The organism is Flavobacterium soyae (genome assembly GCF_045348165.1).
In the GTDB taxonomy this organism is placed as follows: Bacteria; Bacteroidota; Bacteroidia; order Flavobacteriales; family Flavobacteriaceae; genus Flavobacterium; species Flavobacterium soyae.
Map to the genome: position 1 here is coordinate 519,044 of NZ_CP150845.1, position 115,343 is coordinate 634,386.

Here is a 115,343-nt window from a genome sequence, read left to right on the forward strand (position 1 = left end):
TTACTATATCATATAAAGGAGAGAAAGAAGAAACTTTTTACTGGCTGTATCTCGATTATAATACCCTGCAGAATGCCGCAATTGCAAACGGATTAAAATGTGAATTAGTTATGGAAGGTGAGCATTACGATTATCTAGCCAGACTTTCTATTTAACACAAAACAAATATTGAAATCATGGAAAAATTAGATTTAGAAAAATTAAAATATCCTATTGGAAAATTTATTGCCCCCAATGAATATTCGTTTGAATATATCTCAGAAAAAATCGAAGAAATCGCTGGTTTTCCTGAAAAATTAAAAAAAGAAACAATTGATTTAAGCGATGAGCAATTAGACACACCGTATCGTCCTGAAGGCTGGACTGTTCGACAAGTAATTCATCATTGCGCCGAAAGTCACATGAATTGTTACATTAGATTAAAGTGGGCTTTAACTGAAAACAATCCGATTATAAAACCATATGATGAAAAATTATGGTCTGAACTGCCTGATAGTTTAACGATGCCAATCGCTCCAACACTAAATTTATTGAATGGACTGCATTTTAGATTAGCTTATATAATGAGAAATTTATCCGAAGTTGATTTAGAAAAGTCATTTATTCATCCTGAAAATAATTCGGAATATCTAATTCAACAAATTATTGGAATGTATGCCTGGCACGGAAATCATCATTTAGCACATATTACCAATTTGAAAAAACACAAAAACTGGAAATAACATATTGTGCATTTTTTATACAATGTATATTTATTACATAAAAAAAACTCTCCAAATTTGGAGAGTTTTTTTTATGCTTTATGGTATATTTAAATACTTATGCGTTTGAAGTGAAACTCTCCATTTCGGATTATTCATTACATAATCTACAATCAACGGAGTCATTTCTTCTTTTTTACTCCACTCTGGCTGAAGAAACAAAATGGCATTATCATTAACCAATTCTGCTTGTTCTTCTGCAAAGATAAAATCGTGTTTATTATAAATAATTACTTTTAATTCATTCGCATTTGCGTAAACATCCGGCATTGGAAGTTTATTTTTCTTTGGTGATAGGCAAATCCAGTCCCAGATTCCAGATAATGGATAAGCTCCAGAAGTTTCAATATGAACTTTTAAGTTTTTATTTTTTAATTGCTGCGTCAATAGCGTCATGTCCCATGTAAGCGGTTCTCCGCCGGTAACCACAACCGTATTTGCATAACTTGAAGCATTATTTACAATTACATCGATATTTGTTGGCGGATGCAGTTCTGCATTCCAGCTCTCTTTTACATCACACCAGTGACACCCAACATCACAGCCTCCAATTCTAATGAAGTAAGCAGCGGTTCCGGTATGAAAACCTTCGCCCTGAATGGTATAAAATTCTTCCATCAAAGGCAGCATTGCTCCTTTGTTTACTTCTAATTGTATTTCTTTTGGTAACATTATTTTAATTTAATGTGCAAAGATAGTCAATTAATTATGGAACAAAAAAACCGATAGTTCAAAGTGAACTATCGGTTTAATAAATTAGTTTAAAACTATATTATTTTAAAGCTTTCACTGATTGTGAAGCGTATGTATTTGCCGGATCTAAAACTAAAGTTTTATTGAAATATTCAATTGCTTTTGCTTTATCAGTGTTTGCATAACTTGCTCCAATACTGTTATAAGCTTCTACGATTTTTTTAACTGTAGCAGGTTTTGCTAATTCTTCAGCGCCTTTTGCAGTTGTTTTAGCAACGTATTCTTCGTAGTTTTTGATAATTAAATCATCTTTTTCTAACAAGTTGTTGATTCTTCCTTTATATAAGTAAGCCTCGTCGTAAGTTGGAGATGCAACTAAGATTCTATCAAAAGCAGCATCTGCTTTAGCTAACTGAGCAGCATCCGCAGCTCCGCCAGTTTTATTAGCATTTGCATAGTAAACTGAAATACCATAATAAACGTTATCATCTAAGTAGTTCTTAGAATCTTTGTTGTTTGCACCAAATTCAAAGATAGAAGCTGCCTGAGCAAATTGTTTTTTTCCAAATAAAGCTTTTCCTAAATCGTTAAGTTCTTCAACTACTAATGGCTCTAATTCAATTGCTTTTTTGATGTCTGCAATACCTGCGTCAAACGAAGCCTGATCTACAGCACCTTCAGCATTTGTTCCTTTTTTAATTTTAGATAAACCTAAATATAAATAATCTCTGCCAATTACTTTATTCGTTGGAGTTTTGATATAATCTTCGATAGATTTAATAGCGACATCAACGTTTCCATTTTCGTAAGCAGCGTAACCTAAATATCTAAAGATTCTAGGATTTACTTTATCTTCAGCAATCATTTTGTTTGCAACAGTTTCTAAACTCTTATAATCTTTTACCAAGATCAAGAAATCTGCGTGACGCATTTTAGAATCTAAAGAATAATCTGTTAGGCTTAGGTATTTTTCGTAGTTTGTAATTGCATTTTGCAAATTAACTTTAGCTGTAGAAGGCTTGTTTCTTCCCCATTTGTAATATGTTTCAGCTAATTCTCTGTAAACTGGGCCATAATTTGCGTTCAGAGCAATAACTTCATTGAAAGATTTAATAGCTTCATCGTAAGATTTTGCTCCTTTCAATAAAACACCTAATTGCATTTTTGCTCTCAAAAGAGTTGGATCTGCTGTAAAAGCATCACGGTAAGCCTTGTAAGCATCATTTTGATTGTTAGCTCCATAATATGCATCTCCGATAGCCAAAAGCGCACTTGCATTTTGCGGTTCGATTAGTAAAGCTTTTTTCAAACTTGCAACTGCATTTGTGTAATCAGGATTTACAGAGTTCATGTAAGCTTTACCGATGTAAATAAATTCATCTACATCTTTACGCTTAATATCTTTTGTAGCTAAAGCAAAGTTAGCTTGTGCACTAGCTGTGTTTTTATTATCAAGATCGATTTGACCTAAACCAATATAGTTTAAGTTTTTCTTATCTGATGCTTCAATTCCGTTTAAGTAATAGATTTTAGCAGAATCTACAACACTTTGATTTAAGTAAATATTCCCTAAAACAAAATTAGCCTCACCATCTGAAGGTTTCGCTTTGATGATTGATTTAAGTAATGTTTTTGCTTTTTGAAACTGTTCAGCATCGATTGCCTTTTTTGCTTCTTTAATATCTTGCGCATTTGCAACAGAAGCTGAAGCAACCATAGCAAGACTAAAAATTTTAAATTTATTCATCTTTATAGTAATTAATTTATTCGTTATCTTTTAAAATTTCATTTCTAATTTTAAGTTTTCTACCTGGAGTTCTTATTGGAAGTAATCCGGATTTTAAAACTATTCTCTGTCCGATGTCTCCTGCAACAAATGAGGCAAACCCCATTCCTAATCCAGAATAACCCTGACAGTTAATTATAAACAAATCACGTGCCAAAGGATATTTCACTTCTGCAAGATCATTTTGTGTAGGATTATAATATTTATCATCATTTAATCCTTTTACACTCAATACATTTATTTTTTTCACAACATCAACCATATTTGGTGACGGCTGTGATAACCAATTTACTCCAACTACACCAATCATTCCATCATTTTCAGAAACAAATTTAATTACTTCATCATTTGTTTTAAAAGAAAAAACATTCTTTGTTGAAACATCTTTTACTTTTGCCAGTTCTTTCATATATCGAACTGTACTTGAATTTGGGTTATCAAACACCAAACCTTTAATTCCAGGATCTGATTTACCTTGCATAAAGTCAATTACAGTTTTCAACGCAATTAATGTATCATTATTACTTTTGTTAGAAATTAATGCAATAGCATCTATAGCAAAAGGAGTGATTCTAGGTTTAATTTTACTTTTTTCGAATCTGCTGATTTCTTCTTTAGTTAAATCTCTGGTTGTAACTGCAACTTTAGCTTTTTGATTTAGCAGATCATTTATAAGTTCAGCTTCAGATTTAGGCTTAAGTGAAATTTTTGCATTGTAGTAAGTTCCTTCAAAAACCGCAACCTGGTCTTCAACAATTGGTTTTACAGTTTCATCAACTGTAATTTCTAAAGTACCTTTTAGAATCGTTTCTTTATCAGATTCATTCTTGCTTTTTTGGTTACACATTGCAAACAAAAAAACAAAAACAACCAAACCTAAAAACCTGCTGTTTTTTAGCATAATTATTCTGTATTTGAATTTATTAATCTTAAAAAACGTATTGCTGAATAAACAATGAGCAATCCGCCAAAAGCATATCTGTATTTAGGTTCCATATTTAAAGGAAGTTTTTCCCAAAACATTATCATTAAACCCAGTACAAGATATATTAAAAAAAACAGTATTCCTAAAACAAGAAGAAATCGCTCTTTGAGCGATTTCTTCTGAATATTATTAAGCATATTTTTTAACATTATTCTGCAGATTGAATAGTAATAGGTAAAGAGTAAAGAACCCTAACTTTTTTACCATTTTGCTCGCCAGGAGTCCATCTTGGACATTTTTTAAGAACACGAATTGCTTCTGCTCCTGTACCGTAACCGATATCCCTTAAAACTTTAATGTCGGTTAATGAACCGTCTTTTTCAACTACAAAAGTAACGTAAACTTTACCTTTTAAACCTTCTTCTTCCGGAGTCTTGTAATTATTTCCTACGAATTTGTAGAATTTATCCATCCCTCCAGGGAAATCAGGTTTTACTTCGATACCAGCTGTGTTATATACACTGTTATCTTCTTCTACTACTTGAGAAACTGGTCCTGTACCTACTGGCTCATCAACAGTTAAAACTGCATCCGGATCTCCCTTGATTGTTTCAGAACCCACTTTCTTATCTTTCAAATCCTCAATTTTTGGAGGATCTTCAGTAACTTCATTTGCTTTAGCAACCACAGGTTTCACGAACTTTACCTGATCCACTTTTGGCGGCGGTGGCGGTGGCGGTGGTTGGTTAGGCTTAACTTCCTCTTTTTTAGGAGGTAATTTTACTGTCGCGATCTTAATATCTTTATTCTCTTCATCTGCACTAGAATCTGGCAAAAAGCTTGCAATAAGAGGAGCTGCTACAGCAAAGCTAAAAATGATCGAACCTATGATAAGTGCTTTTACCGTAGTTTTTGTGTTCGATTTTCTTAACTCATATGCACCATATATCTTATTACGCCCTTCGAATACGATATCAAGCCACTGATTTTTAATTATATCTAATTTCATTTTTCTTGATTATTAGGATGTTAAAACAAAATTACTCTTGTTTTTTATCGATCAATTTTGTTTCCTCAGGAGTAAACTCAGGAACGATTGCATAAGTCTCAACTCCAGTAATCGCCATTTCATCTAATATATCAACTAAATTACGGTAAGTTGATTTTTTAGTTGGTTTGATAATAACAATGATTCCATTTTTAGGTTTACCCAAAGCTGTAGAATATTCTAAAACTGATTTCTTTCTTTTAAGAACTTCTCTACGAATCCCGTCTTTACCATAGGTAATATCTTTTGGTCCAGCTATAGGAGACTCTAATAACCCCATATAGTAAATCATTTTATTATCAGCACCTAACATAACAGTCATTGTACGATTCTCATCTACTTTAACTGGTTTCTCATCTATCTTGTCTGGACTTTTATCTGGAAGAGACAAATCCATCGATTGAGGTTTTGACAACGATGTGGTTAACATAAAGAACGTGATCAATAAGAATGCCAAATCCACCATTGCCGTTAAATCGACTTTCGAATTCTGCTTTTTACTTCTTACTTTGCCACCTTTTCCGCCACCACCGTCGCCGGTATTTAATTCAGCCATTTTAGTGTATCTTTTTTAATTAAAAGTCTTTTCCTCTCATACCTGTAACTAAGTTAAAGGAATTGATTTTTTGATCTTGTAAAATATCCATAATCTTTTTGATTTGTGGATATTGTTCTTTAGCATCTCCTTTAATTGCAATCTGCAATTCTTTATCATCAAGATCAATTGCAGCTCTTCTTGAAACAAGAAGCCACTCTTTTAATTGATTGTCTAAAGAATCGATTGGAATTCCAGGTTGATCCGCTTTAACTCTATCAGATGCTTTCATGTCAATGATTTGCTTCAAATTTGTTACCGGAACACCAAAGTCATCCATTAAAGCAAATTTAGTTTTATCATCTTCTGAAAAAGTTACACCGAATTTTGCACCCATTCCTTCAAGAGTTCTTTTACGAATCTCTCTCCCTTTAATGTCAAAAAACACTTTGCTTTTCCCGTCTTTTCCTTTACCTATTGTAATAATTGCCAAATCAGAATCTGGTAATTTACTTTGTACAGTAGAAGAAGGCATATCTACAGGAAGCGCTTCAGGCACTTTAGCAGTAGCGGTCAAGATAAAGAACGTAAGCAAAAGGAACGCAACATCACACATGGCAGTCATATCTGTCGATGTTGACTTCTTTTTCATTTTTATTTTAGCCATTATCTTTTTATTTTTATTTTGATATAATTAATTGTAATTATTAATATCAAAAATTAATTATTGTTTCAAACTTCCTCTGAATCTTCTGTAAGTATTCACGATTGTAGTACCAGCCTCATCGATAGAGTAAGTTAAATCATCGATTTTAGCAGTAAAGAAGTTGTAAGAAACAATTGCTAAGATAGATGTAGAGATACCTGTAGCAGTGTTGATAAGTGCCTCAGAGATACCAGTTGCAAGAGCAGCCTGGTCAGGAGTTCCAGCAGAAGCTAACGCACCAAACGCTTTAATCATACCTGATACAGTTCCTAATAATCCTCCTAAAGTTCCTAATGATACTAAAGTAGAGATAATAGTCATATTTTTTTCTAACATTGGCATTTCTAATGAAGTTGCCTCTTCGATTTCTTTGTGGATTACTTCTGAAGCTTCTTCACTGTTGAAACCTTCTTTTTTAACGTCTTGATATTTAATCAAAGCAGATTTAATTGCGTTTGCAACTGAACCTTGTTGTTTGTCACATGAAGCGATAGCAGCCTCGATGTTTCCTTCTTTAATACTTCCTTGAACGTTTTTCATGAATTTGTCAAGGTTAGCTTTTCCTGCAGCTTTACCAATAACAATGAATCTTTCAATTGAAAAAACAACAACCATTAAAAACATACCTAATAATACCGGTACAATAAATCCTCCTTTATAAACTTGTCCTAATGTATTGATTGGATGTCCAGTTTCAGGGTTACCTCCTTCGAAGTTAGCAGCATCTCCCATGATTACTTTCCAAATAAACACCCCAACCAAAATACACGCAACAATAATGATTCCTGTAATCATCCCTCCTCCATTTGAAGTGCTTTCTTTTTTAACTTTAACGTTTGCCATTTTTTTAAATTTTAATAGTTTTAAATAATTTTTATTTTTTAGTTATATTTAACTTGTAGGGTAGCAAATTTATACGTTTAGTTTAAATAAAAAAACTTTTTTTAATTTTATTGAAGGAAATTTAACGTCAAATTAAAAAATATCTCATTAATTTGTCGGTGTCTTTTTTATGATAAAACAAAAAAAAAGGCGATTAATAAAAAAATTACAACGTTTTAGTAAATATTCAAACAATCCATTGAAATCTTCTTAAAAAGCTGCGAATTTATTTTTTATGTTTATTTCAATCAAAAAAAGCATTTTCCTACTAAAAAAAAGATAGTTAAATTGTTAAAAAATCAAACAAAACCCTTATAATCATCTAAATTACAAATAAAAACATGAATAAAAAAGATAATTTCATTCAGGAGATAAATAACGGTTATTCTGCCAAAGGTGACTCTATAATTCTTGGGGGCGCAATTTTAGATGGAGAAGCAATTGCTGAGGCTCATGTCAAGATTCCTTTAAAAACCTTAAACCGCCACGGTCTTATTGCCGGAGCCACAGGAACCGGAAAAACAAAAACAATTCAGGTTTTTTCTGAACAATTGTCAAATGTCGGAATTCCGGTTTTGATGATGGATATAAAAGGTGATTTTAGCGGTATTGCAAAAGAAGGAAAAGAAGAAGGTTTTATTACAGAACGACATGCTAAAATAAATGTACCTTATAATGTAGCCGCATTTCCGGTTGAGTTAATGTCTTTGTCTAAACAAAACGGAGTTCGTCTGCGTGCGACGGTTTCAGAATTTGGTCCGGTTTTGTTTTCGAGGATTTTAGATTTAAATGACACTCAGGCTGGAGTTGTTGCGGTTATCTTTAAATATTGTGATGACAAGCAAATGCCTTTATTAGATTTAAAAGACATTAAAAAGGTTATCAATTATATTACAGAAGAGGGTAAAGATGAAATTGCAGCCAGTTATGGCAAAATTTCAACTGCTACAACCGGAACGATTCTTAGAAAAATTATTGAACTGGAACAGCAGGGCGGTGATTTGTTTTTTGGCGAATTGTCTTTTGAAACTGATGATTTAATGCGAATTGACGAAAACGGAAAAGGTTATGTAAACATCATCCGCTTGACGGATATTCAGGATAAACCAAAATTATTCTCTACTTTCATGTTAAGTCTTTTGGCTGAGATTTATCAAAAAATGCCTGAAAAAGGTGATGCAGAACAGCCAGAACTGGTAATTTTTATAGATGAAGCACATTTAATATTTAATGAAGCTAGCAAAGCATTATTAGAACAAATTGAAACGATTGTAAAACTAATTCGTTCTAAAGGTGTCGGAGTTTATTTTGTGACTCAAAACCCAATGGATGTTCCTAGCGGTGTTTTGGCACAATTAGGATTAAAAATTCAGCATGCACTTAGAGCTTTTACAGCAAATGATCGTCAGGCGATTAAAAAAACAGCCGATAATTACCCAACTTCTGAATATTATAAAACCGATGAATTGCTGACAAGTTTAGGAATTGGAGAAGCTTTGGTAACAGCACTAAACGAAAAAGGAGTTCCAACGCCGCTTGTTGCTACAATGATGCGTGCGCCGCAAAGCCGAATGGATATTTTATCGGCTTCAGAGATTGAAGAAATAAACAGTAAATCGAAATTGGTTAAAAAATACGCTGAAGAAATTGACCGTGAAAGCGCCTACGAAATCTTAACTAAAAAAATAACCGATGCCAATGAAGCTGCAGCTCAACGAGAAGAAGAGGAACCTACAAGATCTTCAAAAGCAGAACCAAGCACAGCAAGTGTAGTAGGGAAATCTGTTTTAAAAGTAGTAACTAGTGCTACTTTTATAAGAGGTGTATTTGGCGTTTTAACCAAAATCTTTAAGAAGTAAAAAATATTAAACCATATAAGTTATATAAGTTCATTTAATTTATATGTTGAATTATATTAAGTCACTAAATACCAAACCAGACAGGTTTTAAAACCTGTCTGGTTTATTATTATTCGCAAAGCATTATATTAACTTATATAACTTATATGGTTTAAAAAATTATGCGTTTTGCAGCAATTCTAAAATTTTGTTTTCAACTTCTGGTGAGTCCCAGATATTTTCTATGTTGTCCAGTTTTAAAACTTCATCCATAATTGCGTTTTGGAAATCCCCAATTGCCAAAGCTTCGGCATACGGGCGGTCACTAAAGGTAACACGGCTATAAAGCGGGATCCATTTATCCGGATGTTTATCTGAGAAGACTTTTTCTATTTTCTTTTGCAATAAGAATTTTTCGTCTGCTGTTTTGGTACTCATTTCCATGAAATTTCGATAGGAAAGTTCCGCAATTGCATCGGCATTTGGTTTGCGTGAAATTTGATATTCAGAGAAAATCTTTTTCCAGTCATCTCCAAATTTCTCAATCATTTCATTTAAAACCGTAATATCTTCAAAACCGGCATTCATTCCTTGTCCGTAAAACGGAACAATAGCATGGCAGGCATCTCCAATCAAAGCAATTTTATCTTCGTAAGTCCAAGGGAAACATTTCATCGTTACCAAAGTACTTGTTGGGTTTTTAAAAAAATCATTTGCCAGTTCCGGAATCACTTCTATCGAATCAGGGAAGTTTTTCTCAAAGAAATCTTCTACCATTTTACGATCTGTAAGCGATTCAAAAGAATTAGCTCCTTCAAAAGGCATAAATAAAGTGCAGGTAAAACTTCCGTCAAGGTTAGGAAGTGCAATTAACATATATTCGCCTCTCGGCCAAATATGAAAAGAATTTTTATCTAATTTATGTGTTCCGTCAGCATTTGCCGGAATATTCAATTCCTTATAACCCATATTTAAAAATTCCTGAGAATAATTAAACATGCTCTGACGCTGCATTCTGTGGCGGATTCTCGAAAAAGCACCATCGGCACCAAAAACCATATCATATTTTCTCTCCTCCCACTCGCCTCTTTCGCTTTCGCCAATGTGCAAAGTCGCATCGCTCAGCGTTACATCCCAGATTTTTTGTTCAAAATGAAATTCTGCTCCGGCATTTTCGGCCAAATCAATCATTTTTCTGTTTAGCTTTCCTCGAGAAATCGAATAAATCGATTCGCCTTCCTGTCCGTAATTCTGAAAATTGAGTTTATCGACTAAATGTATAGCACGTTTACCCATCGGAATTGCAATTTCCCGAACCGCATCTCCAACTCCAACACCATCAAGGGCTTTCCATCCACGATTAGACATTGCAAGATTAATAGAACGGCCAGAAAAATTTATTTTTCGAATATCAGGGCTGCGATCATAAACATGAACTGTGTGACCTGCTTTTTTAAGATAAATTGCCAACAGCGATCCTACAAGTCCAGAACCTACAACAGCAATTTTTAGAGAAGTTTGCATCGGGGAAAATCTAATATATAAGATCGTAAAAATAAGTAATAATTGTACATAAGCTTTAAATTACAACAAATATTTAACCTTAAACACCAAATATTTATTGGGACATATATACCCGGTTTCATAACAAAATCCTGTTTTATTAGATATATTTAGATTTTCAAAAGAAGTCATTTCGTTTAAATAAAATCTTAACTGGCGAAAAAATCTCGCAAAGCCGCAGAGTTGTTAAGTTTCTATTTAGCCACAGATTATTCAAATTGTAATGATTTTTTCACGCAGATTTAGCTGATTGAGCAGATAAATTATGCTTTACAAAAATCTGCTAAATCAGCGTAAAAAAAAATTGCAGTAATCAGAAATTATTTTAGAAGAATATCAGAATACTAACGAGATTATTAGGGGAGTTTGCTTTAAAGAATGTAATAGAAAAAATCTTATTTTAGTCTACAATTTTAAGATTACTGAATACCATATAGAAAAACCCAAAAATGAACCTCTACTCAGAACATTATGTAACCCCAAAAGCTGAAAGGTTTGTCAATAAAATTTGGTGTCTGGATAACAGCATCGGCGAAAGCCTGATCGAAAATAAACTCGTTTTACCAAATGGCTGTTTTAATCTTGCTATTGTAACTGGAAATGTTATAGAAGTTCATACCAGTAAAAACAAATACGAAATGAATGAAGGCATTTACTTTTGTTCGCAAATGACTAATAAAGTTTTGGTAAATATTCAGCCCAAAACTAATAATAGAAGGTTTAAATTTATGCTCGAATTCGTCTTGATTGAAAATAAAATAAAAAAAAAATGATTAATAGTGAAACCAAAAGCTAATTTAATCGTCTAACATTTTAAGCTCATAGATTTAATTCAAATAAAAAAATCGTAATTTCGATTCAACATACTGAATATCTATATTTTATAAATTTCAATCATCAATCAAAAACGAATCATTCATTAACTAAACCCATAACTCATCATTATGAAAAAATCAATCAAACTAATTGCACTATGCATAATACTGCAGCTTTTTACAATAACTGTTTTTGCGCAGGAAAAGACAAAACAAATCGAAGATCTTTTAGCCAAATACAATGAATATGGACAATTTAACGGATCTGCTTTAGTTTCCGAAAACGGAAAAGTAATCTTTAAAAAGGGTTTTGGTCTGGCAAATATGGAATGGAATATTCCAAATCAACCCGACACTAAATTCAGATTAGGCTCTATCACCAAACAATTCACAGCCTTTTTAATTGTAAAACTGGCTGAAGATGGTAAACTAAAACTGGATGTTCCAATCACAACTTATTTGCCTGATTATCCAAAAGAAACTGGAGATAAAATCACTATTCATAACTTGCTTACGCATACATCCGGAATTCCAAATTATACTGCTGCACCAAACTTTCTTAAAGATAAAAGCCGTACCCCTTATACTCCGGAAAACTTTGTAAAAACATTTAATAAACTGCCTCTTGATTTTAAACCAGGCGAAAAATTTAACTATAGCAATTCCGGTTACTTTTTATTGGGTTATATTATTGAAAAAGTAACAGGCAAAACATACGAACAATATTTACAGGAAACTATTCTTACGCCTTTAAAACTGGTAAACACAGGTTTTGACCATAGCGAAGTTATACTTAAAAACAGAGCAGCCGGTTATGAAAAACAAGGAAAAAATTTTGTTAACTCTTCTTTTATTGACATGAGTATTCCTTATGCAGCAGGCTCTTTATACTCGACTGTAGAAGATTTATATCTTTGGGATCAGGCCCTATATGGCAATAAAATACTTTCAGAAAAATCAATGGAATCATTATTTAAGTCTTATATAAGTTTAGGAAGAGCTTCTTACGGTTACGGCTGGTTTATTGATGAAGTGGATAATGGAGATAAAGTAAAACTAAAAACCATAGGTCACGGGGGCGGGATTAACGGTTTTAATACAATAATCTCTCGTTATCCTGCAGATAAAAATCTGATTGTTTTATTGAATAACACAGGCGGAACTGTTTTAGGTGAAATGAATGATGCAATTCGTGCTATTTTGTACAACAAACCATTTGAGCAGCCGAAGAAATCAATGGCACTTGAACTTTTAGACATTTTTAAAGAAAAAGGTACAACTGCAGGTTTAGATACTTATAAGAAATTAAAAAGCGATCCAACTTATGGTATTAAAGAAGGCGACATGAATGATGCAGGTTATCAATTATTGCAAGCCGGAAAAAAGAAAGAAGCCATCGAAGTTTTTAAAATTAATGTAGAAGCTTTCCCAAAATCAGGAAATGTATACGATAGTTTAGGCGAAGCTTATTTAGCCCATGGTGATAAAAAAATGGCTTTTACCAATTATTCTAAATCAGTCGAACTTGATCCTTCGAATGAAAATGGAAAAAAAGTATTAGAAGAACTTTCAAAAAATAAAGCCAAATAATTTTTAGAAAATCTCTTAAAACCAACTCCGATAAAATCGATTTTAAATCTGTTTTATCGGAGTTTTTTTGTTATAACTTGTAACATTCAGATTTGATGATTTATCATAAAAAATATTATTTTAGCCGTACCCAAAACAACTAAAATAACCTATGAAAAATCTAAAAAAGCATGTTTTTCTGGCTTTATTCCTATGCCTGTTTATTCCAACTATTTCTATTTCGCAAGTAAATCCGCCTCCTCCGGCAATGCCCACACAGCAAAACAAAATTATTGTAGACAAAATCATTGAAGCCGCACATTACAAAACCTACGTAATTGATTTTTGTTTAGCTAAAATCAATGAAGCTTCGGCAAAAGAAGGCTGGAACGAACAAAAAGCAATGGAAATTACGGAAAGTATCAATTACAAAAATTTCAGGGATGCGGTCTACAATCTTTTTGTTGTGTATGATGAAGTCGAATTAGAGACTTTACTAAAAGCATACGAGAAAGATACGGCATATCAAACCCAAAATATTATGACTACAAGTAAAGTGCTTACTAATAACCTGAACATTTTTGCAAATGATATTGTAAAGGGGAAGTATATTTCTAAGTAAGGTTCTGAGATGCTAAGTTTCTAAGTAAAGGTTCAAAGGGACAAAGTAACAAAGGTTCAAAGTTTTTTTAAGTCTCAAAATCTTTGTCGAAGTTTGAAACTTTGACAAAGATTTCGCAGCGCAAAACTTGAAACCTAAAACTTGAAACCTAAAACTTGAAACAAAACAAAACAAACTACCCTTTAGGTTTCAAAACCAGTTTCGTAGATGTTTTTATAATTTCCTCTTTATTCAATTTCATTTTTCTAAACTTTCCAGCGTTGTACATTTCTGCCTGATCGCTGTAATGTTTGCTGAAAGGATTTCCGGATTGTCCTGTTGGCAAAATACTCCAGCAGTTTTCTATGTCTGAGAAATCTACAATTCTTCTGGTTGAAGGACCGCCTTTTACATAATACTTTCCTTCATTGGTTAAACCGAAAAATAAATTATTGATTACTTCATTTGAGCCCGGCGAAGCAAATGGGCCAACGTTGAACAAACCGCGAAGTGCTGCTACTTTTCCTAACGGATGTTCATGTTCTACCGTGTGGACTTCTCCCCATTTCCAATCTGCAATTGTGGTTCCTAATTGTTTTTGAAGTGATGCAGCCGTCTCGTGAAATGATTTTGAAATAATGTCTTTTCTGGTTTCTTTTACATTTTTCGTTTTTATATTATCCCACCAAACCGAATTTTCATTTTTAATTTGATTGGCAATAACTTGTTTCCCTATAGAAATTCCCAAAAACATATTGAAATTGTCTTCGCCCATTTCATCTTCAAAAGTATTTTTTAAATAAAGATAAATCCATTTATTGTAAATCGTTGGTGCAGCATCTTCCAAGTTTGTAGTTCCTTTCCATGATTTTAAAGCCTTTACAGCTTCTTTTTCTTCTGCCGAAATAGAATTAAGATCAATATTTGAAATTAGATTTTGAACCGTTCCAACTGCAACTTCCGATGTATTATCATAAATCATTTTGCTGATCGCTTCTTTATCCCAGTCAGATTTTGCATCCATTAAACCAGAAATTCTTTTCGCACGATCTTCCGGCAGATAATATCCCGGATACAAATACCCATCAATTGCTTCAGGCTGATTATTAGCCGAATATACATAACCCCATTTTGGATTTTCAGCCGATGGGTTCTTAGAAAAATCTAAATATTCTACAATATCATCTTTCCCGCTTGAACCGTCTAAAATTAAATGCGTATTTACGCCTTTATTGTGTTTATACAATTTCCCTGTTGCCCACCAGCCCACATTTCCTTTGGCATCGCCGTACATCACATTTAATCCCGGCGCAGCAATTAAGCTGGCAGCTTTTTTAAAATCGTCTTTGGTTTTAGCATGCGAAAGACCATAAGCAGCATCTAAAATTTGAATTGGCTGATGCGTATAAGTCCACAACATTGCAATTGGGTGTTTACGATCCAGACGTTCCAGTAAATCATTCATAATTGGTCCGTGTCGGCTTGACTTAATAGTCAAAACAACATCTGAAGTATCTTTTACTTTAATAGTTTTTTTTCTTATTTCGTAATTTGCAAAACCTGTTGGGGTTTGATATTGATTTGAATCTCCAGGTTTATTTTTTTCCTGATAAAAATCGATATCATCATTTTCAAACATCGTTAAACCATAAGCATAATCGCGATTGTGCGCTAACAGCGGAAACGGGGTTCCTGCCAGATAACAACCATACAATTCATATTTTGGAGTTACTAAATGCGCTTCATACCAGGTTGCAGGCTGAGAAAACCCAATATGCGGATCATTAGCAAAAATTACTTTTCCGCTCTTTGTTTTATGCGGCCCCGCAACCCAGCTGTTACTTCCTATAAATGGCGGAATTGGCGATTTATCCAGCAATGCTGCAATCGATTTTGAAACAGCCGTATAATCTTCAATATTTTCTTTTGAGCTTTTGATCTGTGTATTATTAAATTCGCCTTCAATTCCCAAATCCTTCAAATATTCTGCTCCATATTTGTTGCGAATATCGGTCAATAAAGGATCTGTTTTTTGAGCCATTGCAAAGCTAAAAGACATATATCCAAAGATATTATAAACATCTTTTATAGTAAATTTTTCTTTTTTTACGCCAACCAATGTAAACTCAACTGGTGTCGTTCCCTCTTCTAAATATTGATTTATTCCATCCAAATATGCCATCGTTAATTGATAACTTGGACTGTTCTTATCTAATTTGGCAATAGCTTTCGCCGATGCTTCGTCAATACCAATTCCGGCAAAAAACTTATCATTCTTAAGTGCCACAGAACCGAAGATTTCTGATAATTTTCCTGGAGCAATTCTGCGAAGCAATTCCATCTGCCATAATCTTTCCTGCGCATGAACATATCCAAGTGCAGTCATCGCATCCTTTTCAGAATCGGCATAAATATGAGGAACTCCAAATTCATCAAAATATACTGTGGTTTCCTTTTGGAGGTTTTTCAATTGCAATTCACCTTCATATTTGGGCTTCAAATGAAAAATATAGGCACATAGACCTATGCCGATTACAACTATAAGTAGTACTAAAACCAGCAGAATTTTTTTAAATCTTCTCATATTTTGCAAAAAGTATAAACAACAAGGTTTGTAAAATGATGTAACCTAAAAGAAGAATAATGTAATAATCCCTCTTTTTAAAAGCCTAAATTTATGTATTTAAAATCAATCCTATAAATGTCAATATGTAAAAAAAGAGTAATTAACATAATTTCTTTTTTCTTTTTGCCACGAATTACACGAATTTTCACTAAATTTTTTCTCAAATAAATTAAATATTTAATTCATGGCAAACAATCTACAAACCTGACAATTATCAGGTTTTTAAAAAAGATTTTTTTTTTCATTTGCTTTTATTTTAATCTGAAAACAAATGACAAAAACGCCTTTGCATACTTTTCATATACCGGTAATGGGCCTTGCCTATACTATTGACAGCCCAATTCGTATTGCGCAATACGGGATTTCGTCTGTTATTTCAATCGCCGATGACGATTTAATTGAAAAGATGCGTAACTTTTACAGTACTAAATTCAATATTCCGTACGAAGAAATCACTCAAAAATTTCACGATTACCGTGCCGAAAGAATTACTTCATACCTAAATTTAGTTGACAAAATCGTAAAAGAAAAATTTGAAAATTTTAAAACTGAATTAGCAGAAAGCAAAACGGCTCTTGAAAATTTTATGTCGATGCTGCCTAATACTTCTGACATTAAAAAAGGATTTCAGAATTTACTGGATGACGGAATCGCCTTTAAAGAAAACATTCAGAATTATATCGAAACGCATCTTTTTCCCGGTGAAATCGACGTTAACATTATGACGAAGCTGGACAAAGATAATTTTATCAAAAACGAACAGCTTCCAATTGAATTTAATGACGCTCACGCTGCTTTAAGAGGTTTTGCAAACAGTAATCTGGAATCGTCTGTTGTACTTTCTGCCGGAATGAATCCCAGATTATACAGTTATTTTGAAAACTTCAAAGATTTTTTCCCAAATGAAAATAATGAGCTTAAAAAGAAAATTATTCTAAAAGTAAGTGATTTTCGATCGGCTATGATTCAGGGAAATTTCCTGGCCAAAAAAGGGCTTTGGGTTTCTGAATACCGAATCGAATCCGGATTAAACTGCGGCGGTCATGCATTTGCTACTGACGGACTCTTATTAGGCACCATTTTAGAAGAATTCAAGCAGAAAAAAGAGCAGCTGGTACAATCAGCCCACGATTTAATGATTAAAGCTTTACAGCTAAAAAATCAAGCTTTTCCGGAAAATCCTTTAAAATTAAAAATTACGGTTCAGGGCGGCGTTGGCACAGCTGAAGAACATGAATTTTTATTAGATGAATATCAAGTCGATTCTGTTGGCTGGGGATCTCCATTTTTATTGGTTCCGGAAGCAACCTCTGTAGATCAGGAAACGAGAAATTTATTAATGAATTCTAAAGAAGATGATTTTTATTTAAGTAATATTTCGCCTTTAGGAGTTCCATTTAATACTTTAAAAGGCACAACAAATGAATTTTTGAAACAAAAAAGAATTCACGAGAATAAAGCCGGAAGTTCCTGCCCAAAGAAATTTTTAGCGTTAAGCAAAGAATATGATCCTCATGGAATTTGTACAGCATCTAAAAAATATCAGGATATTAAACTGGCAGAATTAGAAAATATAAAAAATATTTTATCTGCTGATGCTTTTGAAAAAAGCAAAATCAAAATAACTGAGAAATCATGTTTATGTGTGGGTTTAGCAAATGCTTCTTATCTTGAAAATGGCATTAAAACTAAAGGCCAGGCACAAGGCGTAGTAATTTGTCCCGGACCAAACCTGGCTTATTTTGACCAGGAAGTTTCATTAAAAGAAATGGTACAGCACATTTATCAAGGAAAATCAGTTTTAAGAACTAATGAGCGTCCGAATTTATTTGTGAAGGAATTAAAAATGTATGTTGATTATTTTAGAAATGAAATTGAAACAATATCCGGCGAAGTAACAGCAAACCAGCTTAAAAAATGGAATTCTTTTAAAGCAAATATTTTAGAAGGAATCGAATATTATCAGAATCTGTTTTCATCAACTTTTTATTTTAAAACCGAGGAAGAAAAAATCAAAAATCAATTCGATTTTTATAAATCAGAATTAAATGCGATCCGAATTCCGACACTTGAATTAGTATAAAAACAAAACGCCGATTTAGAGTTTTCTAAACCGGCGTTTTTAGTATTATAGATGTTAAAATTTATTCTTTTTTATTCTTGCTGTCAATAACAGCACCTGTTCCAGTTCCTAAAGCAGCACCGGCTAAACCACCAATAATAGCACCCTCGCCTTTTTTCTTACTCACAATTGCTCCGGTTGCAGCTCCTACTCCGGCACCAATTACGGCTCCTTTAGCAGTTGCACTCCAGCCTTTCTTTTTGGTAGTTGTGGCAGTAGCTGTTCCATCATTTTGATGTACGACAACAACTTTTTGAGATTCAATTTTCTGCTCTTCTTTTATCTTAGCCATTTCAGTCTTCATTGAATCGATAATACGCTGCTTGTTAATCTCAATTTTCATTGAATCAATACTGGCTTGTTTGGCTTTGTTTATATCTTCTTTACTTTGATTTTGACAAGAAGCGATAAGTATTGTCACTAAAATTATATATAAGCCTTTCATGATTGCAGTTTTTTAAATTATACACTACAAAATACGGTATATATACGATGTCGATTATTACATGATTTTTGAGAAACGTTATAAGATTAGAAGATTTAGCCTCTTTCCCGCAGATTATTTTGGATTTGACTTAATGTTTTAATCTCGCAAAGTTGTTAAGTTTTATTGCCACAGATTAAAGGATTAAAATGATTTAATAAAATATGCTTAAAAAACTCACGCAGATTAAGCAGATTAATCTTTTGAGAAAGTTTATCAAAAAATCTGTAAGATCTGCAGAATCTGCATGAAACAAAAAAACTTTCAGACTGTTAAAGGTTAAATTCAAGTTGCTAGTTAATAAAGTGTAGTCCCTACGGGACAAAAATTGAATGAATAAACTGATTTCTACCGATATGTAATCTCTCCGAGATATTTTTTTGTTACTCCGTTAGGAGTTAAATATTGGCAGCAGAATAATAAAATCAGCCAGAAAAAATATCCCGTAGGGCAATGTCATTAAGTTAAGCTTTTAGAAAATAAAATTATTGCAAATCAAATCCGTGTTTATCAGCGTTTTTACGAAGTAAATCTGTTTTATCCGCGTCACAATTAGACGCTGATTTTACTGATTCGCTAAAGCGAAAACACTGATAAAAACTGATTTTTCTAATTACTTTCTTAATTAAACTGTTAAGTAATTTTATAGATTTCTTCTTAACTTAATGACATTGCCCGTAGGGATTAAACTTTTTTAGAACCTATTTATTTATTGAATTATTAAACTAGCAGCTTGAATTAATTAAACTTAGAAAGATTAATTACATCCAGCTTTAGCTGGATGAAAATTTGATCAAAAAGGAAAGGGCTTTAGCCAAACAAGTATAGTTTGGTTAAAGCCCTTTTCAAACTTCATCTTTAATACCTCCAGTTAAAACTGGAGGCAATTGAAAAGTCTTTTTAATCCTTTTATCCCGATAGCTATCGGGAGTGGCAAATAAAACTTTGTGTCTTTGCGTCTTTGTAAGATTAATTCCTTTTTATTTTCCTAAAATTCCTTTTTTCAGAATTTGCCCAAAATCGTACATATCTTCATAAGAACAATATAATGGAACTGGTGCCAGACGAATTACGTTTGGTTCACGCCAATCTGTAATAACTCCGTTTTTCATTAAATAATCGAACAAGCTTCTTCCCTCACCGTGAAGGAAAACAGATAATTGTGAAGCTCTTTCTTCTGGATTTTTTGGTGTAATAATTTCAAAAGTACTTTCTACTTCTTTGTCTATTTCGTGTAGAATAAATTCTAAATAGGATGTAATGTGATCTCGTTTTGCAATTAAAGCGTCCATTCCAACCTCAGCAAACATTTCTACAGATGCTAAATATGGCGCTAAAGATAAAACCGGAAGGTTACTAACCTGCCATCCTCCTGCTCCGTGAACAGGATCAAAATTTGGTTCCATTTTAAAACGACGTTCTTTGTTATGTCCCCACCAGCCCGCAAAACGCGGTAAATCTGGATCATTATGATGTCTTTCGTGAACAAAAACTCCAGAAGCATTTCCTGGTCCTGAGTTCATATATTTATAACTGCACCAAGCGGCAAAATCTACATTCCAATTGTGAAGTTCTAATTTTATATTTCCTGCAGCGTGTGCTAAATCCCAACCTACTTTTGCTCCAGCTTTTTGACCCGCTTCGGTAATGGTTTTTATATCAAAAACCTGCCCAGTATAATAATTTACACCTCCAATTAAAACCAAAGCCAGTTCATCTCCCACTTCTTCGATTTTTGCTAAAACATCTTCCAGACGAATATTGTGTTCTCCATCGCGGCGTTTGATTTCTACGATTGCATCTTCTGGTTTGTATCCATGAAAATGAACCTGACTCTGAAACATATATTGGTCTGATGGAAAGGCTTTTTCTTCGCAAATAATTTTATAGCGTTTTCCTTTTGGCTGATAAAAAGAAACCATCAGCAAATGAAGATTCACAGTCAAGGTATTCATAACCGTAACTTCTGACGGAAGCGCTCCCACAATTTTACTTAAAGGTTCTGCAAATCGTTCCTGATAATCCCACCAAGGTTTTTCGGCATAAAAATGACCTTCAACAGCAAGTTCTGCCCAGTCGTTCATTACTTCATCTATATAGGCTTTAGTACGTTTTGGCTGTAATCCTAATGAATTTCCGGTGAAATAGATAACTCGTTTGTCATTTACTTTTGGAAAAATAAATTCTTGTTGATAGTGATTTAGTGTGTCTTTCGAATCTAGCTCTCGTGCAAATTCGCGTGTATTTTGAAAAGTCATTGTGTTTATTTTGAACCGTAAAAATAACAAAAAATTCGATTATTGTTTTTTTTGTTTCGGGTTTCAAGTTTCAAGTTGATATGCTTTGTGTGTTTAACCGCAAAGTTCGCAAGGATTTTTATCAAGGTTAACGTTTACAAACGCTAAGTTCACAAAGCTTTGCGTTCTTTTGCATTTTGCAAACACAATTTGAGCAAAAAATCTTTGCTCCTGATAGCAATCAGGATTGCGTTTAAATTTCACAACGAACGTCAAACTTGAAACCTGAAACAAACTATCAAAAAACAAAAAACCCGACAAGTCATAAAACTAGTCGGGTCTTTTTATTAGATAAATTCTAATTAAAGAATTAACATCGCGTCTCCATAAGAATAGAATTTGTATCCTTCTTTGATTGCTTCGTCGTATGCTTTTTTCATTAGATCATGTCCACAGAAAGCAGAAATCATCATTAATAATGTTGATTTTGGGGTGTGGAAATTTGTAATCATACAGTTTGCAATACTAAAATCGTGAGGAGGAAAAATAAATTTATTTGTCCATCCTTCGTAAGGATTCAAAGTATTAGCAGAAGAAACAGAACTTTCGATTGCACGCATAGAAGTTGTACCTACTGCACAAATACGTTTTTTCTTTGCTTTTGCTTCGTTTACGATATCACAAGCTTGTTGATTGATAATCAATTCTTCTGAATCCATTTTGTGTTTAGATAAATCTTCAACCTCAACCGGGTTAAAAGTACCTAAACCAACGTGTAAAGTTACCTCAGCAAAATTCACTCCTTTGATTTCTAATTTTTTCAAAAGGTGTTTTGAAAAGTGCAAACCAGCAGTTGGCGCTGCTACAGCCCCTTCTTCTTTTGCGTAGATAGTTTGGTATCTTTCAGCATCTTCAGCAGTAACTTCTCTGTTGATGTATTTAGGAATTGGAGTTTCTCCAAGTTCTGTCAATTTGTTTCTGAATTCTTCATAAGAACCATCGTATAAGAAACGTAATGTTCTACCACGAGATGTTGTATTGTCGATTACCTCAGCAACTAATGAATCGTCGTCACCAAAATAAAGTTTGTTTCCGATACGGATTTTTCTAGCCGGATCTACTAAAACGTCCCAAAGACGCTGTTCTGAATTTAATTCTCTTAATAAGAAAACTTCAATTCTCGCTCCTGTTTTTTCTTTGTTTCCGTACAAACGTGCAGGGAAAACTTTTGTATTGTTAAGAATTAAAACGTCACCGTCATCAAAATAGTTGATAACGTCTTTAAACATTTTATGTTCGATAGTGTTTTTTTGACGGTCAATTACCATTAAACGAGATTCATCTCTATTTTCTGCCGGAAATTCAGCTAAAAGTTCTTTCGGTAAATTGAAATTGAAGTGTGATAATTTCATATTTGGATTGTTGATTTTAGAATGTAGATTTTAGGTTTATTTACCTAAAATTTTAAATCGGTTGCAAATATACGATTGTGAGATAGGCGTTGTCAAGTGTTTTGGCTTTTATTTTCAAAAGTCCTTGATTTTGTGAGGTTTCAGATTGACTTAAAAATGTATTCTTTAAGTCAATTTTAACTTTTTTGAAACCATATAAGGAATAAAAGTTCATTTTATTGGGATTCGCAGATACGTTCTTAAACCCGACAGGTTTAAAAACCTGTCGGGTTTGCTTTTAGATACTCATAAAAAAACCTCTGGTTAAAACCAGAGGCTATCTTTTATTGAGCTTTTATTTTAAAATGAACTTATATCACTTATATGGTTCAAAAACTACAATTCTGATATTTGGAAATTTAAAGCTTTTAAATCGTTCCAGAAATCTGGATATGATTTTGAAACTACTCCTGCATCTTCAATAATAATAGGTACTTTAATGGCTAATGGAGCAAATGCCATTGCCATACGGTGATCGTTATACGTCCCGATTTTTACATCGTGATTTATATTATCTGATTTTACTAAAGTTAAGCTGTCATTGGTTACTGAAATATTCGCACCTAACTTTGTAAGCTCAATTCGCAATGCTTCAAGTCTGTCCGTTTCTTTAATTTTTAAAGTATGAAGACCTGTTAAATGACATCCAATTCCTAAACCTAAACAAGTTACTACGATTGTTTGTGCGATATCCGGCGTGTTGTTTAATTCAAAATTTACATCTTGATAATTAAATCCTGCCACTTTTTCTAAAGTCATTTTATTGTTTTGGAAAATCGTTTTTACGCCCATTTTTTCATAAAGAGAAACTAATTCTGAATCTCCCTGCAGACTGTTTTCTTTATAACTGCTCAATGTTATTTTTGCAGCATCGGCCAAAGCCACAAGACTAAAGAAATACGAAGCCGAACTCCAGTCAGATTCTACAACCATTTCTTTTGATTCAACAGATTCTTTAGGATAAACTTTAATTATGTTTCCTTCAAAACTTGTTTTGATATCTAAATCATTCAGTAAAGCCAAAGTCATTTTAATATAAGGAACGGAAGTAATTTCTCCTTCTAATGTCAGCTCTAAACCATTTTCTAGTTTTGAAGCGACTAATAAAAGTGCCGAAATATATTGACTGCTTACATTTGCTGCTAAAGTAACTTTTGAATCTGTAACTTTTTTTCCTTTAATTCGAATTGGCGGATAACCTTCTTCTTTTTCATAAGAAATCTCAACACCTAATTGTTTTAAAGTATCAACCAAAATTTTAATTGGGCGTTCCTGCATTCTGCCAGAACCTGTCATAACTACTTCTCTTCCTTCGTTTACCGCAAAATAAGCGGTTAAAAAACGCATTGCAGTTCCGGCGTGGTGAATGTCTACAATTTTGTCATTGCCAATTAATGCTTTCTGCATTACTTCGCTGTCATCTGAGTTTGAAGTATTGGCTAAGGTTATATTTGGAAATAAAGCTTTTAGTAATAATAAGCGGTTTGTTTCGCTTTTAGAACCTGTGATATTTAATTGTGAATTATCAATTGTAAATTGTGAATTCGTTCTTAATTTTAAATTCATTTTTTTAATTGTAAGTTGTGAATTATGAATTATGAATGATTAGAAACATAATTCAGCCCCGCAATTTACCACTCCCCATTCATAATTCAAAATTCAAAACTCATAATTCAAAACTTATGAGTGATATTTCACAATTATTTCAATTTATCGTTGTTTTTGTGACGATCTTTATCTCTAACCGATTTTAAGTCCATTTTTTTATCAAAAGCAGCTTGTAAATCAATTCCTGTTTGATTGGCCAGACATAAAACTACAAATACAACATCGGCTAATTCTTCGCCTAAATCTTTATTTTTATCGCTTTCCTTTTCAGATTGTTCTCCGTAACGGCGTGCAATAATTCTGGCAACTTCCCCTACTTCTTCTGTAAGCTGTGCCATATTGGTCAATTCGTTAAAGTAACGAACTCCGTGTTCTTTTATCCAGGTATCAACGTCTAGTTGTGCATTTTTCAAATCCATGATTACATTTTTTTAAGGACAATTTTTTCGTTTTGACTTGCAATAAGTTTTTGAAAAACATCTTTCAAACCTTTATATTGCTCAGTGGCAAAAATACTACTGTTAATTTCATTTGTACAGTTTATCTGAATTTTGTTTCCCTCTTTAAAAAAAATCATCGTATAAACCAGATCATTATTTTCTGATGCTATTTTAATAGGTGAAGGCATCGATTCGACAACAAATCCATCAGGGATTTCCAGATTAACATTATATTTTTCGTGCATTTTATACCCAAAACAAACTGGCATTCTTCTTATTTCCTGATTAAAAGGGTTTTTAGTTCTGGTAAAGAACAATAATGGTTTTATAAATATTTTACCTTCAATTATATCTGACTGACTATTTGATGTAAAAGCAAAAGTTTCAAGTATTGGATCTTTTATATTTGACTTTTGGTTTTCGATTTTATAATTCGAGATATTCAAATTACCTAATTTTTCTTCAAATTTTTCTAAGTAGCTATCTTGTGATACTGCATTGTTTTCAACTCTAAATCGGTAAGCGTCATAATCTGTGCGCAAAATTCTGACCTGGCCATTCATTTTTCCTTCGCTGTCTATTTTAACCAGCATGTTAAAATTTTCTCTTGATGGACTTGATGGCTCTAAATCTATTTCTATAGAAGTGCCGTCTTTTTTTATCAATCTGCCTTTCCAGTTCAAAACATTAAGGGGTAAAATATTTGGAGAGGTATATTTATGTGTGGCGTCAAGCAAAATTTGTTTACCGTCAATTTCAGCAGCAGCAATGACATAATTAAATCCTGTTCTGGTTGGATAAATTGGAAGTCCATTTTCAACTGTACTTATCAAGACTGGATTCGCATCTATTCCGGCCAATATCAACATATTTATCAAAATAAAATTGATCTCGGCAACATTACCCGTTTGATCTGAATATGCTTTTACAACACCTTTATCTGTATAAAAACCATTGTTTTCATTCCAGTTCATTCTGTTTTGAATGTAGGTAAAAATCAGGTTTAATCTTTCATTTTGAGATTCTGCCTTTCCAAGTAATCGTTTAACATCTTCTATTAAAAAATTACTTTCATTGAGCTGTTTTCCAAAACTATTATCTGTAAAAATTGTTTTTGCTACACCTTCCCAAGTCAGCGTATAATCTTTTACAGGTTGTTCAGGCATTCTTACCCTTTCAAGTTCATGCTTGATTGTTCCTTTGTAATTTTCAATATTATTTACATAAGGTTCCTCATTCAAAGCCGGGATATTTTTTCCTGAATAATAAGCCTCAATTTGTCGGTACGAAAATGAATTGGTTTGATTGTGTTCGTTTTCGAATGTTTGACTTCCAGTAGAGAATTTAGAATCGTTTTCTAATGGGATTCCTCCTATTAAAATTGGTTTGTAGATGTAAAATTCCGGTATTTCTGTTTTATAATAAAAATAGTTAACCGGAATATCATATTGAATATCAAAGTCTGGGAATTTTACAATATTCTCAGACTTTAAAATATATTTATATTCGATAATAGAACCCACTTTTACATTGGGCAGTGTAATGGCTTTTTCTTTCCAGTAATTATTGATTTTTTTCTTAAATGCTCCTTGATTCTCCAGTTTGGTTTTTACTATAGCACCATTTTCCAGATTATATGTTACCGCATCTGAAAACTCCAAACGATCTTCGTTTAAATTTTCATATCCTATATAAAAACGCACTTTTTGATCTGCCCATTTTAGGCCTTCTTTTTTGTAAATTTTAATTTTTACTTCGCAGACGTGATTTGCAGAAAATCCAACGTCTTTATTGTAACTAAAATAGGTTCTGCCTTTTTTAAACAATATAGCTGCAGAGGCGCTGCTGTCTATGGGATGTACTTTTTCCTGAAGTTCGGCAACTGTTACTTTTCCTAATTGATAAGTTTGGGACTGTACCTTTATAACAAAAAGGAAAAATAAAATAATTACTGAACTTGAAAATTTCATATTTATATTCTTTTTAAAACTATTTTTTCAGTTTCTTTAGCTATCATTGCTTTGTAGTACTCTTTTAGCATTTCGTATTTTTCAGCCGATACAATCGCTTCGTTTATTTGATGTAACACTAAAAGCTGCAAAGAATTTCCATTTGTTGCAATATTAAATTTAAAAATCCCTAGATTATCTTCCATCGTAATCGCCGCAGGAGCTGGTAACGTTTCGACTGCAAAACCTTCCGGAATTTGAATTGTTATATTGTATTTATCAGCAAAAGGATAACTAAAATCTACCGGATATTCCCTAACTTCCTGTTTAAATGGATTTTTATCTTCGGTAAAAAACAACATTGGGTTTACATAAATTTTCCCGCCAATAAGTTCACATAAATTTGTTCCCGTAAAAGAATAAGTTTCTATAATAGGCAGTAAAATATCTTTTTCATTTGTTTTAGAATATTCGCTTATTTCAATTTTATTATTTCGATTTTCTAATTTTTCAAGATATTCTTCTTCTTTCAAACTACTAATGTTATCTCGAGTGACCATCGCATTATAATCAGTATATTGTCTTCTGGTTTTTCCCGTAACTTTCCCTTCAGGATCAATAGTATAATTCATAAATACATTATCGCCTGAAACTTTTTTCGGCATTAGATCAACTTCTTCAGATGTTCCGTCTTTTCTAATTAAACGACCATTCCAGTTTAATGCTCTTAATGGCAGAATATTTGGAGTTGAAAATTTATCTGTTGCATCTAGCAAAATATTTCCATTTGGAGTTTCTACTGCTGCAATAACATAATTAAATGCAGTTCTGTTAGGGAATAATGGAATTCCATTAGAACGTGTACTTACTAAAACCGGGTTTGCTGTTAATCCTGCATAGCGTAACATTGCTGTAAGCATAAGGTTTATTTCGGCACAATTACCAATTTTTTCCTGATATGCTTTTTTTACTCCTTTGTCACAAGTATAACTTTGATATTCATCCCACTTCACTCTCGATTTAACATAACTCAAAAGTACTGCTATTTTTTCTTCAGGAGTATTTGTTGCTGCTAAGACAGTTTTAACATCTTCTTCAAAATAACCTGTTTTATTTAATTCAGGACCAAAATCATCATAATCATAGATAGTTTTTACAACAGAATTCCAATCTGACGAATAGGACTTAATTGGAGTATCTGGCCATTTAACAACAGATAATTCATAAGATAAAGCTGCTCTGTAATTATCAATATTGTTTACATGAGATTCTTCTTTTATTGCTGGTACATTATCAATTATATAAGTAGTTTTATCTTCAAAATAATCTATTTTATCTTGAGAAAAAGAAGTTGCCCCGCCATTACCGCGTGCATCTGGTCTTTCTTTGCTTGTAAAAATAATCGAAGAACTCTTTCTGTCTTTAGAAACTTTTGGAAAAACATACCCTTTCTGCATTACATTATACACATAATACTCGGGTATATAAGTTGTAAATTCTGAGTGATTTACAGGAATAGCATATTGAAAATTCCAATCACGCATCCATGAAACATAAGGAGATTTAACTGTATACTTAAATTCAATCACGGAACCTTCAACTATATTAGGCATTGTAATTTTTTTTCGTCCTAAAAATTTATGCACAAGCTGATCAAATATTCCATCACTTTTAAGCTTCGTTTTTTCAATTTTTCCATTTACCAAATTAAAAGTATTAGCATCTGATATCTGAATACTTTCTTTTGAATTTCCTGAAATAGAATAATTTATTGTTTGATTAGCATAATCATAACCTTCTTTTTTATATATCTTGATACGGGTTTCAACTTCAGTAGTTAGTACAAATCCGTCATTTTGATTATAGTCTAATCTAGAATTTCCCTTTTTATAAAGAATTGCCGCAACAGCTGCTGTATCTATAGAATGTTTTTTTTCTTTTATTTCCTCAATAGAAACTTTGCCTAATTTAAATTCCTGTGCAGCAGCTTTTGAGATAAATAGCAATAGAATTGTTAGACTAAAAATTTTGATTTTCATTATTTTATTTTTGATTTTGGTTAGTTCTTGTTTAATATAATTTTTGCATTATCATTTTTTGACACTTGTTCCATAAAAAGACGATATTCATCATACTCTTTGTTTGAATATTTTCCTTTGTTTAAAAATAATGAACGTTTATATGTCAATTTGTTATTGTCTTTTTTGATAATTTCGGTTTTGTATTCTCCAAATTTTCCTTTTAATTCAAAGTTTGAAGGCAGAAATTCTATTGAAAAACCTGCCGGAAGATTGATCTCTATTTCATCGGTATCTAAATATCCGCGCTGAATTTGAAATGGATTTTTGCGGTTTCTAATTCGTTTTATATTTCCTGTATATTGATTAAAAGCATCAACCACAAACATCATTTTATTACCCGAAAGTGTTCCGTAATTTGAAGCATTAATCTGAACATCTTCAGTAAAACGAATATTTTCCTTGTTGTTTGTAAAAGTTATTTTACCCAATTTCAAATTATTGATATTACCCCAATAATCTTTGTAATGCTCTTCTTTTTCATTTGGCTGCATGGTTTCAACTCTTGACCTGGAAGCATATTGACTTCCTTGTGATGCAATTTTTAAAATACCTGAAAAATTTCCGGTTTCATCAATTGTATAAGTTCCTTTCTCTTCCTGCGTATTTCCTTTATCATCGTAAATTTTAGTACGAACAATTTCTCCTCCTTCAGGTTTTACAACGAGAACATCACGATCATCAGTAAAAATTCCTTGATATCCAAAAGGATCATCCTGACTTGTACACTCTAACCAGATATAATTATTCCCATTCGGAACGGCAAGAATCATATGATTGCCTTGCATTGAAACAAAATCTGGCTGAATATCTAACTTATATCTATCTCCGTATAAAATCGTATTATAAGACGGAACATCTACAACCTGCAAAAGTGCTTTTGTATAATTTGACAATGCTTTACAATCTCCATATCCTAAGCGATCTACATCGCTCGCCAGCATAGGCTTCCATCCTCCGATACCTACTGCAATATTTACATACCTGGACTTTTTTTGAACATAATCGTAAATAATTTTTGCTTTCTTAACAGGATCTTTTTCGTCTCCAACAAGTGCTTTTATTTTTACTTTAGTTTCATCTGGTAAAACAGTAGTTCCATTTAAGATTTTCTCTCCGTACCATTTTCCAAATGCTTCCCATGTATCGGCTTTTCCGTCAACTCCTTCTAAGTGAAAATTTTCTAATCCCATCATAACTTTAGGAAAAAGCTCCCCATATGACGGGCTTAAATCTTCTTGCTTTTGAGCCACAATATTTGCTGCTATATAGCTTAAATTAGTGTCTGTATCAGTTGTTTTTTTAATATTGAAACCATCAAATCGGAACTCTTTCTTTTTAAATCCTAATTCTTTAGGAAAAGTAACATTCAAAACACATTTCTCTACACTCAGATAATAACCTCCCAGAAAATACCATTGCGGTATAAAAGCTGTATTTGAAGTTTCTGTTTCACAGGTGTAAACAATTGTAAAAGGATATGAGATTGGAGTATAATCTAAATAAAGTACGCGATTATCCGAAAACAGCGTACTGCCGCTAACTGCACTTTGGTCTCTAAAGTCTTTTCGCCTGATCTTTTTTATCTCATTTCCCAATGCGTCATAAACTATAGCTTCTATATTTTTTATTGAAGTAGTTTTATCATAATGCTGATAGGCATCAATATCATTTAAGCCTTTCTCATTTAAGACAGAAACCACCCTTTGGGTTTTGATATTCATACTTCTTTGTGAAACAATAACAATATCCATCTGATCTAAGCGAAGAACAGCATTAGCATTTTGTTTAAGACTATCAGGTATAGATAGTGTAGAATAATTAATCTTCTGAGCAGAAGAAACAAGAGAAAATAAGAAAAAAAACAGCCCGCAAAAGGTAGATTTCATTAGTAAGTAATTTCGCCAAATATATATCATTTTTAGAAATCCTTAACATTTGTTGGTTTATTTTTTATTCCTTGTTTTTACTATCTATAACAATCGTTACAGGGCCATCATTTAATATGCTTACTTTCATATCGGCGCCAAAAATTCCGGTTTGTACTTTCTTGCCAAACTCTTTTTCTAAAGCTTTTACAAAGTTTTCATACATAGGAATTGCGAACTCAGGTTTTGAAGCTTTTATATAAGACGGTCGGTTTCCTTTTTTTGTAGAAGCATGAAGTGTAAATTGGCTAACAACAATTATTTCGCCGTCGACATCCTGAACTGAGCAGTTCATAATATCATTTTCGTCACCAAAAATTCTCATTTTTATAATTTTTCCGGTAAGCCAGTCAATGTCTTCCTGAGTATCGGCGTCTTCAATTCCAACTAAAACTAATAATCCTTTTTTAATGTCGGCTGTTTTTTGACCATCAACGGTTACGGATGCCTCGGAAACTCTTTGTACGACTACTTTCATTATTACAGAAGGTGGTTTTATGCCACAGATTAAAAGGATTTAACAGATTTTAAATTCTAGGGTTAGATGCACAGCAGTGCATCTCTATATTTGAATATGTTGTATGATTTTTTTGTTTGGAATTTGAAAAAATTGGAATTTAATTATTTTCTCGTTTCATCACTCGCTGCACGATCATCACCATAAATATCGGTGCGGTAATGTTCTTCATCGCCTTCAAGAATCTTAAGATAACTATTGTAACGCGACCATGCAATTTCATCTTTTTCTAAAGCTGCTTTTATGGCACAATGCGGCTCTTCTTTATGCAGACAATTATTAAACTTACATTGATCTTTTAGTTTGAAGAATTCCGGAAAATAACCACTGATCTCTGATGGTTCCATATCAACAATTCCGAAGCCTTTAATTCCAGGTGTATCGATAATTCGAGCATCAAAAGATAAATCATACATTTCGGCAAAAGTCGTTGTATGCTGTCCTTGTTTACTTTGTTCTGAAATTATCGAGGTTTTTAAATGAAGAGTTGGTTCCATTGCATTTACCAAAGTCGATTTCCCAACTCCCGAATGTCCGGAAAACATGCTTACTTTGCCAGCCATCATTTCTTTCAATTTATCAACTCCTTTATTTTCTGTTGATGAAATCCTGAGGCATTTATATCCAATTTCGGTATAAATGTGCTGCAAATAAAGCTGATCGTCTAAAGTCTGTTCATTGAGCGTATCAATTTTGTTGAAAATCAAAACTGCTTCAATTCCGTATGCTTCTGCAGTAACCAAAAAACGATCTATAAAACTTGTGGTTGTGGGAGGATTATCAATTGTAATCAATAAAAAAACCTGATCGATATTTGAAGCAATAATATGAATCTGTTTGGATAAATTAACCGATTTACGGACGATGTAATTTTTTCGTTCGTGAATTTTATGAATTGTACCCGTAACGGCATCTGAAGTTTCTTCTAATTCATAATCGACAATATCGCCTACAGCAATTGGGTTGGTACTTTTAATACCTTTCATTCTGAATTTCCCTTTCATACGGCATTCTATAAAATCGCCTTTTTCAGATTTTACGGTGTACCAGCTTCCTGTAGATTTATATACGATTCCTGTCATTCTTTAATTTTAGATTGCTGATTTTAGATTTTAGATTCAAACCTTAAAATCTTTGCAAAGATAAATGAATAATTTTAACCATATAAGCTATATAAGTGAATATAAATAAAGTGATCTTATACAGCCTGCATTAAACAAAAAATCCCCAACACTTCTTTCAAAGTGATGGGGATTTTAAAAAACAATCTAATTTTAATATTGTGATATAATAAAACTCAAGAACAAAGTTTAGAAAAAACTAAAATTAATTTATATCACTTATATGGTTTAGAAAAAATTATGCGTTAAAAATTTTCTCTTGGTGACCAATACTTTCCTGGTGAATTGCTTTGAACATTCTCAAAACAAACTCTTCGGTAAGACCTTTTTTCTCACCTTCAAGAATCATTTTTCCTAATATTTCATTCCAACGGTTATTTTGAAGGATCGCAACGTTTGCATCTTTTTTCACCTGACCAATTTCGTCAGCAACTTTCATACGTTTTCCTAATAACTCTAATAAGTTAGCATCAAGAACGTCGATGTTAGCTCTTAATTTTTTCATTTTTTGGCTGTACTCATCTGTAGTATCATCCGTTTTTCTGATAGTCAAATCTTTAATGATTTGTTTCAAAGCATCTGGAGTTACTTGCTGCGCAGCATCAGACCAAGCGTTGTCTGGATCGAAGTGCGTTTCGATAATCATACCATCGTAGTTCAAATCTAAAGCCTCTTGCGTTACTTCAAAAATCATGTTACGATCTCCTGTAATATGAGAAGGGTCAATGATTAATGGTAAATCAGGGAATTTATTTTGCAATTCGATAGCAATCTGCCATTCTGGAATGTTTCTGTATTTTGTTTTTTCGTAAGTAGAGAAACCTCTGTGAATAACTCCTAATTTCTCGATTCCAGCCATGTGTAAACGCTCAACACCACCTAACCATAAAGCTAAATCTGGGTTTACAGGGTTTTTAACCAAAACGATTTTATCAGTTCCTTTTAAAGTATCAGCAATTTCCTGAACCGCAAAAGGGTTTGCAGTTGTACGGGCACCAACCCATAATACGTCGATATCATGTTCTAAAGCCAGTTTACAGTGCGCTGCAGTTGCAACCTCAGTACCCATTAATAAACCAGTTTCAGCCTTAGCTTTTTGTAACCATTTTAAACCAATTTCTCCAACACCTTCAAATCCTCCCGGACGCGTTCTTGGTTTCCAGATTCCAGCTCTGAATACACTAACTTTAGAATCTTTTAATTCATGAGCGATTCTCAAAACCTGATCTTCCGTTTCTGCACTACATGGTCCAGCTATCACAAGTGGGTGATTTAAATTGAAATCTTCTAACCACTTTCTCATTTCTTTCTTATTTTCCATCTTATTTTTAATTTATTTCTTAGTTGTTGTTAATCCGTTTAATATCTCTTTTATTTTATTTGTGCTTTCCATTTCTTCAAAAATGGCATTGTAATTTTCATCTTTCAGCAAATCCCTAAACCGACTGAGATTTGAAATATATTCTTCTAAGGTTTCCAGAACGTGTTCTTTGTTCTGCTTAAAAATCGGCGTCCACATTGCCGGTGAACTTTTGGCTAAACGAACAGTACTTTCAAATCCACTTCCCGCCATGTCAAAAATATCCTGTTCGTCTTTTTCCTTATTCATTACCGTTTTACCCAGCATAAACGAACTAATGTGCGACAAATGCGAAACATAAGCAATATGTTTGTCGTGAGAAATCGGGTCCATATATCGAATCCTCATTCCTATTTCGCTGAAAAGTTTTAATGCCTTTTCCTGCAATTTAAAAGTGGTTTTTTCCACTTCGCAAATAATGTTTGTTTTTCCTTTAAACAAACCTTTTATTGCCGCCGAAGGTCCTGAAAACTCTGTTCCTGCTATCGGATGCGTGGCAATAAAATTTCTTCTTTTTGGGTGGCTTGCTACTGCTTCGCAAATTGGTTTTTTCGTCGAACCAACTTCAAAAACAATTGTTTTATCTCCAACTGAGTCCAGAACTTTAGGCAAAACCGTCAGCGCCACATCTACAGGAACCGAAACAATTACAAAATCGGCTTCAGCCAAATCTTCAAAACTTCCTGCTTCGTCGATAACACCTAAATCAATTGCTTCCTGCAAGTGTTTTTCGTTGTTATCAATTCCAAAAATAATTGCATTCGGGTGTTGGTCTTTGATGTCCAGCACCATCGAACCGCCAATTAATCCTATTCCTATTACGTATACTTTCATATTTATTTTTATTAGAAGCTATTTCCTGCTATCCGCTGTATCTTTTATGGTGAACCCCACCATAAAAGGATGCCGCTTCTATCAGGGCTAGGGCTTCTCGTTTTTTCAAGATCTTTATCGTTTTCCGTCTTTTTTGTCATTTCGACGAAGGAGAAATCTTCGCAAGTAGCTCCGTAAAGCAAATCTTTGTCGAGTTTCTCGTGGAGATTTCTCCTTCGTCGAAATGACAAACTGTGGCGAAAAATGTAAAATCTTGATTCTTGATTCTAAAATCTTAATACTTAAAATCGGTCTATCGCTTCTTGTACTTTTTCTTCTTTTACACACAATGAGAATCTAATATATCCTTCACCGTTACTTCCGAAGATCGTTCCCGGCGTGATGAAAATATGTTTCTCATATAATATTTCGTCAATGAACTTTTCTGCTGATTCAATTCCTTCCGGAAGTTTTGCCCAAACGAAAAGTCCAACTCCTTCTTTATAAACTTCGCAGCCTAATTTTTCTGCTAATTTTTCTGTTAATTCTCTACGGCGTCTGTAAATTTTGTTTTGATCTTCGAACCAAGACTTATCACAATTCAACGCTGCTACTGCACCTTTCTGAATTCCATAGAACATTCCGCTGTCCATGTTGCTTTTTACTTTTAGGACTGCGTCGATAATTTCAGGATTTCCTAAAACCATTCCGACTCTCCAGCCTGCCATGTTGAAAGTTTTACTAAGTGAATTCAATTCTAAAGCTACATCCTTCGCTCCTTCAACCTGCAATAAACTCATTGGGTTATCATTCAAAACAAAACTATACGGATTGTCGTTGATCAATAATATATTGTGTTTTTTAGCAAAAGCAACCAATTTTTCAAATAACGCTAAACTTCCTCTCGCTCCCGTTGGCATGTGCGGATATCCCAGCCACATAATTTTTACTTTCGAAAGGTCTAATTTTTCCAGAGCTTCAAAATCTGGTTCCCATCCATTTTCTTTTTTCAAATCATAATAAACCGGAACTGCCTGGACCAAATTGGTTACCGAAGTATAAGTTGGATAACCTGGATTTGGAATTAAAACGTGATCGCCTTCATTTAAAAAAGCTAACGAAATGTGCATAATTCCTTCTTTTGAACCCATCAAAGGCAAAATCTCGTTATTCGGATTTAATTCAACACCAAATTGATTCTGATAAAAATCTGCCATCCCTTTTCTCAATTCCGGTAATCCCTGATAGCTTTGATAACCATGTCCGTTTTCATCTTGAATTGCCGCAGCGACTGCTTCAATTACTGCTTTTGACGGACTCAAATCAGGGCTTCCGATTCCCATATTGATGATCGATTTTCCTTCAGACTGTAGTTGACGAACTTCTCTCAATTTTGATGAGAAGTAGTATTCTTCAACTGTATCTAATCTTTTTGCTGTTGTAATCATTTTTTTATTGCTTTAGGCCGTAAGCTTTAGGCTTTAGGCTCTTTTTAAACTTTCTATTTTGGACTTTAAGACTTTCGACTTTCCAACTTTAAGACTCACTTAAAGGTCTTGTATTTTTATATTCTCCCAACACTTTAAAATATTCTGCCATTATGTTTAATAACGCTTTGGCTTTTGCAAAATCTTCGTATTTTTCAAATGTCACGTCTACGAAGAATGAATATTTCCAAGGCGTTTCAATTTTTGGAAGCGACTGGATTTTTGTCAAATTCAGTTTGCAGTCGCTCATTACATTCAAAACCGCTGCTAAGCTTCCTCTTTTGTGATCTAATTCAAATTTGACAGATGCTCTGTTAATTTCGCTTTCCGGCAAAAATGAATTTTGCTTTTTGATGATTACGAAACGTGTCATATTATTTTTGATCGTTTGAATAGATGGCGCAATAATATCTAAATCATACATTTCAGAAGCTGTTTCACTTGCAATTGCAGCAATTCCGATTAATTGTTTTTCCTGAATTCTTCTTGCTGTTTCGGCTGTATCTTTATCCTCAACCAATTTGATATTTGGATATTGTTTCAGGAAATCCATGCATTGCAAAAGTGCCATCGGGTGTGAATGAACTTCTTTTATATCTTCAATTTTCTGGCCTTTTAAAGCCATTAAATTCTGCTGAATATTTAAATAATGCTCTCCAATAATATGTAAATTATTCTTATCGATCAAAGCATAATTCGGGATAATTGGCCCGGCAATTGAATTTTCGATCGCCATAACCGCCTGATCTGATTTTCCGGCAATAAGGCTGTCAATTAATTCTTCAAAGGACAAACATTCATCAATATCCACATTTTCAGAGAAATACTCCTTCACAACCTGATGATGAAAAGATCCTTTAATACCTTGTATTGCAATTTTCGTTGTCATATATTCAAAAAAAAATCCTGATTTGCATCAGGATTGTATATTAGTTTTATTTGTCTTAGAAATATTTCTCAAATAACCATAGCACAATCCTGACTTCTACTAAAGAAGAAATAAAAACTGTTGCTAAAATAAAAACGGTTACTTGCCATTTTGTTTGTGTTATTTTGTAAATTCTCTGCGAATGTATAAATTATTTTTACTGCACCAAAAAAAATATTGCATTTTATGAAACAAAAAAGGATTTCTTAACAAAATTAGGATGATTTGTATGATAATATAAAAATATGGGCTTAAAATGAGATATTTACAATTGGTTTTTTGAAGGCTCTGAGGTTCTGAGTAGCTAAGGTTCTAAGATTTTTTACAGTGCTAATCTTTTAGACCAATTTTTAGGAGAGCGTGAAGTATGAAAAATACCAATTACAATTATTTGATCTTTTTCTAGTCGATAATGAATTCCATAAGGAAATCTTGAAATAAAATGCATTCTTATATTTTTATACTTCTTTTGAAACAAATCAGGATTTCTTGAAATAGAATCAATTCCTGCTTCCAGACAAAGTTCAAAATCATAAGAAAGTCCAATTCTTTGTTCTTCATACCAAAGAACAATATCTTCGATATCAAATAAAGCTTCTTTTGCAAAATGAAGTTTATACACTTATCGCAAAGATTTTAAATGAGCTTTAACCTCATCCCAAGAATATAATTCTGTTTTTCCTTCTTCTAAATTTTGTATACGAATATCTAATTCCTTTTTTATGTCATCAGAAATTTCCAAATATTCTTTAGAAATACTGTCCCACAACTGCTCTGCTAAAACAATTTTTTCAGCATTACTATACTTAGATAGGTTTTTGATTTGCATATTATCAGTATTACTAGTATTATCAATGTTACAAATTTAATCAAATTAATTAACTTAAAAGTCTACAATTTATACCAAATCTATCTGCTTCTTCAAGAAACTCTCTAGCCACATTTTCATCTTCAATTTCTAAAATTATTATTTGATCTTCTAAAAGCATATCAGCATTTGTTTTAGATTCAAGCAAAGACAAACCAAGCTTTTCATATTGCAATTTAGTCAGAGATACCACCTGCAATCCATATCTCCAACTTTCCATTATTACTTTTGCCATAAAATATCTATATTAAAAAAGCAGCTATCATTACAATAACTGCTTTCATATAATTAAAATTCTAAAATCTTAAATATAAACTCTAAAATTAACTTCCACACATTTCACAATCTTCAGGATCTGCAGCTTGTGCTTTTAAAAGCATCGCTTTGTAATCTTCAACGCTGATAGATTCTGTTTCTGCAACTAATGATGGTGCTGTTTCTTCTTTTTTATCGTTGTTTAATGTGAATTTAATCGCATCTACAGCCGCTTTTGTTCTTAAGTAATACATTCCTGTTTTTAAACCAGACTGCCAAGCGTAAAAGTGCATTGACGTAAGTTTAGAATAGTTTGCATCCTGCATGAACAAGTTCAACGATTGAGACTGGTCAATGAAATAACCTCTTTGACGAGACATATCGATAATATCTTTCATCGACATTTCCCAAACTGTTTTATAAAGCTCTTTTAAATCTTGCGGAATAATATCAATATTTTGAACAGATCCGTTATGACGCATAATTTCCTGTTTCAATGATTCGTTCCACAGACCTAATTTTACTAAATCTTCTAGTAAATGTTTGTTTACTACGATAAATTCTCCAGACAATACACGACGTGTGTAAATGTTTGATGTATATGGCTCGAAAGCTTCGTTGTTTCCAAGAATTTGTGAAGTCGATGCTGTTGGCATTGGCGCCACTAATAATGAGTTACGAACTCCATGTTCCATAACTTCTTTTCTTAATGAAGCCCAGTCCCAACGGCCTGATAATTCTTCATCTTTCATTCCCCACATATTGTGTTGGAATTCTCCTTGTGACATTGGAGAACCTTCAAAAGTTGAATATGGTCCTTCTTCTTTTGCCATTTCCATAGAAGCGGTTACAGCAGCAAAGTATAGTGTTTCGAAAATCTCCTGATTTAATTTTTTAGCCTCATCACTAGTAAACGGCATACGCAGCATAATGAAAGCATCTGCTAAACCTTGCACCCCTAAACCTACCGGACGGTGACGCATATTAGAGTTTTCTGCTTCTTTTACTGGATAGTAATTTCTGTCGATTACCTTGTTCAGGTTACGAGTTACACGTTTTGTAACATTGTAAAGCGCTTCGTGATCGAATTTTCCGTTTTCAATAAACATTGGTAACGAAATAGAAGCCAGGTTACAAACCGCAATTTCATCTTTAGAAGTAAACTCCATAATCTCTGTACACAAGTTAGAAGAACGAATTGTTCCTAAATTCTTATGGTTCGATTTACGGTTTGCTGCATCTTTGTACAACATATATGGTGTTCCGGTTTCGATTTGTGATTCAAGGATTTTCTCCCATAATTCACGAGCACGGATTGTTTTTCTTCCTTTTCCTCTAAATTCGTAATCTGTATATAATGCTTCGAATTCATCTCCGTAAACATCATATAATCCCGGGCATTCATTAGGGCACATTAAAGTCCACGTTGAATCTTCCTGAACACGTTTCATGAATAAATCTGAAGTCCACATGGCGAAGAATAAATCTCTTGCACGCATTTCTTCTTTTCCTGTATTTTTCTTTAAATCTAAGAAATCAAAGATATCAGCATGCCAGGTTTCGATATAAATCGCAAAACTTCCCTTACGTTTTCCACCGCCTTGATCTACGTAACGAGCAGTATCGTTAAATACTCTCAACATCGGAACAATTCCGTTTGAAGTTCCGTTTGTACCACGAATGTAAGATCCTGTTGCACGAACGTTATGAATAGAAAGCCCAATTCCTCCCGCAGATTGCGAGATTTTTGCTGTTTGTTTTAATGTATCGTAAATACCATCAATACTATCATCCTGCATTGCCAAAAGGAAACAAGAAGACATTTGCGGTTTTGGAGTTCCTGCATTGAACAACGTTGGCGTTGCGTGTGTGAAGAACTTTTTAGACATTAAATCATAAGTTTCAATAACCGATTTTAAATCGTCTAAGTGAATACCAACAGAAACACGCATTAACATGTGCTGCGGGCGCTCTACGATTTTTCCGTTTATTTTAAGAAGATAAGAACGCTCTAAGGTTTTAAACCCAAAGTAATCGTAATTAAAATCTCTTGTATAAATGATGTGAGAATCTAAAAAAGCAGCATTTTCCTGAATCACTTTAAATACGTCATCAGCAATTAATGGTGCTTCCTGACCATTTCTTGGGTTTACGTAGTGATACATATCTTTCATCGTTTCAGAGAAAGATTTTTTTGTATTTGAATGTAAATTTGAAATTGCCACACGAGCTGCCAATTGTGCATAATCTGGATGTGCAATCGTCATAGATGCCGCAGTTTCTGCAGCTAGATTATCCAATTCAGAAGTAGATACCCCATCATACAATCCTTCGATAACTCTCATTGCTACCTTAACCGGATCTACAAGCTCATTCAGGCCGTAACACAATTTTTTTATTCTTTCTGTAATCTTATCAAACATTACAGGCTCTCTGTGTCCATCTCTTTTTACTACATACATAAGCTTACTTTTTTAGTTATTGAATAAATGAAAGTAACTAGAAAACGAATTCCAGTACTTAAACATTGCGTGTTTTTAAATTATTTTTCGAGAATTACAGAATTCTCAATAGTTGTCCTTTCCCAATTTGAATATCAAACCGAAAAGCCGTTAAAATTGCTATTAAACCTCCGATTTGGGTGATAGAGATTTAACCTAAAATGTTCTGTAAAAATTAACCCAGGCTTTAGATAAAATTATCCCGAATTAAAAAAAATGCTGTTGTTCTAAAAATCTGCGTCAAATGAAATTTTTTGAGCATCGCTGTCTGTGTTCATTACTCCAGATTTTTGATACTCGGCAACACGTTTTTCAAAGAAATTAGTTTTTCCCTGAAGCGAAATCATGTCCATGAAATCGAATGGATTTGCAGATCCGTATACACGCTCGCATCCTAATTCAACCAAAAGTCTATCTGCGACGAACTCCAGGTACTGTGTCATTAAACCTGCATTCATTCCAATTAAACTTACCGGAAGAGATTCTGTTACAAACTGTCTTTCGATATCCAGTGCATCAACAATAATTTCTTTGATTCTGTCTTTTGGCACTTTATTTACCAAATGGTGATTGTGCAGGTGAACTGCAAAATCACAATGTACGCCTTCGTCACGAGAAATCAACTCATTAGAAAAAGTTAAACCTGGCATTAAGCCACGTTTTTTCAACCAATAAATTGAACAGAAAGCACCTGAAAAAAAGATTCCTTCAACAGCAGCAAAAGCAATAAGTCTTTCAGCAAACGAATCAGATTCGATCCATTTTAAAGCCCATTCTGCTTTCTTAGCAATTGCCGGGAAAACTTCTAATGCATTAAACAACTCAGCTTTTTCTGCTTCATCTTTTACGTAAGTGTCAATTAATAAAGAATACGTTTCACTGTGAATGTTTTCCATCATAATTTGGAAACCATAGAAAAACTTCGCTTCAGCATATTGAACTTCGTTTACAAAGTTCTCAGCTAGGTTTTCATTTACGATTCCGTCAGAAGCAGCAAAGAATGCTAAAATGTGTTTAATGAAATATCTTTCGTCGTCATTAAGTTTATTATTCCAATCTGTCAAGTCCTGGTGCAAATCGATTTCTTCAGCAGTCCAAAAACTAGCTTCCATTTTTTTATACCATTCCCAAATATCATGATGTTTGATAGGAAAAATAACGAAACGATTTTTATTTTCTTGTAAGATTGGCTCTACTTGTGACATGACAAAATTTGTTAAATTTTTATACTGAAACTTTACTAATTCAGTAGACCACAAAGATTGTCAATTATCGCTAAAAATGAAAGTCAAACTTATTCACAATTTGCTGTAGTTTTTAACAAAGGTTAAAATTTGAAACATTTTTCATACAATAATTAATTTATTGTAAATGAACACGTTAAACACATCAATTACACCTTGAAGCCCCGTAAAATATAGACTTTTAAATATAAAAAGCAAGAAATTTTAAATTGTTTTAAAAAGTTTTTTTTTGAGTTAAAACTTTATTTTTTTGAGCTAAAACAAGACCCGTCAAAAGAGTATTTAATACACTTCAGATTTTAAGAATTTTTAAGTTCCTGAGCCACCTTTTCAAGTTCTAAATACCAGTCTTCACCAAAACGACGAATCAAAGCTTCTTTCACAAATTTATAAACCGGAACTTCTAATTCTTTTCCTAAAGAACAAGCATCATCGCAAATATCCCATTTGTCATAATTTACCGCTGCAAATTCTGTGAAGTCTTTTACACGAATTGGATACAAATGACAAGAAACCGGTTTTTTCCAATCTACGATTCCTTCATTATAAGCTTGCTCGATTCCGCAAAGCGCGGTTTTTCCATCAAAAATTACGTAAGCACAATCTTTATTATCGATAAGCGGCGTTTCAAGATCGCCGTCGGTTCCTTTTACCCAGGTTCCCTGCGCTTCGATCGCTGCAATTCCTTCTTTTCTTAAAAAAGGTTTTACTTTTGGATAAATTTCTTCTAAGATTTTAGTTTCAGCCTCATTCAAAGGCGCGCCCGCATCTCCATCAACACAACAAGCCCCCTTACAAGCTGACAAGTTGCACACAAATTCTTTTTCCAAAATATCTTCTGAAATAATAGTTTTTCCTAACTGAAACATGATAATAAAATACGCTAAATTTATAAAGTGCAAAGATAGTCAAAGAAAACAGATATATTTTTATTCTTTTTTTTCACGCAGATTTGGCAGATTTAAGCAGATAATAAAGATTTATTTAAAAATAAAGTAAATCTTAACCATCAGCAAAAAATTAAAAATCTGCTCAAATCTGCCAAATCTGCGTGAAAATTTTTTATACGATCCAAAAAAAATCATTTGAGCTGCCTTTGAATTAGCAATTTAAATCATCAATTGTTATAAATATCACTTTTTTAGCTACTGAAACGTGTTTTTATAACAAAAATGAATTATACCGAAAAAACACCTAATTTTATTAACTACTTTTGCAGCAGTTTTTAAACCCTTAAAATCAAAGCGATATGTTAGAAATAGACTTTAAAGAAATCATTACAGTAAGCATGGTACTTTTTGCCGTGATTGATATTGTAGGTTCAATTCCCATTATCGTGAACTTAAGAGCAAAAGTGGGACACATTGAATCTGAAAAAGCTTCGATAGTTGCCGGAGCCATTATGATTGTTTTTCTTTTTGTTGGAGAGGGGTTATTGAACCTTATTGGTATCGATGTGCATTCGTTTGCTGTTGCCGGTTCTTTTGTGTTATTTTTTCTGGCTTTAGAAATGATTTTAGGAATCCGTATTTATCGTGACGAAGAACCAGGGTCTGCTTCTATTGTTCCATTGGCTTTTCCATTAATCGCCGGAGCGGGAACTATGACCACTTTACTTTCGCTTAGATCTCAGTTTCATACTATTAATATAATCATTGCGATTTTACTAAATATTATATTAGTTTATGTCGTTTTGAAATCATCAAAAAAGATCGAAAATTTACTAGGAGAAAACGGACTTGGCGTGGTCCGCAAGACATTTGGAGTAATACTTTTAGCAATAGCTGTTAAATTATTCGCTGCTAATGTTAAAGGTTTGTTTGTCTAAGATTTATTTTTATACTTTTACCCCCACTAAATTTATAAAATACAACTTTAAGACATTTTTTATTAGAGTTTTACTTTGATATTTTTATACAAACAAACAAACAATATGAAAATCTTCACTTCAATCTTAGTGCTTTTAGCATTAGCTTTAATTGTTTTTAATATTACGCTATTAGACTTTACAAACCCGTTTCAGGGAGATAGTATGGTAGCTTTTATTGGAATCGCAGCTTCGTTTTGCGCCGTGTTGATTCTTTTGATTTTTAGAATTTCAAAAAGAATTGAAGAAAAAACAAACGGTCGATAATATATGTTTGACGTTTTAATTATCGGCGGGGGCGTATCAGGCATATCTTGTGCCTTAGTTTTAGGTTCTGCCAAAAACAAAGCTTTTGCTACCGACAAAAAAATCGGAATTTTTACTCATCAGAAAAACTCTTCTTTGCAAGAGGCAGTTTTCTACAATGCTTATGGGATTACTCCAGGCAAATTAGGTTCTGAATTACTAGCAGAAAGTACAGCGAATTTAGCCGCAGCCTATCCACATATTGAACAAATTGCAAATGAAAAAGTAATAAAAGTTGAAGGTTCTTTTCCTTCATTTACTGTTATTACAAACAAAAGCTCATATAAAACAAAAAGTATCGTTGTTGGAATTGGTTCTGCCAATACATTTGATATCGAAGGTTTAACACAATATATTGAACCTCACAAAAAAGCACTTCCGGAAAAACAGCGTATTCAGCTTAAAAATGAAGATCATAAAGTTGCTGACGGCATTTATGTTATTGGAACTTTAGCCGGCTGGAGAAGCCAATTGGCCATTGCTGCAGGAAGCGGTGCTGCCGTTGCCACAGATATTCTGACTTTATGGAATAACGGAACACAAACTCACGCTCACGACAGCATTCGATAAGATTATATAAAATTATTAAACCATATAAGTTATATAAGTTCATATTATACTTTGCGTATAGAATTAAATGAACTTATATAACTTATATGGTTTATTTTTTATTTGTTTTTGGTTTTTTATTTCACCGAAACAATCTGGGTTACTTTAATATGGTTTTCGTCATCAGTTTTCCAGATTTCTCCTTTTAGTGACACTACATCTCCTATTTTTAATTGTTTATAATTTTGCGGTCCGCCAACGTTTACGATGCTGATTGTTGCAAAATATACCTCTTTTATATCTGTAGTAATTTTTGCAGTATAACCGTCTTTTCCTGATTCTATTGATTCTACTTTTCCTGAAACTGCACTATTAGTATTATTTTTCATAGTTGTACAAGAGATTACAAAAATCATTAAAACGACAAGGAAACTTATTCTTTTTAGATTTTTCATATTTTGAGATTTTAACCGCAATCGCGAAGCCGTCGGGAGCTAAGAATTGCGTAAGGTTCGCTAAGTTTTGTTTTATAATTCCTTTTCAGGATTTATACCAGCTGAACACAGCTTCCGGCAATAACTTTTAAATGTCCATCAAATTGTTTCCAGACTCTTATGTATTTAAAAACACCATTAATGGGATTATTATCATAAGTTCCATTTAATGAAACCGAAACGGTAACTACTGCCAAATTATCTATAATATTTACAATTTGATCTGAAGCTTCGAGAGAATCAATTTTCATTTTACCTGAACGATAGGAATTCAAATCAAACTCTTTTGTGATGGTTTGTCCATCTGGCAGATTGAACAGTAAATCATCGTGAAGGATTTGTTCTAAAACAGAAACATCTGCATTTTTAACAGCGGTTAAAAGTTCAATTTCGGCATTCACGATTAGATCTTTTTCCATCACATTAGAATTTAAAGATTACTTCTTTTGGTTCAAAATTGTTTTTATCATGGCATCGTCTTTTAAAATAACATCATAATAATACATTTCGCCATACAATTGACGGGCAAATTCTGCAGTGATATATCGGTTTACCAATGCTTTGGTTTTGTCTAATTTTAGATCTAAACCTGTCATTAAAATATAGTTTTTAAACTTTTTGAAATAAGCATCAGAACTTTTCATTTTTTCTAAAAACGCAGCAAAATTAAGTCCTGCAAAAGCATTTCGGTTTTTATCTAATTCTTCAAAAACAAAATGACCAACGATTCCGGTTTGAAGTAAATAAGCAACATTTTCGTTTCCGTGCTCTGCCTCCATCGGAACAAAAACATCCGGAACGATTCCGCCTCCGCCGTAAACGATTTTACCTTTCGGAGTTTTAAATTTCAAAGAATCAGCCACTTTTATGCTGTCTTTTGCATACAACTCTCCAGAGTTTATTCTTGATTCAGATTCTTTAAAATATTCTTCGTTTCCTTTTTTATAAGGTTTTTGAATTGATCTCCCGGTTGGAGTATAATATCTCGCAACAGTTAAACGAACGGCAGATCCATCGTTAAAATCCATTTCACGCTGTACTAAACCTTTTCCGAAAGAGCGACGTCCCACAATAGTTCCGCGGTCGCTGTCCTGAATTGCTCCGGCCAAAATTTCACTTGCAGAAGCACTGTTTTCATTAATTAAAACATATACTTTTCCGGTTTCAAAACTTCCGGCATTTGTTGCATAAGTCTTTTCAGTAGTTCCGTTTTTATTTTTAGTAAAAACGATAAGCTGTTTGTCTTTTAAAAATTCATCGGCAATGGCAATCGCTTCTTCCATATAACCGCCGCCATTATCGCGAAGGTCAATTACAAGCGACTGAATTCCTTTTTGTTTTAAACGTGTTAAACCCGTTTTGAATTCATTAAAAGTAGTTTCAGCAAAACGATTGATTTTGATGTAACCTGTGTTATTTCCAATTAATAACGAAGCATCAACGCTTTTTATCGGAATAACATCTCTTTTAATTTTAAACTTCAATTTCTTTTGTTCTGATTTTCTAAAAACAGTCAATTCGATTTCAGAACCTTTAATTCCTTTTAATTTAGAAAATAAACTATCAGATGGCAATCTTCTTCCGTACAATTTAGTTTTTCCGGCATATAAAATCCTATCGCCCGATTTTAATCCTGCTTTCGCAGAAGGTCCGTTTTCGACTGGTTTTATAATGGCAACAGAATCTTTGTACATATAGAAATTGATCCCAATCCCAACGAAATCGCCTTTCATACTTTCGGCAACTTCGGCTTGTTCGCTTGGCGGAATATAAACAGAATGCGGATCTAATTTTGAGAGTATATTATCGACTGTAAGGTTTACAATCGAATCTGTGTTGACACTGTCAACATATTCAGTATTGATAAAATCAATCAGTTTATTCAGCTTGGTTTTGGAGTAATTTTTGGCCAAAAGCTGATCATCTGTAGAAGCGTTTGTTAAACTTCCCATTACGATTCCGAGAGCAAGAGATGCCCCGATAATCATTGGCAGATATTTTGGGTTAAATTTCATTATTCTTCTAAAACAGGAATATGTTCTACTTCGATACCCGCTTTTATTAAAAACTGAATTCCCGAATCATCGCGATATCCATCTTTATACACCACTCTTTTTATTCCGGACTGATGTATTAATTTACTGCATTCTTTGCAAGGTGAAAGCGTTATGTACAACGTTGCACCTTCACAAGACTGCGTTGATCTGGCTACTTTTAGGATTGCGTTTGCCTCAGCGTGCAAAACATCCCAGCGAGTTAATCCTTCTTCATCTTCGCAGCAATTTTCAAATCCCGATGGCGTTCCGTTGTAGCCGTCAGAAATGATCATTCTGTCTTTTACGATAATGGCTCCAACTTGTTTTCGCTTGCAGTAGGATAATAAACTCCATTCTTTAGCAATTCGCAAATAAGCTTTATCGTATTTATTTAATTTTTTTACTTCCATTTATTTTATCTGTTCCAAATTGGACTTTCAATAATCATTGGGATTACAACTCCAATAATAAAAGCCGACATTACAAGCGCCCAATCGCGTTTTGAAAAACGAAATACTGTCTGAACTATATAAGAGATTACCAAAACTACAAAAACAACTACCAATTGTGCGGCTTCGATTCCTAAAGCAAATTCTCCTAAAGGCAATAATTTTGAACTTGGCGATCCTCCTAAAATCGTTTTAAAATAGTTTGAGAATCCAAGTCCGTGTATAATTCCAAAGAACAAAGTCACAAAAAATATCACATTTACGCCGTCATTTTTAGCTGCTTTTCCTGCGGTAAAAAGATGATACAATGCCGTGATCAAAATCGTAATCGGGATTAAAAATTCAACGATATTTACTTTTATGGCAATTATTCCGAAAACAGACAGTATCAGGGCTAATGTGTGACCGATTGTAAAAACCGAAACTAAAAGCAAAATACGTTTCCAGTCTTTAAAAGAATACGGAACAGTTAAGGCGATTAAAAAAAGAACGTGATCGTAAGCGTTGATATCTAATACATGCTTTAATCCTATTTGAAAATAAATCCAAAATTGCGACATACAGGGAATACTATTAAATGATTAGGGGTTGTAAACTTACGATTTATTTTGAAGAATTTACGATGCGAATTCTTAAAAACAACAAGTAAAAATAAGTTAAATTTATGAGAAATTTAAAATTGTTAAATTAAAATAAGATTTATCTTTGTTCAATAAAAACTTATTATAATTATGCCATTTTCAGAATTATTTGATAACGAATTCAAACAAAGAAACAGAGGTCATTTCTCTGCAATTGTGCGTGTAGCGTTTGCTGACGGAAAAGTAAGTCCAGAAGAAAAAGACTTTTTGGACAAATTAGCTTCAAGATTAGAAATTTCAGAAGAAGAATATACTGATATTCTTACAAATCCTTTAAAATATCCAATAAATCCGCCGTATTTATACTCGCAGCGATTAGAGCGTTTGTATGATTTGGCTAGGATGATTCATGTTGACCATCATTTAGGAGACCAGCAGGAAGTTATGTTAATCCGTATGGGATTGGCTTTAGGTTTTACTCCAGGAAATGTAAATTATATTATTAGTAAAGCATTGTCTTTAATTGACAAAAAAGTAGACTTAGATACTTTCCTTTTCGAAATGGAGAATATGAATAAATAGTGTTCAGTGTTCAGTTTTAACTGATCCTGAAATTGAACTCTAACTAAAATATAAACCCGACAGGTTTTAAAATCTGTCGGGTTTCTTTTTTTATTCAAAAGCATACTTTTAATGCAAATTTGGTTTTGCTTAATTTCGAAATGATTAATGTTATACATTTCTTCATTTCAACTGGACTGAAGTCCAGCCCTACAATATAATTCGTTCCTTTGGAACTTTAGATGAGCCTTTGGCTCTATTGCAGGGCTGGACTTTAGTCCGGTTGACATGTGAGAATACGAAAAATTTTAAACCCGACAGGTTTTAAAAACCTGTCGGGTTTGCTTTATCTGAAAACTGCGACTGTGACAGTAAACTGAATACTTACTCCGCTGTTGCCATAAACTCCTCAGCTTTTTCTACCATATTATAGCTCCCGCAGAAAAACGGAACTCTTTGGTGCAGTTCTGTCGGCTGGATTTCCATAATTCTTCCAAAACCATCTGTTGCTTTTCCTCCGGCTTGTTCTGCAAGAAATGCCATTGGATTACATTCATACAATAAACGTAATTTTCCTTTTGGTGCTTTTGAACTAGTTGGATAAAGATAGATGCCGCCTTTAATCATATTTCGATGAAAATCAGCCACTAAACTTCCTATATATCTTGAAGTATACGGCCTGTCTTCTTCTTCGCGCTGACAATATTTGATGTAATTTTTTACTCCCTGCGGAAAATGGATATAGTTTCCTTCGTTTATTGAATAGATACTTCCGTCTTTTGGAAATTTCATATTAGGATGCGAAAGGTAAAATGTACCAATTGCCGGATTCAATGTAAATCCGTTTACGCCATATCCGGTTGTATAAACCAGCATTGTCGAAGTTCCATAAATTACATATCCGGCTGCAACCTGATTGATTCCCGGCTGTAAAAAATCCTCGCTTGTTACCGGAGTTCCTATTGGTGTAATTCTTCTAAAAACAGAAAAAATACTTCCCACAGAAACATTTACATCAATGTTTGAAGATCCGTCAAGCGGATCCATTAAGATCACGTACTTATTATTATGACTGTTGTCGCTCCCCTGAACAGTTATAAAATCGTCGTTTTCTTCAGAAGCAATACCACAGACAATCTCACGGTTTATTAACGTCTGGATAAATACTTCGTTTGCATAAACATCTAATTTCTGCTGGTCTTCTCCCTGAATATTTCGCTCGCCTGCGGCGCCAATAATATCCACTAATCCAGCCTGGTTTACTTTATGATTGACAACCTTTGCTGCCAAACGAATAGAGTTGATAATCCGGGAAAGCTCTCCCGACGAATACTGAAATGCTTTTTGGTTCTCAATAATAAACTCTCCCAGTGTTTTATTGCGTTCTTCCATTGCTATATCGTTATAGTTTTAATTTTAAGTCACAAATATCGCTTATTTTGTGAGAATGATTTAAAAATTATTTTGTTAGTTTGCTACTATTGTATATTTGCTAATTAATAGTAAAAAGTACCGTACAATAAAATACATTTTTAGCTAATAAGTGATTAATAATAGGAATATATGAATATTAGAAAAGGAAATCCTGAAGACATGAAATCGGTTTTGGGGTTAATTCAGGAGCTGGCAATATTCGAAAAAGAACCTGATGCCGTTGTCATTACAGAGGAAGATTTAGTACGTGACGGATTTGGAGAAAAACCTCTTTTTCAGGTTTTTGTAGCTGAGATTGATTCAAACGAAAGTGAAACAGGACAAGAAATAGTTGGAATTGCATTATATTATTACCGCTATTCGACCTGGAAAGGAAAAACAATACATCTTGAAGATTTAATTGTGAAGGAAAAAATGCGCGGTACCGGTTTAGGATCTGCACTTTATGCCGAAATAATGAAACAGGGAAAAAGAGACAATGTTCGAAGAGTTGAATGGAATGTTTTAGACTGGAATACTCCAGCTGTTAATTTTTATAAGAATTCTGGCGCGAGAATTCTTGATGGCTGGCAGGTTGTTCAAATGGACGAAACGGGAATTAATTCGTTCTTAGAAAAATTATAAATTTTATTTGCCACGAATTAAATTAGTGGAAATTTGTGAAATTCGTGGCAAACCGACACAGATTGTAAAATCATTTTAATCCCTATAATCTGTGGCAAAAAAATATAAAGAAATACCAGATTTCATTCAATCTGAAATCTAAAATTAAAAATCTAAAATTAAAAATGAGAGTATTTAAATTTGGTGGTGCATCAGTAAAGGATGCTGAAGGAATTAAAAACGTATACGACGTTTTACAAAAAGTGGGTTACGAAGATGTGATTTTGGTTGTTTCAGCAATGGGGAAAACCACAAATGCTCTTGAGGTTGTAATCAAGAATTATTTTGATAAATCGGCAGAACTGAATTCATCTGTACAAGAAATAAAAAAATATCACAATCAAATTTTATTAGATTTATTTGATGATGAAAAACATGCTGTTTTTGCTGCAATTAATGAGCAGTTTTCAGAATTAGAGTATTTTTTGGCACATAATAAATCCCCAAATTACAATTTTGTTTACGATCAGGTTGTAAGTTTTGGAGAATTGATTTCTACTAATATTTTAAGTCATTATATGAATTTCAGAGGAATTCAGACGCAATGGCTTGATGTTCGTAATTTCATCAAAACAAATGCAAATTACAGAGACGCCGAAGTTGACTGGGAAACTACACAGCAAAATATTAGCAAAAATGTACCAAGAAAGCAATTAAACATCACTCAGGGATTTTTAGGTGCCGATGAAAATAATTTTACTACTACTTTAGGCCGGGAAGGTTCAGATTATACTGCAGGAATTTTTGCTTACTGCTTAAATGCCGAAAGTGTAACAATCTGGAAAGATGTTCCGGGTGTTATGAATGCCGATCCTCGTTATTTTGAAAATGCGAGTTTGTTAAACCAAATTTCGTATCGTGAAGCAATCGAATTGGCGTTTTACGGAGCAACGGTTATTCACCCAAAAACATTACAGCCGTTACAGAAAAAAGAAATTCCGTTGTACGTAAAATCATTTATCAACCCGTTATTAAAAGGAACTTGCGTTTCTAAAGGTGTTGATTTGGAGCCGCAATATCCTTGTTTTATTGTAAAGAGAGAACAGCTTTTAATCTCACTTTCGTCTATTGATTTCTCTTTCATTATGGAAGAAAATATTAGTGAGATTTTCGGATTATTCCACGAATTTAAAATCAAAGTAAACCTGATTCAAAACTCTGCGATTAGTTTTTCTGTCTGTGTAGAAGATAAATTTGGAAATTTTAATGATTTGAATGCGATTCTTTCTAAAAAATTCAAAGTAGATTACAGCGAAAATGTAACACTTTATACTATTCGTCACTTTACAGAAAATGCTGCACAAACAGTTGAAGAAAACAAAGAGGTTTTATTAAAACAAGTGAGCCGCGAAACTATGCAGATCGTGACTAAAGAGTTAAATTAATACTTTATTATTAAAATTCAGATATATTTTGAAAAGGCTTCGCTTAATAGTGAAGCCTTTTTAGTTTTTACCCTTATTCAAATATTTAATAATTGTTTTTAAATCTTGAATTTCCAATTCATATTTCTTTATTATTTTTCTGTAAACACCCAACATTGCAATTTCCGTTTGACGATCTGGATTCATCAAACTTTCATAAGCAGCAATACCTAATTCCTTTTTAACTAATTCTTCTGGACTGATCTCAAAAACCTGACAGATTTTATTAAAATGAATTGCCCAAGAAGTACTTTCTCCCCGCTCCATCCTTGCATAAGCAGATTGCGAAATATTTAAATGATCTGCAACCTCTTCTTGTGACATATTTTTGGCTTTACGCAATATTTTTAAATTATTTCCTACAACAATATTCATGATTAATATTTTTTTAAATATAAATATAAGATTTAATTTACAATTATTCAGATTTAGGTTTTAATTAACCGATTTTAGACTAAAAATAAATCCTTAGAAGTGATAATTTTACGGTATCACTTAATACAATTAATAATGCCAACATTAAAAAAACAATCATAATAATATTGATTTTGATGTATCTATGTTTCGTAATCTTTGGAATTTATGAAATCATAAATAATGGGTTCAAAACTGGAATGAAATTATTAAGTCAATTTTTTTCAATTATAATTCGCAGTACAACATCTTATCTTTTATATCAAAAATATTTCAACAAGAATAAAACAACTAGGATTAAATACAGTGTTTCCAAATTATTTCTATCCAAATTTTCAATACAAAATGAAAAATTTACTTGTTTATTACTTTCAAATATTATTACCAATCCCATTGTTATACTATTTTGCAAAGAAGGGAGATTCAATTGCTTTTTTTGTACTAATGGTATTTTATTACATCTATAGACTTTTTACAGATTATTATAGGTTATCAAGAAAAAATGTACTTAAAAAGAATGATATTTTTCTTTTTATAATTCCTCTTTGGAACATGAAATATTTTAAAGAATTATATTTTGAGAACTAAATCTAACAACATAAAAAATATTAAAATTATTCGAATTTAGGTTTTAATTAACCGATTTTCGGTTAAGACTCTTTTTTGATTCATCATAAATTTGGTAATTATAAATTAAATATTAACAACTAAATTTATTTAACTATGAAAAAATTAGAATTAAATCAGATGGAGAATTTATTAGCAGGAGCTAATATACAATTAAAGGATGCCACTGCATATGACAATAGTACAAATAGTAGTAGTGGATCTATTGATTGTGTAGCTGCAGGAGCTGGATTAATTTTGGGTGCATTGACAATTGGAGCAGTAACTGGTGGTGTTGGTTTAGTAATTTGGGGAGCGGGAATGGGATTAAACGTATTTGGAATGATGAGAAGTTGCTAATTGATTATTTTATTGAATAATTTCTGATTTTTCTTTTGAATAATTATTTTTAAGTCTTTCTATGGATTATTTTTAAAAGAAAAAAATACTGCAAGCATAGATTTTAGTATTTAAATTAATATTCCATTTAGTGTATAATTCAGATTATTAATACTATTTAGATTAAAAGAACAATCAGAGATTATTTTAGTATTGTTTTTTAATTAAATTTTAAAATGAAAAAAAAGTATTTTGCATTTATATGCATTACAGTAATATTATTACAACTATTAAATTATATATTTTTTAAAGGTGATCTTATTTCTGTTATAGTAACCACATTAGGTATTATACTCATTCTATTCTCAGTTTATAGTGCCAAAATAAAAAAATGATAATTTCTACACTGGGAATGACTGGCATTGAGCTTATAGTTTATGCAATAAGATAAATTCAAAATAAAACTTATAAAATTATTTAACAATAGTTTTTCCTATTTACTAATCTCTAAAACCATTTATACAATAGAGGATTCCATATTAAACCTTTAATTATTTATTAAGAGCAATTATGGATCTTATTATTTAACAGTTCGTACTTATGAAATATCCATTCGTAAAATGGTTAATCCTTTCAATTGGAACAATTTTAATTGGCGAAATTTTTAAAAAGTCCATACCTTTTTATGAATTAATTTACAATTCTCTTTCTCAACAATTCACAATTAAACAAGTCAAGGAGATTATTGATATTCAAAAAAAGTGGGAATGGATTAATTATATTTTTCTTCCAATTTTACTATTACTAAAAACTTCAGCAATATCTTCCATTATTTATATTGGCTTATTTTTATCTAATAAAAATTTAAAATTTATTATCATTTTAAATTTTGTTTTAAAAGCAGAATTTATCTTTTTATTAGTACCTATTTTTAAAATTATATGGTTTTATTTTTTTCAAACCTATTATACTTTAGAAGATATTCAATATTTCTATCCACTCTCAGCGTTAAACATTGTAGGTTATAAAGATTTAGAAAACTGGTTCATTTATCCTTTTCAAGTTCTAAATCTATTTGAACTCTTTTATATTATTTATCTAGGTTATGAGATAGGTAAACTAACCAATACAAATGCAGATTATGGATTAAAAATCGTTGCGCTAAGTTATATACCAAGTCTCTTATTGTGGGTAACCACAGTAATGTTTTTTACACTTAATTATCCCTAAAATGTCATTACTCAGAAAAATTTTCCTTTTAATATGCACCCTTTTTATTATTATAAATATCGTTAGGTATTTTTTTTATAGTGCAGAATTTATTCAAACTTTAATTTCAATTTTGTCAGGGACTTGTTTCATAATTTCCTTACTACTAAAGAGAGAACAAAAACAATGAGAAAGCCAATAAAAATAATTCTTGCGCTATTATTTATTAGTGTTTTGCTTTTTTTAGGTTACAGGATTGTCAATAAAATAACTTATAAAAATGAAATAAAAAAGCATATAAAAACGATTCCTAATTTTTTATATCAAAATATAAAAGGAGGAGTTTTCACCAATCAAAATTTAATGACAGAAACTCCAGCTATTTTTATTTATTTCAATACAGAGTGTGAATATTGCAGCGAGGAAGCACAAATGATACATGAAAACATAAAGAAGTTTGAAAATATTCAAATCATCTTTATTTCATTTGAGAACATCAAGCAAATTAAAAAATTTGCCCAAAATCATCAACTAATTAATTATGATAATATTTATTTTCTATATGATAGCAAAAATACTTTCGCTTCTACATTTGATATAAATTCACTACCCAGCCTAGTACTGTACAACAAAAATAAAAATCTAGTTGAAAAAATAAAAGGGCAGACAAAACCAGAAATCTTGATTAAAAAATTGAATGCTGAATAATGAATTTAAAACACATCCAAAAAACTCATACATTACAACTCGATCAATCAGATTGTGGTGCAGCCAGTTTATTATCAATTATAAAGTTTTATAAAGGCAGTGACTCTGTAGAAAAAATTAGAGAATTAAGTGGTACAACGAAGCAGGGAACTACAATGCTAGGTTTGTATCAGGCAGCAAACCAATTAGGTTTCACGGCTGATGGCTGCAAAGCCGATATGCAAGCCCTGATTGACCATAAGCAACCCTTAATTTTACATACTATAATCAACCAATTGCAACATTATATTGTTTGTTATAGTTACAATGAAAAAGAAGGATTCTTAATTGGAGATCCGGGAAAAGGAATTTACAATTTATCCGAGCAAGAATTAGAAAAAATATGGATTTCAAAGACCTGTTTGACGCTAATACCAAATACCAATTTTATAACTCAAAAAGTAAAGCAAAATGATCAGAAGAAATGGTTCTTAGATATATTAAAAGACGACTATAAATTAATTGCAATTTCTATTCTGCTTGGTATTTTAGTTACCGGATTAGGGCTGGCAATGGCATTGTTTTCTCAAAAACTAATTGATGATATTCTCCCGTCAAACAATATAAAAAAATTAATTTCTGGCATTATCTTATTAGCTATTTTGCTCTTTGCACGAGTTGGAATATCTGTTTTAAGGCAATATTTTACATTACAACAATCGAAAGATTTTAATAATCGCATCAATAATATTTTTTTCTCTTCATTATTACAGCTGCCAAAGCCTTTTTTTGATACACGTCAAACAGGTGAACTTGTATCCAGATTAAATGATACTCAGCGTATACAAAATGTGATAAAAACACTTTCTAATTCTTTAATAATAGATGTCTTGTCTATAATCATTTCATTAATTTTCCTGTTTACATATTCCTGGAAACTGGGTATAATTTTAATTATAAGCCTGCCCATATATTTTTATATTATTTATCGAAACAACGAGAAAATCATAAATTCGCAAAAGGATATAATGCAGAGCTATGCTTATAATGAAAGTAATTTCATTAATAGTATTCAAGGAGTTTCAACTATAAAAAATGACAATAAACAAAGCATCTTCAACAAGTTAAACCGAAATATTTTTGCCAATTATCAGGAAAAAATAGTTAATCTCGGAAAAATCAACATTACTCTTTCCTGGCAATCTGGTTTGGCTAATGTAGTATTCGTTATTGGTATTTTAATTTACACCTCTATACAAGTATTTAATAAAGAAATTAAAATTGGTGAATTGATGGCAATTTTAGGAATCACAGGTTCATTACTTCCTTCAATAGCAAATTTGGCTTTGATTTCAATTCCAATAAATGAGGCTAAAATTGCATTTAATAGAATGTATGAATTTGCATCAATTGAAAAAGAACATGAAAATGGTCTTCAAATTTTTGAAATTGAGAAAATCTCGATTCAAAACCTTTCTTTTAGGTTTGCAGGGAGAAGTGAACTTTTTCATGATGTAAATATTACAGTTGAAAAGGGAAAACTTACTGCCATTGTTGGAGAAAGTGGAAGTGGAAAAAGCACATTAGGGCAGATTTTGCAACGTTTTTATTCATTTGAAAATGGAAATATAATTGTAAATAATAAACACGAACTTCATAAAATTGGACTTAAAAACTATAGAGATTTATTAAGTGTAATTCCTCAGGAAATTACAATTTTTAATGGAAACGTAATTGACAATATTCTACTTGGAGAAAGTGAAACTGCTGAAAACATTTTAACCTTTACTACTGAATATGGTTTTGATATTTATTTCAATCAACTACCACAAGGATTAATGACCATTCTTGGAGAAGAGGGAGTCAATTTAAGCGGGGGACAAAAGCAGCTTATTGCTTTTGCTCGGGCATTATATAAAAAACCACAATTTTTAATTCTGGATGAAGCAACTTCTGCAATGGATCGAAATACTGAGAATTTTACAATGACGTTACTTCAAAAAATAAAACAGGATTGTGCTGTTTTATTTATTTCGCATCGCTTAAATAAACTCAAAAATATAGCCGATAGCATTTATATTTTAGAAAATAAAACGATAACGGAATCCGGGAATCATGAGAAATTAATGGAAACAAACAATTTTTACAGTAAGTACTGGAATGAACAAGACGATTCTATTGAAACAAATCTGCTGAGAAACTATTAAATTTAACATCAATGAAAAAACTAAATTTAAAATTAATTATTCCGTTTTAATATTTTTGCACATTGATACTAATCTCTAATAATGAAAAATTCATTCAGTTTGATGAAATTTGAATTCAATTGGTACTTGTTTTGATTTTTATATTGAATATTATACTAGTGTATTTGTTATTAAAAAACAAATCTTGATTTAAAATTTTTACCTCACCCTATTATTCTCTAACAATCAAAGTCACAAAAAGCATTAACTTTAGATTGTCGAGCTTCTTTCGTTCCTTCGACTTCGCTCAGGATGACAAATAGATATGTATAAAAATAAAATCTGTGTAAATCAGTTTAATCTGCGTGCAATTTATTTACCTCGCCCTATTATTCTCTGACTGCTCAATTTCAGATTTTTTATAAGTTGTTTTTTTTGAATTCCCGAAACTGTACGTCGCAATTAGCTTAAAATAATTTGAAGTATACGTTCGGTGATAATATATTTGAGTTTGCCCGACTTCATAATCGCCCGAAACCATGAACTTGTGAAAGATATCGTTTGCCGTAAAATTTAGTTTTAAGGCATCTTTAAAAAAATTTCTTTCGATTCCTAAAGTTACTGTTGAGCGGGAATTATCACTTCGCAAGCCATAACTTTTGTTTCCTAAATACCAGGCAAGTAATTGTACTTTAAAAAGATCCGGAATTGTAAATGTATTATTCGAATACAAATAGATCTGCGGCTTAACCGGTCCCATAGCGTATTCATAAAAATTGTCTATTGCTTTCGTTAAATTCATACTTACGGTATTGGTAGAATTCCACCATTTGACATTGAATGACCTTGAAAGCGAAGTAAAAAAGGTATGCTCTTTTTCTAAATTTAATGATCTCAAAATATAGCTGTTTGGAGTATCACCGCGCAAAGCTGCTGCCGAAATCGGGTCTATTTTATAAGTATAGCCCATTTTAAAATCAAACTTTTTATACATTGTTCCAATTTCAAAAGCGTGGACTTTTTCGGGAAGCAAATTAGGGTTTCCTTCAATTGTCGTAAACGGATCCTGATAAATAACATACGGATTCAATGCCTGATATCTTGGCCGTGTTATTCTGGAAACATATGAAAAATGTCCTTCCCAGTCTTCAGAAAAATCAAAATTTAAAAGCAGGTTTGGAAAAAAACTCCCGTAACTTTTTTCAAATTTCTGAATTCCGTTTGCATTTGTATACAAATCATAATTTGTTCTTTCTGTCCTTACTCCTACCGAAAAATTGACTTTTTCGCCTAATGTACTTCCAAAAGTAAAATAAGCCGCGGCAATTTTTTCGTTGTATTTAAAATCGCTCGAAAGCTCGTCATCCAGTTCAAAATTCACATCATCAGCATTGGCAATTAAAAAATCTGTTCCTGATTTTATGGTTGCATAACTATATTTTGCACCCATTTCGAGTTTGGTGTTTTCCTTTATTTTCTTCGAATAATCGGCTTGTGCGGCTGCAATGTTTATGGTGCTTCCCACATTGTTTTTAAGATATTTTTGAATATTATTTTCATCAACCAGACTATTTTCTTCGATAAAATCTCTTACCGTTCCGTTGTAATTTGAATATTGCGTTCCTATAAACAACGACGAACCTTTTGGGTCTGTTATCAAATTATAATTCAGGTTTACAAACTGATTCAGCAGCACATCATTTTTAGCAATATCTGTGGCATAAAAATTACTTCCTGAATTATTATCGATTGAATTTCTGCTTTCTACAACTCCGCCTAAATCTTCAATATTGCCGCTGTAAGCTAATGAAACATAACTTTTTGGAGAAAAGGTATACTGCAGTCCAAATCCAAAATTAGAGTAATTATTATATTCCCTTCTCCAGTCTGTTGTTAAAACTGATCTCATATATTCATCAGGATTCGGGCGCGTTCTCGTGGTGTACAACAATTCACGGCCTTTGCCTAATTGCAGGCCATAATTGGTTATAAAGGAGAATCTCCCTTTTGAATAATTAAAATCAAAAAGTGTATTGGTACTTGTTCCGGCAAATTTAGAAACTGTTATGTGCTGACTTGCTGATCCCATTATGCCGCTTTCAATATTTTGTTTGGTAATAATATTGACAACTGCTTTTCCTTCGGCATCGTATTTTGAAGACGGATTTGAAATCACTTCAATTTTTGCAATCTGCGAAACCGGAATTGCGGCAAAACGTTCATAATTAATCAAGATTCCGTTTAGGTAAATTATTGCTTCACCTTTTCCCAGAACGCTGATTTGTCCTTCGGCAACTACCACATTTGGAACACGGCCTAATAATTCATTGACAGAACTGCTTGTTGCGAGAACCGTTCCCGTAACATTAACATCGATAGTTCCGTTTGCACCATATTTTAATAATGACGGCTGGCTTTTTACTACTATTTCGTTTAATTGATTGTTATTTTCTGAAACTATAATTGAACCCAAATCTATGTTTGCTGCACCAGAATAATTTAAGCGTATAAACTTATCAGCAAATTCTGCCGAAGTAAGTTTTAGAATAATTTCTTTTTGATTGATATCTGATAATTGAAAAACTCCGTCTAAAAACTCCTGCTGTTTGATAATTACAGAATCCCGAACAGACAGAACAGAGACGTTCCCCATCATCAATTCGTTATTTCGATTGACAACTTTGCCTGAAATTTTTTGAATGGTCTGCGCATTTGACAAGACAGCATTAAAAAAGAAAAAATAGATATAAATGAAAACCAGAATTAGAAACCTCATAAAATTTAGGGATTAGGATTTGACTTTTTGCAGAGACAAAAGTCAGCTCTAAACCATGAAACGAGGTAACCGAAAGCGAAATCAGGAGTACGAATTTATAAATTGATACTCCGTTTTATGGCTGTAATGCCTGAATCTGGTAATTTAAGGGTGTGGTTCCGGTATGTTTTTTAAAGGCAGCAAAGAATGTAGATTTAGAATTAAAACCTACATCATAACCAACAGATTCTAAAGTTAGTTTATCATTTGATGTGATAATTTCGCAGGCATTATTGATTCTGAATTCATTTACGAAACTGGTAAAATTCTTTCCTAAATTATTGTTTAAAAACTGCGACAATTGATAGCTTGGGATATTTATTTCCTGAGATAAATCTTTTAAACTCAAATTCGGATTTTTGTATAATGTTTTTTCGTTCATTACTTTTTCCAGTTTTTGAGACAAAATCACCACTTCTTCTTCGCTTAGTTTTTTGTCTTTTTGAATGTTGAGCAGGAATAAATCATCGGTTCTTGTTCGGTATAAAAGAACCAAAATGATCAGGTATAAAATAAAAGTAAAGGCGAACGCACCCGTAATACAGGAAACAAACGGAACTCTGACAAATCCTAAAAAGTAGGATATAAATACTAAAGCAATTCCCAGGAAAATAGTCCCGAACCATCTTTCTGACGGAAATGTATTTTGGTAATTCTGTATTATTTTTTCCAGCAATAATCTGATTTCAAAACCTGAAATAAAAATATAAGTGAACCATTGAAGGAAAATAAAAGCCACAAAATAATCATTCCATAAAACAGGATAATTTTGATATGGAAATATAAAACCAATTATCAAAATAATGAGAATCCAAATGGCTAAATGCAATTTCCAATTTAGCGAAATCGTATTCTGAATTCCTGATTTTAAAGTACAATATAAAAGCGACCCGATTAATAAACCAACCGAAAGACCAATTTGTAAGTAGTTTTTGTGCAGATTATTATTAAAATAGACAAAAACGGTAACAGCAATTCTGGTACTTAAAGTGAATAAAAGTGCCCCAAGAAAAAGATTAGAAAGGTATTTTTTCTTGGTAAAAAACAAAAAATACAGACTTAGAATAAATCCGTTGAAAGCGCCCAAAGCGCCAAAAAAGAATAATATTTCTTTACCTAAACTCATATCTAAGTTTGTAATGCCTGAAGCTGATAATTAAGCGGCGTTGTTCCGGTATGTTTTTTAAAAGCAGCAAAGAATGTAGATTTTGAATTAAATCCTACATCGTAACCAACAGATTCTAAAGTTAATTTATCGCTTGAAGTGATAATTCTGCAGGCTTCGTTTATTCTGAATTCGTTTACGAAACTGGTAAAATTCTTTCCGAGATTATTATTTAAAAACTGCGATAATTGATGACTCGAAATATTAATTTCTTTGGCTAAATCCTGCAGGTTTAAATTTGGGTTTTTATACAAACTTTTATCATTCATTATATTTTCGAGTTTTTCTGAAATAATTGCAGCCTCTGCCTGCTCTATTTTTTTACCCGAAATTTTCTGGGCGTTCAGTAAAAACAAATCGTCGGTTCTTTTTCTGTATAAAAGAATCGAAATTATCAGATATAAAATAAAAGAAAAGACAACTGCTCCGCCTATATATGTTGCCGCCGAAGCGCCCATAATGGCTAAAAAGTAAAAAAGAAACAATAAAAAATTACCCAGAAAAAGCATTCCAAACCACATTTCTGATGGACTTGTTTTTTCTTTTCTGTTCAAAATTTTCTTTAAAACACCACTAATCGTAAAGGCTGAAAAAATGATATAAACAAACCATTGAAAGTAAATGATTTTTATAAAATAGCCCCTCCAAATTTCCGGATAATATTCGTACGGATATAAAATTCCAACGGCCGCGATTATGGTTCCCCAAAACAGGAGCATGATTTTCCATGATTTTGGCATTACATTGATTTCTTCAACTGCTGATTTTAGAAAATAATACAAACATGGCCCGATGAAAAAGCAGGCAGTAAGTCCAAACTGCAAATACATTTTTGGAAGTTCAGGATGAAAATATACAAAGACAGATTTGCCAATCCTGATGCTTAATGCGAACAAAAGTGCACCAAGAAAATAATTGGTCAGGTATTTTTTCTTGGTAAAGAAGAAAAAATAAATTCCCAAAATTACTCCGTTGAAAGCTCCCAAAGCACTAAAAAAGAATAAAAGTTCTTTGCTAGTATCCATAATTAAAGTTCGTTATATCCTCAACAAAGCTAAAAAAAAGATTGATGTATGATATAAATTATACTTCAAATTATAATTAAATATGGTATTTAAAATAAAAAAAACAGCTTAAAATCAACTGGTTTCCCAATAAATAAAAGCCTCATAATTTCTTGATTATAAATACTACTTTTGAATTTTTAGAGTTAAAATGTTTATGTTGAAAAAATTACTGTTTTTTACGGTGCTGTTTTGGTATTCCGGGCTTATGGCACAGGAGACAGAATCGCTGTATAAAACAAAAAAAGTAATTGCGGTAAAAGATACTATACATCTTGAAAATTTTAGCATAAACTCCAGTTTCTTTGAAATTTTAAACAGTAAAAATGAGCCAATTGATTCGATTTTTTATAAAATTGATTTTCAAAAAGGAACGCTTCTTTTAAACGAAAAATTCACTTCTGTTTCTGATACTTTAATTGTCAATTATCTCAATTATCCTGATTTTCTAACTAAGGAATATGGTCTTTATAAAGACAGTCAGGTTGTAAGCAATGATGTTGGAACTGAAAAGTTATACAAAATTGATAATGCCAATGCTAAAAAAGTTACGCCTTTTGATGGTTTAAACACTTCCGGAAGTATTACTCGCGGCGTTACGATTGGAAATAATCAAAGTACGGTTTTAAACTCCAATCTTGATTTACAGATTACAGGGAAAATCTCAGATAAAGTGAGTTTGCGGGCTTCACTTCAGGATAATAATATTCCGCTTCAGGATGGCGGTTATTCGCAAAAATTGGATCAGTTTGATAATATTTTTATGGAACTTTTTACGGATGACTGGAACATTCGCGCTGGAGATGTTTTTTTGGAGAATCGGAAAACACAATTCCTGAGTTTCAATAAAAAAGTTCAGGGACTTTCTGCCAGTTTTGATTTTGATACAGAAAAAAGTAAAACCAATGTTTTTGCTTCGGTTTCGTTTGTAAAAGGGCAATATGCCAAAAGTACGTTTACAGGTCAGGAAGGAAATCAGGGGCCTTATAAATTAAAAGGTCAAAATGGTGAATTATATGTTTTGGTCATTTCCGGTTCTGAACGTGTTTATGTAAATGGTATTTTACTTAAACGGGGCGAAAACAATGATTATGTTATTGATTATAATGCTGGGGAAATTGTTTTTACTTCGCTTTTTCCTATTACTTCTGAAATGAGGATTAATGTTGAATATCAATATTCTGAACGAAATTATAACCGATTAGTTACCTACGCCGGAGCAACAACTGAAAACAAAAGCTGGAGTTTTGGCGGTTATTTGTATTCTGAAAATGATTTAAAAAATCAGCCTTTACAACAAAATTTATCAACAGAACAAGTTCAGATTTTGAGCCAGGCAGGAGATGATCCAAGTTTAATGACGGCTCCCTCTGCTTATGAAGATAAATATGCCGACAATAAAATATTGTATAAAAAAACGATTGTAAACGGGGTTGAAGTTTATGAATATTCCAATAATTCAGCCGATGTTTTGTACAATGTAAAGTTTAGTCTTGTTGGCAATAATCTTGGGAATTATATTATTCAGAATACGAATTCGGTTGAAAGAATTTACGAATATGTTTCGCCTGTTGGTGGTATTCCGCAGGGTAATTACGAACCTATTGTTCAGCTTGTTGCACCTATGAAAATTCAGGTTGCGACTTTTTTAGGAAAATACAATCCTGACGAAAAAACGCTGGTAGATTTTGAAATCGCGATGAGTAATAACGATAAAAATTTATTCTCGGGAATTGATGATTCTGACAACGAAGGAGTTGCTTTTAAGACGAATATTAAAAAACGTCTTTTTACCAGAGACTGGACTCTGGACGGTTTTGCGAATTATCAATTTGTGCAGAAAGATTTTAGATCAGTCGAACGTTTATATAATATTGAGTTTAACCGTGACTGGAATTTAAATTCAACACTTTTAGGCAATCAGAGCTTATTGGTTACGGGCGTTAATTTTGATTTATTTGCGAAAAAAGAAACTTCAAATATTGGTTTGTTTACGTATCAATTTGAGAAATTAGATTTTACCGAAAGCTATTCGGGAGCGCGCCATACTACAACGGCTTTGTTTAAATTGAAGAAATGGACTATTCAAAATCAGGGCAGTTTTTTAAATTCTGATGCAGCGGCTTCGACTTCAAAATTTATACGTAACCAAACGAGAACAAAATATCATTTTGGCAAAAACTGGATTGGCGGAAGTTTACAGATTGAAGACAATCAGGAAAAAGATAAAGCTGCAAATCAGTTTTCGGCTTTAAGCCAAAGGTTTTCTGAATATGGTGTTTTTGTCGGGCGCGGAGACAGCACAAAGGTTTTTATTGAACTGGGGTATTTACAGCGTAGAAATGATAGTTTGCAAAATGGGCTTTTACAGCACGTAAACAACTCACAGACTTACTTTTTAAAATCAAAATTAATTCAGAATAAAACGACTGATTTAGCTGTTTATGCCAGTTACCGAAATCTTGATTTTACGGATTCTAGCAGAAAAAATGAGCCTTCGTTAAATTCAAGAATTTTGTACAACGATCGGTTTTTTAATCAGTTCATGCAGATAGGAACGGCTTATGAAACAAGCTCGGGAACTATTGCGCAACAGGAATTTACTTATGTTGAAGTTCCTACGGGGCAGGGCGTTTATACCTGGAATGATTATAACGGAAATGGAATTCAGGAATTAGAAGAGTTTGAAGTTGCTGCTTTTCCGGATCAGGCAAAATATATTCGAATTTTTCTTCCAAACCAGATTTACATTAAAACCAATCAAAATAAGTTTTCGCAATCGGTTATTTTAAATCCGCTGCAATGGCAGAACGAAAAAGGTTTCAAGAAACTGATTTCTTATTTTTATAATCAGACTTCATTTATTATGGATCGTAAAGTGCGAAGCAGCGGCGATCGTTTAGAGCTGAATCCATTTTATTCTTCAGATGAAAATATTCTGGGTTTAAATTCAAGTTTCAGGAATAGTTTGTTTTATAATCGCGGTAAGCAAAAACATTCTGTTACGTATTCTTACCTTATTAATAATGGTAAAAATTTACTTTCTGTAGGTTCTCAAAATGTCAAAAACAGTTCGCATCAATTACAGTATACACATTTATACAAAAAAAGCTGGCTGTTTAATTTCTTTACCAAAACGATAAAAACTGATTTAATTTCGGAGGATTTTGTCGAAAAGAATTATGATCTAAAAGGATATCAGCTGTCACCAAAAATCAGTTATTTATTTTCGAAAAATACAAGTTTAGATTTCTTTTATGAATTTCAAAATAAAGAAAACAAAATTGGAAACTTGGAAACTTTAGTTCAAAACCGGCTTGGTACTTCATTTTCTTTTGCCGGCGAAAAAAAGGTAACGATAAATGGTGAGTTTTCTTTTTATGAAAATAAATTTACGGGAAATGAATTTTCTTCTGTTGGTTTTCAAATGCTGGAGGGACTGCAGGCGGGACAGAATTTAGTCTGGAAATTGCTTTTGCAGAAAAATATTACTTCATTTTTAGATGTTAATTTAAACTACCAGGGCCGTAAAAGTGAAACTGGAAATACAGTACACACAGGAAATGTTCAGCTTCGTGCTTATTTTTAGCACTTTAAGAAAAAACATAAGAATTAATTGTTTAATTTTAAATGAAATTTAAACTCTAAACCACATGAAAAAATTATTATTAATTTGTTTTATAGTAGTTTTATCTACTAATTTCTACGCACAGGAAACTACAGCAAAAGACGCGAAAGCCAAAACAGAAGCTACGGCAAAAAAAACAAAATCTGCCGCCGATAAAGCAAAAGCTGATGCGAAAAAAGAATCTGCAAAAGCTAAAAAAGAAGCATCAAAAACTGCTGATGCATCGACAAAAGCTAAAAAAGATGCAGCAAGCGAAACTAAAAAAACTGCAGATAAAGAAGCCGCAAAAGCTAAAAAAGATGCGACAAGCAAAACTAAAAAAGCCGCAGACAAAGAAACCGCTAAAACTAAAAAAGAAACTGCAAGCGTAAAAAGTGACGCAGCTAAAAAAACTGCCGATAAAGCAGAAAGCACAAAAGCTGACGCCAAAAAAATAAAAGCAGACGCTGACGCTGCAGGCAAAACTGCTAAAAAAGATGCCTCTTCTGTTAAAAAATCAGCCACAAAAACTGTAAAAGAAACCAATGAAAAAGCTCCAAGAACACCAGATAAAGTTACTGGAGAGTATAATGGTAAAAAAGTGTATACCGGGCCAAAAGGCGGAAAATATTATATTAACAAAAACGGAAACAAAACTTATATTCAGGATTAAGAAAAGATACTAAGATGCTGGGTTGCTAAGTTTCTAAGATACTGATACAAGACTTTGAAGCCGAACTTACGTTCGGCTTTTTTATTTGCTGAGAAAAAACTTAGAACCTTAGTATCTCAGTACCTTAGCAACTTAACATATAAGTAACTTTATTTTTTGAATTGGCTGTTTTCTTTTTCTTTTTAACGCAAAACAAAGCCTGAGAGCGTCTATAGAGTTAATAATTTAGTAATATGTGCGAAATAACATAAAAAACATATTTCTCTATCTTCGTTTTTTAAAAGCGTTAAAAACTATGAGCATTGATTATTCTGCTAACAAAACTATATTAGTTGCTCCGTTAAACTGGGGACTAGGGCATGCCACAAGATGTATCCCAATAATAAAGGCGCTTCAAGAAAATAATTTTATTCCGATTATTGCGTCTGACGGTGTTGCGCTGGCTTTATTACGAAAAGAATTTCCGTACATTCAAACACTCGAACTGCCTTCTTATCATATTGAATATGCTAAGAATGGTAAAAACTTTAAATGGAAGCTGATTAAAAATCTTCCGAAAATGATTACGGCCATTTTAGACGAAAAGAAAATGGTAAACAGCTGGATTAAAAAACATGGTATCGATGGAATTATTTCTGATAATCGATTGGGTGTTTTCAGCAAAAAGGTCCCTTCTGTTTTTATGACGCATCAATTGAATGTGATGACAGGAAACACGACTTGGTTTACCAGTAAATGCCATCAGTATTTTATAAAAAAATATACTGAATGCTGGGTTCCGGATTCTAATGAAAAGGTAAATCTTACCGGAGATTTGGGACATCTTAAAACAAATGAACTGAATCTGCGATATATTGGTCCTTTGAGCAGAATGAAGAAAAAGGAAACACCAAAGATTTATGACTTGATGATTATTTTATCAGGGCCTGAACCTCAGCGTACTTTTCTAGACGAGAAACTGCAAAAAGAGGCTGCGAAATTTAATGGAAAGGTTGTTTTTGTACAAGGAATTGTTGAGAAAACCCAGGAAAAATGGGAAGCAGGAAATGTTACCTATTACAATTTCATGAACTCAAAACAGTTAGAGCAGACTTTTAACGAAAGTGAGTTTGTGCTTTGCCGTTCTGGTTATACAACCGTTATGGATTTGGCTAAATTAGGGATGAAAGCTTTTTTTATTCCTACGCCGGGACAGTATGAACAGGAGTATCTGGCTATAAAACTTCAGGAAGAAAATCTTGTACCGTATGCAATGCAAGACGACTTTACTATTGAAGATTTATCAAAAGTAAAGTCGTTTAAAGGTTTGTCTCAATTTAAAAATGAAATAGACTGGGACTTATTATTTAGTGTTTTTGAAGATCATTTATAAAAAATAAAAAATCCGTGTCAATCTGCGTTTTCACGATAATGAATCTGTATAATCTGTGTCGAAAATTAGACACTGATTATACTGATTTGCTTTCGCAAAGTCGCTGATTGACACGGATTTTATCTTTATTTTTTAGAAGTTAAACTGTGCTTGCAGTCGCAATAAATTTCCTTGTTGTCTGTTTATTGGAAGCGCACTGTCTTCAAAAGTTCTGTCGGCGATTACGTATTCTGCCGTTAGTTCAAAAGCTTTAATTGGCTGCCACTCGACACCAAATTCGTAGTCTCTTACGACATAACTTCTGGCATCTTTTTCATATTTTTTTCCTCCGTCATAATACTGAAATTTGGCAAAAGGATAAATACGCTGTTTTTTGAGATCCCATTTATAATTCAGCAAAACGTAACCTCCATTTAAATCTGTTTCATCAACATGGTTGGTTAATGTATTATAACGCGGGCCTCTTCCTATATTATATTCTGTCTGGATTCCAAATGGTCTTGGGTATAAAACAAAAGTTGCTCCAAGTCTTTGGTCTTTTACATATTGAGGATCATCAACTTGTACTCCAGAAGAAATTTCTCCGGTAAAAGCCCATTTTCCTGTATAAGCCTGAATTCCCGGTTCGATAATCTGACTTCCTATTACAAATGGATATGTTACCCTGGCTACAATATTTAAGTCTCTGTTCCCATCTATTTTATTGGCAATTTGTCCATTATAAACTCCAAAAGCAAATACACCGTAATCTCCGGAACCTTTGAATCCGTCTTTAACCAGCATTTCAAAACGTTCTCTTATTTCGGCTGGTGCCCAGTAAAAGAACATACCTAAATCACGCTCATTTGCTATTGAGCTGTTTATTGCATCGGCACGATCCAAAGTTAAACGCTGTGAACTTGACTGCATGTTTTCAAATCCGTACGGAATTTTACTTTGTCCAATACGTACACGATATTCTTTTTTCTTATCAAAAGAAAGATCAAAATACAAGTCTCGAATCTGCACGAAATTTTGAATTCCCGTAACTGGCGAGCTTGCAAAATCCGGCTGGAAATAAAAATATACATTTGGATGAACCTGCCCTGAAAACACTAAACGTGCACGGCGAATAAAAAGTCCATTGTTTGATTTTGCGTCTGGAGCGGTTGAAGTTGTTCCCCAGGATTTATCACATTGATCACAAGAAACTTTGTCGTTTGTAGAAAAAAGACCATTATACCTAATTTGAGCATAACCTCTTAAAGAGATTCTGTCGTACCAGTGTTCCTCAACTCCTCCTCCTGATTTAGTCTCTGGAAGTTTTGCCTTGTTGATAGAATCTAAAATACGAATTACTTCATTTTTTACTTCTTGTTTATTTATTTCTTGAGCATTTGAAGCCCAAGTAATCAGCATTAAAACGGCTAATATTTTTCTTTTTATCATTACTTCTCTAATTCCCTTAATTTCAGGATGCAAAGATGACTCACCTATGTTAAGAAATCATTAACAAGATGTTACTATAATAAAAATTTAATGTTATCGACTAAATCTGTATGTTGATTTATTGTTAAATACCTTGTTTTAAGGCTTTCAGCAAAAACGAACTTACAATTTTTTAACGTCGGCTTTTTGTACTTTAAATGCTTTCTCGAGCGTAAAAGAAAATTCTGACCCAATTCCGAACTCACTTTCTACGTATACTTTCTCTTTATGCGCTTCAATAATATGCTTTACTATCGCCAAACCTAAACCAGAACCGCCTTCAGATCGGGTTCCGCTTTTGTCAACTCGGTAAAAACGTTCAAAAAGTCTAGGAATGTTTTGTTTTTCAACTCCTTCTCCATTATCACTTATACGAATTAAGACTTTTTTCTTGGTTAGGTTTACAACCCCAACTTCTGTCAAACCGCCTTCTTTCCCGTATTTAATAGAGTTCACAATTAGGTTTTCTAAAACCTGCTGAATTCTGTCCTGATCTCCGCGAATAATAACAGACTGAACATTTTTGCTTTCAAAAGCCAGTTTAATTTTCTTTTTGTCGGCTTTCATTTCCAATAAATCAAAAACATTCTGAATCAGTTCAACGATATCAAAGTCAGTCATATTTAAATCTAAATCACCAGATTCTAATTTGGTAATCATATCTAAATCTTCGACGATATATATAAGACGTTCCACTCCTTTTTCGGCACGTTTTAAATATTTTTTTCGAATGTGTTTATCGTCCATTGCACCGTCAAGTAAAGTCGAAACATAACCCTGAACAGTAAACAAAGGTGTTTTTAATTCGTGCGAAACGTTACCAAGAAATTCCCTGCGGTATTGTTCACGAATTTCGAGCATTTCGATTTCCAGCTTTTTATCGGTCGCAAACTTTTTTACTTCTCGCGAAAGCGTTTCCATATCGGTCGTTATTGGCTGATTGATTAGAGTTGTGGATTCTAATAACGAAACCTCATCGTATATTTTCTTTACTCTTCGATAAATAAAACGTTCTACACGATATTGTAAAACCAAAAAGGAGAATATATAAATTGATATAATAAAAACGATTCCAAATGCAATTTGATGTCTTAATTGATTTTTATAAAATAACGACATCAGAATCAGTACAAATCCTGTCGAGAAAAGACTGATATACAATGCCGATTTTATAGCAAATTTGTATGTTTTTTTAAAATTAATTTTCATTGATATTTTTAACCATTAAGAGATTAAGAGAAATTAAGCGTAATTCAAAAACCATATAAAAAACTGAAGTCCAAGTAAACTTCGGTTCCTTATATGGTTTAAATGTATGAATATTTTTAAGACAATTTGAATGGATTTAAATCTTAACTAAAATTCCAAAGTGTCTTAGTTACTTAGTATCTTAGAACCTCAGTATCTTAAAAATTTAAACTTCAAATTTATAACCAACACCTTTTATGGTTTTAAAAAGGTCTTCTCCTATTTTTTCGCGCAGTTTTCTAATGTGAACATCAATAGTTCTTCCTCCTACTACTACTTCATTCCCCCAAACTTTATCAAGGATTTCATCTCTTTTGAAAACTTTTCCCGGTTTTGAAGCTAATAAATAAAATAATTCGAATTCTTTTCTTGGTAAAGCAATTTCGACATTGCCTTTTATGATTTTGTATTCTTCGCGGTTAATCTCGATTCCGCCAACATTTATAGTATCTGTAACGACTTCTTGTTCTTTTAACCTTCTTAACAAAGCCTTTACTTTAGACACTAATAATTTTGGTTTAATTGGCTTTGTAATATAGTCATCAGCACCTGCGTCAAAACCAGCTACTTGCGAATAGTCTTCGCTCCTTGCGGTAAGGAATGTTATGATAACATTATTTAACTCAGGAATTTTTCTGATGTGCTCACAAGCTTCCATCCCATCCATTTCTGCCATCATCACGTCCATGATAATTAATTCCGGCAATTCTTTCTGAGCCTTTGCTATAGCGTCTTTTCCATTAGAAGCTGTAACAATCTGGTAGCCTTCCTGAGCAAGGTTATAGCCAACGATTTCTAAGATATCCGGTTCGTCGTCAACTAATAAAATCTTAGTTTGTGTTTTTTTCATAAATAGCAAAAATTGAGATTTTTACATCAAATATTCTTAATTATTTATCCGATGTTTTTTATTTCACAGGGTAAATATACTAACAAATGAACAGTTAAAAATTGGTGTTAACCGTAATTTAATCTGGTAACAATTTCATAATCTTAACAACACAAAAACATAACAAGACCGTAACATGAACTTTACAGGGCGGTTCTTTCTTTGCACAAAAATAAATTAAACACAACACACTAATGAAATTCAATTTAAGATTTCTATTTATTGCATTATTTATCTGTACGATTTCGATCGCGCAAAACAAAGGTACGATTTCTGGAGTTCTGACTGACAAAGAAACGAACAATGCAGCGTTACCTTTTGCTAATGTTTTAATTAAAGGTACAAATATTAGCGTAAACACCGACATTGACGGAAAATATTCGTTGAATGTAAATCCTGGAAACTATACTATTGTTTTTAGTTTTGTAGGATATGAAACTAAAGAAGCTCCAGTTACTGTAAAAGCAGACGAAACTGTAGTTATAAATCAAATACTTTCTTCTGGAAGTTATACTCTTAAAGATGTTGTTGTAAAATCTACAGCAAACAGAGAAAAAGAAACTGCTCTTTTATTAGACCAAAAAAATGCTGTTGTAATCAAACAAAGTATTGGTGCACAGGAAATGTCCAGAAAAGGTGTTAGCGATGTTGAGGAAGGTTTAACTAAAATTACTGGTATTACTAAAGTTGGATCAAGAGGTTTATTTGTTCGTGGTCTTGAAGACAGATATAATAACTTACTAATTAATGATCTTTCTGCTCCAACAAATAACCCATTCTCTAAAATTGTTCCGTTAGATTTATTTCCAACGAATATTGTTGGAGTAATTGATGTTTACAAAACTTTTAATCCAAATATCTACGGAGATTTCGCCGGAGGAACTTTCAACATTCAAACTTCAAAAGTTACTAAAAGTGTTACTAAAGTAAATATTGGTGTTGGCTACACAACTGGTAACAGCTTTAAAGATTTTCTTCTTTCTGGTGATGCTGATTCTGCTGCAGGTTTTTTTGGATTTAACGGAAAAGACAGAGAGCTTCCAAGCTTTTTAGGATCGACTGCTACAAGACAGACTTTTACAACTGAACAGTCATTAAATTCTGTAAGCGGTGATAAAGGCTTTAACGTAAGCAAAAGCAAAAGTCCTTTAAACTCAAGTTTCAACTTTCTTCATGCAGACAAATTTGATTTAAGCAACGACCGTTCAATTTCTTATATATTCTCTCTTAACTACGATAATAATTTTGCAGTAAGAGAAGGTGTTGACAGAACATTAGAAACTGCAGGTCATTTATACTACAATAACTTTGTAACAACTGAATACCGTTTTAAAACTACTTCTTCGGCATTAATTGGAGTAAATTATAATACACAAAGACTTAAACTTGCTTTCAATTCTCTATATATCAAAACGACTTTAAACTCTATTAAAGATCAGTTGGGAGAATTAAACCAAAATGGTGTTAACAATACCCTTATCCGTACAAATCAATTAGATAAAAGTAATTATCTAAACAACCAATTGTTAGGAGAATATAATTTGACTGAAGATAAAAACCAAACAATTAAAGCTGGTGTTTCGTATGCAATTACAAAATACGAACAGCCTGATAGAAAATTCTACAGCGGAACTAAAGAAGGAAATGATCAAATCAATACTTCTTACGGTGGAAACAACTTTTTGCGCCAGTATTTAACTGTAGATGGTGATTCTTATTTTTCAGCTTTGGCAGAGTACAACCTGAAGTTTGGAAGTGATAAACAAAACAAATTGACCCTTGGTTATAACGGAAACAATTCTAAAATGGAATCTTCTTACCGTTTTGTTTCAAGTATTGGTGGTACATTTACTTCAGACATGAATAATATTGATGCCAGAATTATCAGCGATATTAATAGCGGAAATGTAATTTTCAACGAAAGTTCAAACACAACTTACAAAGTTAAACTGAACGAAATTGCAAATGCTGGTTATGCAAACTTATTATGGAAATTTGGAGAAAGCCTTGAAGTAAACGCTGGTGTTAGACTTGAAAGCACTCTTAAAGAAACTTTCTACAGAACTTTAGGTTCATTTGATGATCCATACAAATTAAAGAAATACAACAACAACTATGTTTTACCATCGTTGAACGTGAAATATCTTTTAAACGATACTTCAAACATTCGTTTTGCAGCAAGTAAAACTTACACAAGACCTGTTGTGATGGAATCGTTCCCAATTTCATACATCAATGCAGATAATACTTCAACACAAGGTAATGCATTATTGAAAAACAGCGATAACTATAATGTTGATTTGAAATACGAATTGTTCCCAACTGCAAAAGAAATGCTGACTTTTGGTGTATTTGGAAAACATATTGATAATCCAATCGAAAGAACTTTTATTTCTAATGCAACTTCTGGAACAGTTACTACTTTCCTAAATTCTGACAGTGCTAATTTATATGGTGCCGAAGTTGAGTTCCTTTTAGGATTAAACAGAATCAGTGAAAGCTTAGAGCATTTCTCTTTCGGATTGAATGCTTCTTTAATGTCAACAAAAGTTACAGTTGCTCCAACTTATGAATCTCAGGATGAGGATGGAAACATCACTGTTAAAAACTCAATCGAAACACACCATACAAGATCATTGCAAGGTGCATCAGACTGGTTAGTAAATTCAGATTTAAAATATGAATTCAATTTAGGAAAAGACTGGACAAATACACTTTCATTAGTTTATGGTGTTTTTGGAAAAAGAATCTTTGCCGTTGGAACAAACGGACAAGACAATACTTATGAACTTCCGGTTAACCAATTAGACTTAGTTTGGGGAAGCAAAATCTCAGAACATTTTGATATAAAATTTACTGCAGATAACATCCTGAATCCAGAAAGAAGATTAGAATTTGGAAATGATGGAACAAACAAAATAACAGAAAGCTCTTTATTGGCAAACAGTTATAAAAAAGGTGTTGGTTTCTCTGTAAAATTAGGCTATACATTTTAATATCAAATACATATAAAAATAAAGGCTCCAGATATCTGGAGTTTTTTTTATACCATAAAACCAAAACCAGCTTAACATTCTCTTCACATTTTAATTGAGTTTTGGTAACTGTAATGTAATATTGAGATAACACCTTAAAAAGATTAACCGCCTAATTTTGGCACTATAAAAACGAAATAATACAACACACAAATTATGAAAACTAAATTTTTTGCTTTAGCCCTTGCTACAAGTTTATTTTTAAATTCTTGCTCAAGTAGTGACGATCCAACTCCTGTTACTCCTCCTGCAACTGGAGAAATTACAGGACCTATATCTGCTAACAAAACTTTTGCTTACGGAAACTACACTTTAAAAGGAATTGTAAAAATTAATTCAGGTGTAACTGTAACTTTTGATGCAGGATCTACAATTACTATAGACAAAGCTACTGGAGATAATGCTTTAGTTGTTTTAAACGGTGGAAAATTAATCATCAACGGAACTGCTGACAAACCAGTTGTATTTACAGAAAAATCTAAACTTCCAGGTTCTTGGGGAGGAATCATCATGTATGGTGACGCTCCTGCAAAAGTTGCTGGCGGAGGAACTTCTTCAACTTCAGAAGACGGAAACAATATTTCTTATGGTGGAACTAATGCAACTCACAATGGTGGTTCATTAAACTATGTAAGAGTTGAGTACGCTGGTTCTAAATTAGCTGACGGAACAAAAGAAAATAATGCTTTCACATTCTACTCTGTAGGATCAGGAACAACTTTAGATCATTTAGTAGCTTACAAAGGTGCTGATGACGGATTTGAATTCTTCGGAGGAACTGTAAGTATGACAAACGCTATCTCTTACGGTAACTATGATGACTCATTTGACTGGCAAGATGGATGGCAAGGTACTGCAAATACAAACTGGTACGCTTACCAAACAGTAAAAGGAAACTACGGAATGGAAATCGAAGCATCTGCAAATGATAATGCTTTTGGACCAAAAATTTCTAACATTACTTTAAAAAGAGCAGCTGGTAACGTTCCTGAAGTAGGAGATAACCAAGTTGATGCTTTCCAATTCAAAAGAGAAGGTAACGGAGAATACAGCAACATCGTTATTGATGGTTACGGTAACTTCACAACTGGAACTACAACTTACAATGGTAGCGCAGTTAGTATCTTAGATGCTGCAACAAATACACACCAAGTTAATACTAGTAAAATTAAACTTTTAAATGTTAAAATTACTAATACTACAAACGTAATTCCTGTTGCTGGAGCTAACACATTTACTGTTACTTTCCCAGCTGGAACTTTCGTAACTAGTACTACAGCTACTGGTGCTTCATTAACAACAGGAACTTGGGCTACAGTTGATGGTACAAACTTAATCAAATAAGACATACTACATAAAATTGTTAAAAACATCCTAAATTATTAGGATGTTTTTTTTTGGCGTAGTTTTTGTAATTTTTTTTGTATATTTACTTACACAAACAAATGCTATGGCAAAAAACTACTTTTATATTACATTCTTATTGGCTTTTTTCTTTACTGTAAGTGTCTCGGCACAAGACAGTAAGCAATTACCAAAAACTCAAGACGCTACAGGTATTGAGGGACTAAGCTTGTACCCTAACCCAGTTACCAGCGGAAGAGTATATATCTCTTCTAAAAATGATCTGGAAAAAGAAATAATCGTTTTTGATATATTAGGAAAAAAAGTACTGCAAACGCATTTAGCTTCAAAGGAACTTAGCGTTGCAGATTTAGTTCCGGGCGTTTATATCATAAAAATAAGCGAACAAAACGTCTCCTCAACCCGAAAACTTATTATTCGATAAATATTAAAAAAGCTCCTTCTTGGGAGCTTTTTTATAGTTTGCAGTATTCAGTTTCTGTAAAAGCTTATAAACGCGAAATTAGACTGAACACCAAAAAACTGAACACTGAACACTAAAAAATAAATATCTTTGCACAAAAAAAGTTTTGATTACAGCCAGCGATATATTTACGATTTCAAGCCATAAACAATTTGAAAAAACAGCATTAAAAGTGTTTCGTTTTCAATACGCTAATAATACCGTATATCGCGATTTCTGTGATTTTTTAAAGACAGATGTTCAGCAGGTTAAATCATTGAAACAAATTCCATTTTTACCCATTCAGTTTTTCAAAAGCCACGATGTTGTGTCTAATGAAAATCCTTCTCAGGTAACTTTTACAAGCAGTGGTACAACCGGAATGATAACCAGCCGGCATTTAGTAACCGATGTCTCCCTATATGAGGAAAGTTACCGCAGCGGTTTTTCTCAGTTTTACGGCAATATAGAAGATTATGTTGTTTTAGCCCTTTTGCCGTCATATTTAGAGCGAGATGGATCTTCGCTTATTTATATGGTCGAAGATTTAATAAAACTGTCTAATCAGCCTGAAAGCGGCTTTTATTTACACAATCACGACGACTTAATTAAAAAACTGACAGAATTAGACGAAGCGGGTCAAAATGTGATTTTAATTGGTGTTACTTATGCCTTATTAGATTTGATTGAAAAACACCAATTCAGCCTTCAAAACACCATCATTATGGAAACCGGAGGAATGAAAGGAAAACGTAAAGAAATGATTCGTGAAGAGCTTCACGAAATACTTTGCAAAGGTTTTGGCGTTTCTTCCATTCATTCAGAATACGGAATGACAGAACTTTTAGCACAAGCTTATTCTTTGGGCGAAGGTGTTTTTGAATGTCCGTCATGGATGCATATTTTAGTTCGTGATCCCGAAGATGCTCTCACTTACGTAAACGATGGAAAAACGGGCGGAATAAACGTAATTGACTTAGCCAATATCAATTCATGTTCTTTTATCGCCACGCAGGATTTAGGCAAAAAAAATCCCAACAACTCTTTTGAGGTATTGGGACGTTTTGATAATTCTGATATTCGCGGCTGCAACTTAATGGTTCTTTAATGTTTAATCGGTTATTTGTTAGAATCGGTTAATCGGTTTATATTCGATTAATAATTGGTCTGTTAAACAAATTTCTTTCCTAACATCATATCCCTAGGAATATTTCATTGGTAGAAAAAAATATTATTATTCGCATTGTGTCCTGTAGGGACACCTCTTTTTACACAACAATTCTTTTATATTATCCAAACGTTCCATTGGAACGTATAACCACAATTCAAATTTAATTCTACCAACGAAATATTCCTACGGAATGATTTTTTGAAATGAAAAATCCCAATAACTCTTTCGAACTATTGGGATCTATAAAATTATACTTTAACCTAAGAAATCGATTAAACAATTAACCGATTAAACAGTTAAACCTTTTAAACTACTCTAATTACAAAATAGTTTTTCTTTCCGCTTTGCAACAATACAAACTGATTGTTGATCAAATCTTTTGCTGTCAATACAAAATCTTCTTTAATTTTTTCTCTGTTTACAGAAATAGAATTAGCTGTTAAAGCTCTTCTTGCTTCTCCGTTTGATTTAAAGAAACCTGTTTTTTCATTTAAAACCGTGACAATATCCAATCCGTTTTCTAAATCAGCTTTTGCAATTTCAGCTTGCGGAACTCCATCAAAAACTTCTAAGAAAGTCGCTTCATCTAATTGTTTTAAATCTTCGGCAGTAGAATTTCCAAATAAAATATTCGAAGCCTGAATTGCTTTTTCTAACTCTTCTTTACTGTGAACGAAAATCGTGATTTCTTCTGCCAGTTTCTTTTGCAAAATTCTTAAATGCGGCGCTGCCTGATGTTCTGCAATTAAAGCATCAATAGTTTCTTTATCTAAGAAAGTAAAGATTTTGATATATTTCTCAGCATCAGCATCCGTTGCATTTACCCAAAACTGGTAAAATTTGTAAACAGAAGTTTTATCCGCATCCAGCCAAACATTTCCTCCTTCAGATTTACCAAATTTAGATCCGTCAGCTTTTGTGATTAATGGCGTTGTTAATGCAAAAGCTTTTGCACTTTCTCCACCCATTCTGCGTACTAATTCTGTACCTGTAGTAATATTTCCCCATTGGTCAGAACCTCCCATTTGCAAAAGGCAGTTATTGTTTTTATATAAATGATAAAAATCGTATCCCTGAATTAATTGATATGTGAATTCTGTGAAAGACATTCCTTCACCTTCGCCATTAATTCTCTTTTTAACAGAATCCTTCGCCATCATATAATTTACCGTAATACGTTTTCCAACTTCACGGGCAAAATCAATAAACGAGAATTCTTTCATCCAGTCATAGTTGTTTACCATAATTGGAGCGTTTGCTTCTTTTGAATTAAAGTCTAAGAAACGAGACAGGACACTTTTGATTCCGGCAACGTTTTTAGCCAAAGTTTCTTCGTTCAACAAATTTCTTTCGTCAGATTTTCCGGAAGGATCACCAATCATTCCGGTCGCGCCGCCCACAAGAGCAATTGGCTGATGACCAAAATTCTTTAAATGAACCAATAAAATAATCTGAACCATACTGCCTATATGCAGCGAATCTGCCGTTGGATCAAAACCAATATATGCCGCCGTTACCTCTTTTAGCAATTGTTCTTCCGTTCCTGGCATGCTATCATGGTATAAACCGCGCCACTTTAATTCTTCAACTAGATTCTTCATTTTTAAAATATTTTGCGCAAATATAATCAATGGTAATGGCAATATCAAAAACTTATGCCACTAAGGCACAAAGGCGCAAATATTATTAAAAAACAAAAAAACTTTGCGCCTTTGTGCCTTTGTGGCAAAAACCAAAAAACTTATCTTTACAAAATGGTATTAGTAACTGGCGGAACAGGTTTAGTGGGTTCACATTTATTGCTTCATTTAATTGAAAATGGAGAAAATGTTCGGGCTATTTACCGAAACGAAAGCAATATTCAAAAAACTAAATCGGTTTTTGAACTTTATAAAAAAACTGATTTATTTGAAAAAATAGAATGGCTTGAAGCCGATATTTTAGATGTACCTTCTTTAGAAACTGCCTTTAATACTATTGACTATGTTTACCATTGTGCCGCACTAATTTCTTTTGATCCAAAAGATGAAGAAGGCCTTCGAAAAACTAATATAGAAGGAACTGCCAATATGGTCAATTTTTCTCTTGCCAGAGAAATTAAAAAATTCTGCTTTGTAAGTTCCATCGCTGCACTTGGAGATTTAGCTCCTCACGAAACTTGCATTACCGAAGAAACCGACTGGAATCCCGAAAAACCGCACAGCGATTACGCCATTTCTAAATATGGTGCCGAAATGGAAGTCTGGCGCGCACATCAGGAAGGTTTAGATGTAATTATTGTAAATCCGGGTGTAATTTTAGGTCCGATTCCAAAAACAAAAAGCAAACAGCAGGGAAGTGCAGAATTGTATATAAAAGTCGCAAACGGGCTTCCTTTTTACACACTCGGAAGCACCGGTTTTATTTCTGTTGATGATGTTGTAAAAACAATGTATCAGTTAATGAAAAGCGATATTAAAAACGAACGGTTCACTTTAATTACTGACAATATTGTTTTTAAAGACATTCTGGATACAATTGCTGACGTTTTAAAAGTTAAAAAACCACATCTTCATGCAAAACCCATTTTAATGAATTTTCTTTGGATTGCCGACGGGATATTTTCGACTTTATTTTTTCAAAAAAGGCGTCTTACAAAAGCAACTGCAAAAGCTTCTTATTCTAAGAATCTCTATTCTAATGAAAAAATAAAAACCGCTCTGGGAACGGTTTTTTTAGATGTACATCAATACATAAAAGACATTTCGAAGTTATAAACCTATCTATCTTATTGGTTTTCTCATCTGCTGTCTTATTGAATCGATATTTATTTGTTTTGAAGTTTTTTTGATCGAATCTTTTGGAGTTTCTTTTAGTTTTTTATTTTTTGCTGCTTTCGCTGCTTTTTTATTTTCAATAGTAACAATTGAATCCGCTGCTCTTTCAGCTTTTTTCAATCGCTTGCCTACTTCATCAAACATATCTTTGTAATTCTCATAATCTGAGGCATAATAAATGTTATTTTGAGCAAACTGAAGACTGTCAACTTTATATTTTTTAAAAATAAATTTCGTTGGACTCGTTTCTGTAGAATCTAACAATTCCTGATGCTGGTATTTCATTGCTTCCAAAAGAGACAAATCATACATAATATCGATCATTTTATCCTTCTCAATAAGTTTTGCAGGTTGTTTTACAACCTCTTTTTTACAACTTACAGAAAGAAACAAAACCAATAGTATTACTAAACAATTCTTCATTTCAGCTTTTTATCTATCAAACAATAATCGTTTTCCGGCACGGACATCTTTTATTTTGAAATTATTATAAACCAGTTCTCCGTTTACAAAAGTATGTGTAATTCTAGATTTAAAAGCCATATTTTCAAATGGAGACCAGCCGCATTTGTATAAAATATTATCTGAATTTACACTCCACGGCAGACTTGGGTTTACAATTACTAAATCGGCAAAATAACCTTCTTTAATAAAACCTCGTTTTTCTATTTTGAAAATCTTAGCCGGATTGTGGCACATTTTCTCCACGATTTTCTCCACACTGATTTTCCCTTGGTGATGCGCTTCGAACATTGCCACAACGGCGTGCTGCACAAGCGGACCTCCAGAAGGTGCTTTTAAGTACGATTGTAATTTTTCTTCTTTGGTATGCGGCGCGTGATCTGTTGCAATAACATCAATTCGGCCGTCATTCAAAGCTTTCCAAAGTTCGGCCCTGTCGTGTTCTGTTTTTACAGCAGGATTCCATTTAATGAAATTTCCTTTTGTTTTGTAATCTTCATCGGTAAACCAAAGGTGGTGCACGCAAACCTCAGCGGTGATTTTTTTATCTTCTAACGGAATTTTATTGGTAAACAATTCCATTTCTTTTGCTGTAGAAAGATGAAAAATATGCAGACGCGCTCCTGTTTTCTTTGCCAAAGCCACCGCTTTTGAAGACGAAAGATAACAAGCCTCAGCACTTCTAATTAAATTGTGCGCCGTTACCGGAACATCTTCACCATATTTTTCTTTAAATTCTGCTAAATTGTTCTGAATTGTAGTTTCATCTTCACAATGTACTGCAATTAACATTGGGGTACTTGAGAAAATTTTTTCCAGAGTCTCTTCCTTGTCAACCAGCATATTTCCTGTTGAAGAACCTAAGAAAATTTTGATTCCCGCAACATTTTTTGGATTTGTTTTTAAAACCTCTTCCAGATTATCATTCGTTGCTCCCATCATAAACGAATAATTCGCAAATGATTTCTCAGCAGCAATTTGGTATTTATCTTCTAATATTTCCTGAGTAACCGCATTTGGAACTGTGTTTGGCTGTTCGATAAAAGAAGTAATTCCTCCGGCAACTGCAGCTCTCGATTCTGATTCGATATCTCCTTTATGCGTTAATCCCGGCTCTCTAAAATGCACCTGATCATCGATTGCGCCCGGTATTAAATAATTTCCTTCGGCATCAATAACAATACAGTCAGATGTTTTTAGGCTGATACTGTCTGCAACCTCAACGATTAAATCATTTTCGATCAAAACATCTCCGTCAAAAATAGATCCTTCGTTTACAATTTTGGCATTTTTTATTAAAATCCTGTTCATGTTCTATCTTTATAATGTATTGACTAATTTTTTTAATCGAAGAGAAATTACACCTAGAATTGCTTCTTTAATAATCGCATTACTCATTTTTGAAACCCCTTTTGTTCTGTCTGTAAAAATAATCGGCACTTCTTTTATTTCAAATTTAGCACAATAAGTTCTGTACTTCATTTCGATTTGAAACGCATATCCAACAAACTTTATTTTATTAAGATTGATTTTCTCTAAAACTTCTCTTTTATAACAAACAAAACCGGCTGTTGCATCGTGAATTTTCATTCCGGTAATAAATTTTACATAAACAGATGCAAAATACGACATTAAAACACGGCTTAAAGGCCAGTTTACAACATTTACACCCGTAACATAACGTGAACCGATGGCTAAATCGGCGCCTCCAAAGTGGCAGGCATCATACAACTTTTCAAGATCATTTGGGTTGTGCGAAAAGTCGGCATCCATTTCAAAAATAAAATCATATTTATGTTCTAATGACCATTTAAAACCATGAACATAAGCGGTTCCTAAACCGGATTTTTTAGTTCTTTTTTCAAGAAATAATCTTCCCGGATATTCTTCCTGTAATGCAATAACTTTATCGGCGGTATGGTCCGGCGAATTATCATCGATTATCAGCAGATGAAAAGATTTATGCTGTGAAAGTACAGCTCTCACTATACTTTCTATATTTTCAATTTCGTTATAAGTAGGAATTATGACAATACTATCATTCATTTTTTTCTCGGTAATTTCACCGCAAAAGTAAACTTTTTATAGCATTTGGTTCATAATAAATACATAATAAAACTATTGATACAAAAAATTACTAATTTTGTGGCGCTATGATTGAACACCTTCATCCACGAATTATTGAAAACAAAGATTGGGCAACCGCTTTATTTGTCCTGACCTTTGCTGTTGTTGCCATGACAAAATCTGCTTATGAAACTCGTTTTTCAGAATTCAGCAAGCTTATTTTTTCAGATAAATACGCAAAAATTTATCGTGATAACAGCCACATGAAAAGCAGCTTTACGGTTGGTTTATTTTTTGTACAGGTTATTTCGTTTGCCTTTTTTATTCTTCTTACATTAAACATGTATGATAAAGCATCAAAAACTGATTATGTTTTATTCATTCAAATCGCAACTTTTCTGCTTTATTTTATCTTGGCAAAATATTTAGTTGAAAAAATTGTTGCTGCGGCATTCAACATTGACGACTTTGTAGAACTTTTTAATTTGCAAAAAGTTACTTACAGAACTTATATTGGTGTTTTAATCCTTCCAATCAATGCTATTTTGTTTTATTATGATAATATTTCAACGATTGTACCGCTGACAACAATAGGCATTTCGCTGTGTATCAGCTTATATTCTTATTTTATTTCAATTAAAACATATCAAAACGTAATAATCGGTAAGTTATTTTATTTTATTTTATATCTTTGCGCTCTTGAAATAGCGCCTTATTATTTTCTTTATTATTGGATAACAAAAGGGAGTGCTTAGAAAATGTTTATAATATGAAAGTGAAAACAATTTTGGTGTCACAGCCTGAACCTAAAGTGGAGAATTCTCCTTACTTTGAGCTCCAACAAAAACACAAAATAAAAATTGATTTCAGACCATTTATTCATGTGGAAGGGGTTAGCGCAAAAGAGATTCGATTACAAAAAATCGATCTTAATCATTACACTGCGATCATTTTAACAAGTCGAAATGCTGTAGATCATTTTTTTAGAGTGGCTGATGAAATGCGTTACAAAGTTCCTGAAGGATTGAAATATTTTTGTCAATCTGAAGCAGTAGCGTTTTATCTTCAAAAGTATGTTGTTTACAGAAAACGTAAAATTTACGTTGGAGCAAAAGATTTTGCAGATTTATCTCCTCTTATCAAAAAGTACAAAGACGAGAAGTTTTTGCTTCCTGCATCTGACCAGTTAAATGCAGATGCCCCTATAACATTAAACAGCCTGAAAGTAGATTGGGCTCAAGCTATTTTTTACAGAACAGTAATGAGTGACTTGTCTGATCTTGCTGATGTTTATTATGATGTTTTAGCATTTTTTAGTCCAACAGGAATTAAATCTTTATTTAAAAACTTCCCGGACTTTCAACAAAACAACACCAGAATCGCTGTATTTGGAAGCACAACTCAAAAAGAAGCTTTAGATCATGGTTTAAGAATTGATATTCTTGCTCCAACTCCTGAAACGCCTTCTATGACAATGGCTTTAGAAAAATATATTGCAGAAGCAAACAAAGGAAAATAAACCTTTTAGAAATATTAAAAGTTTTAAAATTCCAAATTCCAATTTTATGTTGGGATTTGGAATTTTTGTTTTTAGACTTATTCCACAATATAGCCAACAGTTTCAACCGTAGGGACGCAATTCATTATTTCCTATCTGTCTCCCCGTGGTTAAAACCACGGGCTATGTCTTGAATTTGATTTTTAATTCCCATTTGGAATTTGGTATTTAAAAAATTTGGAATTTTATTTTCCCTTCATTTTGACTACATTTGATTTCTATTCTAAACCCAAATTACAATAAATAGTTTCAAATTATAAGTTATGAAAATCAACTCCCTTTTAATCGAAATTGATGGTATCGACAAAGAAATCCTTCGATACCTTATGGACGATGCCCGAAAACCTATTTTACAAATTGCCAATAAAATTGGCATTTCGGGAGCTGCGATTCATCAGCGGTTAAAAAAACTAGAGCAGTCTGGTGTTATTTCTGGTTCGAAGTTTACGGTAAACCCAAAAGTTTTGGGATATAACACTATGGCGTTTGTGGGAGTTTATCTTGATAAAGCTTCCCGAAATTCTGAAGCCGTAAAAGATTTAAAAAAAATACCCGAAGTTTTGGAGTGTCATTATACAACTGGAAACTGGTCGGTTTTAATTAAAATTATCTGTCGTGACAACGAGCATTTAATGCAGCTTTTAAACACTAAAATTCAGGCTATTGAAGGTGTTTCAAGAACAGAAACGTTTATTTCACTAGATCAGCAGATTGACAGGCAGATTCAATTGTAAATTAGATAATGTGGCAATTTGATTTAAACTGGACTAAAGTCCAGGATCGAGCCAAGGTTCTTTAGTCGTTCCGAAGGAACATATTATAGTGTAGGGTTGGACTTCAGTCCAGTTTAATTTATACAGATATGCAAAAACAAAACCCGACAGGTTTTTTAAAACCTGCCGGGTTTGCTATAAATTATCTAATTGACCAATTTTCTAATTATCACATTAATTCCTTCTGCTTCCAGAATAAATTGAGATATAGTACAACAACGTTGCAATCGATCCAAGAGCGGCAACCACATATGTTCTTGCGGCCCACTTTAAGGCGTCTTTTGCACCGGCCTGCTCTTCTTGTGTTAACATATGTTTGTTTTCAAGCCATGCTAAAGCTCTGTTACTCGCATCGTATTCTACCGGTAATGTAATAATCGAAAATAATGTTGTTACAGCAAAAATTATAATTCCAACTAATAACAACTGCGGAAAAGTTCTGATCATTAAAATTCCGGCCAATAAAATCCACTGCATATAGCTTGAAGCTATATTAACAATTGGCACTAATTTAGAACGCATCGTTAACCATTCGTAACCTATGGCATGCTGAACAGCATGTCCGCATTCGTGAGCCGCAACTGCTGCAGCTGCCGCATTTCGATGATTATAAACTGCTTCACTTAAGTTTACTGTTTTATCTGACGGATTATAATGATCTGTTAACTGACCCGGAGTCGAAATAACACGAACATCTCTAATTCCGTTATCAGCGAGCATTTTTTCAGCGATTTCTGCGCCGCTCATTCCGTTTCGTAACTGCAGTTTAGAATATAACTCGAATTTACTTTTAAGTTTTGAACTTACCATCCAGCTAAACAGCATTATCGCTCCGGCAAGTATTAAATATCCACCTCCCATATTTTTATCTTTTTTGATTGAATTTAAATTTACAAAACAAACTGCAAATTACGAACCATTTTAACAAAATGTCATTTTGGCATTTTTTCAGACAGAAACACCATATTAAAACATAAAAGACTAAAGTGCGTCTCTACAATCCATCTCTATAACAATTGCTTATTTATTTCTTCAAACTTTTCAATCAGAGCATTTATTTTTGCCTGCTGTTTTTTGATTTGTTTTGGAAGAATAAGAAACCAGTTAAACGCCATCCATAATAATGTTAGGCCATAAGTCAGACTTGCTCCTAAAAAAGTCATTCTGCTGGCGTATTCGTACATATACAAACAGATCCCGAATGTAAGCGCAGCAAAATAAAATCGCATCATTGTTGTCTGTAGAAACTGTTGTTTCTTTTTAATCAAAATTAAATTTTGCAGGTATTCCTGATTGGCTTGTGTTGTTTCGATGTTTTTATAGGTACTCAATAATTTATTATAAACAAATAAATAAATCATCATTGCCAGTATCGTAACAATGATTCCTATTTTAGTCGAAATAAATTGCGGCTGATAATACACCCAGACAAAAACAATAAAGGCTGATGTTGCTAAAAGCAAAATATTGATAATCCACAAACTTCTTAAACCCGCTCTTTTAAATTTATTTACGCGCACCAGCAAATCCTGCATATCGGGCTGACTTACGGATTGTTTTCTCCATAAATCTTTAAAATCTATATTGTTATCGTTGTCCATTTTCTTTAAATTTTTGAGTCAGTTTTTCTTTAATCCTGTGAATTTTCACTCGCACATTGGCTTCAGAAAGCCCAATAATTTTAGCGATTTCCGCCTGCCTTACATCTTCTAATTCTAATGAGATAATGATACGTTCCGTTTCGGGCAGTTCAGCAATGCATTTATATAAAAACTGAATTTGAGGTTCTAATGAAGACTGTTTTTCTTCTGAAAGATGAATCGGAAGTTCTGATTTTGGAAAACGTTTTTGTTTTTCAATCTGTCGAAGGCAATTATTCGACGCAATTCTAAAAATCCAGGTTCCAATAGAAGATTCGTTCCTAAAGGTTTCCAGCTTTTGCCAGACAATTATAAATGTTTCCTGAGCTAAATCCTGAGCGGCATCATAATCGTTTACAAATCCCATGCAAAGCCTGAAAATTCTATCCCAATATGTTTTGTAGATTTCTTCGAATTCCATTTTAAGATTTTAAAAAATTGTTTAATTGTGCCAAATACCATTCTGTATCATCGTACATTATGAAATGCAAACCTTTGTTCGCATATTGAAAATTAACCGTTTTTAGGTTTTTATACTGCCCTTCGATTGCCGGTTTTAAATTTATAAAATAAGATTCTAATAAAATTAGCGACGGACATTTTATCGTGGAGATTTTATTTCTCAAATCGGTATTAAAAAAATCACAATACATTTGAGCAAAGGTTTTTCTATCTGATTTTACACTCCAGTTTATTACCGTTTCCAATTTTGAAGTATCCTGCAAAAGTCTTGGCATGGCTTGTTTCTGCATATCATAAAACTGAGTTTCGGTCATTGCTGTCATTTGATTTACTGTTGATGAACAATCATTATTTTCTTTTGATTTAAAAGAAGGATCGGTTAAAGCTGCTAAACAAGGCAAAGCATCAACAACGACAATCTTACCAATTAATTCCGGATAATCTGCCGCAATGGCAAGTGCCACTCCTCCGCCCATACTGTGACCAATTATGATTGGCTTTTCAATTTTATTGTCTTTGATGTAATTAGCGATTCCTGTTTTCCAATTTCCGAATGAAGGATTTAGCTGTGGTTTTGCTCCGGCAAACCCAGCCATTGTAAGTGTATAACAGGTAAAATCTTTTTCGAAAGCGGTTTTGGTTTCATTCCAAACTTCACCGGAAGAAGCAAATCCGGGAATGAAAATTATAGATTGTTTTCCTTTTCCGGTTTTAAGAACTTCAAAAGGATATGATTTTGTTTGTGCAAAAACATTTAGACATAATGCTGAGAATAAGAATGCGATAATTAAGATGATATACTTTTTCATTTTTAATAGTTTTTAATTGTTAATTAAATCGGATCCGTGCTTTGGATACGAGAACTATTAAAATGTTACAACGGTTTCAAAAAATTTAATTATTAAATTATAGATACTAGGGTTTGTAACGCAAAGTGCAATAAGGTTTTTCGCAAAGTTTGGAAGTTTTTTTGTTTGTAATTCCGATTTTATCGGGAAAGAACGCAAAGTTTTTCCACAATCTTGTCATCCTGAGGAACGAAGGATCACATAAGTAACTCTACAAAGATTGACGATTTTGATTGCGGAATTTCTAGTGCGATCCTTCGTTCCTCAGGATGACAAATTGTACGCATTTTCAGTCTGAGCGAAGTCGAAGACCACGCAAGAAGCTCCGCAATCAAAATCGCCAATCTTTGTAGAGTTACTTATGTGGTCTTCGACTTCGCTCAGACTGACAAAACAAGACGCAAAAAAATCCCAAACTCCAATCGTAAAATTGGAATTTGGGATTTTAAATATTGAAATTTTAAAATTAACCTACAAGGTTGATGATCTTTCCAGGAACAATAATCACTTTATTTGGAGTTCTTCCGTCTAATTGCTTTTGAGTTCTTTCGTCTTTCATTACGATTTCTTCGATTTGTGCAGCGGTTAAATCCAAAGGCAATTCGATTGTGAAACGCATTTTTCCGTTGAAAGAAACTGGATATTCTTTATTCGTTTCAACTAAATGTTTCTCATCAAAAGCTGGGAAAGCAACTTCAGAAATTGAAGTTGTATGTCCTAATTGTGACCATAATTCTTCTGCGATATGCGGAGCATAAGGCGAAACCAAAATAGCTAATGGTTCTAAAATCGCTCTTGAATGACAGTTTTGAGAAGACAATTCATTTACACAAATCATAAACTGAGAAACCGAAGTATTGAAAGAGAAATTCTCGATATCTTCTGCCACTTTTTTGATTGTTTTATGCAATGATTTTAAGTTGTCTTTTGTTGGTTCGTCATTGTTTACAATTAAGCCGTTATCATCAAAATACAATCTCCATAATTTTTTCAAGAAACCAAATACTCCAGAAATTCCAGCCGTATTCCAAGGTTTTGCCTGCTCTAATGGCCCTAAGAACATTTCGTATAAGCGTAATGTATCAGCTCCATATTCATTACAAATATCGTCTGGTGTTACAACATTGTATTTTGATTTCGACATTTTTTCGACTTCGCGCACAACAATAAACTTCTCATCTTTTTCATAGATTGGTTTAGCATGTAAAAAATCTGGTTGCCATTTTCTAAACTTATCAATATCCAGTTCATCTGATGAATTCACAAAACTAACATCAACATGTATCTTGCTAAACGTTGGTGTCAAGGTTCCAGTTAAATTTAGTATTTTTTCAGCCGCCTCCTTATTCTTTTCTGAATTGTAGAAGTCTTCAACAATACCCTTAGATACATAAACATCAGGTCTTTGATCAACTCTATAGATCAAAGCACTAGTTCCCAAAATCATTCCCTGATTAATCAGTTTTTTAAATGGTTCTTCAGTTGGAGCAAAACCTTTGTCTTTTAAAAATTTATTCCAGAAACGAGAATACAATAAATGTCCAGTTGCGTGTTCGCTTCCACCAATGTATAAATCTACATTTTCCCAGTAAGCTAGAGCTTCTTTGCTTGCAAATTCATTTTCATTGTGCGCATCCATGTAACGCATCCAATACCATGAACTTCCTGCCCAACCTGGCATTGTATTTAATTCCAATGGAAAAATAGTGACATTGTTAATCAACTGAGTACTAACCACTGAACACTTAATACTGTCCCAAGCCCAAACTGCTGCATTTCCTAAAGGAGGCAAACCATCTTCTGTTGGTAAATATTTTTCTACTGCCGGTAAAATAATTGGCAAATGCTGCGTGTCAATCATTTTTGGCAATCCGTTTACATAATAAACCGGGAACGGTTCACCCCAATAACGCTGACGAGAGAAAACTGCATCGCGCAAACGGTAATTTGTTTTACCTTTTCCCTGTCCGATTTCTTCTAATTTTTCAATCGCTTTTTGAGTTCCTTTTTTATAATCTAATCCGTTTAAGAAATCAGAATTAGCGATTTCAACGTTGTCTTTAGATCCGTAAGCTGCTTCAGAAATATCAACATTTGCGAAGATATTTTTGATTTCCTGCATTCCGTTTTGACCTTTAAAGAAATTTGCAAAAGCGTAATCTCTTTCATCTCCGCAAGGAACCGCCATTACAGCGCCTGTTCCGTAACCTGCCAAAACATAATCACCAATCCAAACCGGAATAGCTTCTTTTGTAAATGGGTGCTCTGCATAAGCACCTGTAAATACACCTGAAATAGTTTTTACATCGGCCATACGCTCACGCTCAGAACGTTTTGCTGTTTTTTCGATATAGGCTTCAACTGCAGCTTTTTGTTCTGGAGTTGTAATTTTAGCAACCAAATCGTGTTCTGGTGCCAAAGTCATAAAAGTAACTCCAAAAATAGTATCAGGACGAGTGGTGAATACCGAAATAGTTTCTGGTTGTTGGTTGTTGGTTGTTGGAACTACATCGAAAGTCACCATCGCTCCCACAGATTTCCCGATCCAGTTTCTTTGAGATTCTTTTATAGACTCACTCCAGTCAATATCGTTTAAACCTTGAAGCAAACGTTCTGCATAAGCTGAAATTCGCATACTCCATTGTGTCATTTTTTTTCTTATAACAGGAAAACCTCCACGCTCCGAAACTCCGTTTACAATTTCGTCATTTGCCAAAACAGTTCCTAAGCCTGGACACCAGTTTACTTCTGTTTCTGCCAAATAGGTTAATCTATATTGCAAAAGGATTTTTTCTTGCTCATCTTTAGAAAATGCATTCCATTCGCTTGACGAAAAAACTGCAATATTATCATCAGAAACTGCATTTACATTTGCATTTCCTTCTTTTTCAAAAACAGCAACTAAAGTAGAAACATCTTCTGCTTTGTCTGTCGTTTTATTATACCACGAATTAAACAACTGGATAAAAATCCATTGCGTATGTTTATAGTAATCAGGGTTTGAAGTACGCACTTCACGTACCCAATCAAACGAGAATCCGATTTTGTCTAATTGTTTTCTGTAACCCGCAATTTGTTTTCCTTCTTTGTCAACTCCACCGTCAATATTTACATGAGTTGTATCTTCCGGACGCTGTCCTGTCTGAATTGCGTATTGTTCTGCCGGTAATCCGAAACTATCGTAACCCATTGGATGCAAAACATTGAAGCCCTGGTGTCTTTTGAAACGAGAATACACATCTGAAGCTATATAACCCAGCGGGTGTCCAACGTGCAATCCTGCTCCAGATGGATAAGGAAACATGTCGAGAACATAATGTTTCGGTTTAGCTTCGCTCAGTTCGGTTTCACCTCGGGTTTCAGAGTTGTTTTTTGCTGCAAAAGTTTGATTTTCTGCCCAATATTTTTGCCATTTGGCGTCAATTTCGTTTGGATTGTACTTCATTTCTAAGTGACTAAGATTCTAAGTTACTAAGGTTCTAAGGCTTTTCACTAAATTAATTATTAGGCGCAAATTTACATTTATTGCGCATTGTACCAAAGCTATTTCATTGACAAACAAATAAAATAACAAAATACTTATTTAAGATTAAGTAAAAATACTTATGTTTGTGTTTTGATTACGTAGACAAAACATTTCCTTCATTCAATAATTAGTGTTTTGGAAGAATATTTTTACATGAAAAACAATTATTTTTACAAAGTCAATAATTAAAGTTCAGAATGAGTAACGTTAAAAAATATTCTATTGAAGTTCGGGTTTGGATTGAAGAAACTGAGGGCGCCTTTCTTGGTATTGGTAAAATCTGGCTTTTAGAAAATATTCGAAAAACAGGCTCAATTACAAATGCTGCGAAAGAAATGAAAATGGCGTATCGACAAGCCTGGCAATTAGTTGAAGAAATGAACCAGCGTGCAGAAAGTCCGCTTGTTGAAAAATTACTGGGCGGAAAAGGCGGCGGCGGAGCAAGATTGACAGAGGCCGGAGAAAGAGCGATAACTACTTTTTATGAACTCGAAAAACGTATTAAAGATTTTGCTGAAAAGGAAACTCAGAATTTGAAATTTTAAAAACTAATATTTAAACACATAGAAACATAGCTTTAGCAATCGTAAAAAGACGTTTCACTTAATTTAAATACACATAGCAAATCTATGTTTTAAAAACTTGTTTCTTTTTACAAACTTATATGAGGATAAAAAAACTATGTTTCTATGTGTTTAAAAAAATAACCAATCAAACCGACTTTTTTTTTAACTATCAGTATTCATTTTAAAACATACTGAATTTAACAGCCAAAAACATGAACCCAAAACTGTATTTATTCTTTGTTTTTATAAGCCTAAAAAGTTTTTCACAAACTGAAAATTCTATAGTAAAACAAGACAGTATTAAAAAAGAAGAATTGAACGAAGTTGTTATAACAGCATCCCGACGTTCAGAAAATTTACTGCGTTCACCCATAAGTATCGAGCAGTTAAAATCGGCGGAAGCCAAAAATATGGGATCGGCAAGTATTTATGAAGCGTTGGAAAATGTAAAAGGCGTTCAGATTATTACGCCAAGTTTAGGTTTTAAAGTTATAAATACAAGAGGTTTTGCCAATTCAACCAATGTTAGATTTGCACAATTAGTCGACGGAATTGACAATCAGGCTCCGCATTTAGGCGCGCCAATTGCAAATGCTTTGGGTGCAAATGATCTCGATATCGATAAAATTGAAATTATTCCCGGAACTGCCGCTGCTTTGTACGGAATGAACGCCATTAATGGTTTGGCGAATATACAGACTAAAAATCCTTTTGAATATCAAGGAGTAAGTGTGCAGCAATTAACCGGCGTAAATCATGTTGGAAATATTGACCGGTTTTCTCCAAAAATTTATTCACAGTTTAATTTGAGATTGGCGAAAGCTTTCAATGAAAAATTTGCTGTAAAAGTAAATGCATCAACTACGGGCGGAACGGATTGGGTCGCAGATGACAGGACAGATCTGGCTCCAAATGCAAATGCTTCAACTAATTTATTTGGCGCAGATAATCCGGCTTATGATGAAGTAAATGGTTATGGAAATGAATCGGCAAATAGAAAAACATTAAACCTCAACGGCAAAAATTATGTTGTTGCCAGAACGGGTTATCGCGAAACAGACATTACAGACTATGACATTAAAAATTACAAAGCCGATGTTGGATTTTATTTTCGCCCAAAACAAGGAAATGAACTTTCTGTAACGTATAAAACTGCTTTAATCAATACGATTTATCAGCGTTCCAACCGTTTTAGGCTTGACGATTATACTTTAAATCAGTTTGCAGTAGATTATCACACTCCAATTTTTCAGGTAAAAGCGTACGCCACAACTGAAAATACCGGAAACTCATACAATTTGCGTTCACTTGCCGAAAACATGGACCGCGCTTATAAATCTGATGATAAATGGTTTGCAGATTACGGCACCGCTTATAAAAATGCTGTTACAAATGGCACTTCTGTAGCCGATGCGCACAGAATTGCCAGAACGCAGTCTGATCAAGGTCGATTTCAATCCGGAACTGAGGCTTACGAAAACAAGAAAAACGAATTAATCGATATTAATAACTGGGATATTGGTGCGGCTTTGCGCGTAAAATCGACTTTGGTTCATACCGAAGGTTTGTTTAATTGGGATAAAGCTTTTACTTCATTCTTCGAAAAAATCGATGCAAAGCTGTTAAGCGGTTTAGATTACAGAAATTACATTATAGTTCCAGACGGAAATTACTTTATCAATCCTGTTCATGCTGATGAAAATTTGACGTACCAAAAAACAGGAGGTTTTACACAATTGACAAAAGATTTATTTAATTCAAAACTACGTTTAGGCGCAACAATTAGAATTGACAAAGCTGATTATTTTGATGCTAAATTCACACCACAGTTTACAGCTGTTTATTCTCCAAAAGAAGCCCTTAATTTTAGAGCTTCATATCAAAACGGATATCGATTTCCGAGTATTTTTGAAGGATTTTCCAATGTCAATTCCGGCGGGGTAAAACGAGTTGGCGGATTGCGAATTATGTCTGATGGAGTTTTTGAGAATTCGTATACTAAAGCTTCTATCGATAAATTTCAGGCGCAGGTTAATACAGATGTAAATACAAATGGTTTGACTCAGGCACAGGCCATTGAAAAGAATAAAAATACCATTCAAAAAAATCCTTATACATATTTACAGCCTGAATTTGTAAAGTCGTTTGAGTTTGGTTTTAGGGGAATTACATTAAACAAAAACCTTTATATCGATGCTGATTTTTATTATAACTCTTATAAAAATTTCATCGCTCAGGTTGAGGCGAGTATTCCAAATACTACAGATCCAAATCAAATTCCAACTGCATTATATTCCAGAAACACTCAAAATCGTTACCGTTTGTGGACTAATTCTAAAAGTAAAATTTACAATTACGGCGGAAGTTTAGGTTTAAAATATCGAATTGATGCAACTTTTACAGCTTTAACCAATCTTACTTACACCAAACTTGACCGAACTGATGATAAAGATGGTTTAGAAGATGGTTTTAACACACCGGAGTTTAATGTTAACGGAACTTTACTCGCCCAAAATATCTGGAAAAATCTTAGCGCAAGTGCTACGGCGCGTTATCAAAATAATTTTGATTATGTTTCTTTTTTAGTCAGCGGAACTGTTCCGGCTTATTGGTCAATGGATGCACAGATCAATTATAATTTCAAAAAAACGGGCCTTACTACAAAATTAGGCGGAACAAATATTTTAAATAAACCTTATACCTCTATTCTTGGCGGACCATCAATTGGCGGGTTGTATTATTTATCTCTAGTTTGGGAAACCAGCAAAATTTAATATTTTACCGTGAACTTTGCGTTTTTTTGCCACAGATTAAAAGGATTAAAATGATTTTTTCTAATCTGTGTGAACCTTTTAATCTGTGACTATTCTTTTTTTACTTTGCAAACTTTGTGTAAAACCTTGCGTGCTTTGCAGTTAAATTTACACATAGTTTTTTGCCACAGATTAAAATGATTTTTCTAATCTGTGAGAATCCTTTAATCTGTGGCTATTCTTTTTTTACTTTGCAAACTTTGTGTAAAACCTTGCGTACTTTGCAGTTAAATTTACACATAGTTTTTTGCCACAGATTAAAAGGATTAAAATGATTTTTCTAATCTGTGAGAATCCTTTAATCTGTGGCTATTCTTTTTTTACTTTGCAAACTTTGTGTAAAACCTTGCGTACTTTGCGGTTAAATTTACACATAGTTTTTTTCCACAGATTAAAAGGATTAAAATGATTTTTCTAATCTGTGAGAATCCTTTAATCTGTGGCCATTCTCTTTAAACTTTGCGAACCTTGCGAAAACCTTAGCGAACTTTGCGGTTAAATTTACACATAGTTTTTTTCCACAGATTAAAAGGATTAAAATGATTTTTCTAATCTGTGAGAATCCTTTAATCTGTGGCCATTCTCTTTAAACTTTGCGAACCTTGCGAAAACCTTAGCGAACTTTGCGGTTAAATTCCCTTTACTATTCAATATCAAATCGTACATTTATAGTATAAAAGTTTGTTATTAACTTTAAATAAAGAAATTCTTTATTATTTTTACCACATAATTTAAGCAGACTATGAGTTCTAATTTTGATAAATTTCAAAAACGCAGGTTAATTTCCTCTTATTTTTCGGTTGTATTAAGTGTATTCTTGGTTTTATTCCTTTTGGGAGTACTGGGATTATTCATTATTAATTCTAAAAAACTGGCAGATGATTTTAAAGAAAAAATCGCTATGACGGTTTTCTTTAAAAACGAAGCGAATGACAGCATTATCAAAGCATTTGATTCAGAATTAAAAAGAGCTCCTTTTGCGCTTTCTTATGTTTATGTAACCAAAGAAAAAGCCGCAAAAGAACATACTGATATTATTGGAGAAGATTTCCTGACATTTTTGGGCGAAAACCCATTATTGAATTCATACGATATTCACTTAAAAGCTGATTATGTTGAAAGAGACAGTATCTCAAAAATCGAAAGCGCATTACGTCAAAACACTATGATTGAAGACATTGTTTATGACAAACAATTAGTAAACCTTGTAAACGACAATATTAAAAAAGTAAGTATGTGGATTTTGATTATCAGCGGTTTCCTTACTGTAATTGCTGTTTTATTAATCAATAGTTCCCTTCGTTTATCCATTCACTCCAACCGTTTTATTATTAAAACCATGCAGATGGTGGGTGCTACAAAATCGTTTATTAGAAAGCCTTTTGTAACACGCAGTGTAAAATTAGGAATGCTTGGCGCCCTGTTGGCAATTATATCCTTAATTGGGCTTTTATTCTATGTAGAAACTAATTTTCCTGGTTTAGGAATTTTAGAAGATAAAGCTTTAATTGGATTGGTTTTATTGGCTGTTTTCGGATTAGGGGTTTTAATTACATGGGTTAGCACGCATTTTGCGACACAGCGTTTCCTTAATTTAAGAACTGATGATCTTTATTAATTTTAGATTGCAGACTGTATTTTAGATTTAAAAATAAATTCATATAAAACAGAGGATAAGATTGCTTCGTTCCTCGCAATGACAAAATGAAAAACAACAATATTAAAGAAGAACAACAGCAAAAACAGGAATTTCTTTTTGATGGTATCAATTACAAAATTCTATTAGTTGGTATTGCTGTGATTGCATTAGGATTTATTTTAATGTCTGGCGGAGGAAGTGATAATCCAAATATTTTTAATGAAGATGTTTTTAGTTTTAGACGTATTCGTTTAGCTCCAACCACCGTTTTAATTGGTTTTGGGATCACGATTTATTCTATTTTCAAAAAATCTAAACAGTCTTCTTAAACACCAAACATCTTAGATTACCAGACTGTCTTTTATTCTAAGAAGTTTAAAATCTAAAAAACATTAAACTAAAATGGATTATTTACAAGCAATTCTTATTGCCATTGTAGAAGGAGTAACAGAATATCTGCCTGTCTCTTCTACAGCCCACATGATATTTACCAGTTCTTTTTTTGGTATTCAAGAAGATGATTTTGTTAAATTATTTCAAGTTTCAATTCAGTTTGGAGCTATTTTAGCTGTCGTTGTCCTGTATTGGGAAAAGTTTTTTGACTTCAGTAAAATTAACTTTTATATCAAACTCGCCTGCGCAGTTATCCCAGCCTTGATTTTAGGTAAAATCTTTGACGAAAAAATAGATGCAATTTTGGGAGATCCTATTCCTATTGCCATTGTCTTAATCTTAGGCGGTATCGTTTTACTTTTTATAGATGGACGCTTCAATAATCCAACCGTTGTCAATGAAGAAGACATAACCATTAAAAAAGCAGTAACAATTGGTTTTTGGCAATGCTTGGCTATGATGCCCGGTACCAGCCGTTCTGCCGCTTCAATAATTGGCGGAATGCAGCAAGGGTTAACTAGACAAACCGCTGCAGAATTTTCGTTTTTTCTGGCAGTCCCAACAATGTTGGCCGTTACTACCTATTCGTTATTTCTAAAAACATACGAAGCATCTCAGCTAAAAGGATATGAATTACTAACACAATCCAGTGATAACTTAAAAATGTTTTTGCTTGGAAACGCAGTAGCCTTTATAGTAGCTGTTATTGCAATAAAATTCTTCATTGGTATCATCAAAAAGTATGGATTTAAGCCTTGGGGATATTATAGAATCATATCAGGAATTCTTTTATTAGCTTATTTTTTCTTAAATAAATAAATTTGAAAACACCTGAAGAATATTTAAACGGACAGGTTTTATTAATAGATAAACCTTTAAAATGGAGTTCGTTTCAAGCAGTCAATAAATTAAAATATCTTTTAATTAATAAAGTCGGGCTTCCAAAAAAATTCAAAATTGGCCATGCCGGAACTTTAGATCCGTTAGCATCCGGGCTTTTATTAATCTGCACCGGAAAATTTACCAAAAAAATTTCTGAACTTCAGGGTCAGGCAAAAGAATATACGGGAACATTTTATATTGGAGCCACTACCCCATCGTATGATTTAGAAACCGAAATCGATCAGACTTATCCAACGGAACATATCAACGAAACTTTAATTCACGAAACAGTGAAACAATTTTTAGGCGAAATCGATCAAAAACCGCCTATTTTTTCGGCTATTAAAAAAGATGGTGTTCGTTTATATGAACATGCACGTGCCGGCGAATCTATAGAAATTGAAAGTAGAAAAACTACTATTCACGAATTTGAAATTACACGAATAGCTTTGCCTGAAATTGATTTTAGAGTAGTTTGCAGTAAAGGAACTTATATTCGTTCTCTTGCTTACGATTTTGGAAAAGCAATGAATTCAGGTTCGCATTTAACTGTTTTACGCCGAACGAAGATTGGCGATTATGATGTAAAAAATGCAATTGATATTACGTTGTTTGAAGAAAGTCTTACTTCATAAAACAAGAAGCACATTACATATAAAATATCTGTAATGTGCCTACTCCTAAGATAATGTTACACCATGCTTGATTTTAAATCAATAGTGAGGAACATTTTTTCCTCCAAACAAGAATGTTGAAAAATAATCATAAAACCTTTCGAATAACTTTTTCATAATAGTGCATTTTTTAACCGTTAGTAAAATAGACACCAATAAAAAGAGTAAATCAAAAAATATATAATAGAAGTGGGATTATGACAGCAAGATACAAAATTTTGTATTAAAAAAAATATTTTTCTATATTTTTTAAAAACATTATTCCATTTGTTATCAACACATTACCCTTAAATAAATTCAGACATTTATTACAAAACCAATCTCTTGTTATAATCGGTTATATTTGATATTTTCCATAATTTCAATCAGCTCTTGCTGCACAGAAATTCCTTTATCTGCGAGATACCATAATTGCAAATCTGTTTTAATTTTTTCGTCAATTACGCCAACGTCTCTTTTATAATTGTCCATTAATTCTGTTGCGCCTTTAGGTCTTGGTCCCCAATCTGTACGAACAATTCCGGCCTCTTTACAAATCACAATAACTTTTGGAATTGCTCTTCCGCCATTTGTTAAATATTGATTCATCAATTCGTCGTTTTCATCACGAAAAACAATTCGAAGATCGATCTTTTTATCAGACACATGTGCCATTTTATCTAAAATTGGAAGAATCTGCGCCGCATCACCACACCAGCCTTCAGAAATTACAAGCCAGATATAGTGATTATCCAAATGCTGCAATTTTGAAATAACATCTTCAGAAATTGTCATTGTCTTTTCCAGTCGGTTCATTCTTGCTTCATTTAACTTAGAATAATTAGTTAAACTATCAGACTGCTCACTTCCGGTTGATTTTCCTTCAGATAATAAATCGGTAACTATTTTTCGATATTCAGCATAAGAATGACTGTTGAATAATGCTTTGGCTACAATACTTTTCATAGAAGTTTATTTTGCTTACTATAAAATTACGGATTTTAAAAAGAACCTTGAATGACTTTTATCACATTCGAAAGAAAAAATCAAAAAAGTCGTTATAAAATTAAATCTTAAGTACAATTAATTTTTTATCAACATTATTTTTAAAAATCAGAATATGTCTATATTTGCACAAATTAACGCAACACAAAATATGAAATATAAAAGAATTCTTCTAAAACTTAGCGGCGAGGCCTTAATGGGTGATTTACAATACGGAATTGACCCTAAAAGATTAGCCGAATATGCAGATGAAATTAAGCAGATTCATGCAAAAGGAGTAGAAATTGCTATCGTTATTGGAGGAGGAAATATTTTTAGAGGCGTTGCCGGTGCGAGCGCTGGAATGGACAGAGTACAAGGTGATTATATGGGAATGCTTGCTACTGTTATTAACGGAATGGCTTTGCAGGGCGCACTTGAAGACAAAGGAATGAAAACGCGTTTGCAGACTGCTTTAAAAATGGAATCTATTGCAGAACCTTATATTAAAAGAAGAGCAGATCGTCACTTAGAAAAAGGAAGAATTGTAATTTTTGGTGCCGGAACAGGAAATCCATATTTTACAACAGATACTGCAGCGGTTTTAAGAGGAATCGAAATCAATGCTGATGTGATCTTAAAAGGAACCCGCGTTGATGGTGTTTACGATTCTGATCCTGAGAAAAATGCTTCGGCTGTAAAATTTGATTTTATTTCATTTGATGATGTTCTTAAAAAAGGACTAAATGTAATGGATACAACGGCTTTTACTTTAAGCCAGGAAAATAAACTGCCAATTGTTGTTTTTGATATGAACAAAATTGGAAACCTTTTAAAAATCTGCGAAGGAGAAAACATCGGAACTGTAGTAAATATTTAGACTGCTTAGATTATTAGAAGATTAGATTAATAACATCTTTATAATTCTCAAAAGCAATTTCAAAAAATAAAACAACATCGTTAGCAAATTAGAAGAATACGTTTTTAAGTCTAAAAATCTAACCTTCTAAAAATCTAAAAATCTAAAAAAAATGACTGAAGAAATCGATTTTATATTAGAAAGTACTGAAGAATCTATGAACGGTTCGATTGCACACTTAGAAAAAGAATTTCTAAACATTCGTGCAGGAAAAGCTTCTCCGGCAATGCTTGGAGGTGTTTTTGTTGATTATTACGGATCTGCAACGCCACTTTCTCAAGTGTCAAAAATCAGTGTTCCTGATGCAAGAACAATTACTTTGCAGCCTTTCGAAAAAAACATGTTACAAGCCATTGAAAAAGCAATTTTGATTGCTAATATTGGTTTTAACCCAATGAATAATGGAGATGTTATCATCATCAGTGTTCCGCCTTTAACAGAAGAACGTCGTCGTGATTTGGCTAAACAAGCAAAATCTGAAGCTGAAGATGCAAAAATTGGTATTCGTAACTCTCGTAAAGATGCAAATACTGATATTAAAAAATTAGAAAAAGAAGGAACTTCAGAAGACATCTGTAAATCTGCAGAAGAAGAAGTTCAAAACTTAACAAATACTTTTATTAAAAAAATTGACGAATTATTGGCAGCAAAAGAAGCTGAAATCATGAAGGTTTAAGTATTTGATACTGAAATTCAAAAATCCGTCTGGTAAAATTATCAGACGGATTTTTTTATTCTTATTTTTGCATACCAAAATTGAATTCTTTCCGTTTTTGAATCTATATAATTCTCTATGAGGCTATTTTGTTTTTTGACTTTATTTTTTACGCTTAGTATTCAGGCGCAATTTCAAATAAGCGGAATCGTAACCGATTCAAACAACAAGCCACTTCCCTTTGCCACTATCACCACTTCTGACAACAGTAATACAATAACAGATGTTGACGGAAAGTTTATTTTTAAAACTATTGCAGAATCAGGAACTTTTACGGTTTCTTATATTGGTTTTCAAACTAAAATTATCGCTTTACTAGAGAACAAAAAGTTTTATACTGTTTCCTTATCTCAAAAAACAGATGATTTAAAAGAAGTTATTGTTTCTAATGAAAATCCGGCTTTAACGATTATCAAAAAAGTTATTGCGAATAAAAACAATAACAATCCGCAGAAAAAATTAAGCAGTTTTGAGTACAAAACGTACAATAAACTAATTGTTACTGCCAACCCTGATTCGATTGACGGGAGAATAGATTCATCTGCCGTTTATAAAGATTTCAATAAAAAGAAAATCAACATCGATTCATCTGATTATAAATTTAAAGAAATAATAAGCAGGCAGCATTTGTTTCAAACCGAGAAAGTATCGCAATATCAGTTTGGAAACAACAAACTTAAAGAAACGGTTCTAGGAACCAAAATAGCCGGTTTTAAAAACCCTATTTACGAAGTTATTGCTTTCAATTTACAGTCGATATCTATTTACGATAATAAATACGAGCTTTTTGAAACTAAGTACGAAAACCCTATTTCGAATACTGCTCCTGCAACATACAATTACAAATTGCTGGATACTGTAAACATAAAAGGCCGTGAAACTTTTATGATTTACTTTAAAAATAAACACAAAAGAAAGACATCGGGTTTAGAAGGTGTTTTGTATATCGACTCGCAAAATTTTGCTGTTGCAAAAGCTGTAATGCGCATAAAAGGCGTTTTAGATATCAGCGGCATTCATGAGTTTGATTATGTCCCGAATGAAAAAGTATGGTTTCAAAGCAATACGACTTTTAAAATTGTAAAAGGAAAAAATGATGACGATATTAAAATTTTAGGCGGAACGATTCAGTTTGATGGAGATGTTTCCGAAGATTTTGAACCGAGAAAAAAAGCCGCTTCAGATTTTACCTATTTACTTTCTGAAAGTAATAATTTTGATATTCATTACAATACCGAAACTCCAATAAAAAACCCATCTCTTTATATTGAAATTAAAGACGATGCAAGCAAAAAACCGGAGGGATTCTGGAATCAGTACCGTAAAGAAGCTTTAGATCAAAAAAGCCAGAAAACATATCAATTATTAGACAGCCTCTCTGTAAGCCGAAGAATTGAAAAACGTTTAGGATTGGGTCGAAAAATCATCAATGGATACATTCCGATTGGTCCGGTTGATCTTGATTTAAAAAAAATAATCAGTTATAATAATTACGAAGGTTTTCGTTTAGGTCTTGGAGGCGTAACAAATGATAAATTTTCTAAAGATTTTAGAATTGAAGGGTATACGGCTTATGGCACAAAAGACGGTGTTGTTAAATATAATTTGGGCGCCGGTGTTTTGTTAGACCAAAACACGAACACCTGGTTAAACGGATCTTATACAGATGATGTTCGGGAAATTGCGAGTACCGTTTTTGCTGTTGATAAACGTGTTTTTAAAATTTATGATCCGAGGCCTATCAACATTAGTACTTTTTACAAATACACTAGCTGGAAAGCAAATGTTCAGACAAAAATTATTCCGAAGACAGAAGCTGTTGTTGAACTAGCCAGAACGTATGTTGAACCTAAGTTCGATTATCTTTTTAATTACAACGGTCAGTTATATTCAAGTTTTATTATGACAACTGCAATGGTTTCTATTGTTTGGGCACCTTTCAGTGATTTTATGCAGACTCCAACCGGAAGAACTGAATCGGATAAAAGATTCCCTAGATTTACTTTTCAGTACACCCAATCGCTGCCAAATGTTTTAGATAATGATTTTAATTTTGGAAAAATAGATTTTAAAACGGAGTACGAAAAGAAATACCTAAATGGTCAAAAAACGAGTCTGCTTTTACAAGGCGGTTATGCAATAGGCGATGTTCCGCTTACGCATTTGTATAACACCATGCCTAACAACCTTACCAAAGAAACCATTATCCAGCGTATTACTTTTGCCGGAAGAAACAGTTTTGAAACCATGTTTTTTAATGAGTTTTTCTCAAGTCAATATGTGTTCTTCCAGATCAAACATGGTTTTGAAAGAATTAACATCATGAAAAAAGTACGTCCTTCATTAGTACTGGTTACCAGAATGGCGTGGGGAAATATGGAAAAACCCGAACAGCACGTTGGCCCAACTTATAAAACGCTTGACAAAGGATTCTTTGAATCGGGAATCGAATTAAATAAAATCTACAAAGGTTTTGGTCTCGGCGGATTCTATCGTTATGGCCCAAATCAATTACCTGAATTTGATGATAATATTGCGGTTAAGATTTCTTATGTTCTTGATTTGGGGCTTTAGATTTTGATTGAGGATTTACAAAGAACGCTAAGGTTTTTCGCAAAGGCCGCTAAGGTTTTTTTTAAGAAATAAATTTTGATGAGAACGCAAAGGTTCTCGCTTTTTTGTCTTCCTGAGCGAAGTCGAAGGATGGTCTTGTAACTCCGCAAAGTAAATCTCAAAGTTTTAATTATACACAAAGTTTGTCATTTCGACCGAAGGGAGAAATCGCACAAGAAACCACGCAAAGTTTGTCGTCAATCTTTGTCGATTCACTAGTGCGATTTCTCGTTCCTCGAAATGACAAAAAAAGCTTAAAAAAAATCCCAAACCCCAATCATAAATTGGAATTTGGAATTTTAAATATTAAAATTTTAAAACTAACTATGGTTTGAAAATCAAAACTGAAGGTGTATTATTCAGCCATGTACTTTGAGATTCAATCAATTTTTTCCAGCTGTCTAAACTTATAATCATCAAGCTTTGGCTGTCCAGAAAATCTTTTTTAATTGTTCTGTCATGCATAATCATAATATGATTTGGAGCAATCTGTTCGATAGATCGGATAGTTTCCTGAATATCGCGTGTGTTTTTTACCTCTCCGCCGGCATCAAGAACTGTAATCTGCGAACCGTTATTATTGATTAATTTTTTAGCATAATCAATTAGAAAAGCATCTTCTCTGCTAAAAATCGGCATAAAAACCTGATCCACTTCTTCAAGATTTTTATCGATAAAAATACCAACCGGCATTTTGGTTTTTGCTATAATATGTCGTGTTCTTTCATCAAAAGGGTTATTTTCAAACAAACCTTCTTTTCCGGTAAACTTGTCAATTAAACGATCGGGATTTACAATTCGGGTTGTAAAACCAAGAATTTTTCCCAGTAAGGTTCCATCAAAAATAGACTGTCCCAAACCAACCAGTAACAAATCATATTCGCCTTGGTTTGCCGCATCAATAATATCAGTATCAATATCATTAGAGACTTTAAACAGACTTACCATGTTTTGATTCAGTTTATGAGACTCATCAATAACCGGAACTAACATTTTACGTTCGTGTTCTTTTATATCAAACGAATGTATTTCTGTACTTAAAGACAAATGCATCGCCGTTACGATCGAATTATCCTGCTGCTTTTTAACCAGACTATTGGCAATCTGTAAAAGTTTTTTTCCTCTTTCAGGAGTACCAAATGAAAGCAGTATTTTGTATTTACTTTTATTTCCTATTTCCTGCGGAATAGCTGTGATTTTATCTTTAAAAACAAATCCGATGAAGTCTAAAGCCGGCCCCGTCATAAAAGTAGTCAGCAATGCCATAATTACCATCATGGTAAAAATCTCTGTAGACAATACTCCAAGATCGTAACCAATATTTAAAACAACAAGTTCCATTAAACCTCTTGTATTCATTAAAGCCCCAATAGCTAAACTGTCTTTCCAGCTTTGTCCAACAAATTTTGCTGCTAATGCGCTTCCAAAGAATTTTCCAACTACGGCAACTGCAATAATTAATCCCGTGATTTTCCATAAAGCAGGATCGTTTAACAAACCTATTTGGGTACGCAAACCTGTAAATACAAAGAACAATGGCAACAACACAATTATCGAAACATCTTCTACCTTTTCGATAAATATATTTCTGAATTTATTGTTTTCAGGCATTATTGCTCCTGCTAAGAAAGCTCCGAATAAAGCGTGAATTCCGATTAATTCTGCAGCATACGCCGAAAATAAAAGTGTTAAAAAGAAAATAGCAACTACTGGTTTATTTAAACTTTCACGAGTTGAATTTAAATCTCCGACACGTTTCAGGAACGGGCGAACGATTTTCAACATTATAATTACATATAAAATTGCTAAACCAATTACATATAATGAACTTGAAAGCGAACCTGCTTTTACAATTGCAATTACAACTGCCAAAATACACCAGGCAGTAATATCATCTGCAGCGGCGCAGGTTATGGCAATAGTTCCGAGTTTTGTTTTCTGCATTCCCCGCTCCTGGACAATTCTGGCCAAAACCGGAAAAGCGGTAATACTCATGGCGATTCCCATAAATAATCCGAAAGAAGAGAATTCAACCCCTTTTGGAGCAAAAGTCTGATAAATGAAATAAGCCAAAGCCAGTCCTAATGCAAACGGAATAACGATACTGGCGTGACTAATAACTACGGCATCATGTGCTTTGTTTTTCAACACTTTCAAATCCAGTTCCATACCAATAACAAACATGAAAAGGATTAAACCAATCTGACTTAAAAATTGTAAGTTTCCTAAAGATTCTTTTGGGAATAAAGCTGCCGAGAACTCAGGAAAATACATTCCTACTAAAGACGGGCCAAGAACAATCCCGGCAACCATTTCGCCAATTACAGAAGGCTGCCCAATTTTTCTGAAAAACCATCCAAATAAACGTGCTACTAAAATAATAGTCACAATCTGCGCCAGCAAAATAGCCAGCGGGTGCTGTAAGTTTTCGACCATTGAATGAAGAAAATCATTCCAATGATTACTTACAATTTGTTTTTTAACAATATTCTGTCCAGCTTCTAATGATGCCCCTTTTGAAATTATCCAATATATCAGAGCTGTAAATCCTCCAATAATTGTAACATAGAATAAAGAGTTCTTAATGTTATTCATAACTCGTTCTTTTAATTATTGCCGCAAATATCAGGACTGACAGCAAAGTGATAAAGTAAATTTACAGTTAATTTTCAATCTATGTAACAAGACTGAAAAACTTTGTAATAAGTTAATAACAACATCTAAAAAGCATTGTCATCCTGAGCGAAGTCGAAGGCTTATGAAACTGAAAAGGGCTTCGACTTCGCTCAGGATGACATAATGTTGAGCTATGAAATAATCTTATAATTTTACCTTTTTCAAGAAATCAGAACGGTAGGTTTCACTTAAAAGTAAGGTTGTATTTTTATTGTTTTCTTCAATATGATGCAGCACAATTTCGTTGTGGTTGAAGAATTTTATCGCTTTTACGGCAATGATTTCTTTTTTGTTTATTCGGCAGAAATCGGCTTCGGGCAATTCGTTTAAAAGTGTATCGAATTTTACATTTTTCAAATTCAAAAAACTTCCATCGGCAAGTAAAACCGTTTTGTCGCGGCTGTCACTTACAGCCGTTTTGATGTATTGAATCTGATTAAAATAAAGCAGTGTTTTTCCTCTATCTGTATTTAACTGAATGAATTTTTTAGCTGTATCCGGTTTTTCAAAACGTTCTAAAGCTTTTGAGACTGCTTTTTGCAAACGTTCCAGTTTTACAGGTTTTGTGATATAATCTACTGCATCGATATTAAAAGCATCGGCGGCATATTCTTTATATGCGGTACAAAAAATCACTAATTTATCATTGAGCATTTCGGCAAGATGAAGCCCGTCCATTCCCGGCATTTCGATATCTGATATTAACAAATCAAATTCGAGTTCGGGAATATCAGACAAAAGTTTCTGCGGATTATTAAACGTCTTTACAATTTCCAGTTCAGGAATTTGTTCGCAAAGCATTTTTAAGTACGTTAATCCCGGAAGCTCATCGTCCAGAAGCAAGCATTTCAGTTTTGTATTCAAGTAAATCTATTTTTAGATGAGCAATATAAACATCGTTTTCTACAAATTTATCAAGTTTAAAGTTATTCTTGTAAATAATGCGCAGACGGTGTTCTAAAGTTGCGTGGCCAAAACCGCTTCGCTCTTTTTTTAATACTTTTTTATCTGAGATTTTATTAGAAACCGTCATAAAGAAAGCGTTGTCCTTAAATTCAAAAACTACCGAAATAAAAGCATCGGCACTTTGAAGGTCGGCATGTTTAAAGGCATTTTCTATTAAATCAATCGAAATCAAAGGCGCCAGTAAAGGCTGATCGTACAATTTATCCTCTTCGTTGATATTAGTTTTAATCTTCAACTCAAAAAGCGGGCTGATTTTGATTTTATTGATTTCTATTAAATTCAGCGCAAAGTTTATTTCTTCTTTTGCGGTTACGAATTTCTTTTTGCTTTCGTATAAAATATAATCCAGGACATTGGCCAGTTTATCCAGAGCAAAATAAGTTTGATAGGCGTGCGACTGAATCGAATTTAAAATATTCTTAAATAAATGCGGATTTAACTTTGACTCTAAATTTTCTAACTGCAAGTCGTTTACTTTTGCTTCAAGCGCATAAAAGCTTTTTTCGGCATTATCCTTCTCCTTTTTTGCCTGCATTAATTGATAGATCATAAAACAAATTATGATAATTAACAGTAAAAGAATGGCTAGAAATATAAAAGTTGTGGTATTGTTTTCCTGCATTGTTTAAGATTGGTTAAAGTTTTTTTTGCCTACTGATTTTACTGATTGAACTGGTTTACACAGATTTTTATTTTTTACATAATGGATAATCAAATCTTAAAAAAAACCTGCGTAAACCCGTTTCATCCGCTTAACCCGTGGGCAAATATCATTTTTTAGTGACTTGAAACGAATTTCAACCCAATAATTGAAGCAATTAATGTTGTAAGGAAAAATATTCTCCAGAAAGCCGCCGGTTCTTTAAAAATAAAAATTCCAACTAAAACGGTTCCAACTGCCCCAATTCCTGTCCAGACAGCATAAGCAGTTCCAATTGGTAAAGTTTGTGTTGCCTTATACAATAAAATCATACTGATTGAAAGACACACAAAAAATCCAGCCATCCAATAAGTTGATGTAATTCCTGTTGTTTCTTTCGCTTTTCCCAGACATGATGCAAATCCAACTTCAAACAGTCCGGCAATAATCAATAAAATCCAATTCATTTTCTTTTCATTTTTAAATTAATTGCAAATATGAGAAAAGCTAACGACTAAACAGCAAAAAGAAAGAAATTTATTGCAAAATCATAACCTGTAGATTTGTGTTAACATTAAGTAAAATACAATCGTTTGTTTATGATTTTGAGCAGTTTTCACTACATTTGCAACCATTTTTAAAGATTTTATGAAAAACGCTATTAAAGTTGGGTTCTGGGAAAAATTAGCCCGAATCATACTTAAAAACAGAATCACAATTCTGGTCATCCTTTCTGCTTTAACTATTTTCCTTGGTTACCAATGGAAAAACCTTGCTATGACTTATACTGAAGCAAACCTGCTTCCAAAAGATCATATCGCAAACAAAGAATATCAAAAGTTCTTAGACAAGTTTGGTGAGGAAGGAAACCTGGTCGTAATTGGTTTTCAGGATAAAAACTTTTTTACTCCAAAGAATTATGCTGCCTGGAATGAGTTAATGACAAGTTTAAAAAAATCTAAAGAAGTTGATTTAGTTGTTTCATTAAACGATTTAAAAAAACTGGAGAAAGATACCGTTAATGAAAAATTCGTTTTAACGCCATTTATCGATCAAAGTAAAGTTTTAGATCCTGTTTATTTAAAAAGCGTTCAGCACGATTTATTCCATAATTTACCTTTTTACGAAGGATTATTATTCAATAAAGAAAGCGGAAGTGTTCGCTCTGCAATTTACATCAATAAAAAACTGGTAAATACTGCTGAAAGAAAAACTTTTATACTTGAAAATCTGGTTCCAAAAATCGATAAATTCGAAAAAACAACCGGAATTGATCTTAAAGTTTCAGGTATGCCATACATCAGAACGATCAATGCAGCGGATATGAAAGGCGAAATTGGTCTTTTTATCGGTGCGGCTTTATTGACTGTTTCATTGATTTTCTTTTTCTTTTTTCGTTCTTTCAGAGCAACTTTTATTTCAATTTGTATTTTAATTGTTGGCGTAATCTGGTCTTTTGGAACACTTGGGTTATTTGGTTATAAAATCACGATTTTAACCGCAATTATTCCACCGCTGATTATCGTTATCGGAATCACAAACTGTATTTTCCTGATCAATAAATATCAGCAGGAAATTAAATTACATAATAATCAGGCTAAGGCGCTGCAGCGTGTAATTTCAAAAATTGGGGTTTCGACTTTAATGACGAATTTAACGACTGCGATTGGTTTTGCTACGTTTATGATTACCGGAAATGATCTGCTTTTTGAATTTGGTTTAGTAACTTCAATCAACGTAATTTCTGTTTATTTATTGACACTTTTTATTGTGCCAATTGTATACAGTTTTATGCCATTGCCAAAAGAAAAACATTTATACCATTTGACTAAAACTTACATTTCGACTTTATTAAATGTGGTCGAAGATGTAGTTAAAACAAAACGTCGATACGTTTATATTGTTTACGGTTTATTTTTGGTTTTCAGCGTAATTGGAGTTTCACAAATGAAAGTTTCAGGAAGTTTGATTGGTGAAATGCCAAAAAGCGCTTCTTTCTTTAAAGATATCTTATTTTACGAAAAAGAATTTAACGGAGTTATGCCGCTTGAAATCATGATTGACACCAAAAAGAAAAAAGGTGTTATGAAGGCTTCGACAATCCGTAAAATGGATGAACTGCAAAATACAATTGCTGAAATTCCAGAATTGGCAAAACCAGTTTCAATAGTGAATTTGGTTAAATATTCTAAACAGGCTTTCTATAACGGAAATCCGGAATATTACCAATTGCCAACTTCACAGGAGCAGACTTTTATTTTGAGCTATGCTAAAAATGCAACCAAAAACAGCAAAGAAAACCTAATGAAAGCTTATGTTGATTCGACTGGACAATATGCCCGAATCACAACTTTCATGAAAGATATTGGAACGGATGAAATGGCTAAAGTAGAGAAAAAACTTCACAGTAAAATTGATGAAATTTTCCCAAAAGATCGTTTTGAAGTTACCGTAACCGGAAAAGCATTGGTTTTCCAGAAAGGAACTTCATATTTGGTTGAAAACTTAATTGAGTCATTAATCTTTGCAATTTTCACAATCGCGGTTCTGATTTTGTATTTATTCCGATCTTTTAAAATGGTAATGGCTTCGGTAATTACGAATATTTTACCGCTTTGCATTACATCGGGATTGATGGGTTATTTCGGGATTCCGTTAAAACCTTCAACGATTTTAGTATTCAGTATCGCCTTTGGAATTTCAGTTGATAATGCGATTCAGTTTATGGCGAAATACAGACATGACTTGCTTCAAAGCGGCGGAAAAGTTAAAAAATCGGTTTTTAGTGCTTTAAGAGAAACTGGAATCAGTACTTTCTATACATCGGTTGTTTTGATTTTAGGTTTTGCGACTTTCACATTATCAAGCTTTAGCGGAACTATTGCTCTTGGAGGATTAATTTCTTGTACTTTGGCTTTTGCAATGTTTGCGAATTTAGTTGTACTGCCTTCGCTGGTTTTGACTTTTGAGAAGAAGAAAACTAAGAAAGAGGAATTGGAGAATTTGGAGAAGTAGTTTTTTTTGCCACTAATTTCACGAATTAAAACAAATTTAAAAAACATAAATCTTTGTCAAAGTTTTGAACTTGACAAAGATAACCCACAGTTTGTCATTCCGAGGAACGAGGAATCGCACTCGGAAATCGACAAAGATTGGCGACTTACTTTACGGAAATACTCGTGTGATTTCTCCTTCGTCGAAATGACAAAAATAAGAGAAATTACTTCTTTTGAAACCGAATGCCCTAGCCCTGATAGAAGCGGCATCCTTTTTCTTGCTCCTTTAGCAAGAAAAAGATATAGCGGATAGCAGGAAACAGCTTCAAAAATTAATTATTATCGTTTATATTTGCAATTCGATATAAAAAACACTGATTTTATTTTAAACTAAAATCAGCAATCTAAAATCTAAAATTAAAATGAAACACACAAAGGTTAAAGACTTATTAAACAGTACGACGACGCTACAGGAAGTGAATGCAAAAGGATGGGTGAGAACTTTTAGAAATAATCAGTTCATCGCGCTTAATGACGGTTCTACCATTAATAATATACAATGTGTTGTTGATTTTGAAAATACACCGGAAGAGATTTTAAAAAGAATCACGACTGGAGCTGCGGTTTCTGTAATTGGAACTTTGGTTGAAAGTAAAGGTGCGGGTCAGAAATACGAAATTCAGGTGAACAAACTTGAAATTCTTGGAGATTCTGATGCTGAGAAATTCCCAATGCAGCCTAAAAAACACTCTTTAGAATTTTTACGTGAAAACGCTCACTTACGCGTACGTACAAATGCTTTTGGTGCGATTATGCGTGTACGTTCGGTATTGTCTTATGCGGTTCATAAATATTTTCAAGACAAAGGTTTTGTTTACGTAAATACGCCAATCATTACCGGAGCTGACGCTGAAGGTGCTGGAGAAATGTTTCAGGTAACATCTTTACCATTAGATAATCTTCCAAAAAATGAAGAAGGAAACATTGATTTCAAAAAAGATTTCTTTGGAAAACATACAAACTTAACGGTTTCTGGACAGTTAGAAGGTGAAACTTTCGCTATGGCTTTGGGTCAGATATATACTTTTGGACCAACTTTTAGAGCGGAGAATTCAAACACTTCTCGTCACTTGGCAGAGTTCTGGATGATCGAGCCGGAAGTTGCTTTCAACGATCTTGATGACAATATGGATTTGGCTGAAGATTTTATTCAGTATGTAATTAAATATGCTTTAGACAATTGTAAAGATGATTTGAAATTCTTAGAAGGAAGACTTCTTGAAGAAGAAAAATCAAAACCACAAGCAGAAAGAAGCGAAATGGCTTTGTTAGAGAAATTGAACTTCGTATTAGAGAACAACTTCAAACGTGTTTCTTATACGGAAGCAATTGACATTTTAAGAGATTCAACTCCAAATAAAAAGAAAAAGTTCCAATATATCATTGAAGAATGGGGAGCTGACTTACAATCTGAACACGAACGTTATTTAGTTGAAAAACACTTTAAATGTCCGGTAATTTTATACGATTACCCAGCAAACATTAAAGCGTTTTACATGCGTTTGAACGACAATACAGAGCCAGGAAGAGAAACAGTGCGTGCAATGGATATTCTTTTCCCTGGAATTGGAGAAATCGTTGGTGGTTCTGAAAGAGAAGAGCGTTACGATGTTTTAGTTGAAAAAATGAAAGCTCTGGAAATCGACGAAGAAGAATTATACTGGTATTTAGACACCAGAAGATTTGGTTCTGCCACTCACGCAGGTTTCGGTTTAGGTTTTGAACGTTTGGTATTGTTTGTAACAGGAATGACAAACATTAGAGACGTAATTCCTTTCCCAAGAACTCCTGGAAGTGCGGAATTCTAAGACGTACGGTTATTTTGCCACAAAGGCACAAAGACGCTAAGTTTATTTTTAAATAACTGATTAAAGACACAAATAAATTAAAATAATACCACGAAGACACAAAATCTCAAAGTATTATTTTATTGTTTGATGAAGATTCAAAAACTTTCAAAACAAAAACTTTGTGCCTTTGCGCCTTCGTAGCAAAACCCAAAAAAAATATGCTCTCTGAAAGAACGGAAGAAATTGGAAAAATAATTGTAAACTCGGCATTTAAGGTTCATAAACAACTTGGACCCGGATTATTAGAAAGAGTTTACGAAGTTTGTTTAGCTCACGAAATTGTTAAAGCTGGTCTTGATGTAAAACGTCAAGTTGATGTTCCAATCTTTTATGATGGAATTGAATTTAGCGAAGGATTACGATTAGATTTACTAATTGAAGATTCTATAATTATAGAAATAAAAGCGGTTGAACAAATAAATCCAGTTTGGGAAGCACAAATTATAAGTCAGTTAAAATTGCTGAATAAAGATTTAGGCTTTTTAATTAATTTCAATGTTCCGTTGATAAAGAGCGGTATCAGAAGATTTATAAATACAAAAAGAGTATTTTAAGTCTTCATAGAAATATAAGAAAGCAAAAAAACTTTGTGTATTAATGCCTTTGTGGCAAGAAACAAAAAACAAATAAAAAACTTTGCGCCTTCGCGTCTTAGTGGCTAAAAAAAGTAGTGCCTTATCATGCTAAAGCAATTTTTAAATTTAAAATTATCCCAAAAATTATCTCCACAGCAAATTCAGCTGATGAAGTTAATTCAATTGCCTACGCAAGCTTTTGAACAGCGTTTATTAGAAGAAATGAACGAAAATCCGGCTCTTGAAGCGGGTAAAGAAGAAGAATACGAAGCGGATGAATTCGCAAATGAAGACTACGACGATTATGATGATGCAGAATCTGACAGAATCGAAGCAGATGACATCAATATTGACGAATACTTAAGCGACGACGATACTCCAGATTATAAAACTCAGGTTAACAATTATAGTGATGATGAAGAACGCGAAACACCTTTTGCTTCGCCAATTAGTTTTCATCAGGATTTAATCAATCAGCTCAATACTTTTATTTTGAATGATGAAGAACGTGAAATCGCTGAATTCCTTGTTGGAAGTATTGATGATATGGGGTACATTCGCAGGAGCGTTCCGGATATTGTAGACGATATGGCTTTTACTCAGGGAATTTATACTGATGAAGCAATGGTCGAAAAAATGATGACTGTAATTCACGAACTAGAACCTTCGGGAGTTGGAGCACGCGATTTACAAGAATGTTTGTTATTACAATTGAAGCATAAAACGCCAACCGAATATGTTGATTTAGCGATTGATATTATCGAAAATCAGTTTGATGCTTTTACGAAGAAACATTACGATAAATTATTACAGAAATACAGCGTTTCGAACGAACAGCTTAAAAAAGCGATTCATGAAATTGAGAGACTAAACCCAAAACCGGGCGGTTCTTTTACAGGAAACAATAAAGTAACTGAAAATGTGGTTCCTGATTTTGCTATCAGAATTGTGGACGGCGAATTAGAACTGACTTTAAACGGACGAAATGCCCCTTCCCTGCACGTTTCTAAAGATTATCAGGAAATGATGCAGACGTATAAAGATTCTCGTGATAAATCGACGGCACAAAAAGATGCGGTTCAGTTTATCAAACAAAAACTGGATTCAGCTAAATGGTTTATCGATGCAATTAGACAGCGTCAGGAAACGCTTTTTGTAACTATGAATGCGATTATGCATTATCAGGAAGAATTTTTCTTAGACGGCGACGAAACGAAACTAAAACCAATGATCTTAAAAGACATTGCAGATATGGTTGGTTTGGATATTTCGACGATTTCGCGTGTTGCTAACAGTAAATATGTGGAAACACCATACGGGACAAAACTGATTAAAGAATTTTTCTCTGAAGCGATGAAAAATGATCAGGGTGAAGATGTTTCGACTTTAGAAAT

Annotated in this window: 98 protein-coding genes (2 of these 98 running past the window's edge); 41 read left to right on the forward strand and 57 right to left on the reverse strand. The window is 33.1% G+C overall.

What is annotated here, in order from left to right; all coding sequences use genetic code 11:
• Positions 1-155, forward strand: partial view of a class I SAM-dependent methyltransferase gene (locus AABD74_RS02455; protein ID WP_406844580.1) — the 3' end only. The gene continues 553 nt to the left of window position 1, outside the view; only the last 155 of its 708 coding nucleotides appear in the window; the start codon falls outside the window, past its left edge; it ends in the stop codon at positions 153-155.
• Between the two features lie 21 nt (positions 156-176).
• Positions 177-722, forward strand: a complete 546-nt coding sequence (locus AABD74_RS02460; protein WP_406844581.1) for a YfiT family bacillithiol transferase — start codon at positions 177-179, stop codon at positions 720-722.
• Positions 723-800: 78 nt separating this feature from the next.
• Here the strand turns inward: AABD74_RS02460 and AABD74_RS02465 are convergent, their stop codons facing one another.
• From AABD74_RS02465 to AABD74_RS02500, 8 genes are all read right to left on the reverse strand, one after another.
• On the reverse strand, positions 801-1,433 hold the full coding sequence (locus AABD74_RS02465) for a 7-carboxy-7-deazaguanine synthase QueE (RefSeq protein WP_406844582.1): 633 nt from the start codon (positions 1,431-1,433) through the stop codon (positions 801-803).
• Positions 1,434-1,533: 100 nt separating this feature from the next.
• Complete coding sequence (locus AABD74_RS02470) at positions 1,534-3,201, reverse strand: tetratricopeptide repeat protein (protein WP_232682518.1); 1,668 nt, start codon at positions 3,199-3,201, stop codon at positions 1,534-1,536.
• Positions 3,202-3,217: 16 nt separating this feature from the next.
• Positions 3,218-4,141, reverse strand: coding sequence for a PstS family phosphate ABC transporter substrate-binding protein (locus tag AABD74_RS02475; RefSeq protein WP_232682519.1), 924 nt, complete (start codon positions 4,139-4,141; stop codon positions 3,218-3,220).
• A 2-nt stretch (positions 4,142-4,143) separates the two neighbouring features.
• On the reverse strand, positions 4,144-4,374 hold the full coding sequence (locus tag AABD74_RS02480; RefSeq protein ID WP_056208268.1) for a hypothetical protein: 231 nt from the start codon (positions 4,372-4,374) through the stop codon (positions 4,144-4,146).
• Positions 4,374-5,174 (reverse strand): energy transducer TonB, encoded by an 801-nt coding sequence (locus AABD74_RS02485; RefSeq protein ID WP_406844583.1) that lies wholly within the window; start codon positions 5,172-5,174, stop codon positions 4,374-4,376. Before AABD74_RS02485 ends, AABD74_RS02480 begins: the two co-directional genes overlap by 1 nt.
• A gap of 31 nt (positions 5,175-5,205) precedes the next feature.
• On the reverse strand, positions 5,206-5,769 hold the full coding sequence (locus tag AABD74_RS02490; RefSeq protein WP_406844584.1) for an ExbD/TolR family protein: 564 nt from the start codon (positions 5,767-5,769) through the stop codon (positions 5,206-5,208).
• 19 nt (positions 5,770-5,788) lie between these two features.
• Entirely contained in the window at positions 5,789-6,415 is a 627-nt protein-coding gene (locus AABD74_RS02495) for an ExbD/TolR family protein (protein WP_406844585.1), read from the reverse strand.
• Between the two features lie 57 nt (positions 6,416-6,472).
• Positions 6,473-7,297, reverse strand: coding sequence for a MotA/TolQ/ExbB proton channel family protein (locus AABD74_RS02500; RefSeq protein WP_232682523.1), 825 nt, complete (start codon positions 7,295-7,297; stop codon positions 6,473-6,475).
• Between the two features lie 380 nt (positions 7,298-7,677).
• On the opposite strand from AABD74_RS02500, the gene AABD74_RS02505 reads away from it, so the two are divergent.
• Positions 7,678-9,195, forward strand: a complete 1,518-nt coding sequence (locus tag AABD74_RS02505; RefSeq protein WP_406844586.1) for a helicase HerA-like domain-containing protein — start codon at positions 7,678-7,680, stop codon at positions 9,193-9,195.
• A gap of 159 nt (positions 9,196-9,354) precedes the next feature.
• Here the strand turns inward: AABD74_RS02505 and AABD74_RS02510 are convergent, their stop codons facing one another.
• Complete coding sequence (locus tag AABD74_RS02510; protein ID WP_406844587.1) at positions 9,355-10,698, reverse strand: FAD-dependent oxidoreductase; 1,344 nt, start codon at positions 10,696-10,698, stop codon at positions 9,355-9,357.
• 488 nt (positions 10,699-11,186) lie between these two features.
• On the opposite strand from AABD74_RS02510, the gene AABD74_RS02515 reads away from it, so the two are divergent.
• The 3 genes from AABD74_RS02515 (at position 11,187) to AABD74_RS02525 (ending at position 13,743) form a co-directional block, all read left to right on the forward strand.
• Positions 11,187-11,510 (forward strand): hypothetical protein, encoded by a 324-nt coding sequence (locus AABD74_RS02515; protein ID WP_406844588.1) that lies wholly within the window; start codon positions 11,187-11,189, stop codon positions 11,508-11,510.
• Positions 11,511-11,681: 171 nt separating this feature from the next.
• Positions 11,682-13,142 carry a serine hydrolase gene (locus AABD74_RS02520; RefSeq protein WP_406844589.1) on the forward strand — a complete coding sequence of 487 codons (1,461 nt, stop codon included), beginning with the start codon at positions 11,682-11,684 and terminating at the stop codon, positions 13,140-13,142.
• Between the two features lie 151 nt (positions 13,143-13,293).
• Positions 13,294-13,743 (forward strand): hypothetical protein, encoded by a 450-nt coding sequence (locus AABD74_RS02525; protein ID WP_232682528.1) that lies wholly within the window; start codon positions 13,294-13,296, stop codon positions 13,741-13,743.
• A 175-nt stretch (positions 13,744-13,918) separates the two neighbouring features.
• On the opposite strand, the gene AABD74_RS02530 is transcribed toward AABD74_RS02525, so the two are convergent.
• On the reverse strand, positions 13,919-16,306 hold the full coding sequence (locus AABD74_RS02530) for a penicillin acylase family protein (protein ID WP_406844590.1): 2,388 nt from the start codon (positions 16,304-16,306) through the stop codon (positions 13,919-13,921).
• A 313-nt stretch (positions 16,307-16,619) separates the two neighbouring features.
• Between AABD74_RS02530 and AABD74_RS02535 the strand changes: the two genes are divergently transcribed.
• Positions 16,620-18,431 (forward strand): hypothetical protein, encoded by a 1,812-nt coding sequence (locus AABD74_RS02535; protein WP_406844591.1) that lies wholly within the window; start codon positions 16,620-16,622, stop codon positions 18,429-18,431.
• A gap of 61 nt (positions 18,432-18,492) precedes the next feature.
• Here the strand turns inward: AABD74_RS02535 and AABD74_RS02540 are convergent, their stop codons facing one another.
• The 20 genes from AABD74_RS02540 to AABD74_RS02635 form a co-directional block, all read right to left on the reverse strand.
• Positions 18,493-18,915 carry a YMGG-like glycine zipper-containing protein gene (locus AABD74_RS02540; RefSeq protein ID WP_232682531.1) on the reverse strand — a complete coding sequence of 141 codons (423 nt, stop codon included), beginning with the start codon at positions 18,913-18,915 and terminating at the stop codon, positions 18,493-18,495.
• 1,019 nt (positions 18,916-19,934) lie between these two features.
• Positions 19,935-21,212: a kynureninase gene (gene kynU, locus AABD74_RS02545; RefSeq protein WP_406844592.1), complete on the reverse strand. Its 1,278-nt coding sequence runs from the start codon at positions 21,210-21,212 to the stop codon at positions 19,935-19,937.
• Positions 21,213-21,553: 341 nt separating this feature from the next.
• Positions 21,554-22,603, reverse strand: a complete 1,050-nt coding sequence (queA, locus tag AABD74_RS02550; protein WP_229355780.1) for a tRNA preQ1(34) S-adenosylmethionine ribosyltransferase-isomerase QueA — start codon at positions 22,601-22,603, stop codon at positions 21,554-21,556.
• A 375-nt stretch (positions 22,604-22,978) separates the two neighbouring features.
• Complete coding sequence (locus AABD74_RS02555; protein ID WP_406844593.1) at positions 22,979-24,208, reverse strand: 3-phosphoshikimate 1-carboxyvinyltransferase; 1,230 nt, start codon at positions 24,206-24,208, stop codon at positions 22,979-22,981.
• Between the two features lie 134 nt (positions 24,209-24,342).
• Positions 24,343-24,669 carry a nucleotide pyrophosphohydrolase gene (locus tag AABD74_RS02560; RefSeq protein ID WP_012022600.1) on the reverse strand — a complete coding sequence of 109 codons (327 nt, stop codon included), beginning with the start codon at positions 24,667-24,669 and terminating at the stop codon, positions 24,343-24,345.
• A gap of 2 nt (positions 24,670-24,671) precedes the next feature.
• Positions 24,672-26,660, reverse strand: a complete 1,989-nt coding sequence (locus tag AABD74_RS02565; protein ID WP_406844594.1) for a DUF3857 domain-containing protein — start codon at positions 26,658-26,660, stop codon at positions 24,672-24,674.
• A 2-nt stretch (positions 26,661-26,662) separates the two neighbouring features.
• A complete protein-coding gene (locus AABD74_RS02570) occupies positions 26,663-28,678 on the reverse strand; it encodes a transglutaminase domain-containing protein (RefSeq protein WP_406844595.1) in 2,016 nt (671 codons plus the stop codon).
• Between the two features lie 20 nt (positions 28,679-28,698).
• A complete protein-coding gene (locus tag AABD74_RS02575; RefSeq protein ID WP_406844596.1) occupies positions 28,699-30,606 on the reverse strand; it encodes a DUF3857 domain-containing protein in 1,908 nt (635 codons plus the stop codon).
• Between the two features lie 64 nt (positions 30,607-30,670).
• On the reverse strand, positions 30,671-31,123 hold the full coding sequence (gene dtd, locus AABD74_RS02580; RefSeq protein WP_232682537.1) for a D-aminoacyl-tRNA deacylase: 453 nt from the start codon (positions 31,121-31,123) through the stop codon (positions 30,671-30,673).
• Positions 31,124-31,266: 143 nt separating this feature from the next.
• A complete protein-coding gene (rsgA, locus tag AABD74_RS02585) occupies positions 31,267-32,244 on the reverse strand; it encodes a ribosome small subunit-dependent GTPase A (RefSeq protein WP_406844597.1) in 978 nt (325 codons plus the stop codon).
• 277 nt (positions 32,245-32,521) lie between these two features.
• Positions 32,522-33,604 (reverse strand): bifunctional 3-deoxy-7-phosphoheptulonate synthase/chorismate mutase type II, encoded by a 1,083-nt coding sequence (locus tag AABD74_RS02590; protein WP_232682539.1) that lies wholly within the window; start codon positions 33,602-33,604, stop codon positions 32,522-32,524.
• 12 nt (positions 33,605-33,616) lie between these two features.
• Positions 33,617-34,477 (reverse strand): prephenate dehydrogenase, encoded by an 861-nt coding sequence (locus AABD74_RS02595; protein WP_406844598.1) that lies wholly within the window; start codon positions 34,475-34,477, stop codon positions 33,617-33,619.
• A gap of 281 nt (positions 34,478-34,758) precedes the next feature.
• Entirely contained in the window at positions 34,759-35,904 is a 1,146-nt protein-coding gene (locus tag AABD74_RS02600) for a pyridoxal phosphate-dependent aminotransferase (RefSeq protein ID WP_406844599.1), read from the reverse strand.
• A gap of 88 nt (positions 35,905-35,992) precedes the next feature.
• A complete protein-coding gene (locus tag AABD74_RS02605; RefSeq protein ID WP_232682541.1) occupies positions 35,993-36,832 on the reverse strand; it encodes a prephenate dehydratase in 840 nt (279 codons plus the stop codon).
• Positions 36,833-37,193: 361 nt separating this feature from the next.
• The gene (locus AABD74_RS02610; RefSeq protein WP_406844600.1) at positions 37,194-37,493 is read right to left on the reverse strand and encodes a type II toxin-antitoxin system RelE/ParE family toxin; all 300 of its coding nucleotides are present in this window, start codon (positions 37,491-37,493) and stop codon (positions 37,194-37,196) included.
• The gene (locus AABD74_RS02615) at positions 37,494-37,700 is read right to left on the reverse strand and encodes an addiction module protein (protein ID WP_406844601.1); all 207 of its coding nucleotides are present in this window, start codon (positions 37,698-37,700) and stop codon (positions 37,494-37,496) included.
• 49 nt (positions 37,701-37,749) lie between these two features.
• A complete protein-coding gene (locus AABD74_RS02620) occupies positions 37,750-37,974 on the reverse strand; it encodes a hypothetical protein (RefSeq protein ID WP_406844602.1) in 225 nt (74 codons plus the stop codon).
• Positions 37,975-38,062: 88 nt separating this feature from the next.
• Entirely contained in the window at positions 38,063-40,456 is a 2,394-nt protein-coding gene (locus tag AABD74_RS02625) for a ribonucleoside-diphosphate reductase subunit alpha (RefSeq protein WP_406844603.1), read from the reverse strand.
• 266 nt (positions 40,457-40,722) lie between these two features.
• Entirely contained in the window at positions 40,723-41,700 is a 978-nt protein-coding gene (locus AABD74_RS02630) for a ribonucleotide-diphosphate reductase subunit beta (RefSeq protein ID WP_053472511.1), read from the reverse strand.
• 338 nt (positions 41,701-42,038) lie between these two features.
• Positions 42,039-42,608, reverse strand: coding sequence for a DUF3109 family protein (locus tag AABD74_RS02635; protein ID WP_232682546.1), 570 nt, complete (start codon positions 42,606-42,608; stop codon positions 42,039-42,041).
• A 380-nt stretch (positions 42,609-42,988) separates the two neighbouring features.
• Here AABD74_RS02635 and AABD74_RS02640 point away from each other — a divergent pair, with 380 nt between their 5' ends.
• The 3 genes from AABD74_RS02640 to AABD74_RS02650 all read left to right on the forward strand — a co-directional run bounded on the left by AABD74_RS02640 (position 42,989) and on the right by AABD74_RS02650 (position 44,482).
• Positions 42,989-43,567 (forward strand): MarC family protein, encoded by a 579-nt coding sequence (locus AABD74_RS02640; RefSeq protein ID WP_056208369.1) that lies wholly within the window; start codon positions 42,989-42,991, stop codon positions 43,565-43,567.
• A gap of 105 nt (positions 43,568-43,672) precedes the next feature.
• Complete coding sequence (locus AABD74_RS02645) at positions 43,673-43,873, forward strand: hypothetical protein (RefSeq protein ID WP_053472508.1); 201 nt, start codon at positions 43,673-43,675, stop codon at positions 43,871-43,873.
• A 3-nt stretch (positions 43,874-43,876) separates the two neighbouring features.
• Positions 43,877-44,482, forward strand: a complete 606-nt coding sequence (locus AABD74_RS02650) for an FAD-dependent oxidoreductase (RefSeq protein WP_406844604.1) — start codon at positions 43,877-43,879, stop codon at positions 44,480-44,482.
• A 116-nt stretch (positions 44,483-44,598) separates the two neighbouring features.
• Here the strand turns inward: AABD74_RS02650 and AABD74_RS02655 are convergent, their stop codons facing one another.
• The 5 genes from AABD74_RS02655 to AABD74_RS02675 form a co-directional block, all read right to left on the reverse strand.
• Positions 44,599-44,916, reverse strand: coding sequence for a hypothetical protein (locus AABD74_RS02655; protein ID WP_406844605.1), 318 nt, complete (start codon positions 44,914-44,916; stop codon positions 44,599-44,601).
• A 92-nt stretch (positions 44,917-45,008) separates the two neighbouring features.
• A complete protein-coding gene (locus tag AABD74_RS02660; protein WP_406844606.1) occupies positions 45,009-45,374 on the reverse strand; it encodes a nuclear transport factor 2 family protein in 366 nt (121 codons plus the stop codon).
• A gap of 18 nt (positions 45,375-45,392) precedes the next feature.
• Entirely contained in the window at positions 45,393-46,970 is a 1,578-nt protein-coding gene (locus AABD74_RS02665) for a S41 family peptidase (RefSeq protein ID WP_406844607.1), read from the reverse strand.
• Positions 46,970-47,401: a dCMP deaminase family protein gene (locus AABD74_RS02670; RefSeq protein ID WP_232682551.1), complete on the reverse strand. Its 432-nt coding sequence runs from the start codon at positions 47,399-47,401 to the stop codon at positions 46,970-46,972. Before AABD74_RS02670 ends, AABD74_RS02665 begins: the two co-directional genes overlap by 1 nt.
• Before the next feature lie 5 nt (positions 47,402-47,406).
• A complete protein-coding gene (locus AABD74_RS02675; protein WP_232682552.1) occupies positions 47,407-48,000 on the reverse strand; it encodes a HupE/UreJ family protein in 594 nt (197 codons plus the stop codon).
• 171 nt (positions 48,001-48,171) lie between these two features.
• Between AABD74_RS02675 and AABD74_RS02680 the strand changes: the two genes are divergently transcribed.
• Positions 48,172-48,603, forward strand: a complete 432-nt coding sequence (locus AABD74_RS02680) for a TerB family tellurite resistance protein (protein WP_406844608.1) — start codon at positions 48,172-48,174, stop codon at positions 48,601-48,603.
• A 363-nt stretch (positions 48,604-48,966) separates the two neighbouring features.
• On the opposite strand, the gene fbp is transcribed toward AABD74_RS02680, so the two are convergent.
• Positions 48,967-49,974 (reverse strand): class 1 fructose-bisphosphatase, encoded by a 1,008-nt coding sequence (gene fbp, locus AABD74_RS02685; RefSeq protein WP_232682554.1) that lies wholly within the window; start codon positions 49,972-49,974, stop codon positions 48,967-48,969.
• Between the two features lie 171 nt (positions 49,975-50,145).
• On the opposite strand from fbp, the gene AABD74_RS02690 reads away from it, so the two are divergent.
• Together AABD74_RS02690 and AABD74_RS02695 are read left to right on the forward strand one after the other, a co-directional pair.
• Positions 50,146-50,640 carry a GNAT family N-acetyltransferase gene (locus tag AABD74_RS02690; protein WP_232682555.1) on the forward strand — a complete coding sequence of 165 codons (495 nt, stop codon included), beginning with the start codon at positions 50,146-50,148 and terminating at the stop codon, positions 50,638-50,640.
• A 164-nt stretch (positions 50,641-50,804) separates the two neighbouring features.
• Positions 50,805-52,064 (forward strand): aspartate kinase, encoded by a 1,260-nt coding sequence (locus AABD74_RS02695; protein WP_232682556.1) that lies wholly within the window; start codon positions 50,805-50,807, stop codon positions 52,062-52,064.
• 60 nt (positions 52,065-52,124) lie between these two features.
• Here the strand turns inward: AABD74_RS02695 and AABD74_RS02700 are convergent, their stop codons facing one another.
• Positions 52,125-52,478, reverse strand: coding sequence for a helix-turn-helix domain-containing protein (locus AABD74_RS02700; RefSeq protein WP_232682557.1), 354 nt, complete (start codon positions 52,476-52,478; stop codon positions 52,125-52,127).
• A 762-nt stretch (positions 52,479-53,240) separates the two neighbouring features.
• On the opposite strand from AABD74_RS02700, the gene AABD74_RS02705 reads away from it, so the two are divergent.
• The 4 genes from AABD74_RS02705 (at position 53,241) to AABD74_RS02720 (ending at position 57,565) form a co-directional block, all read left to right on the forward strand.
• Complete coding sequence (locus AABD74_RS02705; RefSeq protein ID WP_232682558.1) at positions 53,241-53,483, forward strand: hypothetical protein; 243 nt, start codon at positions 53,241-53,243, stop codon at positions 53,481-53,483.
• 579 nt (positions 53,484-54,062) lie between these two features.
• On the forward strand, positions 54,063-54,692 hold the full coding sequence (locus AABD74_RS02710; protein ID WP_232682559.1) for a hypothetical protein: 630 nt from the start codon (positions 54,063-54,065) through the stop codon (positions 54,690-54,692).
• 165 nt (positions 54,693-54,857) lie between these two features.
• Positions 54,858-55,379: a peroxiredoxin gene (locus AABD74_RS02715; protein ID WP_232682560.1), complete on the forward strand. Its 522-nt coding sequence runs from the start codon at positions 54,858-54,860 to the stop codon at positions 55,377-55,379.
• Entirely contained in the window at positions 55,379-57,565 is a 2,187-nt protein-coding gene (locus AABD74_RS02720) for a peptidase domain-containing ABC transporter (protein WP_232682561.1), read from the forward strand. Before AABD74_RS02715 ends, AABD74_RS02720 begins: the two co-directional genes overlap by 1 nt.
• A 355-nt stretch (positions 57,566-57,920) precedes the next feature.
• Here the strand turns inward: AABD74_RS02720 and AABD74_RS02725 are convergent, their stop codons facing one another.
• The 3 genes from AABD74_RS02725 to AABD74_RS02735 all read right to left on the reverse strand — a co-directional run bounded on the left by AABD74_RS02725 (position 57,921) and on the right by AABD74_RS02735 (position 62,549).
• Positions 57,921-60,320 carry a TonB-dependent receptor domain-containing protein gene (locus tag AABD74_RS02725; protein WP_406844609.1) on the reverse strand — a complete coding sequence of 800 codons (2,400 nt, stop codon included), beginning with the start codon at positions 60,318-60,320 and terminating at the stop codon, positions 57,921-57,923.
• Between the two features lie 115 nt (positions 60,321-60,435).
• On the reverse strand, positions 60,436-61,485 hold the full coding sequence (locus AABD74_RS02730) for a helix-turn-helix domain-containing protein (protein WP_406844610.1): 1,050 nt from the start codon (positions 61,483-61,485) through the stop codon (positions 60,436-60,438).
• Positions 61,486-61,487: 2 nt separating this feature from the next.
• Positions 61,488-62,549 carry a helix-turn-helix domain-containing protein gene (locus tag AABD74_RS02735; protein ID WP_406844611.1) on the reverse strand — a complete coding sequence of 354 codons (1,062 nt, stop codon included), beginning with the start codon at positions 62,547-62,549 and terminating at the stop codon, positions 61,488-61,490.
• 196 nt (positions 62,550-62,745) lie between these two features.
• On the opposite strand from AABD74_RS02735, the gene AABD74_RS02740 reads away from it, so the two are divergent.
• The 3 genes from AABD74_RS02740 (at position 62,746) to AABD74_RS02750 (ending at position 68,240) form a co-directional block, all read left to right on the forward strand.
• On the forward strand, positions 62,746-66,177 hold the full coding sequence (locus AABD74_RS02740) for a hypothetical protein (RefSeq protein WP_406844612.1): 3,432 nt from the start codon (positions 62,746-62,748) through the stop codon (positions 66,175-66,177).
• Positions 66,178-66,241: 64 nt separating this feature from the next.
• A complete protein-coding gene (locus AABD74_RS02745) occupies positions 66,242-66,868 on the forward strand; it encodes a hypothetical protein (protein WP_232682566.1) in 627 nt (208 codons plus the stop codon).
• 295 nt (positions 66,869-67,163) lie between these two features.
• Positions 67,164-68,240 carry a glycosyltransferase gene (locus AABD74_RS02750; RefSeq protein ID WP_232682567.1) on the forward strand — a complete coding sequence of 359 codons (1,077 nt, stop codon included), beginning with the start codon at positions 67,164-67,166 and terminating at the stop codon, positions 68,238-68,240.
• Positions 68,241-68,372: 132 nt separating this feature from the next.
• On the opposite strand, the gene AABD74_RS02755 is transcribed toward AABD74_RS02750, so the two are convergent.
• The 3 genes from AABD74_RS02755 to AABD74_RS02765 form a co-directional block, all read right to left on the reverse strand.
• Positions 68,373-69,668 (reverse strand): porin, encoded by a 1,296-nt coding sequence (locus AABD74_RS02755; RefSeq protein ID WP_232682568.1) that lies wholly within the window; start codon positions 69,666-69,668, stop codon positions 68,373-68,375.
• 162 nt (positions 69,669-69,830) lie between these two features.
• On the reverse strand, positions 69,831-70,916 hold the full coding sequence (locus AABD74_RS02760) for a cell wall metabolism sensor histidine kinase WalK (protein WP_232682569.1): 1,086 nt from the start codon (positions 70,914-70,916) through the stop codon (positions 69,831-69,833).
• Between the two features lie 205 nt (positions 70,917-71,121).
• Positions 71,122-71,805 (reverse strand): response regulator transcription factor, encoded by a 684-nt coding sequence (locus AABD74_RS02765; protein ID WP_012022635.1) that lies wholly within the window; start codon positions 71,803-71,805, stop codon positions 71,122-71,124.
• Between the two features lie 233 nt (positions 71,806-72,038).
• On the opposite strand from AABD74_RS02765, the gene AABD74_RS02770 reads away from it, so the two are divergent.
• The 4 genes from AABD74_RS02770 (at position 72,039) to AABD74_RS02785 (ending at position 77,794) form a co-directional block, all read left to right on the forward strand.
• The gene (locus tag AABD74_RS02770) at positions 72,039-74,840 is read left to right on the forward strand and encodes a TonB-dependent receptor (RefSeq protein ID WP_232682570.1); all 2,802 of its coding nucleotides are present in this window, start codon (positions 72,039-72,041) and stop codon (positions 74,838-74,840) included.
• A gap of 195 nt (positions 74,841-75,035) precedes the next feature.
• Positions 75,036-76,223, forward strand: a complete 1,188-nt coding sequence (locus AABD74_RS02775) for a hypothetical protein (protein WP_232682571.1) — start codon at positions 75,036-75,038, stop codon at positions 76,221-76,223.
• A gap of 106 nt (positions 76,224-76,329) precedes the next feature.
• Positions 76,330-76,668, forward strand: a complete 339-nt coding sequence (locus tag AABD74_RS02780; RefSeq protein ID WP_232682572.1) for a T9SS type A sorting domain-containing protein — start codon at positions 76,330-76,332, stop codon at positions 76,666-76,668.
• A 145-nt stretch (positions 76,669-76,813) separates the two neighbouring features.
• Positions 76,814-77,794 (forward strand): acyl transferase, encoded by a 981-nt coding sequence (locus tag AABD74_RS02785; RefSeq protein WP_406844613.1) that lies wholly within the window; start codon positions 76,814-76,816, stop codon positions 77,792-77,794.
• A 368-nt stretch (positions 77,795-78,162) separates the two neighbouring features.
• On the opposite strand, the gene tyrS is transcribed toward AABD74_RS02785, so the two are convergent.
• The gene (tyrS, locus tag AABD74_RS02790) at positions 78,163-79,458 is read right to left on the reverse strand and encodes a tyrosine--tRNA ligase (protein WP_406844614.1); all 1,296 of its coding nucleotides are present in this window, start codon (positions 79,456-79,458) and stop codon (positions 78,163-78,165) included.
• A gap of 153 nt (positions 79,459-79,611) precedes the next feature.
• Between tyrS and AABD74_RS02795 the strand changes: the two genes are divergently transcribed.
• A complete protein-coding gene (locus tag AABD74_RS02795; RefSeq protein WP_406844615.1) occupies positions 79,612-80,613 on the forward strand; it encodes an NAD-dependent epimerase/dehydratase family protein in 1,002 nt (333 codons plus the stop codon).
• Between the two features lie 6 nt (positions 80,614-80,619).
• On the opposite strand, the gene AABD74_RS02800 is transcribed toward AABD74_RS02795, so the two are convergent.
• Genes AABD74_RS02800 through AABD74_RS02810 form a run of 3 tightly spaced genes read right to left on the reverse strand, consistent with a single transcriptional unit; the run spans position 80,620 to position 83,181 of the window.
• On the reverse strand, positions 80,620-81,096 hold the full coding sequence (locus AABD74_RS02800) for a DUF4296 domain-containing protein (protein ID WP_232682576.1): 477 nt from the start codon (positions 81,094-81,096) through the stop codon (positions 80,620-80,622).
• Positions 81,097-81,105: 9 nt separating this feature from the next.
• Positions 81,106-82,446, reverse strand: a complete 1,341-nt coding sequence (locus tag AABD74_RS02805) for a dihydroorotase (protein ID WP_232682577.1) — start codon at positions 82,444-82,446, stop codon at positions 81,106-81,108.
• 9 nt (positions 82,447-82,455) lie between these two features.
• Positions 82,456-83,181 carry a polyprenol monophosphomannose synthase gene (locus AABD74_RS02810; protein WP_232682578.1) on the reverse strand — a complete coding sequence of 242 codons (726 nt, stop codon included), beginning with the start codon at positions 83,179-83,181 and terminating at the stop codon, positions 82,456-82,458.
• 107 nt (positions 83,182-83,288) lie between these two features.
• Here AABD74_RS02810 and AABD74_RS02815 point away from each other — a divergent pair, with 107 nt between their 5' ends.
• From AABD74_RS02815 to AABD74_RS02825, 3 genes are all read left to right on the forward strand, one after another.
• A complete protein-coding gene (locus AABD74_RS02815; protein WP_232682579.1) occupies positions 83,289-83,957 on the forward strand; it encodes a DUF4271 domain-containing protein in 669 nt (222 codons plus the stop codon).
• Positions 83,958-83,971: 14 nt separating this feature from the next.
• Positions 83,972-84,721, forward strand: coding sequence for a uroporphyrinogen-III synthase (locus AABD74_RS02820; RefSeq protein ID WP_071635369.1), 750 nt, complete (start codon positions 83,972-83,974; stop codon positions 84,719-84,721).
• Positions 84,722-85,023: 302 nt separating this feature from the next.
• Positions 85,024-85,494 carry an Lrp/AsnC family transcriptional regulator gene (locus AABD74_RS02825; protein WP_035681816.1) on the forward strand — a complete coding sequence of 157 codons (471 nt, stop codon included), beginning with the start codon at positions 85,024-85,026 and terminating at the stop codon, positions 85,492-85,494.
• 213 nt (positions 85,495-85,707) lie between these two features.
• Here the strand turns inward: AABD74_RS02825 and AABD74_RS02830 are convergent, their stop codons facing one another.
• From AABD74_RS02830 to AABD74_RS02850, 5 genes are all read right to left on the reverse strand, one after another.
• Positions 85,708-86,394, reverse strand: a complete 687-nt coding sequence (locus AABD74_RS02830) for a zinc metallopeptidase (RefSeq protein ID WP_232682580.1) — start codon at positions 86,392-86,394, stop codon at positions 85,708-85,710.
• A 146-nt stretch (positions 86,395-86,540) separates the two neighbouring features.
• Positions 86,541-87,134 carry a hypothetical protein gene (locus AABD74_RS02835; RefSeq protein WP_406844616.1) on the reverse strand — a complete coding sequence of 198 codons (594 nt, stop codon included), beginning with the start codon at positions 87,132-87,134 and terminating at the stop codon, positions 86,541-86,543.
• On the reverse strand, positions 87,121-87,594 hold the full coding sequence (locus AABD74_RS02840; RefSeq protein WP_406844617.1) for an RNA polymerase sigma factor: 474 nt from the start codon (positions 87,592-87,594) through the stop codon (positions 87,121-87,123). The genes AABD74_RS02835 and AABD74_RS02840 overlap by 14 nt, the downstream gene beginning before the upstream one ends.
• A 1-nt stretch (position 87,595) precedes the next feature.
• Positions 87,596-88,444 carry an alpha/beta fold hydrolase gene (locus AABD74_RS02845; RefSeq protein WP_406844618.1) on the reverse strand — a complete coding sequence of 283 codons (849 nt, stop codon included), beginning with the start codon at positions 88,442-88,444 and terminating at the stop codon, positions 87,596-87,598.
• 505 nt (positions 88,445-88,949) lie between these two features.
• Entirely contained in the window at positions 88,950-91,928 is a 2,979-nt protein-coding gene (locus tag AABD74_RS02850) for a leucine--tRNA ligase (protein ID WP_406844619.1), read from the reverse strand.
• Between the two features lie 278 nt (positions 91,929-92,206).
• On the opposite strand from AABD74_RS02850, the gene AABD74_RS02855 reads away from it, so the two are divergent.
• From AABD74_RS02855 to truB, 6 genes are all read left to right on the forward strand, one after another.
• Positions 92,207-92,554 carry a winged helix-turn-helix domain-containing protein gene (locus tag AABD74_RS02855; RefSeq protein ID WP_232682585.1) on the forward strand — a complete coding sequence of 116 codons (348 nt, stop codon included), beginning with the start codon at positions 92,207-92,209 and terminating at the stop codon, positions 92,552-92,554.
• Between the two features lie 233 nt (positions 92,555-92,787).
• Entirely contained in the window at positions 92,788-95,349 is a 2,562-nt protein-coding gene (locus AABD74_RS02860; protein WP_406844620.1) for a TonB-dependent receptor, read from the forward strand.
• A 781-nt stretch (positions 95,350-96,130) separates the two neighbouring features.
• The gene (locus tag AABD74_RS02865; protein WP_232681867.1) at positions 96,131-97,006 is read left to right on the forward strand and encodes an ABC transporter permease; all 876 of its coding nucleotides are present in this window, start codon (positions 96,131-96,133) and stop codon (positions 97,004-97,006) included.
• An 86-nt stretch (positions 97,007-97,092) separates the two neighbouring features.
• Positions 97,093-97,356, forward strand: coding sequence for a DUF3098 domain-containing protein (locus AABD74_RS02870; protein ID WP_232681866.1), 264 nt, complete (start codon positions 97,093-97,095; stop codon positions 97,354-97,356).
• Positions 97,357-97,429: 73 nt separating this feature from the next.
• Positions 97,430-98,239, forward strand: coding sequence for an undecaprenyl-diphosphate phosphatase (locus AABD74_RS02875; RefSeq protein WP_406844621.1), 810 nt, complete (start codon positions 97,430-97,432; stop codon positions 98,237-98,239).
• Positions 98,240-98,241: 2 nt separating this feature from the next.
• Positions 98,242-98,937, forward strand: coding sequence for a tRNA pseudouridine(55) synthase TruB (truB, locus tag AABD74_RS02880; protein WP_232681864.1), 696 nt, complete (start codon positions 98,242-98,244; stop codon positions 98,935-98,937).
• A 366-nt stretch (positions 98,938-99,303) separates the two neighbouring features.
• Here the strand turns inward: truB and AABD74_RS02885 are convergent, their stop codons facing one another.
• Positions 99,304-99,921, reverse strand: a complete 618-nt coding sequence (locus AABD74_RS02885; protein WP_232681863.1) for a thioredoxin family protein — start codon at positions 99,919-99,921, stop codon at positions 99,304-99,306.
• 190 nt (positions 99,922-100,111) lie between these two features.
• Here AABD74_RS02885 and pyrH point away from each other — a divergent pair, with 190 nt between their 5' ends.
• The 3 genes from pyrH (at position 100,112) to AABD74_RS02900 (ending at position 104,147) form a co-directional block, all read left to right on the forward strand.
• Complete coding sequence (gene pyrH / locus AABD74_RS02890; RefSeq protein WP_053472459.1) at positions 100,112-100,819, forward strand: UMP kinase; 708 nt, start codon at positions 100,112-100,114, stop codon at positions 100,817-100,819.
• 151 nt (positions 100,820-100,970) lie between these two features.
• Positions 100,971-101,534 carry a ribosome recycling factor gene (frr, locus tag AABD74_RS02895; protein ID WP_232681862.1) on the forward strand — a complete coding sequence of 188 codons (564 nt, stop codon included), beginning with the start codon at positions 100,971-100,973 and terminating at the stop codon, positions 101,532-101,534.
• 117 nt (positions 101,535-101,651) lie between these two features.
• Positions 101,652-104,147: a DUF5686 family protein gene (locus AABD74_RS02900; RefSeq protein ID WP_406844622.1), complete on the forward strand. Its 2,496-nt coding sequence runs from the start codon at positions 101,652-101,654 to the stop codon at positions 104,145-104,147.
• 363 nt (positions 104,148-104,510) lie between these two features.
• On the opposite strand, the gene AABD74_RS02905 is transcribed toward AABD74_RS02900, so the two are convergent.
• The 4 genes from AABD74_RS02905 to AABD74_RS02920 form a co-directional block, all read right to left on the reverse strand.
• A complete protein-coding gene (locus tag AABD74_RS02905) occupies positions 104,511-106,781 on the reverse strand; it encodes a cation:proton antiporter (protein WP_232681859.1) in 2,271 nt (756 codons plus the stop codon).
• Between the two features lie 225 nt (positions 106,782-107,006).
• A complete protein-coding gene (locus tag AABD74_RS02910) occupies positions 107,007-107,726 on the reverse strand; it encodes a LytR/AlgR family response regulator transcription factor (protein ID WP_406844623.1) in 720 nt (239 codons plus the stop codon).
• Complete coding sequence (locus AABD74_RS02915; RefSeq protein WP_406844624.1) at positions 107,689-108,450, reverse strand: sensor histidine kinase; 762 nt, start codon at positions 108,448-108,450, stop codon at positions 107,689-107,691. Before AABD74_RS02915 ends, AABD74_RS02910 begins: the two co-directional genes overlap by 38 nt.
• 155 nt (positions 108,451-108,605) lie before the next feature.
• Entirely contained in the window at positions 108,606-108,935 is a 330-nt protein-coding gene (locus AABD74_RS02920; RefSeq protein ID WP_180856891.1) for a multidrug efflux SMR transporter, read from the reverse strand.
• Positions 108,936-109,116: 181 nt separating this feature from the next.
• On the opposite strand from AABD74_RS02920, the gene AABD74_RS02925 reads away from it, so the two are divergent.
• The 4 genes from AABD74_RS02925 to rpoN all read left to right on the forward strand — a co-directional run.
• The gene (locus AABD74_RS02925) at positions 109,117-111,483 is read left to right on the forward strand and encodes an RND family transporter (RefSeq protein ID WP_406844625.1); all 2,367 of its coding nucleotides are present in this window, start codon (positions 109,117-109,119) and stop codon (positions 111,481-111,483) included.
• A gap of 403 nt (positions 111,484-111,886) precedes the next feature.
• Positions 111,887-113,332 carry an asparagine--tRNA ligase gene (gene asnS / locus AABD74_RS02930; protein WP_406844626.1) on the forward strand — a complete coding sequence of 482 codons (1,446 nt, stop codon included), beginning with the start codon at positions 111,887-111,889 and terminating at the stop codon, positions 113,330-113,332.
• A 200-nt stretch (positions 113,333-113,532) separates the two neighbouring features.
• Complete coding sequence (locus AABD74_RS02935; RefSeq protein ID WP_232681854.1) at positions 113,533-113,928, forward strand: GxxExxY protein; 396 nt, start codon at positions 113,533-113,535, stop codon at positions 113,926-113,928.
• A 126-nt stretch (positions 113,929-114,054) separates the two neighbouring features.
• Positions 114,055-115,343, forward strand: partial view of an RNA polymerase factor sigma-54 gene (gene rpoN, locus AABD74_RS02940; RefSeq protein WP_232681853.1) — the 5' portion only. 172 nt of this gene lie beyond the right edge of the window; 1,289 of the gene's 1,461 nt are visible here — the first part of the coding sequence; its start codon is at positions 114,055-114,057; its stop codon lies beyond the right edge, outside the window.

Bases quoted from the DNA above. Each gene is read 5' to 3' on its own strand.
- AABD74_RS02605 (WP_232682541.1), bottom strand. From the start codon at position 36,832: ATGACAACGAAAATTGCAATACAAGGTATTAAAGGATCTTTTCATCAT.
- kynU (WP_406844592.1), bottom strand. From the start codon at position 21,212: ATGACTTTTCAAAATACACGCGAATTTGCACGAGAGCTAGATTCGAAA.
- AABD74_RS02760 (WP_232682569.1), bottom strand. From the start codon at position 70,916: ATGAAAATTAATTTTAAAAAAACATACAAATTTGCTATAAAATCGGCA.
- AABD74_RS02475 (WP_232682519.1), bottom strand. From the start codon at position 4,141: ATGCTAAAAAACAGCAGGTTTTTAGGTTTGGTTGTTTTTGTTTTTTTG.
- AABD74_RS02840 (WP_406844617.1), bottom strand. From the start codon at position 87,594: ATGGAATTCGAAGAAATCTACAAAACATATTGGGATAGAATTTTCAGG.
- AABD74_RS02675 (WP_232682552.1), bottom strand. From the start codon at position 48,000: ATGTCGCAATTTTGGATTTATTTTCAAATAGGATTAAAGCATGTATTA.
- frr (WP_232681862.1), top strand. From the start codon at position 100,971: ATGACTGAAGAAATCGATTTTATATTAGAAAGTACTGAAGAATCTATG.
- AABD74_RS02805 (WP_232682577.1), bottom strand. From the start codon at position 82,446: ATGAACAGGATTTTAATAAAAAATGCCAAAATTGTAAACGAAGGATCT.
- AABD74_RS02515 (WP_406844588.1), top strand. From the start codon at position 11,187: ATGAACCTCTACTCAGAACATTATGTAACCCCAAAAGCTGAAAGGTTT.
- AABD74_RS02915 (WP_406844624.1), bottom strand. From the start codon at position 108,450: ATGCAGGAAAACAATACCACAACTTTTATATTTCTAGCCATTCTTTTA.
- AABD74_RS02650 (WP_406844604.1), top strand. From the start codon at position 43,877: ATGTTTGACGTTTTAATTATCGGCGGGGGCGTATCAGGCATATCTTGT.
- AABD74_RS02755 (WP_232682568.1), bottom strand. From the start codon at position 69,668: ATGATAAAAAGAAAAATATTAGCCGTTTTAATGCTGATTACTTGGGCT.
- AABD74_RS02885 (WP_232681863.1), bottom strand. From the start codon at position 99,921: ATGAAAAGTATTGTAGCCAAAGCATTATTCAACAGTCATTCTTATGCT.
- AABD74_RS02555 (WP_406844593.1), bottom strand. From the start codon at position 24,208: ATGAATTTAAAATTAAGAACGAATTCACAATTTACAATTGATAATTCA.
- AABD74_RS02720 (WP_232682561.1), top strand. From the start codon at position 55,379: ATGAATTTAAAACACATCCAAAAAACTCATACATTACAACTCGATCAA.
- AABD74_RS02830 (WP_232682580.1), bottom strand. From the start codon at position 86,394: ATGGGAGGTGGATATTTAATACTTGCCGGAGCGATAATGCTGTTTAGC.
- AABD74_RS02615 (WP_406844601.1), bottom strand. From the start codon at position 37,700: ATGCAAATCAAAAACCTATCTAAGTATAGTAATGCTGAAAAAATTGTT.
- AABD74_RS02470 (WP_232682518.1), bottom strand. From the start codon at position 3,201: ATGAATAAATTTAAAATTTTTAGTCTTGCTATGGTTGCTTCAGCTTCT.
- AABD74_RS02855 (WP_232682585.1), top strand. From the start codon at position 92,207: ATGAGTAACGTTAAAAAATATTCTATTGAAGTTCGGGTTTGGATTGAA.
- AABD74_RS02575 (WP_406844596.1), bottom strand. From the start codon at position 30,606: ATGAAATCTACCTTTTGCGGGCTGTTTTTTTTCTTATTTTCTCTTGTT.
- AABD74_RS02595 (WP_406844598.1), bottom strand. From the start codon at position 34,477: ATGAAAGTATACGTAATAGGAATAGGATTAATTGGCGGTTCGATGGTG.
- AABD74_RS02815 (WP_232682579.1), top strand. From the start codon at position 83,289: ATGATTGAACACCTTCATCCACGAATTATTGAAAACAAAGATTGGGCA.
- AABD74_RS02640 (WP_056208369.1), top strand. From the start codon at position 42,989: ATGTTAGAAATAGACTTTAAAGAAATCATTACAGTAAGCATGGTACTT.
- AABD74_RS02465 (WP_406844582.1), bottom strand. From the start codon at position 1,433: ATGTTACCAAAAGAAATACAATTAGAAGTAAACAAAGGAGCAATGCTG.
- AABD74_RS02490 (WP_406844584.1), bottom strand. From the start codon at position 5,769: ATGGCTGAATTAAATACCGGCGACGGTGGTGGCGGAAAAGGTGGCAAA.
- AABD74_RS02820 (WP_071635369.1), top strand. From the start codon at position 83,972: ATGAAAGTGAAAACAATTTTGGTGTCACAGCCTGAACCTAAAGTGGAG.
- AABD74_RS02535 (WP_406844591.1), top strand. From the start codon at position 16,620: ATGACAAAAACGCCTTTGCATACTTTTCATATACCGGTAATGGGCCTT.
- AABD74_RS02775 (WP_232682571.1), top strand. From the start codon at position 75,036: ATGAAAACTAAATTTTTTGCTTTAGCCCTTGCTACAAGTTTATTTTTA.
- AABD74_RS02530 (WP_406844590.1), bottom strand. From the start codon at position 16,306: ATGAGAAGATTTAAAAAAATTCTGCTGGTTTTAGTACTACTTATAGTT.
- AABD74_RS02460 (WP_406844581.1), top strand. From the start codon at position 177: ATGGAAAAATTAGATTTAGAAAAATTAAAATATCCTATTGGAAAATTT.
- AABD74_RS02715 (WP_232682560.1), top strand. From the start codon at position 54,858: ATGAGAAAGCCAATAAAAATAATTCTTGCGCTATTATTTATTAGTGTT.
- AABD74_RS02540 (WP_232682531.1), bottom strand. From the start codon at position 18,915: ATGAAAGGCTTATATATAATTTTAGTGACAATACTTATCGCTTCTTGT.
- AABD74_RS02600 (WP_406844599.1), bottom strand. From the start codon at position 35,904: ATGATTACAACAGCAAAAAGATTAGATACAGTTGAAGAATACTACTTC.
- AABD74_RS02625 (WP_406844603.1), bottom strand. From the start codon at position 40,456: ATGTATGTAGTAAAAAGAGATGGACACAGAGAGCCTGTAATGTTTGAT.
- AABD74_RS02560 (WP_012022600.1), bottom strand. From the start codon at position 24,669: ATGGATTTGAAAAATGCACAACTAGACGTTGATACCTGGATAAAAGAA.
- AABD74_RS02480 (WP_056208268.1), bottom strand. From the start codon at position 4,374: ATGTTAAAAAATATGCTTAATAATATTCAGAAGAAATCGCTCAAAGAG.
- AABD74_RS02735 (WP_406844611.1), bottom strand. From the start codon at position 62,549: ATGGATACTAGCAAAGAACTTTTATTCTTTTTTAGTGCTTTGGGAGCT.
- AABD74_RS02875 (WP_406844621.1), top strand. From the start codon at position 97,430: ATGGATTATTTACAAGCAATTCTTATTGCCATTGTAGAAGGAGTAACA.
- AABD74_RS02500 (WP_232682523.1), bottom strand. From the start codon at position 7,297: ATGGCAAACGTTAAAGTTAAAAAAGAAAGCACTTCAAATGGAGGAGGG.
- dtd (WP_232682537.1), bottom strand. From the start codon at position 31,123: ATGAAAGTAGTCGTACAAAGAGTTTCCGAGGCATCCGTAACCGTTGAT.
- AABD74_RS02520 (WP_406844589.1), top strand. From the start codon at position 11,682: ATGAAAAAATCAATCAAACTAATTGCACTATGCATAATACTGCAGCTT.
- AABD74_RS02565 (WP_406844594.1), bottom strand. From the start codon at position 26,660: ATGAAATTTTCAAGTTCAGTAATTATTTTATTTTTCCTTTTTGTTATA.
- AABD74_RS02780 (WP_232682572.1), top strand. From the start codon at position 76,330: ATGGCAAAAAACTACTTTTATATTACATTCTTATTGGCTTTTTTCTTT.
- AABD74_RS02730 (WP_406844610.1), bottom strand. From the start codon at position 61,485: ATGAGTTTAGGTAAAGAAATATTATTCTTTTTTGGCGCTTTGGGCGCT.
- AABD74_RS02485 (WP_406844583.1), bottom strand. From the start codon at position 5,174: ATGAAATTAGATATAATTAAAAATCAGTGGCTTGATATCGTATTCGAA.
- rsgA (WP_406844597.1), bottom strand. From the start codon at position 32,244: ATGACAGGAATCGTATATAAATCTACAGGAAGCTGGTACACCGTAAAA.
- AABD74_RS02630 (WP_053472511.1), bottom strand. From the start codon at position 41,700: ATGTCACAAGTAGAGCCAATCTTACAAGAAAATAAAAATCGTTTCGTT.
- AABD74_RS02510 (WP_406844587.1), bottom strand. From the start codon at position 10,698: ATGCAAACTTCTCTAAAAATTGCTGTTGTAGGTTCTGGACTTGTAGGA.
- AABD74_RS02525 (WP_232682528.1), top strand. From the start codon at position 13,294: ATGAAAAATCTAAAAAAGCATGTTTTTCTGGCTTTATTCCTATGCCTG.
- AABD74_RS02505 (WP_406844586.1), top strand. From the start codon at position 7,678: ATGAATAAAAAAGATAATTTCATTCAGGAGATAAATAACGGTTATTCT.
- tyrS (WP_406844614.1), bottom strand. From the start codon at position 79,458: ATGAAGAATCTAGTTGAAGAATTAAAGTGGCGCGGTTTATACCATGAT.
- AABD74_RS02705 (WP_232682558.1), top strand. From the start codon at position 53,241: ATGAAAAAATTAGAATTAAATCAGATGGAGAATTTATTAGCAGGAGCT.
- AABD74_RS02795 (WP_406844615.1), top strand. From the start codon at position 79,612: ATGGTATTAGTAACTGGCGGAACAGGTTTAGTGGGTTCACATTTATTG.
- queA (WP_229355780.1), bottom strand. From the start codon at position 22,603: ATGAAATTATCACACTTCAATTTCAATTTACCGAAAGAACTTTTAGCT.
- AABD74_RS02800 (WP_232682576.1), bottom strand. From the start codon at position 81,096: ATGAAGAATTGTTTAGTAATACTATTGGTTTTGTTTCTTTCTGTAAGT.
- AABD74_RS02740 (WP_406844612.1), top strand. From the start codon at position 62,746: ATGTTGAAAAAATTACTGTTTTTTACGGTGCTGTTTTGGTATTCCGGG.
- AABD74_RS02835 (WP_406844616.1), bottom strand. From the start codon at position 87,134: ATGGACAACGATAACAATATAGATTTTAAAGATTTATGGAGAAAACAA.
- AABD74_RS02690 (WP_232682555.1), top strand. From the start codon at position 50,146: ATGAATATTAGAAAAGGAAATCCTGAAGACATGAAATCGGTTTTGGGG.
- AABD74_RS02825 (WP_035681816.1), top strand. From the start codon at position 85,024: ATGAAAATCAACTCCCTTTTAATCGAAATTGATGGTATCGACAAAGAA.
- AABD74_RS02900 (WP_406844622.1), top strand. From the start codon at position 101,652: ATGAGGCTATTTTGTTTTTTGACTTTATTTTTTACGCTTAGTATTCAG.
- AABD74_RS02870 (WP_232681866.1), top strand. From the start codon at position 97,093: ATGAAAAACAACAATATTAAAGAAGAACAACAGCAAAAACAGGAATTT.
- AABD74_RS02620 (WP_406844602.1), bottom strand. From the start codon at position 37,974: ATGGCAAAAGTAATAATGGAAAGTTGGAGATATGGATTGCAGGTGGTA.
- AABD74_RS02935 (WP_232681854.1), top strand. From the start codon at position 113,533: ATGCTCTCTGAAAGAACGGAAGAAATTGGAAAAATAATTGTAAACTCG.
- AABD74_RS02660 (WP_406844606.1), bottom strand. From the start codon at position 45,374: ATGGAAAAAGATCTAATCGTGAATGCCGAAATTGAACTTTTAACCGCT.
- AABD74_RS02665 (WP_406844607.1), bottom strand. From the start codon at position 46,970: ATGAAATTTAACCCAAAATATCTGCCAATGATTATCGGGGCATCTCTT.
- AABD74_RS02925 (WP_406844625.1), top strand. From the start codon at position 109,117: ATGAAAAACGCTATTAAAGTTGGGTTCTGGGAAAAATTAGCCCGAATC.
- AABD74_RS02655 (WP_406844605.1), bottom strand. From the start codon at position 44,916: ATGAAAAATCTAAAAAGAATAAGTTTCCTTGTCGTTTTAATGATTTTT.
- fbp (WP_232682554.1), bottom strand. From the start codon at position 49,974: ATGGAAGAACGCAATAAAACACTGGGAGAGTTTATTATTGAGAACCAA.
- AABD74_RS02860 (WP_406844620.1), top strand. From the start codon at position 92,788: ATGAACCCAAAACTGTATTTATTCTTTGTTTTTATAAGCCTAAAAAGT.
- AABD74_RS02710 (WP_232682559.1), top strand. From the start codon at position 54,063: ATGAAATATCCATTCGTAAAATGGTTAATCCTTTCAATTGGAACAATT.
- AABD74_RS02750 (WP_232682567.1), top strand. From the start codon at position 67,164: ATGAGCATTGATTATTCTGCTAACAAAACTATATTAGTTGCTCCGTTA.
- AABD74_RS02645 (WP_053472508.1), top strand. From the start codon at position 43,673: ATGAAAATCTTCACTTCAATCTTAGTGCTTTTAGCATTAGCTTTAATT.
- AABD74_RS02495 (WP_406844585.1), bottom strand. From the start codon at position 6,415: ATGGCTAAAATAAAAATGAAAAAGAAGTCAACATCGACAGATATGACT.
- AABD74_RS02695 (WP_232682556.1), top strand. From the start codon at position 50,805: ATGAGAGTATTTAAATTTGGTGGTGCATCAGTAAAGGATGCTGAAGGA.
- AABD74_RS02865 (WP_232681867.1), top strand. From the start codon at position 96,131: ATGAGTTCTAATTTTGATAAATTTCAAAAACGCAGGTTAATTTCCTCT.
- AABD74_RS02700 (WP_232682557.1), bottom strand. From the start codon at position 52,478: ATGAATATTGTTGTAGGAAATAATTTAAAAATATTGCGTAAAGCCAAA.
- pyrH (WP_053472459.1), top strand. From the start codon at position 100,112: ATGAAATATAAAAGAATTCTTCTAAAACTTAGCGGCGAGGCCTTAATG.
- AABD74_RS02765 (WP_012022635.1), bottom strand. From the start codon at position 71,805: ATGAAAAAAACACAAACTAAGATTTTATTAGTTGACGACGAACCGGAT.
- AABD74_RS02745 (WP_232682566.1), top strand. From the start codon at position 66,242: ATGAAAAAATTATTATTAATTTGTTTTATAGTAGTTTTATCTACTAAT.
- AABD74_RS02680 (WP_406844608.1), top strand. From the start codon at position 48,172: ATGCCATTTTCAGAATTATTTGATAACGAATTCAAACAAAGAAACAGA.
- AABD74_RS02845 (WP_406844618.1), bottom strand. From the start codon at position 88,444: ATGAAAAAGTATATCATCTTAATTATCGCATTCTTATTCTCAGCATTA.
- AABD74_RS02725 (WP_406844609.1), bottom strand. From the start codon at position 60,320: ATGAGGTTTCTAATTCTGGTTTTCATTTATATCTATTTTTTCTTTTTT.
- AABD74_RS02905 (WP_232681859.1), bottom strand. From the start codon at position 106,781: ATGAATAACATTAAGAACTCTTTATTCTATGTTACAATTATTGGAGGA.
- asnS (WP_406844626.1), top strand. From the start codon at position 111,887: ATGAAACACACAAAGGTTAAAGACTTATTAAACAGTACGACGACGCTA.
- AABD74_RS02670 (WP_232682551.1), bottom strand. From the start codon at position 47,401: ATGGAAGTAAAAAAATTAAATAAATACGATAAAGCTTATTTGCGAATT.
- AABD74_RS02920 (WP_180856891.1), bottom strand. From the start codon at position 108,935: ATGAATTGGATTTTATTGATTATTGCCGGACTGTTTGAAGTTGGATTT.
- AABD74_RS02635 (WP_232682546.1), bottom strand. From the start codon at position 42,608: ATGTTTCAGTTAGGAAAAACTATTATTTCAGAAGATATTTTGGAAAAA.
- AABD74_RS02570 (WP_406844595.1), bottom strand. From the start codon at position 28,678: ATGAAAATCAAAATTTTTAGTCTAACAATTCTATTGCTATTTATCTCA.
- AABD74_RS02850 (WP_406844619.1), bottom strand. From the start codon at position 91,928: ATGAAGTACAATCCAAACGAAATTGACGCCAAATGGCAAAAATATTGG.
- AABD74_RS02590 (WP_232682539.1), bottom strand. From the start codon at position 33,604: ATGGAAAATAAGAAAGAAATGAGAAAGTGGTTAGAAGATTTCAATTTA.
- AABD74_RS02810 (WP_232682578.1), bottom strand. From the start codon at position 83,181: ATGAATGATAGTATTGTCATAATTCCTACTTATAACGAAATTGAAAAT.
- AABD74_RS02770 (WP_232682570.1), top strand. From the start codon at position 72,039: ATGAAATTCAATTTAAGATTTCTATTTATTGCATTATTTATCTGTACG.